Raw genomic sequence first — 111,076 nt, 5'->3', positions numbered from 1 at the left:
GAAAAGCGGATGTTCGATGGTGAAGACGAAGGACGCGCCCGGCGTCAGCGCGGCATGGACCGTACGCACCAGCCGGTCGAAATCCGCGACATAGTGGAAGGCGAGCGACGAATAGGCGAAATCGAAGGCGCCCTGCGGCAGGTCGAGCCGGTCGAGATCGGCGATCTCGTAGCGCACGACCGGCGAGACCGTTTCCGCTCGCGCACGCGCGATCATGTTTTCCGAAAGATCGAGGCCGAGCACGCTTTCCGCCCCCTGCGCCGCCGCATGCCGCGCGAACCAGCCGAATCCGCAGCCGAGATCGACGATGCGACGGCCCTTGAGATCGGGCAGCAGCGCGCGCACCGAGCCCCATTCCGCCGCCCCTGCAAGTCCGTGCACCGAGCGCGGAAGACTGCTGTAGCCTTCGAAAAAGGCGGGCTGGTCGTAGATGTTCTGGGCCATGGCAAAGTCCTTTTCCTGCCGGACATAGCCGTTTTTTTCCCGGCAGGCAAAGCTGCGGCGGGTTGACAGAGCCGGCCTGCGCCTGTCCGGTGGCGGCCGGAAAAAGGGTGCGACGATGACGATACTGGACAGGTTTTCCCAGAAGGGCCGCGTGGCGCTGGTGACGGGTGCCGCCCGTGGCCTCGGCTTCGAGATCGCCAAGGCGCTCGCCGAGGCGGGCGCCCATGTCGTGCTGACCGGCCGCACGGCCGCAACGCTGGAGGCCGCCGTGGCCGCGATCACCGAAGCAGGCGGCAGCGCGTCCGCGAGCGCCTTCGACATCGCCGACCGCGCCGCCCAGCGCGAAACGCTGGCCGCGATCGACCGCGAACATGGCCGGCTCGATGTGCTCGTCAACAATGTCGGCGCCCGCGACCGCCGGCCGCTTTCCGAGATGGATGACGAGGCCATCGACGAGCTGATCCGCACCGATCTTCTTGCCGCCGCCAGCCTCGCCCGAGACGCGGCCGCCCTGATGAAACGCCACTGCCACGGCCGCCTCATCTCCATCACCTCGATCGGCGGCCATGTCGCCATGCAGAACGACGGCATCTACCCGGCCGCAAAACACGGCCTGACCGGCCTGATGCGCAGCATGGCCGTCGAATACGGCCCGCACGGCATCACCAGCAACGCCATCGCGCCCGGCTGGTTCGCCACGGAAACCAACGCCGTGCTCGCCGCCGACGAGGATCTGATGCCCTTCGTGCGCCAGCGCATCCCCGTCCAGCGCTGGGCGCGCGCCGACGAAATCGCCGGCGCCGCCCTGTTCCTCGCCAGCGACGCCGCCTCCTTCGTCAACGGCCATGTGCTGGTGGTGGATGGCGGGATGACGGTCCGGATGTAAAGGCGCCCCTCAGCCAACGCCGGAACAACGGTCTATCAACGCGCGGCGGCGGCCGCCTCCAGTCCGGCAATGTCCAGCTTCACCATCGTCAGCATCGCCTCGGTCACGCGCTTGACCTTCGCCTGGTCCGGGTCGCTCATCAACTCGCCGAGCCGCGCCGGCGCGATCTGCCAGGAGAGGCCCCAGCGATCCTTCAGCCAGCCGCACTGTTCCACCGAACCGCCCTCCCTCAGCGCATCCCAAAGCCGGTCGAGATCGCCCTGCGTCTCGCATTCGACCATGATGGAAAAGCTGTGGTTGAACGGATCGAGCGGGCCGGCCTCGATCGCCATGTAGCGCTGGTCGCCAAGCGTGAAGCTCGCGATCTTGACGCTGCCCGGCGGGCCGCTCGGCGTTTCCGCAAGCAGCGGCGAAACCCAGTGGACCGAAGAGCCCGGGATCAGCGACGTATAGAGGCCGATGGCGGCCTCCATGTCCTTTTCGAACCAGAGATGCTGCGTGACTTTCATCGTGACGTCCTCCTTGGTGAACTACAGCAAGGACGAACGAGCCACGAACGTTCCGACAGGCTTATAAAAAACTAGCCGGCAAATTCCTCGATGACGGCCAGGAAGGCATCGCCGAACCGGTCGCGCTTGGAAACGCCGATGCCGGGAATGTCCAGAAGCTCCTCCCGGTCGCGCGGCCGCTCCTTGGCGAGCGCGATCAGCGTCGTATCCGGGAAGACAACATAGGGCGGCACGTCCAGGTCCTTGGCGATGGCGAGGCGCTCGGCGCGCAGCAGCTCGAAAAGCTCGCGTTCCGAGCCTGCAAGGTTGGAGCGCTCGCGGGCGGCGGGTGAATTGCCGGCCTTACCCTTGCGGCCCGCCTGCGGCCGGTCCTTGCGGAAAAACACCTCCCGCTCGCGGCGGAAGACGGCGCGCGCCTCCTCCTCCAGCTTCAGCGCCCCGAAGGCGGCATGGTCGACGCTGATCAGGCCGGACGCCAGCAACTGCCGGAAGATCGATTGCCAGATGCGCGGCGCGATATCCTTGCCCGCGCCGAAGACCGGCATTTCGGTATGGCCGAAGCGCTCGGTCTTCTCGTTGACCGATCCCATCAGCACGTCGATGACATGCGCCGCGCCAAAACGCTCGCCGGTTCGGTAGACGGCGGCAAGCGCCTTGATGGCGGCCTCGGTGCCGTCCCAGGTCTCGACCGGGTTGCGGCAGGTGTCACAATTGCCGCACTGGCCGGCATGCGATTCTCCGAAATGCGCCAGGATCGCCTTGCGCCGGCAGCCGGACGTCTCGCAGATGGCAAGCAGCGCCATCAGCTTGGCGCGCTCGATGCGTTTGATATCGTCGGCCGCATTGCCCTCGTCGATCATCCTGCGGCGCTGCACGACGTCGGCCATGCCATAGGCCATCCAGGCATCAGAAGGCAGGCCGTCACGCCCGGCGCGCCCGGTCTCCTGGTAATAGGCCTCCACCGAGCCCGGCAGGTCGAGATGGGCGACATAGCGCACATCCGGCTTGTCGATGCCCATGCCGAAGGCGACGGTCGCGACGAGGCAGAGGTTCTCCTCCTTCAGGAAGGCATCCTGGTTGGCATCGCGCACGGCGCGGTCGAAGCCCGCGTGATAGGGCAGCGCGCGAACGCCCTGCGTGTTCAGCCATTCGGCCGTGTCCTCCACCTTGGCGCGCGACAGGCAGTAGACGATGCCACTCTCGCCCTGATGCCGCCCAAGGAAACGCAACAACTGCTGGCGCGCCTGGTCGCGCTCGGCGATCTCGTAGGAAATGTTCGGCCGGTCGAAGCTGGTGGTGAAAACCTCGGCATCCTGCAAGCCGAGCCGCTCGATGATATCGCCGCGGGTGTGCGGATCGGCGGTCGCCGTCAGCGCGATGCGCGGCACGCCGGGATAGCGCTCGCCGAGCATGCCGAGCGTGCGGTATTCCGGCCGGAAATCGTGCCCCCATTGCGAGACGCAATGCGCCTCGTCGATGGCGAAGAGCGCGATCCGGGCATCGGCCACCAGCTCGGCGAACCCCTCCGTGACGATGCGCTCCGGTGTGACGTAGAGCAGGTCGAGCGTGCCCGCACGCATCGAATCGCGCACGGCAAAAAACTCCTCGCGCGTCAGCGAGGAATTGAGCGCCGCCGCGCTGACGCCAAGCTGCTTCAATGCCTCCACCTGGTCGCGCATCAGAGCGATCAGCGGCGAGATGACGATGCCGACACCCTCGCGGCAGAGCGCCGGGATCTGGAAGCACAGCGATTTGCCCGCGCCCGTCGGAAACAGCACGACCGCATCGCCGCCGCCCGCCACATGCTCCACCACCGCCTGCTGCTTGCCGCGGAAGGCGTCGTAGCCGTAGACGCGCTTCAGCACGTCGAGCGGCGCCGACGGCGCGTCGAACAGCGCGGAGAGAGAACGGGACGATTTGGTCTGGGTCATCAATGGCACCTTCCTCCTTTCATTCTGGCCAAGTGCACCACCATGGGCAACCGCCCGACCACCAGCTTTTGCCTTCACACACAATGTTCTTGATTTGTTCCGATTTCAAGGCTAAGTTGCAAATAAATTGAAAGAGGGGAGAAAAACGGTGGGCATCTACGCGACACTTGCCCTGTTGGGCGCCGTCCTCTGCGGATTGTTCCGGCAGGCCGGGCTCGCTCCCATCGGGGTCGCAAGAGCGCCCCTACTTTCCCGCCGGCCCCTTCACCCTGCCGGACAGCACGCCAAAACCCTCGATGATGGCTTCCTGGTTTTCCATGCGCATCGTCTCCATCTGCACCTCCTGGAGGGCGCGCAGGATTTGCGGCACGCGTTCGCCGTCGCCCTCTTCGGTCGAGACCGCGAGTTCGCGCTCCAGCTCGCGGCGCTGCCAGAGCAGCGCGCGGGTGCGCTTGTGCAGCGCGAGCGCCTGGAGAAAACCTTCGCGGGCGTCCTCGGGGGCGGCCTCCGCCGTCGCGGTCCAGAGGCGGGAGTTGCGGACCTGCTGGTCGAGGCCCTTGAGCAGCGCGTCGAAACCGGCGGCCTCCAGTTCCTCGATCAGCCGGTCGCGCGCAAGCCTCGCGCCGACGGAGCCGGCAATGCCGAGCAGCGACGACCACAGCCGCTGCAGGTCGCGATGCTCGTATTCGATGATGGCGATCTCGTCGTAATCGCTGAAGAACAGGCCGGGATGGTTGACGACGGTGAGCGCCAGCACGCTTTCGCGCAAGGGCGGCAGCCCTTCCGCGCCGCGCACCAGCGACGATCGCGCCAGCCGGTCCGATATGCCGGACGAGACCGCATTGCCCTGCGGCGCATTGCGGCCGCCCCGACCCTGCCGATTGCCGGAAAAGTTGCCGCCACCCTGCCGCTGCTGGGCGGGGCGGAAGAAGGCGTTCAGCCGGTCGCGCATATTCTGCTGGTAATGGCGCCGCACGTCCTCGTCGACGATCGCGGCCGTCACCTGGCGCAGGCGCGCTTCAAGTGCGGCGCGGCTTTCCGGCGTGTCGAAGGAGGCACCCTGCACTTCCCGGTTCCAGATCATCTCGGCAAGCGGGCGCGCGGCGGCCATCACCTTGTCGAAGGGCGCGCGGCCCTCGTTGCGCACCAGGTCGTCCGGGTCCTTGCCATCCGGCAGCAGCGCGAAGCGTATGGTGCGCTCCGGCTTGATGAAGGGCAGCGCGAGTTCGGCGGCGCGGTTTGCCGCGCGGATGCCGGCCCCATCGCCGTCGAAGCACAGCACCGGTTCCGGCGTCATCTTCCACAAAAGATCGAGCTGGTTTTCGGTGAGCGCCGTGCCGAGCGGCGCCACGGCGTTCTCGATGCCCGCCTGGTAAAGCGCAATCACGTCCATATAGCCTTCGACGGCGATGATCGTGCCAGCGCCGTCAACCCCTTGAGCGCCTTTTCGCGCGCGCGCGTGGTTGTAGAGCACGCTGCCCTTGTGGAAGAGCTCGGTCTCATTGGAGTTGAGATATTTCGCCTGCGCATCCGGCGACATGGCGCGGCCGCCGAAGGCGATGACCTTTTCGCGCACGGAGAGGATGGGGAACATGATGCGGTCGCGGAACCGGTCGTAAGAAACCGGGCGATCCGGCCCGTGCACGACGAGGCCGCAGGCCTCGATCGATTCCTTCGGCACGCCCTTGCCGGCCAGGAATTCCTTCAGCGCATTGCGGCTTTCCGGCGCGTAGCCGAGGCGGAAGGTCTCGATGGTGCGGCCGGTCAGCCCGCGGTCGCGCAGATAGGCGCGCGCCTTGGCGCCCGCCGGCGTCTGGAGCTGGTCCTCGAAGAAGCGCGCCGCCATCTCCATGACCTCGACGAGGCCGGTGCGCTCCTTTTCCCGCTGCTCGGCCTCGCGGTCCGGCTGGGGCATGGCGACACCCGCCAGGTCTGCGATCTGCTGCACGGCCTCCGGGAAGGAGAGCCCGTCGAGGTCGGTGAGGAAACGAAAGTGATCGCCGGAGACGCCGCAGCCGAAACAATGGTAGCGGCCCTTGCGGTCCTCGCAGTGGAAGCTCGGCGACTTTTCACCATGGAACGGGCAGCAGGCCCAATAGTCGCCGCGCGACACATTGGTCTTGCGGCGGTCCCAGGTCACGCGCTTGCCGATCACGTCGGAAATGGAGACGCGGTCGCGGATCTCGTCTAGGAAGGCGTTGGAAAAGCGCATGGATACCTCGATCAGGCTCCATATAACCATGCGGGGGAGCTATCGCCAGCACTACTCGGCTGCCCACAGCAATTCACAGGCTGCCCGTCAAAAGCCCATGTCCGGCGCGTAGAAACAGCGCGGTGTGTCTTCGGTCGGGTAGAGGCAGAGATGGTATTCGCCATCGGGCGAGTGGCGGGTCGTATCCTGCGGCAGGCGGAAGATATGGGCGCGCGTGGCAAGCCGGTGGTCGCCGGGCGCGAGCGTCACCTGGTAGCCGCCCTTGATGATGCGCACGGTTGTCGCCGGGATCATCTGGCAGTCGCCATTGTGGCTGTTGCCGTTGCAACAGAACTGCTCGTATTGCCAGCCGCTCGCCGCGTCATGCGCAAGGGCGGGGCCGGCAAGGGCGAACATGCCAAGGGGAAAAAGAAAGGTCACGCGCATCGGCTCGGTCTCCGTTAACGAGAACGGCCACCGGGGCGTCTACGCATGAACAAAACCGGCGGCACAGCATGCACTTCGCCGGGGCGGGCCGATGCGCGAACGCATCGTCAGGCTCCTGTTTCGCGGGTTTTTAACTGTGCTTAGCGTTTTTGAGTCCTGTCAAGTGCGCGGGATCGTGCCGCGGCACGAAACGCCCACAAACAAAAAGGGCGGCTGGCGCCGCCCTTCCCTATAGACCCGGTCGTTACCGGATTATTTCAGCAGTTCCTTCACCACGCCGGAGGCCTTGGCGAAGTCCATCTGGCCGGGATAGCGCTCCTTCAGAGCATTCATGCACTTGCCCATGTCGCGCAGGCCATGCGCACCGGTTTCGCTGACCAGCGAGGCACAGAGTTCCTTCATCTTCTCTTCCGGAATCTGCGCCGGCATGAAGCTTTCGATCACGACGATTTCCTGGCGCTCCTGGGCGGCAAGCTCCGGGCGGCCGTTTTCGCCGAAGATCTTGGCGGATTCCTCGCGCTGCTTGATCATCTTGGCGAGGATCTGCATGATCTCGTCGTCGGCGACTGGGCCCTTGCCCACGCCGCGATTGGCGATATCGCGATCCTTGATCGTTGCCTGAATCAACCTGAGCGTCGAAACGCGGCAGGAATCCTTGGCCTTCAGCGCATCCTTCAGCGCATTTGCGAATTGCTCGCGCATCATTTTCTCCATAGGAAGCCGCCCGGCGCCGGATGCGCGAGCGGTCTTCGATAGTGCTTTCTCGTGCATGCTCATAGACCGGCAAAGGGGCCGCGGGCAAACGGATTACATAAGCGATTGAATTTTAACGCTTTATAATTCCACGCAATCCACAGGCGGCGGTTGACCCCGTCATCCGCTTTGTCTATTTTCCGGCACCTGCACGAAATTTGGCAATCAGGGCGAACCAACGCGGGTTTCCGCGCGCCCTTGCCTGCGAGATAAATGGTGCGCGGCCGCCCGGCTTTCAAGCCTCACGCCCGGCACCGGAAACGGGATACTCATGACCTCGACCCCCGCATGGACCACCGACAAGCCGACCGCCCTGCTCGTCCTCGCCGACGGCACGGTGATCGAAGGCAAAGGCATCGGCGCCACCGGCAAGGTGACCGCCGAAGTCTGCTTCAACACGGCGCTGACGGGCTACCAGGAAATTCTGACCGACCCCTCCTATCTCGGCCAGATCGTCACCTTCACCTTCCCGCATATCGGCAATATCGGCGCCAATGACGAGGACATCGAAGACCTGACGCCCGCCGCCCGCCACGGCGCCGTCGGCACAATCTTCAAGGCCGACATCACCGACCCTTCGAGCTACCGCTCTGCAAAACATCTCGACGGCTGGCTGAAGGCGCGCGGCATCATCGGCCTCTCGGGCATCGACACACGCGCGCTGACCGCCTGGATCCGCGAGAACGGCGCGCCGAACGCGGTCATCGCGCATGACCCGAATGGCGTCTTCGACATCGAGACGCTGAAGGCGGAAGCGAAAGCCTGGAGCGGCCTCGTCGGCCTCGACCTCGCCAAGGTCGCCTCTTCCGGCCAGTCCTCGCGCTGGAGCCAGGAGCCCTGGGTCTGGAACGAAGGCTACGCGGACCTCGCGGACGCCGACGTGAAGTACCACATCGTGGCACTCGACTACGGCGTGAAGCGCAACATCCTGCGCCTCTTCGCCGGCCTCGGCTGCAAGGTCACCGTCATGCCGGCCACCTCCACCGCGGACGAAGTGCTGGCGCAGAAGCCGGACGGCATCTTCCTGTCGAACGGCCCGGGTGACCCGGCGGCGACCGGCGAATATGCCGTGCCGGTCATCAGGACGCTGATCGAGACGGGCATCCCGGTCTTCGGCATCTGCCTCGGCCACCAGATGCTGGGCCTTGCCGTCGGCGCCACGACCGAAAAGATGCACCAGGGCCACCACGGCGCGAACCACCCGGTGAAGGACCACACGACCGGCAAGGTCGAGATCGTCTCGATGAACCACGGTTTCGCCGTCGCCTCGGCCTCGCTGCCGGAAGGCGTGGAAGAAACCCATGTCTCGCTGTTCGACGGTTCGAACTGCGGCCTGCACCTCGTCGGCAAGCCGGTCTTCTCCGTGCAGCACCATCCCGAGGCCTCGCCCGGCCCGCAGGACAGCCACTACCTCTTCCGCCGCTTCATCAACCTAGTGCGCGAGAAGAAGGGCAAAGAAGCCATTCCGGAACGCGCATAAGCGTCTGCTTCATGAAAACAAAAGGCCCCGGACGTCGCGTCCGGGGCCTTTTTGATTCAGGCGGGCCTTGCCGCGCCCTGTGTCACCAGGCGATAAAAACGCCAGTTGAGCAGGATGGCGGCGGCGGCAAGGCCGCTGACGAAGCCGAACCAGACGCCGACGCCGCCGAACCCGGCCGGGAAGGCGAAGAACCAGGCGCAGAGGAAGCCGATCGGCCAATAGGAGATCAGCGCCAGGATCATCGGGATGCGCGTGTCCTTCAGCCCGCGCAGCAGGCCGGCGGCAATCGCCTGGAGGCCGTCGACGAGCTGGAAGATGCCGGCGATCACCACGAAGGGACCGGCGATTGCCAGGACGGCGGCCGAATCCTTGCCCGCCGTGTCGAGGAAGATCGAGGCGAGCGTGGTGGGCGCGAGGGCAAAGAGGATGCCGCCGCCAACCGCGATGGCCGCCGCAACGGCCAGCACCGCCCAGGAGGCCCGGACCACGCCGAGGCGATCACCCCGGCCATGCGCCACGCCGACGCGCACCGTGCCGGCCTGCGCCAGGCCGAGCGGGATCATGAAGGCGATCGAGGCGAGCTGGAGCGCGATGCCATGGGCCGCCAGTTCCAGCGTGCCGATATTGCCCATCAGCAGCGACGCGCCGGTGAAGAGCGTCACTTCCGCCAGCATGGTGAAGCCGATCGGCAGGCCGAGCTGCACGACCTCGCGGAAGGCAGGCCAGTCCGGCCGCCAGAAGCGCACGAAGAGCTCGTAGCGGCGCAGTTCCGGCCGAAGCTGGATATAGGCCGTAAGCAGCACGAAGCTCAGCACGTTGACGCCGACGGAAACGATCGCCGCCCCCTCGATGCCGAGTGCGGGAAAGCCGAAATGGCCGAGCACCAGCGCATAGGCGAAGAACGCGTTGACCGACAGGATGACGATCGTGACATAAAGCACGACGCCCGCCCGGCCATGCGCGCTGACGAGGCCGCGCAGCGTCATGAAGAGCAGCGCCGGCGCCATGCCCCATTGCGCGATCTTCAGGTAGCTGCCGGCGAGCGCCGCCACCTCCGGCTTCTGGCCGGCATAGAGCAGGATGCCCTCGACATTGTAGAAGACCGGGATCATCAGCGCCGCATAGATCAGCACCACCCACATGCCCATGCGCACCGAGCGGCGCACGGAGACGGCGTCGCCCCGGCCATAGGCCTGCGCCACCATCGGAATCACGGCATTGGCGAAGCCGGAACCGAGGATGAAGATGGTGAAGAAGAACTGGCTCGCCAGCACGATCGCCGCCAGATGCGCGGCCCCAAGGCGGCCGAGGATGACCACGTCCGTCGTGTGAATGCCGAGCTGGGCGAGCTGCGCGCCGATCAACGGCACGCCGAGGGTGAAGGTCGCCCGGAAATGGGCGCCCCAGCTATTGTCCGCGCGGTGCGTGGCCATGTGCATCATAATTCTCACTTTCGTGAAGCTTCGGATCACAAAGTCCCGCCGCGATCAATCGAGTAGCTGTGATCTTTTCATCAAAAATGCGCTGAATCGGGTTTCTCGCGCAGGTTTTGCGCGAAAATTTCGTCAAAACGTCACGGTTGAAAGCGCTTCAGGGCGATTGCGCGGCCAAAGTCTCGCTTGGCCCCGCATCGGCGCCGCGCAGCTTCACGATGAAAATCACGAGACCGATGAAAAGGATCACCGCCGCCAGCGCATAGGGCGCGCCGGCAAAAACCACCGGCGCGGCCGGCCCCGTGAAGTGGCTGAAGACCTGCGTGAAGATCAGCGGCCCGATGATCGTCGTGATGCTGGAGACGCTGGTGAGCGCACCCTGCAACTCGCCCTGGGCCGATGGCGGCACGCGCACCGATGCGATCGAGCGCAGCGGCGGGTCGGCAAGGCTTTCCAGCGCCGTCAGCGCGATCACCGCATAGACCATCCAGCCCTGCCAGGCCGCGGCATAGCCGGAGAGGCCGAGCGCTGCGAAGGCGAGACCGACGATCGCGGTGCGATATTCGCCGAGCTTAGGCACGACGCGCGGCAGCACGAAAGCCATGACGACCGCCCCGCCGATGCCGAAAACGCCGAGCGACAGCCCGATCTGCCCCTCGCTCCAGCCGTAGCGGAGCGCCGCAACGAAGGGCCAGACGGAGGGGTAGACGGCATGCGCCAGCCAGTAACAGAAGAACACGAGCCCGACCCAGAGCACGCCCGGATATTGCCGCATCTGCAACAGCGCGCCGAGCGGATTGGCGCGGGAGAATTCGAAGCGGCGGCGGTTGGCGGGCTCCAGGCTTTCCGGCAGCAGGACCCAGGCCGCGACGAAATTGAGAAAGGCCAGCGCCGCCGCACCATAAAACGGGATGCGCGGCCCGAATTCGCCGAGCAGGCCGCCGATGACCGGCCCGAGCGCGAAGCCCGTGCCGAAGGCGATGCCCATCAGGCCGAAATTTTTCGCGCGCGTCTCGTCCGTCGAGACGTCGGCGATATAGGCGGCGGCGGTGCCGAAGCTCGCGCCGCTGATGCCGGCCAGAACCCGGCCGATGAAGAGCATCCAGTAGCTGGTGGCGAGCGCGCAGATGAGATTGTCGATGGCGAAGGTGAGGATGCAGGCGAGCAGCACCGGGCGGCGGCCGAAACGATCCGACAGGTTGCCGATGAAGGGCGCGAACAGGAACTGCATGCCGGCATAGACGAGCAGCAGCCAGCCGCCATCGATCGCCGCCTGGCTGATGTCGTCACCGGTCAGTTCGCGCAGATAGGTCGGCAGCACCGGCATGATGATGGCGATGCCGATCACGTCGAGAAACATGATCATGAAGACGAGAAAGAGCCCCCGCCGGGTGGACCTGGCATCGATCATGGTGTCACCTCTGGAATGATCGGCGCCCATCGCGGCGGGCAAAACGTCAGGCGAGGAGTTGTATTTCACTTTTTCCCGCGAAACAATCCGTGAACATCGCAAAATTTTTGATGATGCGGATGTGGCACACTGATGCTTCGCCTCATTCGGGCCAGGGATTGGCCTTCACGAAGTCGACGAAGGCGCGCAGCGGCGCCGGCATCAGGATGCGGCTCGGATAGTAGAGGAAGGGGCCGGAAAAGGTCTGGATCCAGTCCGGCATGACGATCCGGAGCGCGCCGGTGGCAAGCGCCGGCGCGAGGAACTCCTCGAAGGTGCAGACGAGGCCGAGGCCGGCCTCGGCGGCATGCAGTTCCACCTCGTTCGATCCGGAGATAAGGCAGGCGGGCGGCATCAGGGACATCTTCTCCTCGCCGCGCTCGAAGGCCCAGGGCAGCACGCGGCCGCTGGCGAAGCGGTGCAGGATGCAGCGATGCTGCATCAGGTCGCGCGGATGGTCCGGCGCGCCATGCTCGGCGATATAGGACGGTGCGGCGGCGACGACGAAACGCTGCCGGCGCGGGCCGATCGGCACGGCGATCATGTCCTGGTGCAGCGCCTCCTCGTAGCGGATGCCGGCGTCGAAACCTTCCGCGAGCACGTCGACCAAAGCGTCGTTGGAGGCAACCTCAAGCGTGATGCCGGGATAGGCCTGGAGGAAGGGCGTCGCGATCGGCGGCAGCACGAAGCGGGCGACGACGCCCGGCACGTTGAGGCGCAGCCGACCGACCGGGCGGTTGCGCAGGCTGTTGACGCCGTCGATCGCCGCCTCGACTTCGGCAAGCGCCGGCGCCAGCCGCTCCAGCAGGCGCTCGCCAGCATCCGTCAGCGTGACGCTGCGCGTCGTGCGGTTGAACAGGCGCAGGTCGAGCCGCCCTTCCAGCCGCCGCATCGCCTCCGACAGCGCCGAGGCGGAAACGCCGCGGAGCTTTGCGGCCGCGCGAAAACTCTTCACCCGGGCGATCGCCACAAAGGCATCGAGATCGGCAAGGGGGATTTGGCTCATTGTTTGGAAAACCGCACAAGCTGTTCAGGAGAGGACGGATTATCGCACAAAGGCCGAAGCGGTAAAAGGCTCTCGACCGAACGGCAGATCACAGGAGAGACGCCATGAAGACCACCCAACTCGGCAAGACCGGCCCCGTCGTTTCCACCATCGGGCTCGGCTGCATGGGCATGTCCGGCATGTATGGCCCGGCCGACCGGGCCGAAAGCATCGCCACCATCCACGCCGCCCTCGACGCCGGCATCAACCTGCTCGATACCGGCGATTTCTACGGCATGGGCCACAACGAGATGCTGATCGCCGAAGCGCTCAGGGACCGCCGGCGCGAGGACGTGGTGATCAGCGTGAAGTTCGGCGCGCTGCGCGGGCCGGACGGCGCTTGGAGCGGTTACGATTCGCGCCCGGCAGCGATCCGGAACTTCCTCGCCTATTCGCTGCAACGGCTCGGCACCGACCATATCGACATTTACCGCCCCGCCCGCCTCGACCCGGCCGTGCCGATCGAGGAGACCATCGGCGCGCTCACCGACCTCGTGAAGGCGGGCTACATCCGCCATATCGGGCTGTCGGAAGTGGGGTCGGAAACCATCCGGCGCGCCGCCGCCGTTCACCCGATCGCGGATTTGCAGATCGAATATTCGCTGATCTCGCGCGGCATCGAGGAGGATATCCTGCCGACCTGCCGAGCGCTCGGCATCCCGATCACCGCCTATGGCGTGCTGTCGCGCGGCCTGATCAGCGGCCATTGGCAGAAGGGCGCGAGTGCCGGCGGCGATTTCCGCAGCATCAGCCCGCGTTTCCAGGAAGGCAATGTCGAGCAGAACCTCGCCCTCGTCGAGGCGCTGCGCCGCGTCGCCGAGGAAAAGGGCGCAAGCGTCGCCCAGCTCGCCATCGCCTGGGTCGCCGCGAAGGGCGCGGATATCGTTCCCCTGGTCGGCGCCCGCCGCCGCGACCGGCTGGCCGAAGCGCTGGGCGCGCAGGCGGTTTCGCTGAGCGAGGCCGATCTGGCGGCCATCGAAGCCGCCATGCCGAAGGATGCGGCGGCCGGCGAGCGTTACCCCGCCGCGCAGCTCGCCCATATGGACAGCGAAAAGCGCGCTTGATTCCCCTGATGACGGGCCGCACAACACTGCCCGTCGTCAGCGTCCTGTCAGGTTCCTCGTGAGAGAAATGCGCGGATACACACGGATTGTCATGCGCCGGTAACGGTGCGCGCCGAGATGTGTGCCTGCGCATCAGTTCTTGAGGACCGGCAATGTCGACCCGCTCTGCCCCGAGCCATCTTTCCGCCCGACCCACCTTCGCGAGCCTCACGGTCAGCCTTGCCACCGGCCTCTATCTCTTCCTGATCACCAGCCGCGATTTCTGGATGGAGACCTGGGCGCTGCTCGGCGCCCGGCCGGACACGCTGGTGCTGGTGACGGGCGGCTTCTTCTGCCTGTTCATCGCCACCTGCGTCATCTTCTCATGGAAAAACGTGATGAAGCCGCTCTTCATCCTGCTGCTGCTCATCGCCGCGGCCGCCGCCTGGTTCATGGACGATGACGGGGTGTTTCGCGCCGCGGAACAGGGCGAAGGTGCCCCCTTCCAGCCGCTGCGCTTCGCCTTTCACATGCTGGCCTTCGCCGGCATTCCGGCAGCCTTCCTGCTGTGGGTAAAGGTCGTGCACCGGCCGTTCTTCTGGCAGCTGCGCGGCAATCTCGCAATCGCCGTGCCGACGCTCGTCGTGGCGCTGGCGGTCGCGCTCACCCATTCCGGCAAATATGCCTCGATCGTCGAGGAAGACCTGAAGGTCGCCGACGGCGGCAGTGCCGCCGGCGCATCCCTCATCACACATCGCCCTTGAACGTATCGCAGGCATCGACCCGGCCGGTATCGAAGCCGCGCTTGAACCAGCGGCGCCGCTGCTCGGACGTGCCGTGGTTGAAGCTTTCCGGCACGACGTAACCCTGCGTGCGCTTCTGCAGCGTGTCGTCGCCGATCTGGGTTGCGGCGTTCAGCGCCTCCTCCAGGTCGCCGCGCTCCAGAAGACCCTTCTGCTCGGTATACTTGCCCCAGATGCCGGCGTAGCAATCGGCCTGGAGCTCGACGCGGATCGACATCTGGTTGGCCTCGACCTCGCTCATGCGCTGGCGCTGCTGGTTGAAGCGCGGCAGCACGCCGGTGAGGTTCTGCACATGGTGGCCGACCTCGTGCGCGACGACATAGGCCTGCGCGAAATCGCCCGACGCGTCGAACTTGTTGGCGAGTTCGTCGAAGAAGCTCATGTCGAGATAGAGCTTGCGGTCGCCCGGGCAGTAGAACGGGCCGGACGCCGCCGAGGCAAAGCCGCAGGCGGACTGCACTGAGCCGGAGAAGAGCACCATCTTGGGCTCCTCATAACGTTCGCCCGCCGTCTGGAAGATGCCGTTCCAGGTGTCTTCGGTCTCGGCGAGCACCGTTGCCATGAAGGCCTTGCGTTCCTCTTCCTGCGGCGAGGAGCGCTGGCTGGCGCTTTCCGTCTGCTCGAAGCCCGGCACGCTGACCTGCCCGCCGCCCTCGCCCATCACCTGCAACAGGTCGATGCCCATCGCCTTGAAGATGAAGTAGATCACGACGAGGAAGATGATCGTGCCGATGCTCATGCCGCCGCCGGCGCGGCGTCCGCCGCCCATCGGAATACGGAACCCGCCATTGCCGCGGCCGAGCGAAGGGCCGCCTCCGGCCCCGCGCTGGTCCTCGACATTGCTCGACTGACGGCGACCTTTCCATTCCATGGCGCATTTCCCCGAATTGATTGCCGACGAACGCCCACAAAGTGAATTCGTTCCTCAGCACCAGCTTATAGGGCCTGGCGGGCGCCTTGCAAAATGAAAAGCAGCCGTCAGCGCCGCCGGAAAACCGCCGGCAGGCGATCCAGCCAGCCGGCCTCGCGAACGGCCAGTCCGCCCGCCGCGACGAGCAGCACGCTGACGATGGCGGCCGCCAGCCCGCTGGCCAGACCGGAGGCGCCATCGAAGATCATGGCGCCCATCACGCGGTGCGGCGCCAGCGTGAAAAGCCCGGCCACGACGATGCCGCCGAAATACATGCCGGCGACATGCGCACGGTGCGCGCGGATATCGCGGCGGCGCGCAGCGCGGATCGCCGGCACGCTGCCGACGATGACGTAGACGGAGAGCAGATGGATCGGGCTGAAGTCGCCGACCACCTTCAGGTCATGGATGAAGAAGGTCGAAAAACTCGTCGCAACCATCAGCAACAACCAGATTTTTCCAAGGAGACGATGCGCCGGCGTGCCCTTCGGGCGGGCGAGCAGGACGGCGCCGAGGACAGCCGCTGGCAGCACGGTCGCGACATGGAACTGCACGGCGGAAGGGGCGTTGAGAAGCGGCTCGAAGGTCATGGCGGGCTCCGGATGCGGTTGAAATCGCTTCGGTCTTCAGACATTGATCGGATCGCCTCAAACGCTTTGGCCCGAATGGACGGAAAACTTCGTGGAACGCCCCTTCCTGCAATCCGCGCTTCGTGAACTGCAGGTTTTCCTGGGCTCGCCCCGCTTCTGGGCGACCTTCGGCGCCGTCGTTCTGATCTTCTGGGTGACCGGTCCCTACGGCACGTCGCAGCGGCTTGCCGCCGTGCCGCGCCTCGGCTTCTGGCTCGTGCTGCACGCCGTCGCCTGGGGCATTGCGATCGTCACCATCGTCGTCGTCAACACGCTCTTCGCGCACAGGATCGCGAGCCTTTTCGGCCGCATGGCACTCGGCACGCTGATTGCCGGCGTGCCCGTCGGGCTTGCGACGGAAGCGATCAGCCTGCTGACCTTCGGCGGCGAAGTAACTCCTTCCGTCCTCGCCGAAAGCATCGCGACCGGCCTCCTGCTCTCGGCCCTGTTCTGCGGCCTGACCTTCATGACGATGAGCAGCAAGCAGGCGCAGGCGCTGTCTCCTTCGCCCGCCCGGGAGGAGCGCGCCGAGGTCCCGCTGCTGCGCCGGCTGAAGCCGGAAAACCGTGGCGCGATCCTGCATCTCACCGTCGCCGACCACTATACCGAGGTGACGACGAGCCGCGGCCGGGAGCTGATCCTGCTGCGCTTTTCCGATGCGCTGGAAGAGCTCGGCCCAACGCCCGGCCTTTCCGTGCATCGCTCGCATTTCGTCGCCGACGCCCATGTCGAAAAGCTCCTGCGCGGCGATGGCCGGCTTTCGATCCTGCTCAAGGACGGGCGGGAAATACCGGTGAGCCGCAGCCGGGCCGAGGCGGTGCGCGCCCGCTGGGGCCGCGGCTGATAATTTTTCAGGGCCGTGTCGGATCGCCCTTTGGCCGCGCGTCTCTAGATATCAGTGAAGCGATCACGCGAGGAGAAGACCCATGAGAAAGATCAATGTCGGCGCATTCGTCAGCCTCGACGGCGTCATGCAGGCGCCGGGCGGGCCGCTGGAGGACCCGATCGGCGGCTTCAAGTTCGGCGGCTGGGTGGCCCCGCTTTTCGACGAGAAGGGCGGTGCCGCCGTCGGCGAGATGTTTGCAAAACCCTTCGACCTGCTGCTCGGCCGCAAGACCTATGACATTTTTGCCGCCCATTGGCCCTATGTCGAGAAGGACGACCCGATCGGCCCGCTCTTCGACCGCATCAACAAATATGTCGCGACCCGAAACCCGGCCTTCCGGGCCACCTGGCAGAACAGCCACGTTCTTGGCGCAGACGCGATCGCCGCCGTGAAGGCGCTGAAGAGCGAGGACGGACCGGACCTGCTGACGCAGGGCTCGACGGAATTCCTGAAGGCGCTGTTCGAAAACGACCTCGTCGACGAGATCAACGTCTTCACCTTCCCGGTCATCCTGGGCAAGGGCAAGCGGCTGTTCGGCGACACCGCCTTCCCGCGCGCGCTGACGCTCGTCGATTCGCGCAGCAGCGACACCGGCGTCGTCATCAGCAAATATGCCCGCGCCGGCGAGGTCACCACCGGCTCCTTCGAGTTCGACACGCCGACCGATGCCGAACTGGAGCGTCGCCGCAACCTGACTTGACCGCGCCTGCCGTTCCCGCTCCTAATCCTCTCGAGGAAAATGGGAGGACGGCATGAAGGCGGCGCGGCTGGAAGCGATCGGCGGATTTTTCGTGCGCGAGGTGGAAAATCCGGTGCCCGGCCCGGACGACCTGCTCGTGCGCATCGAGGCCGCCGGCATCTGCGGCACGGACCGCCACCTCTTTCACGGCGAATTCCCCTGCAAGCCGCCGGTGACGCTGGGCCACGAATTTTCCGGCATCGTCGAAGCGGTCGGCGATGCCGTGATCCATTTTCGCCCCGGCATGCGCATCACCGGCGATCCCAACATCCATTGCGGCCGTTGTTCGCAATGCCAGCGCGGCCGCGTCAACCTCTGCGAAAACCTGCAGGCGATCGGCATCCACCGCGACGGCGGCTTTGCCGAATACGTTCTGGTGCCGCAAAAGCAGGCCTACGAACTGCCGCTCTCGCTGCCGCCGGAACACGGCGCCTTCTGCGAGCCGCTCGCCTGCTGCCTGCACGGCATCGATATGGCGGGCATAGAGCCCGGCAGTTCCGTCGTGGTGCTCGGCGGCGGGGTGATCGGCATGCTGGTCGTGCAGCTCGCCCGCCTTGCCGGTGCCGCCTCCGTCATCCTCGTCACCCGCCAGGCCGTGCGCCGAACGCTCGCCGAGCAAATCGGCGCGACCGGTTCCTTCGACCCCACCGCCGGCGACGCCATCCAGGGCATCGCCGGAAAGACCGGCCTGCTGCCGGGCGGGGCGGACGTGGTCATCGAATGCGCCGGTGTGGCCGAAACGGTGGAGCAGGCGCCGAGACTTACGCGCAATGGCGGCACGGTGGTCATTCTCGGCGTGATGCCGCAGGGGGAAACCGTGGCGTTCGAGCCCTTCGACCTGCTCTTCCGCGAGGTGAAAATCCTCACCTCCTTCGTCAATCCCTTCACGCACGGCCGCGCCGCCGCCCTCATCGCCGCCGGCACGATCAAGGTCGACCGCCTGGTCTCCCGCCGCATCGGCCTCGATGCGTTACCCGATGCGGTGATCAATCCGCCACGGCCGGGCGAGGTGAAGGTGCTGGTCATGCCGGGACTGGCATAGGACCAATCGACATTCAGTCCAGCCCTTCCTCCGCCACCGCCTGTTCCAGCCAGGCCGCGAAGGCGGACATGGCGGGGCTGACGCTGCGCGATTGCAGGCGGGTCAGCCAGTAGCTGCCAAGCGTCACGCTGGTCTTGAACGGCTGCACCACGGCCCCCGCCCCCAGCAACCGCGAAAACATCAAGGGCGGCGCGAGGCCGACGCCCGCCCCTTGCAGCACCACCTCCATCATGGCGAGCGAGGTATCGAAGACGATGGCATTCTGCGGCGGCGGCGTGCGCGGCAGGCCGGCGGCCTCGAACCAGCGCGTCCATTCATCGCGGCGGTAGGAGCGCAGCAGCGTCATGCCGAGCAGATCGGCGGGCTCCTTCAGGTCGCGCGCCACGGTGGGAATGGCCAGCACCGAGAGCGGGGCATCGAACAGGCGGACCGCATCCGTGCCATGCCAGGCGCCGGCACCGAAGCGGATGGCGAAATCGAGGCCCTCGGCGGCGAGGTCCACGCGGTTGTTGTTGGTGGAAAGCCGCACTTCGACAAAAGGGTGGCGCTCGCGAAAACTCGCCAGCCGCGGCAGCAGCCAGCCGACCGCAAAGGTGCCGACGGCGCCAATCGTCAGGATTTCCCGCACATGCCCGCCGCGAAAGCGTTCCACGACATCCGCCATGCGGTCGAAACTGTCACGCAGCACCGGCAGCAGGCTTTCGCCCTCCGCCGTGATCATCAGCCCGCGCGGCAGGCGCTTGAACAGCACGACGCCGAGTTGGTCCTCCAGGCTCTTCACCTGGTGGCTGACGGCCGCCTGCGTCACGTTCAGCTCGATCGCCGCCCGGGTAAAACTCAGGTGCCGGGCGGAGGCCTCGAAAGCGCGAAACGCGTTCAGCGGCAGATATGGCCGAACCATGGCAATGCCCCAGTTTTCCTCATGGCTGAGACCAGTATTGATCTTTTGCCAGGCCATCAAAGCATTGCTATTCAGAATGCGCAAGCCATTCAAAATTCGAGGAAAACGTGATGGACATCCGTCTTTTCGCGGCCGGCGCCCTGCTGGCTGCGGGCATGAATGTGCCGGCGCAAGCCCGCATTATTTGTACCATCGTTGCCGATGCGGGAAGCGACGAGGTCTTTCTGGAAAAGGGCGACTGCGCGACCCGCGTGACGCCCGCCTCCACCTTCAAGGTGCCGCTCGCGGTGATGGGCTACGATTCGGGCTATCTCGAAGACGCCGAGGAACCGGTGCTGCCCTTCATGAAGGGTTATCCGGACTGGGGCGGCGACGCCTGGCGGCAGCCGACGAGCCCGAAGCGCTGGATGGAATTTTCCGTCGTCTGGTATTCGCAGCGCATCGCCGAATTCCTCGGCTACGAGCAGTTGCGCGACTATGCCGATGCCTTCGGCTACGGCAATGCCGATATGGCGGGCGACCCCGGCAAGGACAACGGCCTGGAACGCGCCTGGATCGCCTCCTCGCTGAAAATCTCGCCGCGCGAACAGGTGGAATTCCTGAAGAAGCTGGTGAACCACGAACTGCCGGTCGCCGCCGACGCGATGGACAGGGCGATGGAGATCGTCGAGCGGCGCGATATCGAGGACGGCTGGGGCGTGCAGGGCAAGACCGGCATGGCCTATTCCCGCAAGGCTGACGGTATGCCGGAATACGGCCGCCCCTATGGCTGGTATGTCGGCTGGGCGCGCCGCGACGAGCGCACCGTCGTCTTCGCCCGGCTGATACAGGACGAGAAAAAGCAGGAGCCGCGCACCAGCCTCAGGGCACGCGACAGCATCCTGAAGGAACTGCCCGGCATTCTCGCGACGGACTGACCCGCGCTCACCGCGACGGGACCATTCCAAGCCCCTTGCGGGCAAGGCCCGAGACGTTGAGGGCGAGCTTGCGGCAGAAGACCGGCGAGGTGCCGAGAAGCCGCAGGGCGATATTGCGCAAGGTCCGGCCGATGCGGCTGCGGACCGTCGCGATCTTCGTCAGGCGGCCTGCCAGTTCCAGCACCTCGGCCGCCGCCGGCCGGCGCTTCTCCTCATAGAGGTCCAGCGTCGCCTCCGGCGCCTTGCCGGTGAGCACATCGGCCAGCAGCCGGCCGAGCACGACGGCATCGACGAGCCCCGTGTTCATGCCCTGCCCGCCGGCCGGGCTATGCACATGCGCGGCATCGCCCATGAGGAAGAACGGGCCGGAGCGGTAGCGCGAGGCGACCCGGTGGTGCACGCGGAACCGCGAGCTCCAGATCACGTCGCGCACGCGGCTGACGCCCTTGCGCAGCCCGCGCGCGTCGAGAACCGCCTGAACCAAGGCCACGTCCGGCGCCTCCGGCGCGTCCACGACGGGGGCCACGATACGGTAACGCCCGCCCGGCAGCGGCGCGACGACGGCCATGCCCTCCGGAGAGAAGAACAGCGACACCTCGTCGCTCAGTGCCCAGTCCATGTGTACGTCGGCGAGCACGAAGGATTCGCTGTAGGTCTCGCCATCGAAGGTGATGCCGGCTGCACTTCGCACCACGCTGTGCATGCCGTCGCCGCCGACGACATAGCGGGCGCGGATGCTCTGCACACCCTCCGGCGTATCGAGGTGGACGACCGCACCCGTCGCGTCCTGCTCGATCGTCGTCGCCGAAGCGCCGCGGTATATCGTGCCGCCCAGGCTCGACAGCCGCTCGGCAAGGATCGCCTCCGTCTCGTCCTGCGGGATCATCAGGATCTGCGCATAACGCGAGGGCAGCATGGAGAAGTCGAGCTCCAGCAGCGCCTTGTCATGCTCGCGCAGCGCAAAGCGCGTAAGCGGCAGGCCGCGCTGCTCCAGCACGTCGGTGACGCCGATATGCTCCAGCACCTCCAGCGTATGGGCATGGATGACGGCCGCCCGCGAGGTGTTCTGGCCGGTGGCGAGCCGGTCGACAATCACATGGGCAACGCCTGCCTGTTGCAGGGTGACGGCCAGCGCAAGGCCGGTCGGCCCTGCCCCGACGATCAGGACATCGGTCTCGTGCGGCAGCATGGTTGCTCTCCAAATATCAACATGCGTTGACTTTTATGCGGGACGCTTGAATTTGTCAACACGCGTTGGCATTTTCTTCGCATGCGTGATTCTCGACCCCAAAAAAGCAAATCGGACCGCACGCGCGAGACCATACTAGAAGCGGCGCGCACCCTCTTTGCCGAAAAAGGCTATGACGGCACGACAGTGCGCGACATTGCCACCGCTGCCAATATCGACCCCGCCATGGTCATCCGCTATTTCGGCGGCAAGGAAACGCTCTTTGCCCGCGCGGCGGATATCGACCTGCGGCTGCCCGATCTCTCCGACCTCCCCGCCCCGTCGATGGGCGAGGCTTTGGTGCGCCATTTCCTCTCCGTCTGGGAAGGCGACGGCGGCGGAAGCGCGCTACCGATCGCGCTGCGCTCCGCCGCCGTCAACGAGCTTGCCGCCGAGCGGCTGCGCGAGATTTTCGCGACACAGGTGGCCCCCGCCATCGCGCGGATCGCAGGGCCGGATACGCCGGCCGTTGCCGGCCTCGTCGCCACGCAGATCCTCGGTCTCGCCTTCACCCGATACGTGCTGAAACTGCCGCCTGTCGTGGCGCTGCCGCGCGAACGCCTCGTGACGGATGTCGGCCGCGCGATCCAGGGCTACATCGACGGCGCACGGCGCTGACTTTTCCTGTCGATTGCTCCATTTTCGGGGTTCCGCTCGCCTCCGCATTTGCCTATAAGCCGCTTCTAGCCTTGACAGACCATTTTTGCGCGCCCGGCCGGTGAACCCATCACCTTGGCCGGATTTTCGCGCACGCGGAAGAACGGATAGAGACATGCCCAAGCGCCAAGATTTGAAATCGATCCTCATCATCGGCGCGGGGCCGATCGTCATCGGCCAGGCCTGCGAATTCGATTATTCCGGCACCCAGGCCTGCAAGGCGCTGAAGGAGGAAGGCTACCGCGTCATCCTCGTCAACTCCAACCCGGCAACGATCATGACCGACCCGGGCCTGGCCGACGCCACCTATGTCGAGCCGATCACGCCGGAAGTCGTCGCCAAGATCATCGCCAAGGAACGCCCGGATGCGCTGCTGCCGACGATGGGCGGCCAGACCGCGCTCAACACCGCGCTCTCGCTGAAGCGCATGGGCGTGCTCGAACGCTACAATGTCGAGATGATCGGCGCCAAGCCCGCCGCCATCGACATGGCCGAAGACCGCGCGCTCTTCCGCGAGGCGATGGCCCGCATCGGCCTCGAAACGCCGAAATCGCTGCTCGCCAACGCCACCGAGATCAAGGACCTCGACCGCAAGGTGCACGAGGCCGAGCGCGCGAAGGTTAAGGCCGAGCTTTCCGGCGATGCGCTGGACAAGGCGCTGGACGAGCTGGAAAACCAGTGGAACCTCGGCGAGACCGACCGCAAGCAGCGCTATATGAGCCACGCCATGGCGATCGGCGCGCAGGCGCTCGACGTGATCGGCCTTCCCGCCATCATCCGCCCGTCCTTCACGCTCGGCGGCACCGGCGGCGGCATCGCCTACAACCGCTCGGAATTCTTCGAGATCGTCAATTCCGGCCTCGACGCCTCCCCAACCACGGAAGTGCTGATCGAGGAATCGGTGCTCGGCTGGAAGGAATACGAGATGGAGGTCGTCCGCGACACGGCGGACAACTGCATCATCATCTGCTCCATCGAGAACATCGACCCGATGGGGGTTCACACGGGCGACTCGATCACCGTCGCGCCTGCCTTGACCCTGACGGACAAGGAATACCAGATCATGCGCAACGCCTCGATCGCGGTGCTGCGCGAGATCGGCGTCGAAACGGGCGGCTCGAACGTGCAGTTCGCCGTTAACCCTGCCAATGGCCGCCTCGTCGTCATCGAGATGAACCCGCGCGTTTCACGCTCCTCCGCACTCGCCTCCAAGGCGACCGGCTTCCCGATCGCCAAGATCGCGGCAAAACTCGCCATCGGCTACACGCTCGACGAGCTGGAAAACGACATCACCGGTGGTGCGACCCCGGCCTCCTTTGAACCGTCGATCGATTACGTGGTGACGAAGATCCCGCGCTTCGCCTTCGAAAAATTCCCCGGCGCCGAGCCGACGCTGACCACCGCGATGAAATCGGTCGGTGAAGTGATGGCCATCGGCCGCACCTTCGCCGAATCCTTGCAGAAGGCGCTGCGCGGCCTCGAAACAGGCCTGACGGGCCTCGACGAGATCGAAATCCCGGGCCTCGGCGACGGCAACGACCGCAACGCCATCCGCGCCGCGATCTCGCGGCCCACGCCCGATCGCCTGCGCATGGTCGCCCAGGCGCTGCGCCTCGGCCTCACCCCCGAAGAGGTGCATGACGGTTCCAAGATCGACCCGTGGTTCATCGAGCAGTTCAAGGCGATCGTCGACATGGAGGCCCGCATCCGCGAGCACGGCCTGCCGGAAGACGCTGAAAACCTGCGCATGCTGAAGGCCATGGGCTTCTCCGACGCGCGCCTCGCAACCCTTTCGGCCAAGCGCCCGAAGGAAGTGGCGGAACTGCGCAACCGCCTCGACGTGCGCCCGGTCTTCAAGCGTATCGATACGTGTGCGGCCGAATTCGCTTCGCCGACCGCCTATATGTACTCGACCTACGAGACGCCGTTTGCGGGTGCTGCACGCTCCGAGGCCGGCATTTCCGATCGCAAGAAGGTCGTCATCCTCGGCGGCGGACCGAACCGCATCGGCCAGGGCATCGAGTTCGATTATTGCTGCTGCCACGCCGCCTTCGCGCTGAAGGATGCCGGCTATGAAGCGATCATGATCAACTGCAACCCGGAAACCGTCTCGACCGACTACGACACCTCCGACCGTCTCTATTTCGAGCCGCTGACGGCCGAAGACGTCATCGAGATCCTGAAGGCCGAGCAGACCAGGGGCGAACTCGTCGGCGTCATCGTGCAGTTCGGCGGCCAGACGCCGCTGAAGCTCGCCGAGGCGCTGGAAAAGAACGGCATCCCGATCCTCGGCACCGCGCCCGACATGATCGACCTGGCCGAAGACCGCGACCGCTTCCAGAAGCTGCTCCAGAAGCTCGACCTCGCCCAGCCGAACAACGGCATTGCCTATTCGGTCGAGCAGTCGCGCCTCGTCGCCGCCGAGATCGGCTTCCCGCTCGTCGTGCGCCCGTCCTACGTACTCGGCGGCCGCGCCATGCAGATCATCCATTCCGAATCGATGCTGCAGACCTACCTGCTCGACACCGTGCCGGAACTGGTGCCAGAAGACATCAAGCAGCGTTACCCGAACGACAAGACCGGTCAGATCAACACGCTGCTCGGCAAGAACCCGCTGCTCTTCGACAGCTACCTGTCGAACGCGGTGGAAGTCGATGTCGACGCGATTTCGGACGGCAAGGACGTCTTCGTCTCCGGCATCATGGAGCATATCGAGGAAGCCGGCATCCATTCGGGCGATAGCGCCTGCTCGCTGCCGGTCCACACGCTCTCCAGCGAGACGGTCGACGAACTGGAACGCCAGACCAAGGCGCTTGCCAAGGCGCTGAATGTCGGCGGCCTGATGAACGTGCAATATGCCATCAAGGACGGCACGATCTACGTGCTGGAAGTCAACCCGCGCGCCTCGCGCACCGTGCCTTTCGTCGCCAAGACCATCGGCGCGCCGATCGCCAAGATCGCCGCCCGCATCATGGCCGGCGAGAGCCTCGACGCCGCGATCGCCGCCTATGGCGAAAAGCCGGACCCGCGCAACCTCAAGCACATCGCCGTCAAGGAAGCCGTGTTCCCCTTCGCCCGCTTCCCGGGCGTCGACACGCTGCTCGGCCCGGAAATGCGCTCGACCGGCGAGGTCATCGGCCTCGACACCGACTTTGCGCTCGCCTTCGCCAAGTCGCAGCTCGGCGCCGGCGTCGACCTGCCGCGCGAAGGAACCGTCTTCGTCTCGGTGCGCGACGAGGACAAGGACCGCGTGCTGCCGGCGATCAACATCCTCACCGGCATCGGCTTCAAGGTGATGGCTACCTCCGGCACCGCCCGCTTCCTCGCCGAAAAGGGCATCGAGGCGGTCAAGATCAACAAGGTGCAGGAAGGCCGCCCGCATATCGAGGACGCCATACGCAACCGCCAGGTCCAGCTGGTCATCAACACGACGGACGGCAACAAGGCGATCTCGGACTCCAAGTCGCTCCGCCGCGCCGCCCTGATGCAGAAGGTGCCCTACTACACCACCATGGCCGGCGCGCTTGCCGCCGCCCAGGCGATCCGGGCGCTGAAGCAAGGCCAGCTCGAAGTAAGGCCGTTGCAGTCGTATTTCTGAGAACGGCGCTTAAAAATGTGTTTGAAGCCGGGCGGTAATATCGCCCGGCTTTTTTATGCAGCCACGAGCGTCTCTCCCAAATGCCGGATCAGCCGCATGTCCTCGACGAACAGCGCGTGCTGGCGCTGGCGTTCGGCTTCGTCCGGCAGACGGAGCAGGTAGGAGGGGTGGATGGTTGGGTATAGGATCATGTCGCCCTGCATGGTGATCGGCTTGCCGCGGACCTGGTTGAGCGGCCTTTGTTCGCCGCTGAGCGCATAAAGCGCGGTGGCGCCGAGAGCCACGATCAGGCGGGGTTTGACGAGTTCGACCTCCTTCGCCAGCCACCAGCGGCAATGGTCGATTTCGCCGCGGTCCGGTTTCTGGTGGATGCGGCGCTTGCCGCGCGGCTCATATTTGAAATGTTTTACCGCATTGGTGAGGTAGAGGGACTGCCGGGGAATGCCGGCCTCCTTCAGCACGGCGTCAAAAACCTTGCCCGCCGGGCCGACGAAGGGGCGGCCGGCGAGGTCTTCCTGGTCGCCCGGCTGCTCGCCAACCATCATCACGCTCGCATCCTGCGGCCCATCGCCGAAAACGGTCTGCGTCGCCGTGCAATGCAGCGGGCAGCGCGTGCAGTGGCGCGCCTCCTCGCGCACCGCCTCGATCGTGCCGGCGCCGGCAGGCACGATCTGCGACAGGGGCTGCGCGGCCTCCTGGAGGCGATAGTGGAAGAGCGGCGGATCGCTCGCGGCGCGCTCGGCCATGGCGCGCACATTCGCCTCGGCATTGGCGATCATCTCGGGGATGAGATCGGCTTCCGGCAGGTTGCGCCAGTATTTCTTCGGCATTTCCGCCTGCATGGCCTTCAGCTTCAGGCGGGCCGGATTGAAGATGCTCGCATAGTAGGTGCGCCAGAGTTCGTCGGTCGGGTCGCCATGGCCAGGATTTTCGCCGGGGCGCGTGTCGAAGATCAGGGTCTCACCATCCCAGCTTGCCGTGCCGTTCGGCGTCGCGATGATCCAGTCCATGTCGGCAAAGCGCCGGCGGAAGAACGGTGCAGTGCGCGCCACGACGAAATGCGACGGCTCGAACCAGGCAAAAAACCGCCGGCGCCCCGCCGTCTCGCCGGCAATCTCCTTGAAGCGCACGAAGGCCGTCATCTTGTGGCTGTCGCGGTGGACGTTCTTGGCGAGAAGCCGCGCCCAGGCGACATCCTTGTCCGCCGTCAACTCCAGCAGGCGACGATCCGATTGCAGGCGCCAGAGCAGCCGGTAGAGCATGTGAAACCGGCCGGGCTCCGTATGGCAGACGACAGCCTCGGCCAGGGGCAGGAAGGCGGGCGGCACAGTGAGCGGCGGGGCGGCGGCGTCCGGCTTCCGCAATTCCGGCGGCGCGACGGCGTCGAAAAGCTCGTCCTCCACCCCGCAAATGCGCCAGTCCGCCTCGCGCGGCGAAATGCCGGCGGCAGCGAGTGCACGGGCGGCGTCGCGCCACTCGGAAAAATCGCCCCGTCCGACAAGAGGGATCGTGTGCATCAGAGCAACGAAAGCTGTTCCGGTTTGCGCGCAAAAAGCGTCTTCAGGTCGGCGCGATCGGCAAGCCGCCGCGGCGTCCAGCCCTCCGCCTCGATGAAGGCGCGCACCTTGCGCAGCGACACGCCGAGCCGCGCCAGATCCTCCAGCCGCAGGCGGCGGAAGCGGCGGCTGGAGAGGATGGCATCCACCGTCTTCGTGCCAAGGCCCGGCACGCGCAACAGCCGCTCGCGCTCCGCCCGGTTGACGTTCATCGGAAAGGCATCGCGGTTGGCAAGCGCCCAGGCGAGCTTGGGGTCCATGTCGAGATCCAGCATGCCGCCGGTTCCGGATGTGATCTCGTCCACGCCGAAGCCATAGAAGCGATAGAGCCAATCGGCCTGGTAGAGCCGGTGCTCGCGCACCAGCGGCGGCTTGATCAGCGGCAGCGCGCGCGAGGCATCGGGAATGGGGCTGAAGGCGGAATAATAGACGCGCTTCAGGCCGTAGCTGCCGTAAAGCCGGGCGCTCGTCTTCAGGATCGTCGCATCATCCGCGCCATCGGCGCCGACGATCATCTGCGTGCTCTGGCCTCCCGGCACGAAGCGCTTGCGGCGCTTGGTCTGGAGGGTGGGGTCGTCCGCCGCCTCGATCTTGCGGCGCAGGTCACCCATGGCGCGGCGAATGCCGTCCGGTCGCTTTTCCGGCGCAAACCGGCCGATGCCGGCATCCGTCGGCAGCTCGATGTTGAGCGACAGGCGATCGGCATAGAGCCCCGCCTCCTCGATCAGCTCCGGTGCGGCGTCGGGAATGGACTTGAGATGAATATAACCGCGAAAGCCGTGCACGGTACGCAGGTCGCGGGCCACCCGCACCATCTCGCCCATCGTATGATCCGGCGAGCGGATGATGCCGGAGGAGAGGAACAGCCCCTCGATATAGTTGCGCCGATAGAATTCCAGCGTCAGCCAGACCACCTCCTCCGGCGTGAAGCGGGCGCGCTCGACATTGCTGGAGGAGCGGTTAATGCAATAGGCGCAATCGAAGATGCAGAAATTGGTGAGCAGGATCTTCAAGAGCGAGATGCAGCGCCCGTCCGGCGCATAGGCATGGCAGATCCCCGCCCCTTCCGTCGAGCCCAACCCGCCGGACGCGACGGAATCGCGCTTGACCGTTCCGCTGGAGGCGCACGAAGCATCGTATTTGGCGGCATCCGACAGAATGGCCAGGCGTTGTTGCAGCGATTTCTTCATATTTGTTCACTATATGTTCTAGAGAGCGCCGTCAATGAAAAAGCGGCTGTCATCGGCGGCTCAATAGCCGCCGATAATGGGAAGGACTTCGCCGGTGATGTAGCTGGAGCATTGCGGCGAGGCGAGGAAGACATAGGCGGGCGCCAACTCCTCCGGCTGAGCGGGACGCCTCATCGGCGTGTCGGCGCCGAATTTGGCGACGTCTTCCGCCTCTTTGTCCGAGGGGTTGAGCGGCGTCCAGACTGGGCCGGGTGCCACCGCATTGACGCGGATGCCGCGCGGCACGAGCTGGCTTGCCAGCGAGCGCGTGAAGGCATGGATGCCGCCCTTGGTCATCGAATAGTCGAGCAGGGCCTTGGAGCCTTCGAGGCCGGTGACGGAGCCGGTGTTGATGATGGCGGAACCGGCCTCCATGTGCGGCACCGCCGCCTGCGCCATGAAGAAATAGCCGTAGAGATTGGTCTTCAGCGTCTCATCGAAATGCTTTTCCGAGAGGTCCAGAATATCCTTGGCGTGGACCTGGAAGGCGGCATTATTGACGAGGACGTCGAGCCGGCCGAGTTCCTTCACCGTGCGCTTGACCGCATTGCGGCAAAAAGCCTTGTCCTTGACGTCGCCGGCGAGTGCGATGCAGCGCCGACCCTCCGCCTCGACGGCGGCGATCGTGTCCTTCGCGTCGCCACCTTCGGCAAGATGGGCGATCGCCACATCCGCACCCTCGCGGGCGAAGAGCACTGCGACTGCCCGGCCGATGCCGGAATCGCCGCCGGTAATCAGCGCCACCTTGCCCTTCAGCTTTTCCGAGCCCTTGTAGAACGGCGCGTCATACATCGGTGCAGGATCGAGCTTGGCCTCGTTGCCGGGCTTCGGCTGGTGCTGCTCGGGAAAGGGCGGCACGGGATAGAGGCGCGCACCGGCCTGCATGGCCTTCGGCGTGTCCTCCCCGGCTTTGCGGTCGGCCGCCGCCACCTCGTCCTGGATGTCACGCTGTTTGGCCGCCGTGCGGGCGGATTGGCTGCGGGTCATGGCGGCCTCCTCAAAGCTCGGTTGGGCGGATATTGTCGACACGTACGGTGCCGGCAACGACTTCACGCGGGCCGTCCAGCGGGTAGGCCGGATCGCTCTCATCGACGACGGTATAGAGTTTCTCGTTGCGGAAGGCGCTGGACGAGGTGGTGGAATTGCCATCCGCCGGCAGCGCGTCGATTTCCAGATAGTCGAGCTCCGCTTCAGCCGCGACCACGCGGGCATCACCCGAGGAGCGGGCACGCACCACCACCTCACCCTGGTTCGGCGCGATGTCCCAGTTGGTGTCCGTGGCCGACGCGATCGGAACGAGGCGGTAGAGCTTCAGCTGCTCCGGATCGGAATAATCGGTGATGCCCGTCTCGGTATCCTGCCGCGGCGCGGTCTCGTCGAAACCGGCGGACCAGTCGCGGGCGGGCGCCTCCATGCCGGGCGGCGTGCGGTGCACCGTGGCATCGTCGCTGCCGGTGATGACGCGCGGCTTGGCGCTCGAAACGCCGTCATTGCTGCGGCCGGCCTGCGAAACCTCGAACTGCGGTACGGCATCGGCATGGATGACCTTTTCGCGGCCGGTCTCCGCCGACACGACGCTTTCGGCACCGGGCACCGTGCGCGGCTCGACGGGCACGACCTGCTCGTGTTTTTCCTGGTAGCCGGTCTCCGCCGCCTCGCGGCGTCCTTCGTCGTGCATGGCCTGGTTGCCCGACACTTCGCCGGCGAGCTGTTTGAAATAACCGGAAATCTTCTGCATCACGCTCATGGTCTGCTCCTCATGTCCGTGTCCGAATTGTCGATCGTCATGCACGCCTCCCGCGATATTCGGCTAACTGGAAGACGCGGCCGATTGTTCCGGGCGCTGTGGGCGGATGCTGTACCTGCGGCGAAAAAACTGGCTTTCGCCCGACGCAATCTGCTATAAGGATCGTTCAAATGCTTTCGACGGTTCCGGGGAATCTTCTCCGGAGACCGTTTTCTTTTGCGTTCATGCGGGCGGGAGCCCGCGCGACGCGGGCTGAAGGACGGGATAAAATGGTTGAAAAAGTACCGATGACTCACGGCGGTTTCGTCAAGCTGCAGGAAGAACTGCGCTGGCGCCAGCAGGAAGAGCGTCCGAGAATCATCGAAGCGATCGCCGAAGCACGCGCCCATGGCGACCTGTCCGAAAACGCCGAATACCACGCTGCCAAGGAAGCCCAGAGCCACAATGAAGGCCGCATCGCCGAGGTCGAGGATTACGTCGCGCGCGCCGAGGTCATCGACCTTTCCAAGATGTCCGGCGCCAAGATCAAGTTCGGCGCCAAGGTGAAGCTCGTCGACGAGGACACCGAGGAAGAGAAAGTCTATCAGATCGTCGGCGACCAGGAAGCCGACGTGAAGCAGGGCCGCATCTCCATCTCCTCGCCGATCGCCCGCGCACTGATCGGCAAGGAAGTCGGCGATTCGATCGAAGTGAACGCACCCGGCGGCGCCAAGGCCTACGAGATCCTCGCCGTCACCTGGGGCTGACCGCGAGCGGCCGTTCGAAGGAGAACCGCCATTCTTTCCGAAGACGACAATAGCCCAGCCGGTGGCGGCAGCACTGCCACCGTGGTCAAGGTCATGGGCCCGATCAACCGGGCGCATGGCATAAGCCCGCTCGCCCGGCAGCTTTCGGCAGGCTTTGCGCAACGCCACGGCGTGACCTTCACCTTCGATCCGGATGCGCGGGACTACGACTGGCTGGCGGTCTACGAGAACATGCCGCCTGCCGGTGGCGAACGCCGCCCGATGCGGGTGGAAAAGCTCGCCTGCGCGCCGCAAAACACCATCCTCTTCACGACGGAACCCTCCGGCATCAAGATCTACAGCCGCGCCTATACGCGGCAGTTCGGCCATGTGGTGACGAGCCAGGAGCCCTTTGCGCTGCGCCATCCCGGCCGGATCTACAGCCAGGCGGGCCTGCGCTGGTTCTACGGCAACGGCAGCCAGCACCTGATGACCGCCGATGAAATTGCCGGGCACTTTCCGGAAAAGACAAAAGTCATCGGCACCGTCTGCTCGACCAAGCGGCAGGGCCACACCCTGCACCGCCTGCGCTACGATTTCACGCAGGCCATCGCCGCCCGCATGCCCGACCTCGACGTTTTCGGCCGCGGCCACCGGCCGGTCGACGACAAGGCGGAATCGATCGATCCCTACAAGTATCACCTGGCGATCGAGAACCACCTCGCCCCGCACCATTTCACCGAAAAGCTCGCCGACCCCTTCCTCGGCCTGTCGCTGCCCTTCTATTTCGGCGCGCCGAACGCCGCCGATTATTTCCCGGCCGAGAGCTTCATCGCCATCGACATCCGCAAGCCGGACGAGGCCTTCGCCATCATGCGCGCGGCAATCGACAACGGCGAACACGAGAAGCGCCTGCCCGCCATCATCGAGGCGCGCCGCCGCGTGCTGGAAGACCACAATATCCTCACGCTGATCGCCAATGTCGTCGCCAAAAACGGCACCGCGGCGCGCGGCAAGGACACGGCGGTGCTGAAGAGCCAGCGCGCCTCCCGCAAGGGTCATCCGCTGCTGACGGCAGGTGATTTTGCCTTCCGCGAGGCGCTTCACCTGAAGAACCGCATCGCCGGCCTGCTGGCGCGATAAGGTCGGCCGCCCGGATTCGGTGGTTGATCGTCCGGGCGTTCGGGTTTAAGCCGCTTGCACCTTCACCCTGGAGAACAGACTTGTCCAAGAAACCGGTGGCTTTGATTACGGGCGTAACGGGTCAGGATGGCGCCTATCTCGCGCAATTGCTGCTCGACAAGGGCTATATCGTGCACGGCATCAAGCGCCGCTCCTCCTCGTTCAATACCGGGCGCATCGAGCACATCTACGAGGATCCGCACGAGCCCGATCCGCAGTTCTTCCTGCATTACGGCGACATGACGGATGCGACGAACCTCGTGCGCATCGTGCAGCAGACGCAGCCCGACGAAATCTACAACCTCGCCGCCCAGAGCCATGTGCAGGTGAGCTTCGAGACGCCGGAATATACCGCCAACGCCGACGCGATCGGGACGCTTCGCATGCTGGAGGCGATCCGCATCCTGGGACTGGAAAAGAAGACGCGCTTCTACCAGGCCTCCACCTCCGAACTCTACGGCAAGGCGCAGGAGGTTCCCCAGAGCGAGACGACGCCGTTCTATCCGCGCTCGCCCTATGCGGCGGCCAAGCTTTACGCCTACTGGATCGTCGTGAACTACCGCGAGGCCTATGGCCTGCACGCCTCGAACGGCATCCTCTTCAACCACGAAAGCCCGCTGCGCGGCGAAACCTTCGTGACGCGAAAGATCACCCGCGCCGTCGCCGCCATCAAGCTCGGCCAGCAGGACCAGCTCTTCCTCGGCAATCTCGACGCCAAGCGCGACTGGGGCCATGCCAAGGAATATGTGCGCGGCATGTGGCTGATGCTGCAACAGCCGCAGGGCGACGACTACGTGCTGGCGACCGGCACCACGACCACCGTGCGCCAGTTCGCCGAATGGTGCTTTGCCGAGGTGGGCATGACCATCCGCTGGGAGGGCCAGGGCGTCGACGAGAAGGGTTTTGACGCCGCGACCGGCAAATGCCTGATCAGCATCGACCCGCGCTATTTCCGCCCGACGGAGGTCGACCTTCTGCTCGGCGACCCGAAAAAGGCCGAGACGGTGCTCGGCTGGCGCCACGAGACGAGCGCGCACGAGCTTGCCCGCGAAATGGTCCGCGAGGACCTGAAGCTCATGCAAAAAGAGTTCTCCGACAAGGGCCGCCTCTGACATGTATGACCTCACGGGAAAACGCGTCTGGGTTGCCGGCCATCGCGGCATGGTCGGCAGCGCCGTCGCCAGGCGGCTGGAAGCGGAGAATTGCGAAATCCTTTTCGCCCAGCGCGACGCGGTCGATCTCGAAGAACGGTCCGATGTCGAGCGCTTCCTCACAGAACACCGGCCGCACGCCGTGGTCATGGCGGCCGCCAAGGTCGGCGGCATCCTTGCCAATGACCGCAACCCGGTGGAATTCCTCCAGCGCAACCTGACGATGGAGCTGAACGTCATCAAATCCGCCCACGAGGCGGGTGTCGAGAAGCTGCTCTTCCTCGGGTCGAGCTGCATCTACCCGAAATTCGCGCCGCAGCCGATCAAGGAAAATGCGCTGCTCACCGGCGACCTTGAGCCGACCAACGAGTGGTACGCGATCGCCAAGATCGCCGGCATCAAGCTGTGCCAGGCCTATATGAAGCAGCACGGCGCCCGCTTCATCTCCGCCATGCCGACGAACCTCTACGGCCCCCACGACAATTTCGACCTCCAGACCAGCCACGTCGTGCCGGCGCTCATCCGCAAGGCGCATGAGGCGAAGCTTGCCGGCCTCGACCATGTGACGATCTGGGGTTCCGGCACGCCGCGCCGCGAATTCCTGTTCAGCGAGGACTGCGCCGATGCGCTCGTCTTCATCCTGAAGAACTATGAGGACTATGAGCACATCAATGTCGGCTCGGGCGAAGACATCCCGATTCTCGACCTGATGAAGCTCATCGCAGAGGTCGTCGGCTTCGAAGGCCGGATCGAGACCGATCCGTCAAAACCGGACGGCACACCGCGCAAGCTGATGTCGAACGAGAAGCTGGGGCGCCTAGGCTGGCGGCCGGCCACGGACCTGCGAGAAGGCATTTCCCGCGCCTATCGGTGGTATCTGGAGAACGTGCGCTGAGCATTTCCAGCCGAAGCGGCATCGCTTTGGCGTCGGACAATGCGGCAAAGCAAAAACCTAGCGCCAGTTCTCGTCGATCCACTTGGTCGGCCGAACGTGTTTGTAGGCCTTCTTCCACCAGGCCTTGACCGGCCATTCGCCGATCACCGCCTCGTCCGGGTCCGGCTTTCCGGTGAAGGCGACGATGCGGGTGGCCGACGGCAGCGGCACGTCCTTGAAGAAGTTCATCGGCCAGCGCGGCAAAAGCGTGTGCTTGAAGCTGACGCACCATTCGGCCGGCCAGTAGGTCATGCCCTCGGCGGCCGCCGAGACGTAGCGCTGCGAGATGATATGCTTGTTGACCTTGGCATCCGGGTCGCGGATGAAATCGTCGAAGATGTGCGTGTTGGTGCCGACGGTCCAGCGATAGACCGAGGTATTGCCGATGCCCTTGCCGAGCTGCGTCCAGTTTTCCGCGATGCAGAAGCGGCCCGGCGCATAGTCGAAGAAGTCATCGAGCGGCCCGGTGATGACCACGTCGAGATCGACGAACAGCACATCCCCTTCGAGATCGGCCAGCGGCGCCTGCCACAGCGAGATCTTGCGCCACGGCTTCCAGGCCACGCGCTCGGGAATGTTGATCGGCGGCAGCGGGAAGACGGCGACGGCCGGGTCGATGCCGCTCGGATCTTCCGTAAAACAAACGAGCCGGGTCGGGCGAACCGTGTTGCGCTTGATCATGGACCACAGGCGGTTGACATAATCCGCCGGATATCGCGTGCCCCATTTCATGCATGCTATCGTCTGCATTCGTCATCGTCTCCTGTCGCGCGCGCCTCCATAGACCATATCGGCCCGCGGTGATAGGAGTTCTGCGAAACATGCCGCCGCCGTCGCGCGCGGGCAGCCCCATCGAGCCCCGACAGCCTATCATCACGATGAACATCCTTATACTGACGCAATGTTTTCCGCCTGACGTCGGCGGGATCGAAAACATGATGGGATCGATGGCGCTCGCGCTTCAGGAAAGCGGGCACGCCGTCACGGTTCTCGCCGATGGCAAAGCGGACGCGGCGGATCCAAAGCGGCCGTTCCGCATCACGCGCTTTTCCGGCTGGAAGCCGCTGCGGCGCTGGCGCAAGGCGCGCGCGGCGGAGAAACTGGTCCGTAACGGCGCCTTCGACCAGATTATCGCCGATACGTGGAAAAGCGTCGAAAACCTCGGCGCTGTCGCGGTGCCGATCACCGTGCTCGCCCACGGCATGGAGTTCCCGGCAACGCCCTCCGCGCGCAAGGCCGAGCGCATCCGCGCGGCCATGGCCAAGGCGGCGGACGTCATCGCCAATTCCTCCTTCACCGCCGGCCTTGCGGCCCCTTACGTGAAGGCCGAGCGCCTGCGCGTCGTCACCCCCACGGTTCCCGCGCAGTCGGACGCCGATCCGGAACGGGTGCGTGCGCTGCGCACCCTCCATGGCGACGGGTTGCAGGTCATGACGCTCTGCCGGCTGGAGCCGCGCAAGGGCGTCGACAAACTGATCGAAGCCGTGGCGAAACTCGGCCCGGCCTATCCCGGCCTGAAACTCCACATCGCCGGTGACGGCGCGGATCGCGCGCGGCTGGAAAGCCTCGCCCGGGAGGCCGGCGCCGCGGATGCCGTGGTCTTCCACGGCCGCGTCTCGGAGGACGATAAGGCCGCCCTTCTCCAACTCGCCGATGCCTTCGCCATGCCCGCCCGCCGCGAGGGCAACTCGGTCGAAGGATTCGGTCTCGTCTATCTCGAAGCCGCCTGGCATGGCGTGCCGAGCCTCGCCGGCCGCGACGGCGGCGCGTCCGACGCCGTGCTCGACGGCGAGACCGGCCTGCTCTGCGACGGCGCCGACGGCGCCTCCGTGACGGCGGCGCTGGACAGGCTGCTCGGCGACCGTGCGCTTCGCGAGCGCCTTGGGGAAAACGCCGCCCGGCACGCCCGCGAACAGACCTGGCAGCGCAAGATCAAGGATTTTGCCGTGCGCGACGGAGAGGCCGCGGCACCGCGCATCATCCAGCTCCTGCCGGCGCTCGGCGATGGCGGGGTGGAGCGCAGCGCGGTGGAAATGGCCGGCCATCTCGGCACCCTCGGCGTAGCGAACTGGATCGCCAGCGCCGGTGGCCCGCTGGTGGCCGCGGCCGAGGCCGCCGGCGCCCGGCATGTGACAATCCCGGTCGGCAAGAAATCGCCCTTCGCCGCCGTGTCGGCCGCCCGCGCCATCGCACGTCTGGTCGATGCGGAAGGCATCGACATCATCCATGCCCGCAGCCGTGTGCCGGCCTGGGTGGGCCTGCTGGCGCGGCGTCTCGCAAAACGGCCGGTGCATTTCGTGACGACCTTTCACGGCGTCTATAGCCACGGCAATGCCCTGAAGCGCTTCTACAACAGCGCCATGTTGCGCGCGCCGCTGGTCATCGCGAATTCGCAGTTCATCCGCCGGCACATCACCGAGGTCTACGGTTTTCCGGAAGCCCGCGTGGTCGTCGCCCCCCGCGGCGTCGAGCCGGCGCTTTTCGACCCCGCAAGCATTTCGGCCGAAACCCGTGCGGCGCTCCGGGCAGAGCTTGGGGCGACGGCGAACGGGCCGCTGGTGGTAATGGTCGGCCGCGTCACGCGGTGGAAGGGCCATGCCGTGCTGCTGGAAGCCGCCGCCCGCCTTGACCGGCCAGACCTGCGCCTCGCCTTCATCGGCGGCGGTTCGGAGGCATTGGTTGCCGAATTGCAGCGCGACAGCGCTCGCCTCGGCCTCGAAGGCCGGCTTCATTTCACCGGCAGCCGGCGCGACGTGCCCGCTATCCTCGCCGCGGCCGACCTCGCCGTCTCCGCCTCGACCGATCCGGAAGCCTTCGGCCGCGCGGCGATCGAGGCCCAGGCGATGGGAACGCCCGTGATCGCCACGAACCACGGCGGCAGCCTCGAAACGGTGCTGCCCGGCGAGACCGGCTGGCTCGTGCCACCCGGCGATGTCGCAGCCCTTACCGCAGCTCTGGAAGACGCTCTTTCCAACCCCGAACGTCTCACCACAATGGGCGAAAACGGCCGGCGACACGTCCTGGCGAATTTCACGACGCAGCAGATGCTGGAAAAGGAGTTTTCCGTCTACGAAAAGCTCCTGACGGGGTCGCGGTCCTGAGATGGCGGAAAGCGGCGCCCCCGTCCTCTGGGTCCTGACGGACGGCAAGGCCGGCGACGAACAGCCGCTGATCGGCCTTGCGGAAGCGTTGGGTGCCGCGCCAATCCTGCGCCGCGTCACGCCGCGCCGCGCCTTCACCTGGCTGATGCCCTGGGGGCCGATCGACCCGAAGCACGCGCCGTCGAAACCGGGCTCGCCGCTCGCGCCACCGTGGCCCGACATCTGCCTCGCCACGGGCCGGCGCGCGGTGCCCTATCTGCGCAAGCTGAAAGCCCTCTCGCCGGCCACCTACTGTGTGCTCTTCAAGGACCCGCGCACCCGCCGCCACGGCGCGGACCTGATGATCGTGCAGCAGCACGACGCACCGCGCGGCGAGGATGTGCTCGTCGTCACCACCGCCCCCAACCGGCTCTCGCCGCAACGGCTGGCAGAGGCCCATGCCGCCTTCGAGGCAGCACTCGCACCCCTGCCCCAACCGCGCATCGCCGTACTCATCGGCGGCAACGGCCGGCATCACCGGTTCACGCAAGGCGATATCGACCGCCTGCTCGGCGGGCTGCGCGCAAAACTCGACGAAGGATGTGGGCTGATGATCACGGCCTCGCGCCGCACACCGCCGGCACTCGTCACGGCCCTTGCCGATCTGGCAACGGCGCCGCATGCCCGCTTCTGGGATGGCACCGGGGAAAACCCGCTGCTCGCCTATCTCGCCTGGGCCGACGAGATCGTCGTTACCGGCGATTCGACCAACATGGTGGGCGAGGCAGCCGCTTTGGGCGTGCCCGTGCAGATCTTCCAGCCCTCCGGGCGGCACGACAAGATAGACCGCTTCATCGCGGCACTTTCGAGGGAAGCCACAATCGGCCGGTTTCCCGAGGCGCCTGCCAGCGGCGGCCATGCGCCGGTGAATTCCACGCCGGAGCTTGCGGAAAAAATCCTGTCGCGTTTTCGGGATTTCAGAGCTCGACCAGCCCGACCTTCTTGACCTGGCGGATGGTCAGCATGGTGCGCACGGTATCGACCTGCGCATTGGCCGTCAGCACCTCGATGACGAAATCCTGGAAGCGGGTGAGGTTTTCGGCAACGCAGTGCAGCAGGAAATCGCTGTCGCCGGAGACCATCCAGGCCTGGCGCACCATCGACCATTCGCCGGTGGCGGCGGCAAAGGCCTTGAGGTTCGCCTCCGACTGGTGCTTCAGCCCGACCATGCAGAAGGCGACGAGATCATAGCCGAGCGACGGCGCGTTCAGGAGCGCCGTATAGCCCTCGATGATGCCTGCCTCCTCCAGCTTTCGCACGCGGCGCAGGCAGGGCGGCGCAGAAATTCCGGCGCGGGCGGCCAGCTCCACATTGGTCATCCGGCCGTCGGCCTGAAGCTCTTTCAGGATACGCATGTCGATAGCGTCGAGTTCGGCACGGAACATGGGACTTTTCGAAACCTTTCAGGATGACGACCGGATGTGACCCGAATCGCCGCATCAGCGCAACATTGTTAGTGCAAGAGGCACAAATATGTCACGCGCCTTCGCTTGTCTGTTGGCAAAGCCGCACGCGCACTTGAAACTCGCGGCACTCCCTTCATAAATGAAGGTCGAACAACGACACGCTGGCCGATGCCTGCGCGCAACCGCGCGGCTTGGCGATTGGGGCAAGAACCCCGAAAGGAACGACCATGTCTGCCCGTCATGTAAAGGTGCTCATCATCGGGTCCGGCCCTGCCGGCTACACCGCCGCCATCTACACCGCCCGCGCCATGCTGGAGCCCGTGCTGATCGCCGGCATGGAACAGGGCGGCCAGTTGATGATCACCACCGACGTGGAAAACTATCCGGGTTATGCCGATCCGGTCCAAGGCCCCTGGATGATGGAGCAGATGCTGAAGCAGGCGCAACATGTCGGCGCCGAGATCGTCAACGACCTCGTCACCAATGTCGACATGAACGTGCGCCCCTTCCGCATCTCCACCGACAGCGGCACCGAATGGACCGCCGACGCGCTGATCATCGCCACCGGCGCCAAGGCGAAGTGGCTCGGCATCGAGACCGAGCACAAGTTCATGGGCTTTGGCGTGTCGGCCTGCGCCACCTGCGACGGCTTCTTCTACCGCAACAAAGACGTCATCGTCGTCGGCGGCGGCAATTCGGCCGTCGAGGAGGCGCTGTACCTTTCGAACCTCGCCAAGACCGTCACCGTGGTTCACCGCCGCGACGGTTTCCGCTCGGAAAAGATCCTTCAGGAGCGCCTGTTCGCCAAGGAGAACGTCAAGATCGTTTGGGACCATGAGGTCGTCGAATATCTCGGCGCCGATCCGAAGCCCCCGATGCCGGCCTCCGTCAACGGCGTGAAGCTGCGCAACGTGAAGACCGGCGAGACGCGCGACGTCGCCATCGACGGCGTCTTCGTGGCGATCGGGCACGCGCCTGCGGTCGAACTGTTCAAGGGCAAGCTGCGCCAGAAGCCGAACGGCTATCTGTGGACGGCGGCCGATTCCACGGCGACGGACGTGCCGGGCGTTTTTGCCGCAGGCGACGTCACCGACGACATCTATCGCCAGGCGGTCACGGCCGCCGGCATGGGCTGCATGGCGGCTCTGGAAACCGAAAAATACCTTGCAGGTCATATGCCTGTCGCAATTGCGGCCGAGTAGAAGCCGCCAACTAAGGGAGGCGGATACGATCCGACCTCCCACGTGGGAACAGTTGAATCAGCGACCAGGCGGGAAACCTATGGTTCCCCGCCATAAAGACATATGGGGGATAGAATGCCGCTGGATTGGGACAAGCTGCGGATTTTTCATGCCGCGGCCGAGGCCGGCTCGTTCACGCATGCGGCAGACAAGCTGCACCTCTCGCAATCGGCCATCAGCCGCCAGGTGAGTGCGCTGGAGCAGGATGTCGGCATCAAGCTCTTCCACCGCCATGCCCGCGGCCTGATCCTCACCGAGCAGGGCGAAATCCTCTATCGCACCGCCCACGACGTGCTGATGAAGCTCGAAAGCGTGCGCGTGCAGCTCACCGAAAACACCGAGAAGCCGAGCGGCAAGCTGCGCATCACCACCACGGTCGGCCTCGGCCAGGGCTGGCTGACGGACAAGGTGCAGGAATTCCTCGCGCTCTACCCGGACATGCAGGTTCAGCTCATCCTCGACAACGAGGAGCTGGACGTGAACATGCGCCACGCCGACTGCGCCATTCGGCTCCGCGAGCCCCAGCAGTCGGACCTCATCCAGCGCAAGCTCTTCACCGTGCACATGCACGTCTATGCCGCGCCCTCCTATATCAACCGCTACGGCGAGCCGCAGTCGATCGACGATCTCGACAACCACAAGATCATCACCTTCGGCGAGCCGGCGCCGAACTACCTGCTCGACGTCAACTGGCTGGAGATCGCGGGCCGCGATTCGGACAATCCCCGCCCCTCCATCCTGCAAATCAACAGCCAGACCTCGATCAAGCGCGCTTGCCTGCTCGGCATCGGCGTCGCGATGCTGCCGGACTATATTGTCGGGCGCGATCCCGGCCTCCTGCAGTTGCCGGTGAGCGCCGACATCCCGTCCTTCGATACCTATTTCTGCTATCCGAGCGAGATGAAGAACTCCGCGAAACTCAAGGTTTTCAGGGATTTCATCGTCGCCAAGGCACGCAACTGGAACTTCTAAAAAGGGTGATCGGCAAGGCCTGCGCCCAATGCATGGCTGGCATGCACATTAAATGATTGATGTATGCCCAAAAAACCACCATATCGCACCCAGCTGATGCACTTTGGTGGCTTTTTCCTCCCAGTGCCACCGCAGCAGCTGTTCCCCTCTGGAGGTTTTATTACCTTCAAAACTATAAAGGGCCCAAGTTCATCTTGCGGCCCTCTTTTTTTGCCTTTCATTAACCAAGGCAAAATTTTCAACATTGTTAGAAAACTTGGCACGTCCTTCTCTTGAAGAAGCGGCTCCCCTTCTCCATATTTATGACAGCCAACGCACTTGCGGTCTTTCTCCTCCCAGTGCCGCGCGTTGGCTGTTCCCCTCTGGAGGTTATAAACCTTCACAACTGTAGGGCCCAGGCTTCGCTTGTGGCCCTCTTTTTTTGCCGATTTTTTTGGCCCGTTTTTTTGAGGTGGCCCCCTTGTATCGGCAAGCGGCGAACACAATATCGGGAACATCCGATATAATCATCGACAGATCACGATAGAGATGACCACGCCCGACACCGACGAAATCGAAATCCTGAAGGCGCTTGCCCATCCCAAGCGGCTGGAGATCCTTGCCTGGCTGAAGGAGCCGGGCGAGCATTTCGCCGGGCAGGAGCATCCCCTGGACTTCGGCGTCTGCGCCGGCCAGATCGAAAAGCGCTGCGACCTCTCGCAGTCCACGGTTTCAGCCCATCTTGCCACCCTGCAGCGCGCCGGTCTCGTCACCACGCGCAAGGTCGGCCAGTGGGTGTTCTTCAAACGCGACGACGAAAAGATCGCGGCCTTTCTCCACCACATCAACCGCGCACTCTGAGCGCTTCCCAAGCCAGAATAGGACCCTTCATGACCTCGCTCTTCGACCCCCTCAAGATCGGTGATATCCAGCTCGCCAACCGCATCGTCATGGCGCCGCTGACGCGCAACCGCTCGCCGGGCGCCGTGCCGAACACGCTGAACGCCGCCTATTACGAGCAGCGCGCCACCGCCGGCCTGCTGATCACCGAAGCGACCGCCATCACCCACCAGGGCCAGGGCTATGCCGACGTGCCGGGCCTCTACAAGCCGGAAGCGCTCGAAGGCTGGAAGCAGGTGACCGACGCCGTGCACAAGGCAGGCGGCAAGATCGTCGTGCAGATGTGGCATGTCGGCCGTATCTCGCATGACACGCTCCAGCCGAACGGCGGCAAGCCGGTCGCCCCGTCGGCGATCCGCGCCAAGTCGAAGACCTACCTCATCAACGAGGACGGCACCGGCACCTTCGCCGAAACCTCCGAGCCGCGTGCCCTTGAGCTTAACGAGCTTCCGGGCATCATCGAGGATTACCGCCGCGCCGCCCGCGCCGCGATCGATGCCGGCTTCGACGGCGTCGAGATCCATGCCGCCAACGGCTACCTCATCGACCAGTTCCTGCGCTCCGGCAGCAACCAGCGCACCGACGAATATGGCGGCTCGATCGAAAACCGCGCCCGCCTGCTCTTCCAGGTCGTCGATGCGATCACCGCGGAAATCGGCGCTGGCCGCACAGCCATCCGCATCTCGCCGGTAACGCCCGCCAACGATTCCTCCGATCCGAACCCGCAGCCGCTCTTCACCTATGTCGTTGAAGGCCTCGCCAAGTACGGCCTCGCCTATATCCACGTCATCGAAGGCGCCACGGGCGGCCCGCGCGATCACCAGCAGGGCGACACGCCGTTCGACTATGCGGCACTGCGCGCAGCCTACAAGGCTGCCGGCGGCAAGGCGGCCTGGATGGTCAACAACGGCTACAACCGCGAACTCGCGATCGACGCCATCGAAGAAAACAAGGCCGACCTCGTCGCCTTCGGCAAACTCTTCATCGCCAATCCCGATCTCGTGGACCGCCTGAAGAACGACACCGTGCTGAACGCCCCGGACCAGGGCACCTTCTACGGCGGCGGCGCCAAGGGCTACACGGATTACCCGATCCTCGAAAACGTCGCCTGACATCCCGTGCGGGCACGTCGCCGCAATCCGGCGCGCCCGCACCCGCCTCCCCCGTGGAGGTAAAACGCCCGCGGTTTCCTCCACCGCGGGCGTTTCCTTTTGGCGCGGCTCGGCTACATCTATGGCAAGCGCATCTGCCGAGGAGCCCGCCCGCCCATGCTCTCCAGCCTCATCAAGGAACGTGTCCTGTTCGTCGGCCTTGCGGCCGCAATCCTCGCCTATGCGACGGAACACAGCCTCCTGGAGATGGGGCGCCTGCCGCTGCTCGTCGCGGCCTTCGCGCTGGTCGTCGCGATCATCCTCGTCTCGACCCGTATCGCGCACCACGCGGAAATCCTCGCCTCGAAGGTCGGCGATCCCTATGGCACGATGATCCTGACGCTCGCGGCGGTGCTGGTGGAGGTCGTCGTGCTGGCGATCATGATGCAGGGCGAAACCTCGCCGACGCTGGTGCGTGACACGATCTATGCCGCGGTGATGCTCGACATCAACGGCATCCTCGGGCTCGCCGCCCTGCTCGGCGGCATCCGCCACGGCGAGCAGCCCTACAATGACGATTCGGGAAAGACCTATGGCGTGATGATCCTGACGGCCATGGGCATTTCCATGGTCGTGCCGGAATTCGTGCCGCGCGAAAGCTGGCACCTCTATTCCGCCTTCACCATCGGCGCGATGATCGCGCTCTACGGCGTCTTCCTGCGCATGCAGGTCGGCCCGCACAGCTATTTCTTCAGTTACGCCTATCCGCGCGCCGAGCGAAAGGAAGGCCTGCCGAGCAAGGCACCGGACGAAAACGAGCCGGCGACCTTCTCGATTATCGTCATCGTTCTCGGCGTGGTGCTGATCGGCGCGCTTGCGGAAGTGATGTCCGTGTTGCTCGGCGTGGGCCTCAAGGGCTCCGGCGCACCGCCGGCGCTGATGGCGGTGGTCGTGGCGGCGATCTCGGCGGCACCCGAAATTCTGACGGCGTTGCGCGCAGCGCTTGCCAACCGCATGCAGTCGGTCGTCAACATCGCCATGGGCGCCTCGCTCTCCACCGTCATCCTGACGGTGCCGGTGATGGAGGCGATCGCGCTCTATACCGGCCAGCCCTTCGTCATGGCGATGACGCCCGTTCAGACGGTCATGGTGATGATCACGCTGATCGCCGCCGCCATCAACCTCAATGACGGCGAGACGAACGCCATCGAGGGCATGACGCACTTCATCCTCTTCGCCACCTTCATCATGCTGACGATGATCGGCTTATAGAGGGAGGATCGGCCTTTAGCGGTCGTACTCGCGGGTCAGGCCCTTGTAATATTCGCCCGGATCGAAGCGCACGGTGCGGGACTTGCCCGGATTGTTCAGGAAATAATCATAGATCGACATCGCCTCAGCGCGGTCGTTGACCACGATCCTGCCATGCGGCGCTGCATCGCCCCGCTCGGCATTGCCATAGCCGTCCGCGGCAGGCGCGGATGTGGCGGCGAGAAGGGTCACCAGGCCGGCGATGGGGAGTGACTTGGCTTTCATGGTCCTGCTCCGATGTTCGTCTTTTCCCTATATCGGAAGCGAAAGCGGAAATGTCACGGCCCGAAAACAAAAAACCCGCCGTCTCCGGCGGGTTTCGATTGTGGTGGCAAAGGCCGTGTTACTTGCAGGCCGCGCAGAAGCGCTGGATGCGCTTGCAGGCCTCTTCGAGTTGCTCTTCCGAGGTGGCGTAGGAAATGCGGAAGTTCGGGCCGAGGCCGAAGGCCGAGCCGTGCACGACGGCCACGCCTTCCGATTCCAGCAGTTCCGACACGAAATCCTCATCCGTCTCGATGACCTTGCCCGACGGCGCGGTCTTGCCGATCAGCCCCTTGCAGGACGGATAGACGTAGAAGGCACCTTCCGGCGACGGGCACTCGATGCCCTTGGCCTGGTTCAGCATGGAGACGACGAGGTCGCGGCGGCCTTCAAAGATCTTCTTGTTTTCCGGAATGAAGGCCTGCGTGCCATTCAGTGCCTCGACGGCCGCCCACTGGGCAATCGAGCACGCGCCGGAGGTCTGCTGGCCCTGGATCATGTCCATCGCCTTGATGAGCGAGAGCGGGCCGGCCGCATAGCCGATACGCCAGCCGGTCATCGCATAGGCCTTCGAGACGCCGTTCATCGTCAGCGTGCGGTCGTAGAGACCGGGCTCGACCTCGACCGGGGTCGCGAACTTGAAGTCGCCATAGGTCAGGTGCTCGTACATGTCGTCGGTCAGCACCCAGACCTGCGGGTGGCGCATCAAGACGTCCGTCAGCGCCTTCAGCTCGTCATGGCTGTAGGCAGCGCCCGACGGGTTGGAGGGCGAGTTGAAGATGAACCACTTGGTCTTCGGCGTGATCGCCTTTTCCAGGTCTTCGGCCTTCAGCTTGAAATTGTTTTCCTGCGTCGTCGCGACGAAGACCGGCGTGCCGCCGCACAGCGACACCATTTCCGGGTAGGACACCCAGTAAGGTGTCGGGATAACGACTTCATCGCCCGCGTTCATCGTGGCCATGAAGGCGTTGAAAAGAATCTGCTTTCCGCCGGTGCCGACGATCGTCTGCGCCGCGGTGTAGTCGAGGTTGTTTTCGCGCTTGAACTTCTTGGCGATCGCCTCGCGCAGCTCCGGAATGCCGGAGACCGGCGTGTACTTCGTCTCGCCGCGGTTGATCGCGTCGATGGCCGCCTGCTTGATATTGTCCGGCGTGTCGAAGTCGGGTTCACCTGCACCAAGCCCGATGACGTCACGGCCTTTGGCTTTCAGCTCGCGCGCTTTCTGGGAAACGGCGATGGTGGCGGAAGGCTTCACACGGGAAAGGGCGTCGGCAAGAAAGGCCATGATGGAGATGTCCTCATCGGGTTCAAAGACGGCTTGACGCCATGGACCCGGAGCGCCGGGCTCCATAGCGGTTAGGTCTATGTCGAATGTGCGCCGGTCTTGCAAGCGCGAAGGGCGAAAAAAGCGGAAAAGCCGGGCGTGCACGCAAAATTTCATGAACGCCATCAACGACGCGAATGAATTGGGGCGACGTCGTGAAATCATCACACTAATTGGTTGAAACGACTTTTAACAATAGAGATTTTTACGCGAAAGATTAAGGTGCCGTTAAGGGGTGCCGCCTATGCTGGCCCCGTCGTGATCGTTCCGGCGGATGGTGCGCTGCATGAGCGAAAGAAGCATATTTTCCAATCTCGTCCGTCAACCGGACGGCGCCCTCAGCGCGCTCTATGGCCCCTATCTGCTGCAATCAGCCCTCCAGCCGATCTTTTCGGAACGGGCGGACGGCCGGTTGCAGATCTCGGCGTTCAAGGGCCTGATCCGCGCCAGCATGGGCGACATGCCCTGCTCGCCGGCCGATTTCTTCCAGCGCGTGCCGCCGGAGGAGCGCGCCGCGGTGGACGGCCTTTGCCGCAGCCTGCATATCCTGAATGCCGGGGCGCTCGGCCGCCGAGACGCGGCGCTCATCATCAATTTCCAGGCAGGCCTCTACCTGACGCAGCCGGCGATCCGCCAGGAGGTGGAGTGGCTGCGGCTTGCCGCCCACGAGGCTGGCCTGCCGCCGGCGCGCATCGCCTGCGAGATTCGCGAACATCCCTATGACGACCCGGACGTGCTGTCGCGTTTCGCCATGCGCCTGCACGAAAGCGGCTTCGCCATCGCCATCGACGACTATACAGGCGAAGACCGCGACCTCGAACGCCTGCAACGGTTGCAGCCGCAATTCGTGACCTTCGACACGGCCTGGCTCGGCAGCTTCGCCGAAAACTCCGCCGGCCTTGCGCTGCTGCGCGTCGTTATCGGCCAGTTCGCCCAGAAGGGCATCACCGCCATCGTCGCCGGCATCGAGGAGCCGGAGATGATCGAGATGTGCCGCGAGATGGGCGGGCCGCTGATGCAGGGCTACCTGCTCGCCCGTCCGGAACTGGCGCCGACGAGCTTCAACCTCACCTACCCCGAGCTTGAGGACGAGCCCGTGCAGGCGCTGGCCGAACTCACCGCGGCAGCAAGCGCCGCACCCGCCGAAACGCGCGTCGTCCGCCCCCTCCGCCAGTTCGGCCGAAGAGGCATCTAGAACGGCGGAACCGGGCGGTCTATTCGACCGAACACACTGAAAATCCGGCTTTTTTACCCTGCCATCTTTTCGCCACAATAAATGCCGTGCCTTGCCGCAATTCGGTCCTTCAAGCGCCGACTTCGGCGGGCTTTTTCGATGTCACGGCAAAGCGAAAAAGACGAAGGGGAAAACGATGTTTCTGGACGAGGACAAGGTCGGCAACAAGCCGAAGGTGCGCGAAGCCCGCGCCATGTTCCTGATCGCCATGACGGCGCTTGCCGCCTGCGTCGCGATGGTCATCAGCCTGATGTCGCCGCCGGCCGTGGCACTCGACACGATCAAGACGTCCGGCATCGAGAAGACCGCCACCGACCTTCAGCCCACGCAAAAGTGACGCCACCGCGCCGACTGCGCTCTTGAAAGCCGCCCCGCTCTGGGCCAGTTAACGGCGAAGGACGGGAGACGGTGATGCGACAGGACATTCGGCGCGTGCAGGCCATTGTAAAGAGCGCGACCGCGGCATTCCTCCTCGCCGCCATGCTCGCCACCTCCCCCGCCGCCGCAGAAACCCGCGAATTCCCCAGCAAGAAGGCCCCACTCGTCGTCGAGACGCTGGCGACCGGCCTGAAACAGCCCTGGTCCGTCGAAGTCCTGCCGGATGGCGGCTATCTCGTCTCGGAAAAGCAGGGCACGCTTCGCCTCGTGAAGAACGGCCGGATTTCCGCCCCGATCAGCGGCGTGCCCGCCGTCGCCACGAACGGCCAGGGCGGGCTGCTCGATATCGCGCTGGCCCCCGATTTCGCGACGAGCCGCACGCTCTACCTGACCTATAGCGCCAGGGGCGATGGCGGCGCGGGCACGGCGGTCGCGAAGGCAAAACTCTCAGCCGACGACACCGCGCTAGAAGACACGACACACATCTTCCTGATGAGCCGGCTTACGCCGCGCGGCCAGCATTTCGGCTCGCGCATCGCGGTTGCCAAGGACGGCAGCCTGTTCTTCGGCATCGGCGACCGTGGCGAGGACGAACGCGCGCAGGACCCGCGCGACCATGCCGGCGCCATCCTGCACATCAATCCGGATGGCAGCCCGCATGCCGACAACCCCTTCCTCGGCACCTCCGACGGGCTTGCCGAGATCTGGTCGAAGGGCCACCGCAACCCGCAAGGCCTAGCGATCGACCCGAAGGATGGCACGCTGCTGTCGGCCGAGCATGGCGCGCGCGGCGGCGACGAGATCAACAACCCGCAGCCCGGCCGCAACTACGGCTGGCCGCTCGTTTCCTATGGCCGGCACTACTCGGGCGCCGAATTCGACCTCGGCTCATCGGCCAAGGGTTTCGAGGACCCGCTTTATTATTGGGACCCGTCCATTGCGCCGGGTGCGATTGCCGTCTACCGCGGCGCGATGTTCCCGGAATGGGACGGCAACCTGCTCGTCGCGGCGCTCAAATACCAACTCCTCGCCCGCCTGGAGCGTGACGAGAGCGGGGCGATCGTCTCGGAAGAGCGGCTGTTCGACGGCGAATTCGGCCGCATCCGCGATGTGGTCGTGGCCCCCGACGGAGCCCTGCTTCTCCTGACCGACGATGCCAGCGGCACACTACTGCGCGTGTCCCGCGCGAGCGCGACGGAGTGACGGCGGCGCCCGCCGCGCACGTTGCTTTGAGCCTCACAATATAAGTCATACCAGACGGTGCGACGCGCCTGTAACCTGCGGCATTTTTCGGCAATCGCCCGGAATTTGACCAAAGTGAGGCACATCAAACACACCCCAAAACTTTTGCTTGCCAATTTCACACAAACGCATCACTCTTGCGCCGTTCGGGCAATTTGCGAACACGGGAAGACCTTGAATAAAAGCGCGCCGGAGACGCGAAATAATTCCGGGCAGCCAAGATCCGCACAGTCCATAAGATTGTCTGGGGATGGCTGGCTGCGGTGAAAACAGGACCCTTTCCTCAACCTCGAGAACTGCCTGCCTAACGCCCCTTGGGGCAAAACTATATGCTGCCCGCCGCCAAATATACGGGCAGAGAGAAAAGGACCTGACGCATGGCCGAGACTGGCACCGTAAAATTCTTCAACACCGAGAAGGGCTTTGGCTTCATAAAGCCCGACAACGGTGGTGCGGATATCTTCGTACACATTTCCGCTGTGCAGGCTTCCGGCCTGAACGGCCTTTCCGAGAACCAGAAGGTAAGCTTCGACACGGAACCTGATCGTCGCGGCAAGGGGCCGAAGGCGGTCAACCTGCAGATCGCCGGCTGAACCGGCTTTCACTCAGGATTTTCAAGTTGGAGCCCGGCAGAGATGCCGGGTTTTTTCGTTCAGCCACCGTTCAGCCGTACTCTTTTAGTTTGTTCCCGTCATCACCGGCAAAGGCCGGCGTCCAAAGGAACGGCACTATGAACAAATTCATCAAGACACTCGTGTTGTCCGCTGCCGTCGCCGCGACGACGCTCACCGCAACCGCGGGCGTCGTTGAAGCACGCGACCGCAATCGTGACGGCTACTGGCGCGAAGGCGACCCCTACGAATATCGCAAGCCGCGCCGCCATAACCGCGACCGCGACTATGGCCGCAATCACGGTCGCAACCATGGCCGCGATGCCGTCATCGGTGGCGCCCTGGGCCTGGCCACGGGTGTCATCATCGGCAACGCGATCGCCAACCAGCCGCGTTATGAAGAACGCCGCGTCTATGTGGAGCCGGATTATTACCCGGAGCCCGAGCCGCGCGTGATCTACCGCCAGCCGGTCGTCGTGCCGACCTATGAGCCCTGGACCCAGTCCTGGTATAACTACTGCTCGCAGCGCTACCAGTCGTTCAACCCGAACACCGGCACCTTCGTCGGCTATGACGGCCTGGAGCACTTCTGCACCGCCGGCTGAGGCGAGCGGTCCGACATCAAAAGGCGGGCGCCATGGGCGCCCGCCTTTTTCGTTTCTAGAGGCCCCGCAGGAACGGGTTTGTGCGGCGCTCCTCGCCGATCTTGCCGCCCGGGCCGTGGCCGCAGAGGAAACCGACCTCGTCGCCGAGCGGGAACACCTTGTCGCGGATCGAGTCCAGCAGTTGCTGGTGGTTGCCGCCCGGCAGGCCGGTGCGGCCGATCGAGCCCTGGAACAGCACGTCGCCGAGATGGGCGAAACCCTGGCCGCGGTTGAAGTAGATGACGTGGCCCGGCGCGTGGCCCGGCGTGTGATAGACCTCGAACTCATGGTCGCCGAAGGAGACCTTATCGCCATCTTCGAGCCAGCGGTCCGGCACGACATTGCTGACCTTCATCGGCACGCCGAACATCGAGGCCTGCGCCTCCAGCCGCTGCAACAGGGAGAGATCGTCCTTGTGCGGGCCGACGATGTCGATGCCGAGTGCTTCCTTCAGTTCCTTGGCGCCGCCGGCATGGTCGATATGGCCGTGGGTCAGCCAGATTTCCTTCACCGTGATGCCGTTGTCCTTCACCGTCTGCAGGATCACCTCGACGTCGCCGCCGGGGTCGACGACCACGCCTTCCTTCGTCTCGTTGTCGAAGAGAATGGTGCAGTTCTGCTGGAAGGGGGTGACGGGAATGATGCCCGCCTGAAGCATGCCCATGGGGTCCTCGCTCGGTTGCCGCTTTGCGCCTGATATAGCCGCAAGGCAGAGCGAAGACCAAGCGCCAACTCAGCGCAGGCTTGCCAGCTCCTGCGCGGGGCCGGTCGCAAGCGTCGGCGAGACGGTGGAAAAGAGCAACGCGACGACGGCGATATTGACCGCGGCATAGAGATAGACGACGGGACGCAGGCGCGTCGCGACCGGGTTGTGCTGGCTGGTGGAGTTCGACTGCATTGTCCTGTTCCCTGACATCTTGTCCGTGTGTGTCTGGTTTCTACAACGGCACCGGACTCCAACGTGTTCCGCCGGGAACAGGGCAATGCGGACGGCTGTTGCCGAAGGGCAACAATTCTCAGAGCGGCAAGGCGGTCGTTTCCTTCAATGTATCGAGCACGATCGCCGTCTTCACATGCGAGACGGATTCGTGCGGCAGCAGCACGTCGTTGACGAAGGCGGAGAGCGCTTTCAGGTTCGGCACCACCACCTTGATGATGTAGTCCATCTCCCCCGTCAGCGAAAACGCCTCCAGCACTTCCGGCAGGTTGGAAATCAACCGCGCGAAGCGCACCGCATTGTCGCGGTTGTGCGTGGAGAGCGTCACCGTGACGACGATGACGATGCCGAGGCCGAGCTTTTCCCGGTCGAGCTCCGCGCGGTAGGCGCGGATGACGCCCTCCTCCTCCAGCCGGATGCGCCGGCGCGAACATTGCGAGGGCGACAGGTTGATGCGCTCCGACAGCTCGTTGTTCGTCAGGCGCGCATCCTGCTGCAAATGCAGCAGCAGCTTTCGGTCGAAGTCGTCGAGCTGCATGAATTTCCCCCCTTTTTCGCTATTCATGCAAGAACATCGCATCGATTTGCCAAAAGGCAAGCACTATGCACGCACATTGCATGGAAGACGCGCCATACTCCTCCCAGATCCAATCGAGGAGGACGAACCATGGGACCTTTCCCGCATGACGCACCGCCGGCCGTGATCACCGCCGACAACCCGGCCGGCACCGACGGGTTCGAGTTCGTCGAGTTCGCCCATCCCGAGCCGGAAAAGCTGGAAGAGCTTTTTGCCCGCATGGGCTACAGCAAGGTCGCCACCCACCGCGAGAAGGCGATCTCCGTCTGGCGCCAGGGCGACATCAACTATGTCATCAATGCCGAGCCCGGCTCGCATGCCATGAAGTTCGCCGACGTGCACGGCCCCTGCGCCGCCTCGATGGCCTGGCGCGTGGTCGACGCGAAACATGCCTTCGAGCATGCCGTTTCCAAGGGTGCCACGCCCTATGACGGCGACGACAAGGCGCTCGATGTGCCTGCCATCGTCGGCATCGGCGGCTCCCTGCTCTACTTCATCGAGAAATACGGCGCCAAGGGTTCCGCCTATGACGCGGAATTCGACTGGACGGGCGCGCGCGACCCCAAGCCGGAAGGCGTCGGCTTCTACTTCCTCGATCACCTGACCCACAATGTCTATCGCGGCAACATGGACAAGTGGTGGGATTTCTACCGCGAACTGTTCAACTTCAAGCAGATCCACTTCTTCGACATTGACGGCCGCATCACCGGCCTCGTCTCGCGCGCCATCACGTCCGCCTGCGGCAAGATCCGCATTCCGCTGAACGAATCGAAGGACGAGACGAGCCAGATCGTCGAATACCTGAAGAAGTACAAGGGCGAAGGCATCCAGCACATCGCCGTCGGCACGGACGGGATCTACGACGCCACCGACAAGCTCGCGGCAAACGGCGTGAAATTCATGCCCGGCCCGCCGGAGACCTATTACGACCGCTCCTATGTGCGCGTCGTCGGCCATGAAGAGCCGGTGGAACGCATGAAGAAACACGGCATCCTGATCGACGGCGAAGGCGTCGTCGACGGTGGCATGACGAAGATCCTCCTCCAGATCTTCTCGAAAACCGTGATCGGCCCGATCTTCTTCGAGTTCATCCAGCGCAAGGGCGACGAAGGTTTCGGTGAAGGCAACTTCCGCGCCCTCTTCGAATCGATCGAGGAAGACCAGATCCGCCGCGGCGTCATCGCGGCAGCAGAATAACGACCGCGGCACCAAGCCATGCGGGGAAGGAGGAGGCGGTCGCGCAAGCGGCCGCCTCTTTTCATGGCCAGATCTGCGGGGCAAATCTCCGGTGCAGGACGCACACGGGTAAATTGACTTATCCCAAAATTGTTCGCACGTTGCAGCTGCCGAATTTTTCGGCAACGGCGCGCGGGCTCCAGACCGCGCCCGGCAGCGAGGCAAGCGTCCGGCTCGGGCACTCTCATTCCGGGCGGACCTTTCGGAGGGGAAGTCATGGAAGCATTGGTACCCATCATCACGCAGCTCATCGCCGGCGCCATCGGCGGCAATGTGGCCGGTGCCGCGTTGAAACAGGCAGCCGTGAGCGCGATCGTGCGCACCGTGGTCGGCGCCATCGGCGGGGTCGGGGGCGGCCTTCTCTTGCAGATGCTGGGCGGTGAAGCCGGCCTCAGCGGCCTGGTCGCCGACGGCATAGGCGGCCTCGTCGGCGGCGGTGTGCTGACCGCAATCGTCGGCGCCGTGCTCGGCAAGCGGTAAGCTGCGGGCCTATTTGAAAAAGAGAAGGCGGCCCTTGCGGCCGCCTTTGTTTTGGTGGGGTTTACCCCCCTCTGCCCTGCCGGGCATCTCCCCCTCAAGGGGGGAGATCGGCAAGACGAGAGACCACAGCTTCAGATGCAACGTCTATGATGGGCGAAACATTGCCCCATCCGATCTCCCCCCTTGAGGGGGAGATGGCCGGCAGGCCAGAGGGGGGTGTTTCCACACCCGCAGCTGCTTATTCCGCAGCGGCCGCGACCGGGTAGACTTCCTTCATATAGTCGTTCATCAGCGTTTCCGAGATCGTGCCGGGCGTGAAGCGGTAGGGACCGATTTCCGAGACCGGCGTCACTTCGGCGGCCGAACCGGTCAGGAAGCATTCGGAGAAGTCCGAAAGCTCTTCCGGCATGATCACCCGCTCGACGACTTCATAGCCGCGGCGCTTGGCGAGACCGATGACCGTGCGGCGCGTAATACCGTCGAGAAAGCAGTCCGGCACCGGCGTGTGGATGACGCCGTCCTTGACGAAGAAGACGTTGGCGCCGGTCGCTTCGGCCACCTGGCCGCGATAATCGAGCATCAGCGCATCCGCATAGCCCTTGGCTTCGGCGGCGTGCTTGGAGATCGTGCAGATCATGTAGAGGCCGGCAGCCTTCGACTTCGACGGCGCGGTCTTCGGGTCCGGGCGGCGGTACTCGGCGATGTCGAGGCGGATGCCCTTCAGCTTTTCGGCCGGGTTGAAGTAGCTGCCCCACTGCCAGATGGCGATCGCCACGTTGATGCGGTTGTTCTGCGCCGAAACGCCCATCATCTCCGAACCGCGCCAGGCGATCGGCCGCGCATAGGCTTCCGAAAAGCCCTGGCGCTTAAGGAGTTCGGTGGTGGCCGCATCCAGCTCTTCCACGGAGTAGGGAATCTTGAAGCCGAGGATTTCGGCCGAGGCATGCAGGCGCTGGTTATGCTCGGTGAGCTTGAAGATGCGTCCGCCATAGGCGCGCTCGCCTTCGAACACCGCGCTTGCATAATGCAGGCCGTGCGTCAGGACGTGAATCTTCGCGTCCTTCCAGTCGACGAATTCGCCGTTGAACCAGATTTGTCCGTCCAGTTGGTCAAAGGGAACTGCCATCGTGTCATCCTCCGGCGCTGCCGCGCCATTCTTTCAAGTTGATTGTTTCGCCCGTTACGGTCTAACCAGAAACGGGCAGGATTACCTGATTGAGAGCGTAATCCGGATTGGGGATCGGCAAAACACCGGAATTCTTCGGCGCCCGGGGACCGCAATGCGCGCGGACCCTATCAAGGGCGGAAAAATATGTCAATAAAACTGACGTATTTTGCTATAAATTATGCGGGGACGGCAAGGCATGAAAGGAAATGACAACGTGGCCCGGCAGGTGGCGGACAAGAGCGGCGAAGACGAGCTGCACGAGGATGCCATGACAGGCGGCGGACGCATCGATTTCGAGATCATCGAGGGCTTCTTCTTCGCCTATCGCGACTTCATTTCCGATCCCGACGCGATCCTGGAAAAGAGCGGCTTTGGCCGCGCCCACCACCGCGTCGTGCACTTCGTCAACCGCGAGCCCGGCATGACAGTCGCCGACCTGCTCGACACGCTGAAGATCACCAAGCAGAGCCTGGCGCGCGTCTTGAAGCAGCTGATCGATTCCGGCTATATCCAGCAGGTGGCCGGCCCTGAGGATCGCCGCCAGCGAAAACTCTACCCGACACGGGCTGGACGGGACCTGGCGCTGGCGCTTGCCGAGCCGCAATCCCGCCGCATCGCCCGTGCATTTGAGGCGATGAACGCGGACGACCGCCGGGTGGTGATCCAGTTCCTCACCGGCATGCAGAACGCCAAGACCGAATGAAAGACTGAAAAGGAGGAAGACGATGACCGCTGCCGGCGCACCCTCCGACGACGCATCCCATCTTCTCGTCGTCGACGACGACACCCGCATCCGCGAACTGCTCAACCGCTACCTGATGGAGCAGGGTTTTCGCGTGACCGTTGCGGGCGATGCCGACGAGGCACGGCGCAAGCTCCGCGGCCTCGACTTCGACCTCATCATCATGGACGTGATGATGCCCGGCGAAAGCGGCCTGTCGCTGACCAAGAGCCTGCGCGACATCCGCCCCGTGCCGATCCTGATGCTGACGGCGCTTGCCGAATCCAAGGCCCGCATCGAAGGCCTGGAGGCCGGCGCGGACGACTACCTCTCCAAACCCTTCGAGCCGCGTGAACTGGTGCTGCGCATCAACAACATCCTGAAGCGCAACGCCCCGCCGACGACGCCGAAGATCGAGCAGGTCATGTTCGGCCCCTACACCTTCTCCATCGTGCGCAAAGAGCTGAAGCGCGGCAGCGACGCCATCCGGCTGACCGACCGCGAGCAGGAGATCATGCTGCTCTTCTCGCTGCGCGCCGGCGAAACCATTCCGCGCCACGAGCTGATCGGCGAAGAAACAGAAGTGGGAGAACGCACAATCGACGTGCAGATCAATCGCTTGAGGCGTAAGATCGAGGACGATCCGTCCAACCCGGTGTGGCTGCAAACCGTGCGCGGCATCGGCTATCGATTGAGCGTGGAGCAAGGCTGACCGTGCGCTGCCGAGGTCACTTCAACAAAAGCTTTAACGCGGTTTTCCGTGCGCCTCTGCATGAAAACCCGAAGGCAAGCTCTTGGCGCGACTCGGAGAAACGCCGCCGCGCCCATAGGGAAATACTGGTCCGATGACCACGTTCGAGACCTTCAAGCGGGATATCGAGCGCGCGCCGGCCGCCGGCTGGAAGCGTCTCGGCCGCTGGCTGCGCCGCCAGTTGCCGACGGGTCTCTATGCGCGCTCGCTGCTCATCATCATCATCCCGATGGTGCTGCTGCAATCGGTCGTCGCCTTCGTCTTCATGGAGCGCCACTGGCAGCTCGTGACGCAGCGCCTGTCGACCGCCGTCACCCGCGACATCGCCGCCATCATCGATCTCATCGACACCTATCCGCAGGATGCCAACTATACCGAGATCATCCGCATCGCGCGCGAGCGGCTGGAGCTGAACGTCGCGATTGAGCCCGGCACCGAGCTGCCGGCGCCGCGCACCAAGCCGTTCTTCAACATCCTGGATGAAATCCTGAGCGAAGAGATCGTGCGCCAGATCCGCCGCCCGTTCTGGATCGACACCGTCGGCGAAAGCAATCTCGTCGAGATCCGCATCCTGCTCGACAACAAGATCCTGCGCGTCTACGCCCGGCGCAACCAGGCCTATGCCTCCAATACCCATATCTTCCTGCTCTGGATGGTCGGCACCTCGCTGGTGCTGATCACCATCTCGATCCTCTTCCTGCGCGGCCAGATCCGGCCGATCCTGGCGCTGGCGCAGGCCGCGGAAAGCTTTGGCAAGGGCCAGAAAATGCCGGAGGATTTCGCGCCGCGCGGCGCCGACGAGGTACGCCGCGCCGGCCTCGCCTTCATCCTCATGCGCGAGCGCATCGAGCGGCAGATGGAACAGCGCACCGCCATGCTGACCGGCGTCAGCCACGACCTGCGCACCATCCTCACCCGCTTCAAGCTGCAGCTGGCGCTCGCCGGCGACAATCCGGACCTGCAGGGCCTGCACAAGGATGTCGCCGACATGCAGACCATGCTCGAAGGTTACCTCTCCTTCGCGCGCGGCGATGTCGAGGAGGACGTCGGCCAGTTGCGGCTCTCCGACCTCTTCGACAAGTTCGCCATGGAAGCCGAGCTGCACGAACGCGCCTTCTCCAGCGAGATCGACGGCGAGGAGGACGTCATGGTGCGCCCGAACGCCTTCAGCCGGCTCGTCGGCAACCTCGTCTCGAATTCGATGCGCTACGCCAAGACCGTGCATGTCGAGGCCCGCCACCGCGCCAAATGGCTGACGATCACCGTCGATGACGATGGCCCGGGGATTCCGGAACGCTCGCGCGACGACGTCTTCAAGCCGTTCTTCCGCCTCGACGAGGCGCGCAATCTCGATGCATCCGGGACCGGCCTCGGCCTGGCCATCGCCCGCGACATCGCGCGCAGCCACGGCGGCAATGTCACGCTGTCGGACAGCCCGATGGGCGGCCTGCGCGCGACGATCCGCATTCCTGCATGATCGACAGGAGGAACCGATGAGCGATTTTCCCTTCGACGGCATGGCCTGGTTCAATCCACCGCCGGCAGGTGCCGTCCGCGACAGTCACCTCCACATCAAAACCGGCCTCAAGACCGATTTTTGGCAGCGCACCTATTACGGCTTCCAGCCCGACAGCGGTCATTTCCTGCACCGATCGTGGACCGGTGACTTCACGCTGGAGACGACGTTTCGCGGGCATTACGAAACGCTCTACGACCAGGCCGGCCTGATGATCCGCCACGACGAAACCCTGTGGGTGAAATGCGGCATCGAATTCACCGACGGCGCAAAACATTTCAGCGTGGTGGTGACGCGCGGCCATTCAGACTGGTCCGCCTTCCGCATCGATCACGACTTCGACCTGATCTCGGTGCGGGTGACACGCAACGGCGACGCGCTTTTCATCCAGTACCGCACGGATGCCCTGACGGAATGGCGGGTGGCCCGCCTCGCCTATTTCCCGCCGGAGGTTCCGGACCTCTCGGTCGGCGTCACGGCCTGCTCGCCGCAGCGCGAAGGCTTTGAAGCCGAGTTCACCGACTTCCGGCTAGGACCGCCGGTGTCGCGGGATATCCACTAATCAGCACATCTTCTTGCCGTTGGGCACCGGCTGGCCGACGCCGGCGAGAACGATCGCGCCGGTCTCGTCCTCGAAGCCGAGCGTCAGCACCTCCGAACGCACCGGACCGATCTGGCGCGGCGGGAAATTGACGACGGCCAGCACCTGGCGGCCGACGAGTTCTTCCAGCGTGTAGTGCACGGTGATCTGCGCCGAGGATTTCTTCGTGCCGATCTCGGGGCCGAAATCGATCGTCAGCTTGTAGGCCGGCTTGCGCGCTTCCGGAAAGGGCAGCGCCTCGATGATGGTGCCGACGCGAATGTCGACGCGCTCGAAATCGGCATAGGTGATGGTGTCGCTCATGGGAAATCCTTGGAAGCAATTCCGGGAAAGGTGCGAAGCGGTTTTCCGTCAGGAATTGCGTAAAAACAACGAGCTCAGCCCGCCAGTTCCTCGGCGCGCGTGCGGGCGGCGGCGATGGCCTTGTCGAAGAGCGGCTGCATGCCGTCCTCAGCCATCAGGACCGAGAGGGCCGCGGCCGTGGTGCCGCCGGGCGAGGTGACGTTCTGGCGCAGGCGTCCGGCGTCGTCGGGGGACTGGTGAAGCAATTCACCAGCCCCCGCGACGGTTTCCCGTGCGAGCCGCATGGCGAGGTCCGCCGGCAGGCCCAATTTGCGCCCTGCCTCCGCCATGCACTCGACGAGATAGAAAACATAAGCCGGGCCGCTGCCCGAGACTGCCGTGACGGCGTCGATATCGCCTTCGGTCGCGACCCATTCGACGGGACCGCTGACTTTCAGAAGCGAATGCACGAAATCGCGCTGCGTTTGGGAAACCAGGGCATTGGCAAAGGCGCCGGTGACGCCGCGGCCGATCATCGCCGGCGTGTTCGGCATGGCGCGCACGGTGGCGGCCTCGCCGAGATGACCTTCGAGATTGGCGATCGTCTTGCCGGCGGCAACCGACACCACGACGGTCTCCGGTCCGACCAGCCCCTTCAGGCCCGGCAGGACCTGATCGATAAGCTGCGGCTTGAGCGCGACAAAGAGGATGCCGGCCTTCACGCCCTCGGGGGCTGCCGTTTCATGGCGCGCACCGTTGTCGGCGATCAGCTTGGCCATGGCCGGCTGCGGGCCGGGATCGATCACGATCACCGAGGAGCCGGCAATGCCGCTCTTCAACCAGCCGGCCAGCATCGCGCCGCCCATATTGCCGGCGCCGATGAGAACGATAGGCCCTGAACCTGCAACTGCCATTTTCACGCTTCTCCGACGGTCTCGAAGAGCACTGCATCGACGGCGGCCTCGGCCGCCATGCCGGACCAGACGACGAACTGGAAGGCCTGGAAATAGGCTTCGCAGGCTTCAAGCGCGCTGGAGAGCAGCACTTCGACCTGCTTGTTGGTGGGCTCGGCGCCGCCGGCAAGCAGCAGCGACTGGCGGAAGATCACCACGTCCTCGCGGCGCCACAGGTCGAAATGGCCCATCAGCACCTGGCCGTTCACATGCGAAAGCAGGCAGTGCACCTCGGCGACGCGGCTTTCGGGAACCTTGATGTCGAAGGCGCAAGCCAAGTGCAGCGCCTCGAACTCTTCCATCCACGAGAAGGAGACGTGGTAGTCCGTCCACTTGCCCTCGACGGTCATCGCGATCTCGTCTTCGCCGGAGCGTTCGAAGGTCCAATCATTGTTGGCCGCGACGAACTCGATCATGTCGACCGGGTTGGACTGACGCCCGATATCCAATTCCATAAGGCTCATGCATCACCTTCTCGACCGGCAGGCGTGCAAAATCGCGCTCACACCGCGACGCTGCAAACCATACTCGGAGATACAACACTGAATGATTGCTCGGCACTAAACGCAATCTGGACGACTTACCCTGTCCGAACCTTGCGCTGCCCGTCTCGAATCATCATTTAAAATCAGTGTATAACGGCGGAGTCACGACGCCAGCCCCCGCCCCGCCATTTTCTCCGCCCGGTTGTGGACAGAGGTTGTGAAAAAGATTCAGGTCGGACGCTTAAGAGACTCTGCGAAAAGGGCTTTTCGGATGTGTCCACAGGGGTAAAAATTTTATTAAAAAAAACGGTTGGCGCGATGTGAATCACGCCAACCGGCTCTCGTCTAGCAAAACCTGTCCTGAAACGGCTCAGTTGCCCGTGTTGAGGCGGGCTTCGAGGGCCTCGATACGCTTCAGCAGCGCGTCGTTTTCGTCCCGCGCCTTGATCGCCATTTCGCGCACCGCCTCGAACTCCTCGCGCTTGACGAGGTCCATGCCGTTGATGAAGCGCTCGGCCTGCGCGCGGAACACCGTCTCGGCCTCCTTGCGCACGCCCTGGGCGGCGCCGGCGGCATCGGTCATCAGCTTGGCGAAGTCGTCGAGAATGCGGTTGGCACCGGTGGTCATGGTCTGCCCTCCTCGGGTGTCGATGGTGGTCCTGCGGGCAATCCTCGCCCGCACCTTGGCACTGAGGTAGGGTCTGGAACCGTTCCTTGCAAGCGGATTCCGGTGGATCGCCGGCCGTTCGAGCCACTCGGCGGCGCCCTATCACGATTTATCGCCTTGACCCTGCCGTAAGGCGCCTCCATCTTCCGCGCGAAAACCGGAAGACATTAGCCTTGACGAACATAGCCCAACTCTTCGCCATCATGCCCTACCCGGAGATCGATCCGATCGCCTTCTCCATCGGCCCGGTGGCCGTGCACTGGTACGGCATCGCCTATGTCGTGGGCATCCTGCTCGGCTGGCTCTATGCGCGCCGGCTGATCGAAACGCCGCGGCTGTGGGCGGCCGACGCGCCGATGAGCCGCACCCAGCTCGACGACTTCCTCGTCTGGGCCGCCGTCGGCATCATTCTGGGTGGCCGCATCGGCTATATCCTGTTCTACGATTTCCCCAATGTCGCGGCCGACCCGCTGCGCGCCCTCCAGGTCTGGAACGGCGGCATGTCCTTCCACGGCGGGCTTGCCGGCACGACGCTCGCCATGATCCTCTTCGCACGCCGCAACGGCATCGCGATGTGGAGCCTGTTCGACATCGTCGCCGCCGTCGTGCCGATCGGCCTGTTCTTCGGCCGCATCGCCAATTTCGTCAACGGCGAGCTCTGGGGCCGCCTGTCGGACGCGCCCTGGGCCGTCATCTTCCCGGAAGCCGGCCCCTTCGCCCGCCATCCGAGCCAGCTCTACGAGGCGGGCCTGGAAGGCATCGTACTGCTCGCCGTGCTCGCCGTCGCCATTTACCGGTTCGGCGCGCTCAAGCGCCCCGGCATCGTTACCGGCATCTTCGTCGCCGGCTATGCGCTGTCGCGCATCACGGTGGAATTCTTCCGCGAGCCGGACCCGCAGCTCGGCTACCTCGTCGGCGGCTGGCTCACCATGGGCATGCTGCTCTCGCTGCCCATGCTCGCCCTCGGCCTGTGGGCGATCGTTCGTGCCCGCGCGGCCCGGCCGGCAAGCGCCTGAGCACGCCCATGCCGACACCCCTCGCCCGCAAGATCAAGGCGCTGATCCGCACCAACGGCCCGATCAGCGTCACCGACTATTTCGCGCTCTGCCTCGCCGATCCCGAACACGGCTATTACCGCACTCGCGATCCCTTCGGCCGCGCCGGCGATTTCGTCACGGCACCGGAGGTGAGCCAGCTGTTCGGCGAGATGCTCGGCATCTTCCTCGTCCATGCCTGGCAGAAACACGGCGGGCCTTCCGATGTGCGCATCGCCGAAATCGGCCCCGGCCGCGGCACGATGATGGCCGACATGCTGCGCGTCATCGCCAAGCTCGCGCCGCAGCTCTATGACAGCGCGACGATCCACCTGATCGAGACGAGCCCGAAGCTGCGCACCATCCAGCACGAGACGCTCGGCACGCACGCCTCCCGCGTCACCTGGCACGACAGCTTCGAGGAATTGCCGGACGGTTTCGTGCTGCTCGCCGCCAACGAGCTGTTCGACGCGATCCCGATCCGCCAATTCATCAAGACCACGGCCGGTTTTCGCGAGCGCCTGGTCGGCCTCGATGCCGAGGACGAACTGACCTTTGCCGCCGGTGTCGCCAGCCTCGACCCGGCGCTGATGCCGGAACACCACAAGTCCGTGCCGAACGGCACGATCTTCGAGATCGCACCGGCCCGTGAAGCCGTGATGGCGACGATCGGCGAGCGCATCGCCCGCTTCGGCGGCACGGCGCTGGTGATCGACTACGGCCATTTCGTCACCGGCTTCGGCGATACGCTGCAGGCGGTGCTGAAACACGACTTCGACCCGCCGCTCGCCCATCCCGGCGAGGCGGACCTGACGAGCCATGTCGACTTCGAACGCCTGGCGGGTGCCGCGCTTAGTGCGGGCCTGCATGTGCACGGCATGCTGCATCAGGGTGATTTCCTCGTCGGCTTGGGCATCGGCGAACGCGCCTCCGCGCTCGGCCGCCACCGCGACGAGGCGACGCAGCAGTCTATTCTTGCCGATGTCGACCGGCTGGCAGGCTCAGGTGCGGGTAAAATGGGCGATCTTTTCAAGGTGTTAGCCGTCGGCAGCACGCAGCTTGCGCTGTCTCCCTTCCGCCAGCCGGATTGACACCGGGTCTCGGGCCGGACAACATCCGGCCCGATTTGCACCCCGAATGCCCCGGCGGAATCCTTGCCCGGCAGCCCGTCCCCAAGCCCAGCCGAGAGACCATGCAGGACCAAGCGCTTCCCTCCCCGATCGAAAGCCCGCTGCTGGCGAAAGGCGCCGGCGACGTCGCGCGCCACGGCTTCTTCACGCGGGCCGGCGGCGTATCGGACGGCATCTATCGCGGCCTCAATGTCGGCCTCGGCTCGAAAGACGAGCGCGGCAATGTCGAGGAGAATCGCGCCCGCGTCGCGCGCTGGTTCGCAGCCACGCCGGCGCGGCTTGCCACCGTGCACCAGGTTCATTCGCCTGACGTTATCGTGGTCGACGACAGCTATGACGGTGCGCGCCCGCAGGCCGACGCGCTGGTCAGCGCCACGCCCGGCATCGTGCTCGGCGTGCTGGCGGCCGATTGCGGCCCGATCCTGTTCTGCGACCCGCAGGCGCGCGTCGTCGGCGCGGCGCACGCCGGCTGGAAGGGCGCGCTCTATGGCGTGCTGGAAAACACCATCGCCGCGATGGAAGCGCTCGGCGCGAAACGCGAAAACATCCTTGCCAGCCTCGGCCCTTCAATCGGGCGCGAAAACTACGAGGTCGGCCCGGAATTCGTCGAACGCTTCCTCGCCGTCGATAAAGCCTACGAGCGCTATTTCACGCGCTCGCAAAAGGCCGGACATTCCATGTTCGACCTGCCGGGACTGACCACGCAACGGCTGAACGATGCCGGGGTGACGGCAGAAAACCTCGATATCTGCACCTATCCCGACGAGGATCGCTTCTACTCATACCGGCGCACGACGCACCGGCAGGAACCCGATTACGGACGCCAGATTTCGGCGATCATGATAAGGGCGTAAGCCCACAGATTAGATGAGGACGGGGGAGAACACCGCCATGGCCCTTCACTTCGACACCGAGGAATACGCCAACCGGCTCCAGCGCCTGACGTCGCGCATGCGCGAGGAGAAGATCGAGGCCATGCTGCTGTTTTCGCAGGAGAGCATGTATTGGCTGACCGGCTACGACACGTTCGGCTACTGCTTCTTCCAGACGCTTATCGTCAAGGCGAACGGCCAGATGGTGCTGCTGACGCGCTCGGCGGACCTGCGCCAGGCTCGCCACACCTCCAACATCGAGAAGATCGAAATCTGGGTCGACCGCGTCAATGCGGACCCGACGATGGACCTGAAGAACCTACTCTCCGACCTCGACCTTCTCGGCTGCCGCATCGGCATCGAATATGACACGCACGGCCTCACCGGCCGCAATGCGCGCCTGCTCGACAACCAGCTCCAGAGCTTTGGCCAGATCGTCGACGCCTCGGCGATCGTCAGCCGCCTGCGCCTCATCAAGAGCCCGGCCGAGATCGCCTATGTCGAGCGTGCCGCCGCCCTGTCCGACGACGCGCTGGCGGCCGCCCTGCCGCTGATCGTTCCCGGCGGCGACGAGGCGACGATACTGGCCGCGCTTCAGGGCGCGGTGCTGGCCGGCGGCGGCGATTATCCCGCCAACGAATTCGTCATCGGCTCGGGCGCCGATGCCCTGCTCTGCCGTTCCAAGTCCGGACGGCGCAAGCTCGATGCCGAGGACCAGCTGACCCTCGAATGGGCCGGCGTCAGCGCCCGCTACCATGCACCGATGATGCGCACCGCCCTCATCGGCACGCCGTCCAACCGCCACCGCGAGCTCTACAGCGCCTGCCGCGAGGCGATCCAGGCCATGGAAATGGTGCTGCGCCCCGGCAATACCTTCGGCACCGTCTTCGAGACCTTCGCCCGCCTCATCGACGAGCGCGGCCTTGCCCGCCACCGGCTGAACACCTGCGGCTATTCCGTCGGCGCGCGCTTTGCGCCCTCCTGGATGGACCAGCAGATGTTCCTGCTCGGCAATCCGCAGGAGATCGAGCCGAACATGTCGCTCTTCGTGCACACCATCATTCTGGACTCCGACACCGGCACCGCGATGACGCTCGGCCAGACCTATCTGACGACGACGGACACGCCGAAACCGCTGTCCCGCTACGGCTTGGATTTCATCGAGGTCTGACGGGCCGGCGACGGCCCACAAGATCCCGCAATTGACAGGCCATCGGGCGCCACCCATAAATCGTTGCGGGGACGGAGGAGGCAAAAAGGCCTCCCACAGGACACGGACGAAAACGATGCAGGAGCTGATGAAGCGGCTGGCACTGATCGGCCTCATTGCCACCCTTGCCGGCTGCAACAGCACGGATGCGCTGACGCCGCAGGTCGATGTCGGCGGCGGCAGCTTCAACTCGCCGCCCGTCACCCAGAACGACCTCGACCAGATGAGCGCGCAGTCGACGCCGGTCACCACGACCACGCAGGAAACCGCCTTCACGCCCTCGAATGGCAACGGCACCTCGACCGGCGCGGACACCGCCGGCACGCTCGAAGCCCAGGCCGATGCGCTCGCCCGCAACAGCGGCACGCGGCGCGACACGACGCAATCCGACGCCGCCCTCGCCCGCACCACCGCGCAGCGCTCACTTGCGGCGGAAACCTCGGTCGGCGCCGAAGAGATCGCGGCCGTCCCGACCGCTGCCGAGGCCGGCGAGACGATCCGCTTCCTGCCGATCATCGGCGCTCCGGTCGAGGCGGTCACGCCACTCTCCAAGCGGCTGGGCGCGGAAGCGCGCACCAACGGCCTGACGATCCGCAGCGCCTCCGACAATTCCAGCAAATACATCCTGAAGGGCTATTTTTCCGCGATGAACGACAACGGCAAGACGACCGTCGTCTATGTCTGGGACGTGCTCGACGGCAGCGGCGCGCGGCTTCACCGCATTCAGGGACAGGAAAGCGTGGCGGGCACGGCATCCGATCCGTGGGCGGCCGTGCCGGCGCGCACGATGGAGGGCATCGCCCAGAAGACGATCCGCGAGTATCTCGACTGGCGCGGCGCCACGCGCGGTTAAGCACGTCCGGGGTTTAATCACAGGCAAATGCGAAGAAACGCTTTTCCCATACGGCAAAGCCCTTGCATTCGCAGGCATTGCCGGTAAAAGGCCCCCCATCAGCATAAGCACAGGCGGACCATAGATGAAGGTTTTCGCGGGCAATTCGAACCGGCTTCTGGCCGAAGCGATCTGCAATTATCTGAATGTCCCGCTCGGCCGTGCCACGGTCAGACGCTTCGCAGACCAGGAGATCTTCGTCGAAATCCAGGAAAACGTGCGCGGCGAAGACGTGTTCGTCGTGCAGTCGACCTCGTTCCCGACCAACGATCACCTGATGGAACTGCTGATCATGATCGATGCCATGCGCCGCTCCTCGGCGCGCCGCATCACCGCCGTAATCCCCTATTTCGGTTACGCCCGCCAGGACCGCAAACCCGGCCCGCGCACGCCGATCTCGGCAAAGCTCGTCGCCAACCTCATCACCGAGGCCGGTGCCGACCGCGTGCTGACGCTCGACCTGCATGCCGGCCAGATCCAAGGCTTCTTCGACATCCCGACCGACAACCTCTACGCCGTGCCGATCCTGGCGCGGGACGTGAAGGAAAACTACAATCTCGAAAACGTCATGGTCGTCTCGCCGGACGTCGGCGGCGTTGTGCGCGCCCGTGCGCTCGCCAAGCGCCTCGATTGCCAGCTGGCGATCGTCGACAAGCGCCGCGAACGCGCAGGCGAATCCGAAGTGATGAACGTCATCGGCGATGTCACCGGCAAGGACTGTCTGCTGATCGACGACATCGTCGATTCGGGCGGCACGCTCTGCAATGCGGCGGAAGCGCTCCTGAAGAACGGCGCGACCAGCGTCACCGCCTATATCACGCATGGCGTGCTCTCCGGTGGTGCCGTGGCCCGCGTCACCTCCTCCAAGCTCAAGGAGCTTGTGATCACCGACTCGATCCAGCCGACCACCTCCGTCCAGTCCGCGCACAACATCCGCGTCATCTCGACGGCCAACCTGCTCGGCGAGGCGATCAACCGCACCAGCGCGGAAGAGTCGGTATCGAGCCTCTTCGACTGATTTTCCGCGTTTCGATTTTTGCTAGCGGCCGATACCGGCTCCTCGCTTTATGCGCTAAGTTCCCCCCTAGATTCGTTAGGGGAAATCCATGATTTCGATGTCGCCATTCTTCCGCCGGCTGGCGGGCCGCCTCGCTATCCTTCTTGCCGCCGGCACGCTTGCCGCCTGCTCGGTCGAGGTCGACCAGGGCGGCAGCGGCTACAATCCACGTCCGCCGCAAATGTGCACGCGCGAATATGCGCCGGTCTGCGGCGAGCGCGGCCGCGACCGCCAGACCTTCGCCAATGCCTGCGAAGCCCGCGCCAGCGGCTACGGCATCGTCGGCCGCGGCGAATGCCAGTTCCGTCGTCCGGATCGCGACAATGTCGGCTGGCAGGACCAGGATCAGGATCGCGACGGCTGGAGCCGTCCCGACCGCGACAGGGACCAGAACCGCGACCGCGATCGCAACGACAGGGATCGCCGGGAGCGCGAGCGTGAACGCGACAATCGGGGCGACCGCGAGCGGCCGCGCGACCAGCGCGCCTGCACGATGGACTTCAACCCGGTCTGCGGACGCCGCGGCGACGACCTGAAGGAATTCGGCAATGCCTGCTCGGCCGAAGCCGCCGGCTTCCGCGTCTTCAAGCCTGGGCAATGCCCGGTGCGCTGAGAACGTCATTATATGAAACGACGAGCCCGCCGTTACCGCGGGTCAGACTGCTGACACAGTCCGCCAAACCTCTCCTCCGTCATGGTCGGCCTTGACCCGACCATCCACCCTCCGAGCGTGCAGATGGATCCTCGGCTCAAGGCCGAGGATGACGTCGGGGATGGAGCGAGGGGTTTTCTTCAATTTCAACGCCCCGGCAGCGGGCAGGCCTCGCCACCGCCGAACAGGCGCGAGCGGGTGAGGAACCGTTTCTCGCGGCCGTTATCGAGCGAGAACATGCCGCCACGGCCGGGCACGACGTCGATGATCAGCTGCGTGTGCTGCCACACGCCGAACTGGCTCTCGCTGATATAGACCGGCACCCCGCCGATCTCGCCAAGCTTCACGTCGCGGTCGCCCACAATGTAATCGTCCGTCGGGTAACACATCGGCGAGGACCCGTCGCAGCACCCGCCGGACTGGTGGAACAGGATTTTCGGATAATCCGCCTGGATCTCCCGGATCAGCGCAAGCGCTGCATCGGTCGCCACCACGCGCGGCTCGCCAGTTGTCTCGGTCATGCGGCTCTCCTCCAAAAGCGTACCCTCTCCCCGCTGGGGGAGAGGGTCGGGCGGTTGGGCAAGGTGGGGGTCACGCCCCGGTCCGCCCGTCTGTTGCCTTCGCCCCGCAGGCGGGGAGAAGGAAGGCGGTCGCTCAGAAGAAGCCGAGCGCCTTGGGAGAGTAGCTGACCAGCATGTTCTTGGTCTGCTGGTAGTGGTCCAGCATCATCTTGTGCGTTTCGCGGCCGATGCCCGACTGCTTGTAACCGCCGAAGGCGGCGTGGGCCGGATAGGCATGGTAGCAATTGGTCCAGACACGGCCGGCCTGGATGTCGCGGCCGAAATGGTAGCACCGGTTGGCATCGCGGCTCCACACGCCGGCACCGAGGCCGTAGAGCGTGTCGTTGGCGATTTCGAGCGCTTCCGCATCGTCCTTGAAGGTCGTGACCGAGACGACCGGGCCGAAGATTTCCTCCTGGAAGACGCGCATCTTGTTGTGACCGCGGAAGATGGTCGGCTTGACGTAGTAGCCGCCGGCAAGGTCGCCTTCAAGTTCGTTGCGCCCGCCGCCGGTCAGCACTTCCGCACCTTCCTGCCGGCCGATATCCATGTAGGACAGGATTTTTTCGAGCTGTTCGGAGGATGCCTGCGCACCGATCATCGTCGCCATGTCGAGCGGGTTGCCCTGCACGATCTTCTCGACGCGCTTGACGGCCTTTTCCATGAAACGATCATAGATCTTCTCATGCACCAGCGCGCGGCTCGGGCATGTGCAGACCTCGCCCTGGTTCAGCGCGAACATCGCAAAACCTTCGAGCGCCTTGTCGAGATAATCGTCGTCCTCGTTCATCACGTCGGCGAAGAAGATGTTCGGCGACTTGCCGCCGAGTTCCAGCGTGACGGGAATGAGGTTCTGGCTGGCATATTGCATGATCAGGCGGCCGGTCGTCGTCTCGCCGGTGAACGCGATCTTGGCGATGCGCGGGTTGGAAGCGAGCGGCTTGCCGGCTTCCAGGCCAAAGCCGTTGACGATGTTGAGCACGCCGGCCGGCAGCAGGTCGCCGACGAGTTCGGCCCAGAGCAGGATGGAGGACGGCGTCTGTTCGGCGGGCTTCAGCACGACGCAATTGCCGGCGGCGAGCGCCGGAGCGAGCTTCCAGGTCGCCATCAGGATCGGGAAGTTCCAGGGGATGATCTGGCCGACGACGCCGAGCGGCTCGTGGAAGTGGTATGCGATGGTCTCATGGTCGACCTCGCCGATCGAACCTTCCTGCGCGCGAACGCACGAGGCGAAGTAGCGGAAATGGTCGATGGCGAGCGGAATGTCGGCCGCCATGGTTTCGCGCAGCGGCTTGCCGTTGTCCCAGGTTTCCGCGCGGGCGAGAAGGTCGAGATTGTCCTCCATGCGCTGGGCGATCTTCATGAGGATGTTGGAGCGCTCGGTGGCGGAGGTGCGGCCCCACTTGTCCTTGGCGGCGTGTGCAGCGTCGAGCGCGAGCTCGATGTCGGCGGCGTCGGAGCGCGCGATCTCGCACAGCTTGCCGCCGGTGATCGGCGTGATGTTGTCGAAGTAGCGGCCGGCAACCGGCTCCTTCCACTCGCCACCGATGAAGTTGCCGTACTTCGTCTTGTACGGGTTTTCGACGATCTTCTGATGCAGCATGGTCTTTCCTCCCACGAAAAGGCCCCGGATGGGCCGTCGGAGAGGATGGTGCTGCGCTTCGCGCGTTCATGATAGGGGCGTGCCGGCGATGGCGGCGGGGACTGTTTCAGAATTGAGACAGAGCGATGCGACAGGCTGTGCTGCGGCGCAGCATCAGTTGATCGAGAGCTTCTTCATCTTGCGGTAGAGCGTCGCGCGGCTGATGCCGAGCTGGTCGGCCGCCTGACTGACATTCCCGCCGGCGCGCGAAAGCACGCGGCGAAGCGCTGCGCGCTCGGCATCGTCGAGGTCGCCGCCCTCTTCCGCCCGGTTCTCATGCAGGAGATCGGACGCGGGAACACCGGCGGCGATGCGCCGGTCGTCGAGACCCAGGAACTGGCGTGCCGCGCGGGTGGCGCCGAGCACGAGGTCGTCGCGGTCGACGGCAAGAAGCGCCGGCGCCGCGCGGCCATCCACGGGCACGAGCAGGATGCGGGCGGCGGCGAAGGCGCGGCGGAACAGCCCCGCCTCGATGCGCGCGGCCGCGTCGCGCACGGCCTGCGAGAGGATCGACATGGTCATCTCGTTGGCATCGTCGCGGCAGGTGGAAATGTCGATCGCGGCGGCGATGCGACCGGTATGGTCGCGGATCGGCGCCGTCGTGCAGGAAAGCCCGGTGTTCTGCGAGAGGAAATGCTGGTCGCGGAGGATCAGCACCGGCCGCTCGTCGGCAAGCGCGGTGCCGATGCCGTTGGTACCGACGCTCGCCTCGCTCCAAACCGTGCCGGACCAGAGCCCGACCCCGCGGAAATCGCGATCGTCGCCGGCCGCACCCCGGCGCTCCAGCGCGATACCGTTCTCGTCCGTCAGGAGCAGGCAGCAGCCCGCCTTGCCGACCGTGGCAAACAGCCTGTCGATCTCGCCGGATGCTTCCTCGATGAGGGCGCTGGAGCGGGCGCGGGCCTGGCGGAATTCCGATTCGGTGAGCCGCCAGGGCACACGCGCCTCTTCCGGCGAAAGGCCGTGCAGGGTAAGGCAGCGCCGCCAGGAGGCGGCAACGGGCGAACTCGCGGCAGCCGAGGCATGGGCCGCAACGGTCTGAACATGATCCGCGTGATCGAAACGCGCAGGCATCCGCTCTCCTCCCCGAAAGCTTCCGACCGATCGTCGCATTAGAATACAACGCTCAAGGACTATAGCCACGTTTCTGCCGGCTGGTCCAGCAGCACCAAGGTCGAAGCCTCCATGTGGTAACGGCGCCCTGCCCCGACAAGGCTGTTTCCAAGCCCGACGCCGCCTGTTACGACTGCGCCTCCCTTTCCATGACCGATTTCATCATGCTTCGTGATTTTTCCGCCCAGGCCCTTTTCATGGGCATCCTCACCGCCTTCGTCGGCTTTGCCAGCTCCTTCGCGGTCGTGCTGCACGGCCTCACCGGCGTCGGCGCCACGGAGGCGCAGGCCACGTCCGGCCTTATGGCCGTCTGCGTGGCGCTTGGCGTCAGCATGATCCTGCTCAGCGCCGTGACGAGGCTCCCGATCGCCATCGCCTGGTCGACGCCGGGCGCGGCCTTGCTCGCTAATTCCGGCCCCATCGAGGACGGTTTCCAGACGGCGGTCGGCGGGTTTCTCGTCTGCGGCGTGCTGATCGTCATTGCCGGCCTCTGGAAGCCGCTCGGGCGCATGGTCGCCGCCATTCCCACGTCGCTTGCCAACGCCATGCTTGCCGGCGTGTTGATCGGGCTTTGTTTCGCCCCGGCCAAGGCGATCGCGTTCAATCCCTTGCTCGGCCTGCCGATCGTGCTCGCCTGGGCAATCGTCGGCGCCTTCAACCGGCTCTATGCGGTGCCGGCCGCCCTTGCCGCCTTCATCGCCGTGCTCGCCTTCGGCGTCGAGGTGCCACCGGAGGCGCTGGCCGGCCTCGCCGATTCGCTGGCGCCGAACCCGGAATTCGTGACGCCGATCTTCACCGTGGCGGGCTTCGTCGGCATCGCCTTGCCGCTGTTCATCGTCACCATGGCCTCGCAGAACATTCCGGGCATCGCCGTGCTGAAGGTCAACGGCTACGAACCCGCCCCCGCTCCCCTCTTCGCCACGACCGGCGTCTTTTCCCTGCTGTCGGCCCCCTTCGGCAGCCACGCGGTCAACCTCGCGGCCATCACCGCCGCCATGTGCGCTGGCAGCGATGCCCATCCGGACCCGAAGCGTCGCTATTGGGCGCCGATCGTCGCGGGTGTCTGCTATGTGGTCTTCGGACCCTTCGTCGGCGCGGTCACGGCCTTCGTCGCCCTCGCCCCGCCGATCCTCATCCAGGCGGTCGCCGGCCTTGCGCTGATCAGCGCCTTCGCCAATTCCGCGCTCAATGCCTTCAAGGAAATCGAGGGACGCGAAGCGGCGGCGGTGACCTTCCTCGTCACCGCCTCGGGCGTCTCGTTCGCCGGTATTTCCGGCGCCTTCTGGGGACTGGTCGCCGGCGGCCTGATGCTGGCGCTCGCCCGGCTCACCGCCAGGCGCCGCGGCTGAAACCTTACTGCTGGAACGGCAACGGCTGGCCGTTGATCAGGACCTTGCCGTCCTCGCCGACCTTGAGGTCCCAGACCTGCGCGCCGCCGCCGGCGTCACGCGCAAGGCCCTTCATCATCAGGAGCCCGAAGGCCGCCTGGCCGAACTCCGGCACGGTCGCGGCATTCTTCTGGAGATAGGCGACCGTCTTGTCGAACTCGCGCATGGTGATCTTCACATCGGCGCTGTGGCGATCCTTCTGCTCGGGATAGACGAGCATCGTGCCGGACAGGTGCACGTCATAGATCGGCGAGACCGCCGAAACGTCCTCGAACTGCACCGTCATAGAGCCGTCGGGCAGGATGATGCGGCCGATCTCCTTGTTCTGCGCTTCGGTCAGCGGTTCCGTCTTGGTGAAATCCGCATTGTCGAGCAGGTAGGTGACGGCGCCGGCAAGGTCGAGATTGGTGACGGCCGCCTTGAAGGTCGCCCGCTCCGGCAACGCCCCCTCGAAGGCGACGGGCAGAATACCGGCCGGCGGCTTCGGCCCCTCGACGTCGAAGCCGAAACCGAAGCGCGTCGAATGCGCGATGCCGTTCATGTCGAGATTGTAGCTGACGGCCGCCGCCCCGAACGTGCCCTTGTCGGTTCCGACCGTGACGTTCGAAGCCTTGATCGTCTCCGTCAGGTTGTCGAAGATCGGCATAGAGGCGCGCAGCAGCTCCTTCAGCCGCGCCGCATCCGGCGCTTCGAGCTTGTCCTTGTGCATGTTGTCGAGCACGAAGAAGACGAGCTCCTGCATCACCTTGTAGCGCGCGCCATCCAGGCTGACATCGATATCGACCGTGTCTGCCCCGATATCGACGCGGCCGCTCGGGCCTCCGGTGATCGTCTCGGCAAAGGCCTTCATGACGCCGGTGCTGGTGATGTCGAGCGTGCCGGCATCCTTCTTCTCGGCCGCGACGCGCATCGCCGTCTCGCCGACGCTGGCCGTCACGCTCTCCTGCGAGGAGGTGCTGGTGAAGGCGAGCCGCTTCGCCGTCCAGTCGGCGGAGGTGAAGTAGAGGATTTCCGGATCGTAGACGCCGTCGAGCTTCATCGACTCGACGAGATAGGTGAAGGAGTTCTTGCCGGGTGCGGCGTCGATCGTGCCCTTGATGTCGAGACTGTCGTTCGCCTCGATGCGATAGGTGCCCTCCGGCATCGGCCGCAGATAGGCCGTCAGCGGCTTCAGGCCCTCGACCTGCACCGCACCGGTCTTCGCCTTGTCGACGAGCACCGTCGGGTTGAAGCGCAGTTCGTAGAAGGAGCTTGCGGCCTTCACCGTCACGAGGCCGGCGTCGATCATATCCTGCGGCAGGTAGCGCGTCAGCTTCTGCTGCATGCTCTCGGCCCCGGATGCCGAGACCTCCTGTGCCAGAGCAGGGCTTGCGCAGACGAGCGCAAGGGCGGCCGAGGCCATCAGGATCTGTCGTCGCATCGTGGTCTCCTTCGCCGATCTGGTCTATACCCAACATCCAATCGTGACCGCACCATGTCAATGCGGGGGGCAATCGGGGCGCGGGCCTTGCATTTCCGGGCATTCTCGTTTATCGAGCCCCCGTCCGCGTAGACACCCTTGGAGGCAATGCGGATGAGGCTTTCAAAAAATCCTCAAGTTTTACGCAGCCGCGGTTCACTCCGCCTGCGCAAAGCTCTCCAGTAACACACGAAAGGTTAAGCCATGAGCCACGACACTTACGAGCTCAAGGCCGAAACGCGCGAACGGGTTGGTAAGGGGTCCTCCCGTGAACTTCGCCGCAACGGTCTTATTCCTGCAGTTATCTATGGCGACAAGCAGTCCCCGCTTTCGATCGCCATCTCGACGAAGGACGTCACCCAGCGTATCCACGCCGGCGGCTTCAAGACGACGGTCGCCACGATCGACGTCAACGGCGAGAAGATCAAGGTGCTCCCGAAGGACTACCAGCTTGATCCGGTCCGCGACTTCACCATGCATGTCGACTTCCTCCGCGTTTCGGGCGACACCCATGTCGTCGTCGAAGTGCCGGTTCACTTCGTCAACGAAGAGAAGTCCCCGGGCATCAAGGCCGGCGGCGTTCTGAACATCGTACGCCACGCTGTCGAGCTGCATGCTTCGGCCGGCGACATTCCGGAATTCCTGACGGCCGACCTCGCTGGCCTCAAGGTCGGCGACGGCATCCACATTTCCAACATCAAGCTGCCCAAGGGCACGAGCCCGGTCATCACCGACCGCGACTTCACGATCGCCACGATTGCCGTTCCGGCTGCTGGCGTGAAGGAAGAAGAAGAAGTGGCTGCTACGGAAGAATAATCCCTCCCAACGGGATCCTTCTCGAAAACCCCGCATCCGCCCGGATGCGGGGTTTTTCTTTGTCAAAATGCCAGCGCTACCGTTGCGGGAAGTCTGAATTATCAGCACTTTTCCGGATCGGCATTTCAGCAACATTTAAGACTTTGGTGAAAGGCTAAGCCCCGGAAGAACGACGAAAGCCTAAGAGGGGCACTATGGGCTGGCTTCGCATCATGGCAGGGGGGCAACCGGCATGAAAATGCATTCGGTGGAGAGCCGCTTCATTGCCATCGTCATCGGCGCCCTGCTCGTCTTCGTGGCACCGCTCTTCGTGCTCTTCCTCATCCTGTCGTCCGACCGCGTGGCGCGCGAGCGCCTGGAAAACACCGAAGTGCTGCTGAAGGCCAATGTCCAGGCACTCGGAAAACCGCTGTGGGATTTCGACAAGGACAGCATCGACCAGATCGTCGGCGCACTCCAGGCGGATGCCGATATCAGCTTCGTGCGCGTGCGCGACACCTCGGATGTGATCGATATCCGCAAGCCGGAACTCAGCCCCGATCCGAACGACGCGCGCTCCATCGTCAAGACCGATATCCTCTACCGCGCCAGCGACGGCATCAAGAAGGTCGGCTCGGCGGAGATCTGGATCCGCAAGGAGGGCCTGTTCTCGCGCTTCACGAAGGACGAGATGGGCATCTTCGCCATCTTCTTCTTCGCCGTGGCAACGCTCTTCACCGCCGCCATCATCGGCAACCGCATCACCATCATCCGCCCGCTGATGCGCCTGACGGCGGCGATCGAGGCGACACGGCGGCTCGGCTCGCGCCACCACGTCGACTGGACCTCGAACGACGAGATGGGCGCACTCGCCCATAATTTCAACGAGATGCAGAGCAAGCTGGAGCGCGAGGAAAACGAGCTGAAGCTGGCGCATACCCGCGCCACCGACATCTACAACCTCACCCCCGCCATGCTCTTCTCCATCGATGCGGCGAACCGCATCACCGCCGTCAGCGACTACTGGCTGACCGCGACCGGCTACCGCCGCGAGCATGTGATCGGCCAGGAATTCACAGATTTCGTCGCCGAGGAATGCCGCGAAACCTACCGCAAGCGCCACGCGACCAACAAATCGGAGGCCGGCATCTGCGAGGTGACGGTGCGCTTCCGCTGCGCCGATGGCAGCGTGATCGACGTGCTGATCCTCGAAACCGGCGCGGAGGCGAGCAGCGGCCGCCAGGCGCTGTCGCTCTCGGTCATGACCGATGTCACCGACCTCAAGGAGGCGGAAAACCGCAACCACCGCCAGGCGATCACCGACCACCTGACCGGCCTGCTCAACCGCCAGGGCTTCGAGGGCGTGCTCGACGAGCTGATCGGCGAGGTCGACACGCTCGGCCACCAGCTCGCCTGCCTTTTCGTCGACCTCGACCGCTTCAAGTGGATCAACGACAATCTCGGCCATGCCGCCGGCGACGACGTGCTTTGCCAGGTCGCGATGCGCCTGCGCCGGCAGTTGCGCGCCAACGACCGGATCGCGCGGCTCGGCGGCGACGAATTCGCCATCCTGCTTTCCGCGCCCAACGCCCGCCAGCTCGCCCTGGATGTCAGCGAACGCCTGGTTTCAAGCCTGCGTGCGCCGCTCGTCGTCAACGGCGCCGAGCTCAATGTCAGCGCCAGCATCGGCGTCGCGATCTATCCCGACCACGCCGCCACCGCCGCCTGCCTGCTGCAGAAGTCGGACATGGCCATGTATGCCCGCAAGCGCGACGGCAAGAATGGCGTGCAGCTCTTCGACAACAACATGGTCGACATCGCCCGCAAGCGGCTGGAAACCGAGCAGTTCATCGACCAGGGCCTGCGCGACGACTGGTTTACCGCCTATCTCCAGCCGATCGTCTGCCTGTCCGACGGGCGCGTCGCCGGCTTCGAGGCGCTGATGCGCCTCAACCACCCCGAGCGCGGCCTGCTGCCGCCGGCCGAAATCATCGGCATTGCCGAGGAGAATGGCTCGATCGGCCGCATCGGCGATTGCATCCTGTCGAAATCCATCGCCAGCCTTGCCGTCATCTCCAAGCTCGACGGGCTGTCCGACACCTATCTCGCGGTCAATTTCTCGCCCTTGCAGTTCGAACCGGTCCTGCCGAACCGCCTTGCCGCGCTGCTGCTCGAAAACGGCATTACGCCCTCGCGCATCGTCGTGGAAATCACCGAGGCCGTGCTGATGCTCGACAATCCGGTGGTGCGCGACGTGCTCGACGCACTCTCCGAGCTCGGCTGCCGCATCGCGCTCGACGATTTCGGCACCGGCTATTCGTCGCTCTCCTACCTCAACCGCTTCCCCGTCGATATCGTCAAGGTCGACCAGTCCTTCACCCGCTCGCTGTCCTCCGACCAGCCGGACGTGCGCCGCAAGAGCCGCATGCTGGTCGAGGGCATCCGCACCATCTCGCACCAGATGGGCTGCGCGGTCGTCGCCGAGGGCATCGAGACGGAGGAGCAATGGGACATCCTGCAGGCGATGAACATCGAGTTCGGCCAAGGCTACCTGCTGAGCCGGCCCCTGCCGCTTGACGCGCTGCTTCAAAAGCTGGACGAATTCACGATGCCGGCCAGGCCGCCCGAGCGCCTGGCCGCCGCCTCCTGACGAGGAACGAGGACGAGACGATGAAGACGCTGTTTTTGACGCTCAGCCTGTCGCTCGCCCCCCTCTCCGCGCCGCTTGCCGAAACGCTGCATTTCGTCACCGAGGAATACGCCCCGTTCAACTACACGAAGGACGGCAAGATCACCGGCATCGCGGTCGACCAGGTCGAGGCGATCGCCAAGGCGGCCGGCATCGACTACAAGCTTGAAATCATGCCCTGGGCGCGCGCCTTCGCCATGGCCGAAAACCAGCCGATGCATTGCGTCTTCACCACGGGCTACAACCGGGAGCGTGCGGAACGCTTCGTCTGGGTCAATCCGCTCCTCAAGGACCAGATGGTTCTCCTGAAGCGCAAGGGTGAAAAATACGATGGGCTGACGATCGTCAAGGCGCGCGAACTGAGGGTCGGCTCGCAGCGCGGCGACTTCGCCGTCGAGGCGCTGGAACTGATCGGCTTCAAGGACATCGATCTCGCAAGCGATATCGACATCACCGTGCGCAAACTCCTGAGCGGCCGCATCGACCTGATGCCCACCTCCATCAAGACCTACGAGAAAATGGTGAAGGACGGCCAGCCGGTCGAAAAGGCGATGATGTTGGCCGGCCAGGTCTACGGCATCGCCTGCCACAAGGACACGCCGCCAGACCTTATCAAAAGCCTCCAGGCCGAACTCGACAAGCTGATCATGAGTGGCGAGCAGGACCGCATCTTCACCGCCTACGGCCTGCCGCCGAGCACGCGCACCGCGGAGAACGGCGCGAAGAAATAATCTTCAACGGTTGACTTTGGGCCGCTTTCGCGGTGGTGAAAGCGGCAACAGATCGTTTTGACGGATCCTTCCATGCTGATCATCGCCGGGCTCGGCAATCCGGGCGCAAAATATGCGGGCAACCGCCACAATATCGGTTTCATGGCGGTGGACGCGATCCATCGCAAGAACCCGTTCTCGCCCTGGTCGAAGAAGTTCAAGGCGGAAATCTCCGAAGGCGAGATTGCCGGGGAGAAGGTGCTGCTCGTCAAGCCGCAGACCTTCATGAACCTGTCGGGCGAATCCGTCGGCGAAGCGATGCGTTTCTACAAGCTCGAACCCAAGGACATCGTCGCGATCTATGACGAGCTGGACCTCACACCCGGCAAGGCACGCATCAAGACCGGCGGCGGCCATGGCGGACACAACGGCATCAAGTCGATCGACGCCCATTGCGGCCGGGAATACCGGCGCCTGCGCCTCGGCATCGGCCATCCGGGTGTGAAGGAACTCGTCACCAACCATGTGCTCGGCGATTTCGCGAAAGTCGACCACGTCTGGCTCGACCCGCTGCTCGACGAATTGGCCCTCAATGCCGAGATGCTGGTGCGCGGCGAGGATTCGCAGCTGATGAACAAGCTGGCGCTCGCCACCGGCAGCAAGCCGGACGGCGAAAAAGCACCCGCACAGAAACCCGCCGCCCAATCCCACATCCGCGCGGCCCGCAACCACGCCCAGCCCAAAATCCTCCCGACCACGGGACCGATGGCGGAGATGTTGAAGAAGCTGCTGGGCAACAAGGGCGAGTGATCGCTACAGCCAGCGCAGCGTCTGGAGACGGTAGAGGAACAGGTCCCACAGCCAGGCAAAGCCGGTCTCGATGCCGTGCGCGATGACGCCGGATGCCCCTTCGGAGCACAGCATCACGGCGATGCCGGCAAAGCCGCAGCCGAGGGTGGAATTTCGGAAATTCCGCCAGGAATCGAGCCGGTAATAGCCGGCATCGTCATATTCTGTGCCGAGGATATGGTCGTCCATATTGTAACCGTCGCTGATCATGAGATCGAGCATCGGCTTGTCCGACAGCCGGTCGGGCAGGACGTTGAAGACCGCGCGGCAGACATGCCCGACCGCCCCCAGAATGAGGAAGAGCACGAAGGCAACGGCATAATGCCAGGTGGAGGCTTCTTCGAACATGGCTTCATGTTAGACAGAAACCGCTAATATCGGGTGAAACTACTCTTCCGGCTCCGTCTGGAACATCAGCGGGAAGCCCGCCTCCTTGGCGAGGTCGGTCGCCTCTTTCGCCTTGGTCTCGGCGATGTCGCGGGCGCAGACGACGACCACGCAGGTGCCGAGCTTGTGCGCGGTGATCATCACGCGCTGGCTCGCATCCGCGTTCATGCGGAACACGGCCTTCAGCACCAGCACGACGAATTCGCGCGGCGTATAATCGTCGTTGACGAGGATGACCTTGTAGAGCTTCGGCCGTTCGAGCTTGGGCTTCGTGTCGATCTTCGGGGTGAGGGTAACATCACCATTGCTCATCGAAAGTCTCCTCGCGATTTGCCTTCGAGCGGTGTCAGAAACCTATTGTGCACCGCACGAAGCGCGACTTCAAGGCCTTGCGTGCCGCAAACACTTGACCCTGCCCCGTCCTTCGCCCATAGCGATGGCAACGAATTTCGAGACGAATGGACCACCTCAATGGGTTTCAAATGCGGTATCGTCGGACTGCCGAATGTCGGCAAGTCGACCCTCTTCAACGCGCTGACCAAGACGGCGGCGGCGCAGGCGGCAAACTATCCCTTCTGCACCATCGAGCCGAACACCGGCGAAGTGGCGGTGCCGGACCCGCGCATGAAGGCGCTCGCGTCCATCGCCGGCTCCAAGGAGATCATCCCGACGCGCATCTCCTTCGTCGACATTGCCGGCCTCGTGCGCGGCGCGTCGAAGGGTGAAGGCCTCGGCAACAAATTCCTCGCCAACATCCGCGAAGTCGATGCCGTGGTGCATGTGCTGCGCTGCTTCGAGGACGACGACATTACCCATGTCGAAGGCCGCATCAATCCGGTCGGCGACGCCGATACGATCGAGACCGAGCTGATGCTCGCCGACCTCGAAAGCCTGGAGCGTCGTGTCGAGCAGACCCGCAAGCGCGCCGCCAGCAAGGACAAGGATTCGCTCGCGCAACTGCCGATCATGGAAGCCGTGGTCAAGCTGTTGAACGAGGGCAAGCCGGCCCGCCTGCTGCTGAAGACGCTGGCGCCGGAAGAGATCGAGGTCTTGAAGGGCCTGAACCTGCTGACCTCGCATCCCGTCCTCTACGTCTGCAACGTTTCGGAAGCCGACGCCTCGACCGGCAATGCGCATACCGAAGCCGTCGCCGCCATGGCGAAGGAACAGGGTGCCGAATGCGTCATCATCTCGGCCGCGATCGAATCCGAGGTCGCCCAGCTTCCGGAAGAGGAATCGGTCGAATTCCTCTCGGCGCTCGGCCTTGAGGAAGCAGGCCTCGACCGGCTCATCCGCGCCGGTTACCACCTGCTCGACCTGATCACCTATTTCACCGTCGGCCCCAAGGAAACCCGCGCCTGGACCATCGTGCGCGGCACGAAGGCCCCGCAGGCGGCCGGCGTCATCCACACGGATTTCGAACGCGGCTTCATCCGCGCCTTCACCATCGCCTATGACGACTACATCGCCTACAAGGGCGAAGTGGGCGCCAAGGAAGCCGGCAAGGGCCGCGACGAAGGCAAGGAATACGTGGTTCAGGACGGCGACGTCATCCACTTCCGCTTCAACACCTGAAGCAACAGCCCGACATTTTCGACCCCGTTCAAGCTGTCGCCCTTCACCGAAGGGGCGGCAGTTTTTCTTTGAGCGTCGCGGGCAGCGGCGTCATCGTCCAGCGCCGGAAATGCGGCCAGCCGATGCCGATGGTCAGCACCACCAGCCCGACGATCAGCAGCGTCAGGAAGACATAGCTTTCGGGCGCCGCCTCGACGCCCTGGAGCAGGCTCGCGACCGCCAAGCCGAGCGACACCAGCCCGGAGGTGACGAAGGCCCGCCGGTCGAGGACCAGTCCGATTGCCATGAGCACCACGACGACGCCGACGATGATAAGCGCGTCCGGCAGGCCCTTGCTGCCGCTGAACAGCCGCTCATTGGCAAAATCGCCGAGGAAGACGAAGGCCAGCGTCGAATAGAGCAGCGCCGGCGCCGTGATCAGGTGCAGCCAGAAGGCGACGTCGGAGCGGCGCGTGACGCGGAACCGGTCCGACAGGTCATAGACCATCGCCACGGCAAACAGCACGAGTGCCGCCGCCAAGAAGATGGCCGACGCGACGATGGGATGATCGGCGATCACCTCCGCACTTCCGGTGAGGCGCGAAAGCCCGAGGAAAATCAAGGCGAGAACGAAAGCGGCGACCCACAGGAAGCACAGGCTGAGCGACAGCGGAATGCGGTAGCGCCAGTAGAAGGGCGGCAGCAGGACGGCAAATGGCACGATAACGAGCAGGAAATGCAGCACCGGTTCCGGCTCCGGCTGCCCCATGAAACTGTCCAGCGCGATGATCGTCGTGACGAAGACCCAGTGCACATAGAGCAGCGTCAGCAGCACGGCCGGCAAAGCCAGCCGCTGCCGCCTCACCAGGATTTCCGCCAGAATGATGATGGCCGGCAGTGCGGCGAAGAAGGCGCCCACGCCCCACACACCCGCCATGACGATGGCGACGCCGATGGTGATCAGCACGTCATGGAAACCGCGCACGAAACGCGGCGCCTCGGTATCCTCGATCGGCGCAATGGCGCGATCCTCCGCCGCGCCGGCAATATCCAGTGCCGCCGTGCGCGGCGGCTGCAAAAGCACGCCGCGCGCCTCCATATAGGGCAGCAGGCTGCCGGCCTGATCGGCGGAGATGATGCCCTCGCCGGCTGCGCCCTCCAGCACGGATTTCAAGGTCTGCATGGATCGTCGTCTCCTCGTGTCCGCAACCGGCGCCACCTTACGCACGGGGGACCTGCTGGCAAGCGATCGGCCCGTCAGGACCTTGCAAAACCCTGCCGCGCTCGCCATTGTTCGCCCGCAACAAGACGGATCTGGATGTGACGAGTTACACTTTTGAAGATTTTACGCCGGGCCGACGCTTCGACTTTGCCGAGCGGACCCTGACGGCAGACGAGATCATCGCGTTCGCGAAGGAATTCGATCCGCAGCCGATGCATCTCGACGAGGAGGCCGGCCGCGCCAGCATTCTCGGCGGGCTCGCCGCCTCCGGCTGGCACACCAGCGCGGTGATGATGCGCATGCTCTACGAGGCCTATATCGATGGCTCGACCTCGGAGGGCTCGCCCGGCGTGGACCTGATGGAATGGAAGCGGCCGGTGCTGGCCGGCGATACGCTCGGCGGCCATTGCGTGGTGCTCGACGCCCGCGCCTCGCGCTCGCGCCCGGAGATCGGCATCGTGCGCTTTCGCGCCGAGGTGACGAACCAGCGCGGCGAGATCGTCGCCGTCAGCGAATATATCAACATGATGCGCCTGGCGCCGAGCGAAGGAGCCGCCCATGCGAATGGTTGAACTCTATGCCCTCGGCCAGACGGTCGAGATCGGCAGCCTCACCTTCACCGCGCAAGACATCATCCGCTTCGCGAAGAACTTCGACCCGCAGCCCTTCCACCTCGATGAGGAGTTGGCGAAACAGGCGCTGTTCGGCGGCCTCTGCGCCTCCGGCTGGCATTCGAGCGCCGGCTGGATGAAATGTTTCGTGCCGTTCTGGCTCGGCGAGTGCAAGCGGCTTGCCCGCGAAGGCATCACGCCCCCGAACCTCGGCCCCTCCCCGGGCTTCACGAAACTGAGCTGGCTGAAGCCGGTCTTCGCCGGCGACACGATCACCTATTCGGTGACCCTGCTGGCGTCCCGCGAACTCACCTCGCGCGCCGGCCGCCTGGTCAACACGATTCTTTGCGCAGGCAAGAACCAGCACGGCGAGCCGGTCATCCGGTTCGAAAGCACGGTGCTCGAATTCGTCTGAGTGTCGAGGGGTTTAGTGCCCCTCGAACGCCACCAGGGTGCGCACTTCCACGTTCAGCGCTTCGAGCTTCTTGCGCCCGCCGAGATCCGGCAGGTCGATGACGAAGCAGGCGGCGACGATGTCGGCGCCGATCTGGCGCAGGAGCTTCACCGCGGCCTCGGCCGTGCCACCGGTGGCGATGAGGTCGTCGACGAGGATCACCTTCTCGCCCGGCTTGATGGCGTCCTTGTGCATTTCCATCTCGTCCACGCCGTATTCCAGGCTGTAGGCGATGCGCACGGTTTCGTGCGGCAGCTTGCCCTTCTTGCGGATCGGCACGAAGCCGGTCGAGAGCTGGTGCGCCATGGCCCCGCCGAGAATGAAGCCGCGCGCCTCGATACCCGCCACCTTGGCGATGCCGATGCCCGCATAGGGATGCACCAGCTCGTCCACCGCGCGGCGGAAAGCCCGCGGGTTGCCGAGCAGCGTGGTAATATCGCGGAACATGATGCCGGGCTTGGGATAATCCGGAATGTTGCGGATCGCGGCGACGAGTTCGTTTTCGAGCGTGGACATGGGGATTCCCGACTGCGGAGGGCTTTCCTCCGGTTATTGCAGGTGAGGCGCTGGCCCTCAACAAAAAAGGCGGCCCGGAGGCCGCCTTTGCTGCCGAGCGGTGAGACCGCTCAGTGTTCCTTGTTCGCGTAGACCGACTTCTTCGTCAGGTAGATCAGGCCGGTGAAGATCACCAGGAAGACCATGACCATGAAGCCGGTGCGCTTGCGCTCTTCGAGATGCGGCTCTGCGGCCCACATCAGGAAGGCGGCAACATCGTGCGCGTACTGGTCGACCGTCTGCGGCGAACCATCGTCATAGGTGACCTGGTCGTCGGAGAGCGGCTTGGCCATGGCGAGAGCCGCGGCATTGGCGAAGTACGGGTTGAAGTGCGTGCCTTCGGCGACTTCGAGATGCGCCGGCTTCTCTTCGTCGTAGCCGGTGAGCAGCGAGTAGATGTAGTCCGGTCCGCCGGACTGGTACTGCGTGAAGATGTCGAAGACGAACTGCGGGAAGCCGCGGGTGATGCCGCGCGCCTTGGCGATCAGCGAGAAGTCCGGCGGCGCCGCACCATTGTTCGAAGCGGCTGCCGCCTCGTGGTTGGCATAGGGCGACGGGAAATAGTCGGACGGAACGGCCTTGCGGGTGAACATCTCACCGTCGCTGTTCGGGCCGTCCTGCACTTCGTAGTTCGCCGCGAATGCCTTGACCTGCGCCTCCGAGTAGCCAAGGCCTTCCAGTGTGCGGAAGGAGACGAGGCTCATCGAATGGCAGGCCGAACAGACTTCGGTGTAGACCTTCAGGCCGCGCTGGAGCTGGCCCTTGTCATATTTGCCGAACGGGCCGGCAAAGGACCATTCCTGTTCCTTCGGCTTATGCATCGGATAGTGCGGCGTGGCGTGTTCCGCCTCCGCACCGGCGGCGGGCGCTGCCTCTTCCGCCGTGGCGAAGGAGACGCCGAGACCGGCGACGAGTGCGAGCGACAGAAGGCCTGCAACAAGCTTTTTCATTGACATGGTTCCTAGTCCTCGCTCTCAGGCCTTGGCCAGCTTGGCGTTCTTCTTTTCCAGAACCGCTTCCGTAATCGAATTCGGAATGCGCTTCGGGGTCTCGATCAGGCCGAGGATCGGCATGATGACGAGGAAGAAGCCGAAGTAGTAGAGCGTGCCGAGCTGCGAGAGGATGACGTAGATGCCTTCTGCCGGCATGGCGCCGAGCCAGCCGAGCAGGATGGCGTTGGCCACGAAGATCCAGAAGAACAGCTTGTACCACGGGCGGTAGACGGCGGAGCGAACCTTGGACGTATCGAGCCAGGGCAGGAAGAACAGCACGATGATCGCGCCGAACATCACGAGGACGCCGCCGAGCTTCGAGTCGATCGGGCCGACGTTGAAGGTGATGGCGCGCAGCATCGCGTAGAACGGCAGGTAGTACCATTCCGGAACGATGTGGGCGGGGGTCTTCAGCGGGTCAGCCGGGATGTAGTTGTCCGGGTGGCCGAGATAGTTCGGCATGTAGAAGACGAACCAGGCGAAGATGATCAGGAAGACCGAGACGCCGAGAGCATCCTTCAGCGTCGCATAAGGCGTGAAGGCGACCGTGTCGGTCTTGGACTTCACCTCGACGCCGGTCGGGTTGGTCTGGCCGGTGACGTGCAGCGCCCAGACGTGCAGGACGACGACGCCGGCGATCATGAAGGGCAGCAGGTAGTGCAGCGCGAAGAAGCGGTTCAGCGTCGGATTGTCGACCGCGAAGCCGCCGAGCAGGAACTGCTGGATCCACTCGCCGACCCACGGGAAGGCCGAGAAGAAGCCGGTGATAACGGTCGCACCCCAGAAGGACATCTGACCCCAGGGCAGAACGTAGCCCATGAAGCCCGTCGCCATCATCAAGAGGTAGATGACCACGCCGAGGATCCAGAGGATTTCGCGCGGCGCCTTGTAGGAGCCGTAGTAGAGGCCGCGGGCAATGTGCAGGTAGACCGCGATGAAGAAGAACGACGCGCCGTTGGCGTGCATGTAGCGCAGCAGCCAGCCGTGGTTCACGTCGCGCATGATCTTCTCGACCGAGTTGAACGCGACGGTGGTTTCGGCCGCATAGTGCATGGCCAGAACGATACCGGTCAGGATCTGCACGATCAGCATCACCGACAGCATGGCGCCGAAGGTGTAGGCATAGTTCAGGTTGCGCGGAACCGGGTAGGAGACGAAGCTGTCATGGATCATGCGCGGCAGAGGCAGGCGCGAGTCGACCCATTTTTCGATGCCAGTCGTCGGCTGGTAGGTGGAATGATCAGCACTCATTATCAGGTGTCCCCTCAACCGATCTTGATAACTGTGTCGGTAACGAACGCGAAGGTCGGCACGGCGAGGTTCTCGGGGGCCGGACCCTTACGAATACGACCAGCGGTATCGTAGTGAGAACCATGACAGGGACAGAACCACCCGCCGAAATCGCCGGCCTGGCCGAGCGGAATACAGCCGAGATGGGTACAGACACCGACCATGATGATCCAGTTTTCCTTGCCCGCGCCCGCCGAACGATCGAGGTCCGTCGCCTGGGCGTCGGTCGCGATATTGGCATTGCGTGCGACCGGGTCCTTGAGGTCGCCAAGCTCGACGGCCTTGGCTTCCGCAACTTCCTGGTCCGTCCGGTTACGGATGAACACCGGCTTGCCGCGCCACTTGACGGTCAGGGACATGCCGGGCGTCAGGCTGGAGACGTCGACATCGATGGCGCCGAGCGCCAGCGTCGACGCATCCGGACGCATCTGGTCGATGAACGGCCAGGCAACTGCCACGCCGCCCACGACGCCAGCCATCCCGGTGGTCAGGTAAAGGAAATCGCGGCGAGTGGGCTCGCCCAGGGATTCGCTTGATGTCTCGTGTTCGCTCACGGCTAAACCATCCTCTCACGCAAAGTCTGCGGAAACCCGCCACGCCCCTTGGAAACCGGTCAGATCCGGACACAATACGGCCATAGATTCCCCGTCAATCCGGCGCGTTCTATGCTTGATCGCAAATTATGTCCAGCCTTGGCAAGGGGAGGTGGGCACATTGTCGCGGGAAAAACGGGGCATCTTGACAAGCCACCCCCATCACCTTGAACATCCAGCGCTTCCCGTCTGAAAAAGCAGTCGCGAAACGACGCTTTGCGGCCCTATTGCGCCGCTTCCTCGTGTCCGAGGAACCCGCCGGACTGGCGCGACCAGAGATCCGCATAGAGCCCGCCGCGCGAGACGAGCTCGGCATGCGTGCCCTCCTCCACGATGGAACCGCGGTCCATGACGATCAGGCGATCGAGGGCGGCGATGGTGGAGAGCCGATGGGCGATGGCAAGCACGGTCTTGCCGCGCATCAGGCGTTCGAGATTGGACTGGATCGCCGCTTCGACCTCGCTATCGAGCGCCGAGGTCGCCTCGTCGAGCACGAGGATCGGCGCGTCCTTCAGCATGACGCGGGCGATCGCGATACGCTGGCGCTGGCCGCCGGAGAGTTTCACCCCGCGCTCGCCGACATGGGCGTCATAGCCGGTGCGGCCGCGCTGGTCTTCGAGCGACAGGATGAAATCGTGCGCCTCGGCCTTCTTCGCCGCCTCGATCACCTCGGCCTCGGTGGCATCCGGATTGCCGAACAGGATATTGTCGCGGATCGAGCGGTGCAAAAGCGCGGTATCCTGGCTGACCATGCCGATATTGGCGCGCAGGCTCTCCTGCGTCACGCGCGCAATGTTCTCGCCGCCGACGAGGATGCGGCCGCCTTCCAGATCGTAGAAGCGCAACAGCAGGTTGACCAGCGTCGACTTGCCGGCGCCCGACCGGCCGACAATGCCCACCTTCTCGCCCGGCCGGATCGACAGCGTCAGGTCGTCGATGACGCCGGACTGGCGGCCGTAATGGAAGCGGACGTTCTCGAAGCGGATTTCCGGCCGCGTGACCTTCATCTCCGTCGCATCCGGCACATCGACGAGGCCGATCGGCTGTGAGATGAGGTCGGCGGAATTCTGGATCGTGCCGATATTGCGCATGATGCTGTTCAACTGCGTCATCAGCCGGTTGAGCAAAAAGTTCAGCCGCAGCACCAGCGCCATGGTGAAGGCGACAGCGCCGGAACTGGCGATGCCGCCGAGCCAGAGATGGATGGACAGCACCGCCATGGCGACGATCATCAGGCCGGAAACGAGCGCCATCGAGGCCCGCACGCCGGTGAGGAACCGCGTGAAATTCAACGTGGTCGTCTGGAAGATGTCGAAGCCGTTGCGCATGTAGCGGTCGTTCGCGTCGTCGCGCCCGAACAGTTTCAGCGTCTGGATGTTGGAATAGGCATCGACCATGCGGCCGCTGAGCATGGACGCGGCTTCGGCGGTCTGGCGCGAATGTTCGCGGATGCGCGGCACGAAATAGCGCGCGAGCACCGAGAAGACCAGGAGCCACACGGCCAGCACGGCGGCCAGCCGCCAGTCCAGCCCGCCGAGCAGCACCAGCGTCGAGGCCGTGTAGATCGTCACGAACCAGATGCTTTCCATGAACGACGTGATGACGTCGCCGGTCGCCTGCCCCGCCGACCAGACCTTCGTGACGATTCGGCCGGAGAAATCGTTCTGGAAGAAGGAGAGCGACTGGCGCGCGACATGCACATAGGACTGCCAGCGCACCAGATTGTAGAAGCCCGGCGTGATCACCTGCTGGTCGACCAGCGCCGTCAGGAAGGTGACGACGAATCGCACGAGGCCGATGAGACCGAGCATCAGGAGCAGTTCCGGCCCATGCGCCGCAATCAGCCCGCTCCACCCGTCCCCCGGCTTGACCGTCGCCAGGATGTCTACCAGCCGCCCGACGAACCAGAAGGTCGCCGCCTCGATACCCGCCGTAATGCCGCCCAGCACCAGCATCGCCGCAAACGGCGCCTTGGCCTGGCTCACATAGAACCAGATGAAGGCGAGCAGGCCCTGCGGCGGACGAAGATCGTCCCGCCGCGCAAAGGGCTGAATCCAGTTCTCGAACCAGGAGAAGAGCGTGCGGAAGATCATGCCTCCGATATAGGCGGTTTTGGGCGGGGGACAAATTAAAGATTGGAAAGGTGGGGACGATCTTGAGCCGACCGCTCCGGAGACGTTCGGGATACTCCGCGCCGTGAGTTTTTTGGCCGAGAATAGGCAATAGATCTTCAGATCGATGAAACCAGCAAGCTGCCGATTTTTCCATATGCGCGACGCCGGGGGAACTCAACCTCGGAGAACGCTTATTCAAGAAAATTCATAATCTTCATAAAACGCCACTATTCCAATTTTGCTGTCTTCGGTCGTGTTTTCGCTCCTCAAAAATAAAATAACGGGTTGATTGCCTTTCTTGTTTGACAACACTTGCACGCGGATCATTCTCCACCCAGACGGATCTGGGAGTGCATTTATCTCAAGAGTCCAATTGTAGTTCATGTCGACAACAATTTTTGAGGTCGTAATGAACTGAGAGCGCATATTTTCCATATTGGAAAATTCTTCTTCGGACAGGGACTTGAACAAATCCCATGATCCTGTCTGAGCAGCCGTGAGGATTTTGGCGACCCTCTCCGACTCGGTATCTGTCAGGGCGATGGTTTTCAACGGTCACTATCCTTGCGCGGACCCGCGGCATGGAGATAGGCGGCTTCCGTTTTCAGTTCCCCCCAGAAGGCGGCGTCGGCAACGTCACCCTTGCCGGAGGCGAGGCCCTCGAGCAAAAACGCTTCGAGCTGGGCTTCGTTCTCCTTTTCCTGCTCGTCGCGCAGCAGGTTGCTAAAATATTCGCTAGCATTCATCGGAAGCTCCTTACGCACCGTCGCATAGCGCGTGGAAAAATCCCAATAGATAAGAACTATTATGAAGACACCCCTTCTGCTGGAAAGGGGTGTCTTCTGTCCGGTTACTCCGCCGCCACTTCCGCTTCGGCGTCGTCGGCGATGAAGCCGCCGGACTGGCGGGCCCAGAGGTCGGCGTAGATGCCGCCCCTGGCGACGAGCTCGGCATGGGTGCCGGTCTCGTGCAGATGGCCCTTTTCGAGCACGACGACACGGTCCATCTCCGTCAGCGTCGAGAGGCGGTGGGCAATCGCGATCACCGTCTTGCCCTGCATGAGGGCGAAGAGGTTTTCCTGGATCGCGGCCTCGACTTCCGAATCGAGCGCCGAGGTTGCCTCGTCCAGCACGAGGATCGGCGCGTCCTTCAGGAAGACGCGGGCGATCGCGATGCGCTGGCGCTGGCCGCCGGAGAGTTTGACGCCGCGCTCGCCAACCTGGGCATCGAGGCCGGCACGGCCCTGCTGGTCGACGAGGCTTTCGATGAACTCCCAGGCATTCGCGCGCTTGGCCGCCTCGATGATCTCCGCATCCGTCGCTTCCGGCTTGCCGTAGGCGATGTTGTCGCGGATCGAGCGGTGCAGCAGCGAGGTATCCTGCGTCACCACGCCGATCTGCGAGCGCAGGCTGTCCTGCGTGACCGTCGCGATGTCCTTGCCGTCGATCGTGATCTTGCCGGATTCGAGATCGTAGAACCGCAAGAGCACGTTCATCAGCGTCGTCTTGCCGGCGCCGGAGCGGCCGACGAGGCCGACCTTTTCGCCCGCACCGATCGACAGCGACAGGTCCTCGATCACGCCCTTGTTCTTGCCGTAGTGGAAGCGGACGTGGTCGAAGCTGATCGCACACTTGGAAACCGGCAGTGGCGGCGCTTCGGGACCATCCTTGATGTCGTGCGGCTTGGTCATCATGCCCATGCCGTCATAGACCGTGCCGATATTCTCGAACAGCGCGGTCACTTCCCACATCACCCACTGCGACATGCCGTTGATGCGCATGGCAAGGCCCACGGCCACCGCCACGGCACCGACCGAAACGTCGCCGTTCATCCAGAAGTAGATGCCGACCGCCGCGGTGAAGAACATCGTCACGACATTGTTGATGTCGATCGTGATGTTGAACAGCGTGATGAGTCGCATCTGCTTGTGTACGGTCTGCAGGAAGCCATCCATGCCTTCGCGGGCATAGGTTTCCTCCCGGCCGGCATGCGAGAACAGCTTGACCGTCGCGATATTGGTGTAGCTGTCGACGATCCGGCCCGTCATCATCGAGCGCGCATCCGCCTGCTCGCGCGAGATCACCATGAGCTTCGGCACGAAATAGCGCAGGATGCAGACATAGACGACGAACCACACGAGCAGCGGCACGACGAGACGCAGGTCCGCCGACGCGATGATCGCGATCATCGAGATGAAATAGCTGACGACATAGATGAAGACGTCGATGATCTTCATCACCGTTTCGCGCACGGCAAGCGCCGTCTGCATCACCTTCGTCGAGACGCGTCCGGCGAACTCGTTGGAGAAGAAGGTCATGCTCTGGCGGATCAGGTAGCGGTGCATCTGCCAGCGGGCGATCATCGGGAAATTGCCCGCGAGCGCCTGGTGCATGGTCATGGTGTGCAGCGCGCCCACGCCCGGAATGACGATGAGCAGCAGCGCCGCCATCCAGATCAGCGTGCCGCCTTCACGCGACAGGAACGTGTTCGGATCGCTGTTCGACAGCCAGTCGATGATGTTGCCGAGGAACTGGAACAGCAGCACTTCCGCGATGCCGAGCACCATGGAGCAGAAGCCGAGCACGAAGAGCCACAGGCCTGCGGGCCTGGTATAGTGCCACAGGAAGGCGAAAAGGCCCTTCGGCGGCAGCGAGGGCGCCTCGGAAGGATAGGGATTCAAACGTCTTTCGAACCAGCCGAACATGGCTTTCTCCGTAATACATAAAGACGGAACCGAGACGGACGACGCAAAACGGCGCGGTCAGGAACGGAGTTCCGGCAGGACTGCCGCGCGGCGATGAAAAACGTCACACAGCGAATTGAATAAGGTATGCGATGGGATTTTGTGCGGCGAGGCGCCTAAGCGAGAAGAGGCGTGATTCCAGCCGGGAGGCGCAATCGATGCGTGGTATCCATCATGATCCTCCCTCTTCTCGCGTTGTAGATGCGCCTTGGTTAGCCTGAAACGACGCAATTTGCCAGTGACTTTGTCGCAATTTCATCGCTCCGGCCAATTCTGTTGCCTTGTCGCCACATCTGGAATAGGCGACAGCCCATGTCCGCGCTCCACATCGCCCTCTACCAGCCCGATATTGCCGGCAATACCGGCACGATCCTGCGTTTCGCCGCCTGCCTCGGCCTGTCCGTCGACATCATCGAGCCGGCCGGCTTCGACATCTCCGACCGCAGCCTGAAACGCGCCGGCATGGACTACCTCGCCGCCGTGACGCTGACGCGACATGTGAGCTGGGAGCATTTCGAGGCGTGGCGGGCGGCAAGCGGCCGCCGCCTCGTGCTCGCCTCCACCAAGGCGGCGGAGCGCTACACGGATTTCACCTACCGGCCGGACGACATCCTGCTCTTCGGCCGCGAAAGTGCGGGCGTGCCGGACCGCGTGCACGACACGGCGGATGGCCGGGTGCTCATTCCGATGGTCGAGGGACAGCGATCCATCAATGTCGCGCTCTCCGCCGCGATGATCTGCGGCGAGGCGCTGCGCCAGACCGGCTTCGCCTGACCTAACCATGGCCCGGCCGCGCCAGCCGCACGGCCGCGGCCGCGATGCCGAAGACCAGCACCACCGAGCCGACGATCATGTAAGCGCCGTCGTAACCCGTGGCGGTGATCAGCGGCTGCGAGACGATCGGCGACAGGAACTGGCCGGCAAAGATGCTCGACACCAAGAGGCCCGAGATGCGGCCGCGCAGTGCCGGCGGTGCCAGCAGCATGGCGGCGGCGGCGAAATTCGGCATGATCGTGCCCATGCAGATGCCCGATACCGCCATGGCGGCCAGCACGCTGCCATAGCTTTCCGCGCCGGAAAGCAGCAGGAACGACAGCCCGGCCGAGATGAAGCCGAGGCCGAAGACGCCCATGATGCCGAGCAGGCGGCGGAACGGCGCGAAGGCGAGCGCGCTCACCACCCCGACGAGCTGGCCGGCGCCGATCGCCGTGCCGGCAAGGCTGGGTGCGGCGAAGCCAAGCGATTCGAGATAGAAGGGAAGCTGCGTAGGGATCATGTAGAAGGCGATCATGTTGACGGCCGCGGCAAGAAACAGCAGGGCAAGCAGCGCCGTCGTGCGCCCGTCGAGCCTGCCCTCCCCCGTGGCGGGACCGGCCGGGCGAACCCGGCGCGGCTCCGGCAGGAAGGCGAGTGCTGCCGGCACCAGCAGGATCGCCACCGTGTAGATGAAGAACGGCCCGCGCCAGTGCACTTCCGCAAGGAACCCGCCACCCGTCAGGAAGATCGTCCCGCCGATGCCGACGAAGGCCTGTTGCAGGCCCATGTAGCGATCGCGCGCCGGCCCCTGGAAAAAATCGCCGACCAGCGCCGTCGTCGCCGTCATGATGCCGCCGACGGCAAGACCCAGCACGGCGCGCCCGATGAGCAGGCCGGGCAGCGTATCGAGGACGAGGCCGGAGGCGCCCGCGACGGCGAACAGCCCGAGCGAGGCAAGCAGCAGCGGCTTGCGCCCGAAACGGTCGACGAGAAAACCCGCCGCCGGGGAAAACAGCGCGATGAACATGGCCGGCAGCGTCAGCACCAGCCGGCTCAGCAGCGCGACATTCTCCACATCGGCAAACCGCGCGGCGATGCCCGGCAGCGAGGCGGAGATCGTCGCACCCGACATGATGGTGAGCGTGCTGATGAAGAGCAGCGTCGCATTGCGCCGGCGTTCGTCGCGGGAGCGGGCGACTTCCGCCGTCGCATAAAAGTCCGGCCTCATGCCGCCACCTCGTCATAGCGCGTCGCGATGCGCGCCGTCTTCAACGCATGCGCCCACCAGGAAAGCCGCTTCATCAGCACGGCAAGCTGGCCGTTGAGCTGGCCGGGGCGGAAGGGATTGCCGACCGGGTCGAACTGCGTCCAGGCGTGCGCCAGGCTCACCGTCTCGCGGATCGCCACCGCATGCAGCTCGGCAAAGACCAGCCGCAGCTGCTCCACGGCGCGCAGGCCGCCGGAAACGCCGCCATAGGAGACGAAGGCGATGGGCTTGGCATGCCAGGGCCGGAAGCAGCAATCGATGATCGCCTTCAGCGCCGCCGGATAGGCGTGGTTGTATTCCGGCGTGACGATGAGGAAGGCATCCGCCTGCGAGATCCGGCTTTCGACGAGCTGTGCCGAGGCCTCGTCAAGGCCGCCGGGCGTGAAGGTCAGCTCCACCGGATCGATGCGGATGATGGTGTATTGCCCGAAGCCGGCCAGCGCCGGTTCCAGCCATCCCGCGATCGTATCGGCGAAACGCCCTTCGCGGCCGCTGCCATAGATGAGGGCGATGGTCAGTCTGTCTGTCATGCGGTTCAGCTCCATGTTGGAAAAGCAGGGAGCCGCTGGTATAAAACCTCAAGCAAAGTTGAGGTCAACAGCCATGACTAAAAAAAGCGCGCGCGACGCCATCCCCCGGGAACTCAGCGTCGGCGAGGTCGCCGAACGCAGCGGGGTGGCGGTATCCACGTTGCATTTCTACGAGACGAAAGGGCTGATCCGCAGCCAGCGCAACCGCGGCAACCAGCGGCGCTATCCGCGCAGCATCCTGCGCCGTGTCGCGGTCATCAAAGTGGCGCAGCGCACCGGCATTCCCCTGTCGGAAATCGCGGACGCGCTGTCCGTGCTGCCGCACGATCGGCCGCTGACGGCGCAGGACTGGCGCAAGCTCTCTGAGACCTGGCGCGGCCTGCTCGACGAGCGCATCGCGCGCCTCACCAAGCTGCGCAACCAGCTCGACGGCTGCATCGGCTGCGGGTGCCTGTCCATGCAGGAATGTCCGCTGCGCAACCCATGGGACACGCTTGCCGCGGAAGGGCCGGGCCCGAGATTGCTCGAACCCGATCCGGCTTAATCGAGGCGGGTGGCGAGCAGCTTGTCGACGCGGCGGCCGTCCATGTCGACGACCTCGAAGCGCCAGCCCTGGGTTTCCGTGACCTCGCCGGTCTTCGGCAGCTTCTGCAGCGATTCGATGACCATGCCGGCCGCCGTCTGGTAGCTGCGGCGGGCCGGCAGCAGCAGGCCGAGGCGATCGGCCATCTCGTCGATCGGCATGGAACCGGCGATGAGCCAGGAGCCGTCCTCGCGCTGCACGGCATGTTCGTCGTCGCCTTCCTCGATATCGGCGCGGAAAACGCCGGCGATCGCCTCCAGCACGTCGGCGGGCGTGATGACGCCTTCGAAGTGGCCGTATTCGTCATGCACGAGCATCATCGGCACTTCGGAATTGCGCAGCTTTTCAAGCACGCGCATCGCATCCATCGTATCCGGCACGATCGGCGCGGGGCGGATGAAGGTGCGGATGTCGAGCGGCTGGCCGGTGAGGAGCGCCGAGAGCAGCTCGCGCTTCTGCACGATGCCGACGATGGTCTCCGGCCCGCCATCGGCGACCGGCAGGCGGCCATGCTGGCTGTCGACGAGCTGCTGGTGGATTTCCTCCACCGTATCGCCGAGGTCGATCCAGTCGACATCGTTGCGCGGCGTCATGAGGCCGCGTGCCTCGCGGTCGGAAAAGCGCATGACGCCGGCGATCATCAGCTTCTCGCCGCCCTCGATGACGCCGGCGGCCTCGGCTTCGGCGACAATCGTCTTGATCTCCTCGTCCGTGACGATGCTTTCGGCAACCTGGTGCTGGCCGAGCAGGCGGAAGATCAGCCGCGTCGAGGCATCGAGGATCCAGACGGCCGGCGCGCCGACCTTGGAGAGCAGCGACATGGCGGGCGCCACAAGCGTTGCGAAACGCTCCGGGTTCTTCAGCGCGATCTGCTTGGGCACCAGTTCGCCGACGACGACCGAGAGATAGGTGATGAGGAAGATGACGATACCGTAGCCGAGCGGATCGGCCAGCCAGTCCGGCACGCCCTCGGCAAACAGGATGTCGCGCAGGCGGCTACCGAGCGCCGCACCGGAAAAGGCACCCGCGAGAACGCCGATCAGCGTGATGCCGATCTGGACGGTGGAGAGGAATTTTCCGGGGTTTTCGGCCAGCCGCAGCGCAGCCGCGGCACCGCGCGAGCCCTGCGCGGCCATGGTCTTCAGGCGCGGTTTGCGCGCGGAAACGATGGAAAGTTCGGAAAGGGCAAAGACCCCGTTGAGGAGGATGAGGAAGACGGCAATCGCGAGTTCGAACAAGGACTGTGAGCCGTGCTTTAGAACCGCAACGGCGCCTTTCTGTTGATGATGATGGCGGCAAGATAGGGGTGCGGCGGTCCGGCGTCAATCGAACTTCCCGCGGTTGGTGCCATCAGGACGGGACAACAAGCATTTCGAGCAGGATATCCCGCAGCCGCGACACCGGTGCGGCGGGCACGGCCTCGGCCGTGTGCAGCATCAGGTCGACGCTGCCGAGCGCCGGCAAGCCGGCCCGTTCGGGATCGAGCACGCGCAGATGCATCGGCATGCCGGTCGTGGTGCGGATGGTCACGCCGAGCCCCGCCGTCACCGCCGCCCAGAGCCCGGCAAGGCCGGGGCTGGCAAAGACCTGCCGCCAGTCGCGCCCCGTGGCGGAAAGCGCATCGACCGCGGCGGCGCGGAAGGAACAGGGCGGATCGAAGGCGATGAGCGGCACCGGCTCGCCGGGCGGCAGGTCATAATCCGCAGCCGCGATCCAGACGATCGGATGCGTTGCGATATGCCGGCAATGGGCGCTGCGCTGCCCGCCCCAGGTGACCGCCATGTCGAGATCGCCACGCTCGACGGCCGCCACCAGCTTGGCGCCGCGATCGACCCGCGCCTCCACCCGAAGCTTCGGATGCGCCCGCGAAAACCGGCCGAGCACCGGCGGCAGCGAGGTTTCGGCAAAATCCTGCGGGATGCCGATGCGCAGCCAGCCATCGAGCGAGCGGCTGGAGCCGAGCATCATCATCGCCTCGTCGTTCAGTTCCAGAATGCGCACCGCATAATCATAGAGCGCCTCGCCGGCATCGGTGAGCGCCAACCCCCTGCCCTGTTTGGTGAACAGCGTCTGCCCGCTCAGATCCGAGAGCTTTTTCAGCTGCAGGCTGACGGCCGGCGGCGTGCGTCCCAGCGCCTCCGCGGCCTTGGCGAAACTGCCGAAGCGCACGCCCGTAACGAAGGTGCGCAGCACGTCCATGTCGAAATTGCGCGACGAGACCATTCAGTTTTCCAAAACTATTGTGGCAACACTTCTCAATTTTAAAAACGATAGTCGCGCAATAGGCTCATCCCGTCAACAGCGACAGGAGACGACCATGCCCTTCCTTCATATCCGCATCGCCGGCCGCAGCCTCACGGATGCCGAGCGCCTGCATCTCCAGGACGAGGCCACCCGCCTTGCCGTCACCCTGCTCAACAAGCGCGCCGAGGCAACCGCCGTCTTCATCGAAGAGACGAACGCCGAGGCCTGGACCGTCGGCGTGCGCCGGCAGCCGTCCGCGGGCTATCTCGAAGTGACCGTCAGCGAGGGCACCAACACGGCCGAGGAAAAGGAGCGCTTCATTGCCGCCGCCTATGCGCTGCTGGAAGAAGCCGTAGGCGCGCCGCTCCACCCGGTCACCTACGTCATCGTGCGCGAAGTCCCGATGGAAAGCTGGGGTTATGGCGGACGCACGCAGGAAAGCCGGCGCATTGCGATGGCGGCGTAGGACCGATCGATTCAGCTCAGGCCGTGACGAAAATGGCGGTTTTGCGTGACCCGGAGCGCAGCGTACTCAATGTACGTGAGCACCGGAAGCACGCAAAAGCGCCATTTGCAGACCGGCATGGGCTGAATGCCGATCGGTCCCAGGCGTCAGTCGGCGCTGGGCAGGCGGCGCATGGTGAATTCGATGCGGTCGCCTTCCATGGCGCGCCAGCTCTCGACCTCCGTCCAGTAGGCGGCTTTCGGCCATTGATCGAACCATTCGCGCGCCTTTTCCCGCGCCGCCTGCCGCTCGAGGCAGAAGGTCTCGCGCACGAAATGGCCGTCGCCCGCGGGGTTTTCGCGACGGCGGCGCTCGATCTGGCGCCGGAGCCCCTGCATCGGGGGCGGACCGGGAACACGCGCCATGCAGATTTCCTCCGGCAGCACATTCAATGAAAGGAAGATAAGCCGCCATGGCACGTTTTGCGAGTCCCGCGCCCCGGCCGATCGCGCTGCGCGGTTGCCAAATGGCGCAAAGTTGGGAACTGTGGCGAAAATGCGATTCGGCGGCGCTCCGCCGGCAGCGGGAAGCACCATGGAACGACCAGACCTGCCGAAAGGCCTGCCAGAGGATATCGAAGAAAAGAAGGCCGACGCCCGCGCCTGGTTCGAACATCTTCGCGACGCGATCTGCGCCAGCTTCGAGGCGCTGGAGGACGAGCTGGAAGGCCCGCTGTCCGACCTGCCGCCCGGCCGCTTCGTCGGCAAGGATTGGCAGCGCGACAATGGCGAAGGCGGCGGCGGCCGCATGTCGATGATGGACGGCCGCGTCTTCGAGAAGGTCGGCGTGCACACCTCCACGGTCCACGGCGAGTTCTCGCCGGAATTCCGCGGCCAGATCCCCGGCGCCGACGAGGACCCGCGCTTCTGGGCCTCCGGCATCTCGCTGATCGCCCATCCGGTGAACCCCAACGTGCCGGCCGTGCACATGAACACCCGCATGGTCGTCACCACCAGCCGCTGGTTCGGCGGCGGCGCGGACCTGACGCCGGTGCTCGACCGCCGCCGCGTGATGGACGATCCCGATACCCAGCTCTTCCACAAGGCGATGGAGATCACCTGCAACCGCCATCCGGTCGCAGACCACGCAAAGTTCAAGGACTGGTGCGACGACTACTTCTTCCTGAAGCACCGAAACGAACCGCGCGGCACCGGCGGCATCTTCTACGACTGGCTGCATTCGTCGGAAGAGCTTGGCGGCTGGGAGGCGGATTTCGCTTTCACCCAGGATGTCGGCCGCGCCTTCGCGATGGTCTATCCGCGCATCGTGCGCTCGAACTTCAACAAGGGCTGGACGGAAGAGGACCGCGACGAACAGCTCGTGCGCCGCGGCCGCTACGTCGAGTTTAACCTGCTCTATGACCGCGGCACGATCTTCGGCCTGAAGACCGGCGGCAATGTCGATTCCATCCTCTCGTCACTGCCCCCGGTGGTGCGCTGGCCGTGAAATAACGGTGGGCAATACGGCCTTGTGATTACCGGCCCTACCCCTTTCGTGGTATCATGCCCGGGCATGATCTCATGGAGGAGGTTATCATGACAGTCGCGACACAGCATGCGGCAACGTCGGGCATCGACCCGCAATCCGCCGATTTTCTCGATCGTTTTGCAGAAACCATGCGCGTCGAAAGCGGCATGGACCTTCCACATTCCTATTTCGTCGAAGAAGCTCGGCGGCGCATTGCCGGTGGCACCGTCCACCACCTCGCCGACCACCATACGCGGCCGGAACAGTTGCAGTCGTCCGCCTGCTTCGACGCCTGGGCAAAGGACGAAGACGCCGCCTGACGGCGTTCCGGGCGAGCCTCGAATATTCCTCAGCCGGAGCGGAACTCCGGGCGGGTTTTGCCGTTTCTGACGACGGCTTTTCAGCCGCGGGTCCGGTCCCGGTTTGGCCGATCGGGCCTCATCTGCTACACTGATCCCGTTGAAACGACAGGAGATAGGTCATGAGACTTTTTGAATGCGGTTCACTCGTCCCCGGATGCGACTGGCATACGCGGGCCAATGACGACGCCGAAGTCGTGCGCCGCGCCGTCGAGCACATGCGCACCGCGCATGACGAGACGATGATCCGGGAAAGCACCGTCGATCACATCAAGGAACGCATCGTCGACGAAAAAGCCGCCGACGCCGCGTGACATTTCTCAGCCTTCCCTGACGAGGGCTTCCAGCCGGGCAAGCAACTTTGCCCGGCCCTCATGGAAATTGCCCGCCACCCATTCCTCTTCGATCGCCCACAGCAGCGTGCCGACCTTTGGTCCCGCGGCGAGCCCGGCTGCCAGCACATCCGCGCCGTTCAGCGGGAAGGATGGTTTCTGCCATTTCTGCACCCGCGCCAGCAGCCGCTGGCACAGGCCGGCGAAAGCCAGCGCGTCTGCATCGCCGAGGCCGCGTGCCCGGGCGCCAGCGAGCGCCAGTTTCAGCCGCATCGTCAGCCCCTGCGGGCCGTTGCGATAGAGCAGCCGGTCGAAGGCCGTTTCCGCCAGTTTTGGCGCGATCTCCGGCGCAGAAGCCCAGTAATCGAGCGTCGCCGCCTCCGCCTTGGACAGGCGCAGACGCTCGGCAAGCGCCTTCAGCCGCTCGCGGTCCGCCGGCACCATGGCGGCCAGCCGCAGCAGCGCATCCGGCGTCCAGCCGAAGGCCTTTTCGGCGTCGATCAGGCCGGGAATGGCATCGATGCCCCATTTTTCCGTCTCGGGCAGGATTTCGGTGAGCACGCCGGCCTGACGCATCCAGAGTAGCGCGCGGCCGGGATCAGGTGCCGCCAGCAGCTTCTTCGTCTCCGACCAAACCCGTTCGGCCGACAATTTTCCGAGCTTGTCCTTCGCCCGCGCGCAGGCCTTCAGGCCCTCGGCATCCGGCCGCCCGCTGCCATAGAGCGCGAAAAAGCGGAAGAAGCGCAGGATGCGCAGGTGATCCTCCGCGATGCGCGTCGCGGCATCGCCGATGAACCGCACCGTGCGGCTCTCGATATCGGCCAAGCCGTTCACGAGATCGACGACGGTGCCCTCCGCAGTGGCGTAGAGCGCGTTGATGGTGAGGTCGCGCCGCTCGGCATCCATCTGCCAATCCGCGCCGAAGGCGACCTCGGCGTGCCGCCCGTCGGTCGCGACGTCGCGGCGCAGCGTCGTCACCTCGAAGGGTTTCCCGTCGATCACCAGCGTCACCGTGCCATGCTCGATGCCGGTCGGCACCGCCTTGATGCCGGCGACATTCGCCCGCTCGACCACCACCTCCGGCTTCAGCGTCGTGGCGATATCGACGTCGGCGACCGGTAGGCCCATCAGGCTGTTGCGCACGGCACCGCCCGCCACGCGTCCCTCGCCGCCGTCGCTGTTGAGCAGCGCCAGCACGCGCACGAGCGCCGGATCGGTAAACCACGCCTCGCCCGAAACAGAGGTCATGCATAAAGCCTTTCATAGATCATCCGCACGATGCCGGCGGTGATGCCCCAGATGTTCCGCCCCTCATAGGGCAGGCGATAATAGTGCCGCTCGGCGCCGAGCCAGACGCCGCTGCCGCGTTCGTGGTTGCGCGGGTCCATCAGGAAGGAGAGCGGCACGTCGAAAACCGCCTCCACCTCGTCCGGGTTGGCGATGAGCTCGAAACCCGGCTGCACCACCGCCAGCACCGGCGTGATGGAAAAGCCGGACAGCGCCTTGTACTGCGGCAGGCGGCCGACGGGCTCGACGAAACGGCGGTCGAGGCTGATCTCCTCCTCCGCCTCGCGCATCGCCGCCGCCTCCACGTCCGCATCCTCGTCATCGACCGCCCCGCCCGGAAAGGCGACCTGGCCGGAATGTTTGCGCATGGTGGTGGTGCGCTGCGTGAAGATGACACGCGCCTCCTCGCCGTCGTCCACGACGGGGATCAGCACGGCGGCATCGCGCAGGTGCATGCCTTCGAGATGGGGAATGACCGAGGGGTTGAGCAGGCTGTCGCCGTGGTCGCGCCAGCTCTCGTCGCGAAGCGTCAAGGTCTGTTGCATGGCCCGGCGGCGGAATTCCGCGGCACTGTAGGGTGGAAAACTCATCGGGAAAGCTGATCCAGCTCGGCCGCCAGCATGACCGGGAAGACCACGCCGCCGGAGCGCAGCGCAAACATCTCGACACCGTCGATCTCGATGGTTTCGCCGAGCTCCACCAGCTCGTACATTACCGCCCGCGAGACCAGCGCCTCCAGCCGGCCGCGAATGAGAAGATACGGCTTCAACTCATTGTTTTCACCGGCAATCACAAAACGCAGCGGATGCTCCACTCCAGCTTCTACGACATCGCCGACATTGGTGCGGAAGGTCAGCGTCCGCGCCTCCCCCTCGCCCGCCGCATTCATCTCGACCGCCAGGAACGGTGCATCGACAACGCGGATGCCGACCCGCTCGACCGGCGTCACAAGATAGGTGTTGCCATCCTCGTCCTTGCGCAGCACCGTCGAGAACAGCCGCACCAGCGGCGCGCGGCCGATCGGCGTGCCCATGTAGAACCAGGTACCGTCGGCGCGGATCTCCATGTCGATATCGCCGCAGAACGGCGGGTTCCAGCGCTCGACCGGCGGCAGGCCGCGCCCGCCGGTTTCCGCGGCTGCCCGCGAGATCAAGGCGGCCAGTCCCGCCGCGTCGCTGCTTTCGCGAATTTCGCCCGTTGCCATTGTTCCGTCCCGGTTGAACCCTATCTCCGCGAGAGGGTCCTCTTGATTGAGGCCCTCTTGATCGAGGAAAGGGTGGATACACCTCTTTCTCACGAGATAGTCATTTCGTGGCCGCTTGTCAGCCACGGGTGAGCTAATAAGCTCTCGATGAAGCATGCGAACATGGCAAAGCCACGATTCGTGTTACGTTGGAACCGACACTGGAGACGACCATGGGCGTTCAGAATTCCCCCGAGGCAGGCCTGGACGAAAAAGCGGTCATCGCCGCCGCCGAGCGCGCGCTCTCCGATATTGCCATCATCCGCCAGGAAGTGGGCAAGGTGATCTTCGGCCAGGAAAGCGTGGTCGAGCAGACCATGCTCGCCGTGCTCTCCGGGGGCCATGCGCTTCTGGTGGGCGTGCCGGGTCTTGCCAAGACCAAGCTGGTCGCCACGCTCGGCACCGTGCTCGGCCTTGCCTCCAGCCGCATCCAGTTCACGCCCGACCTGATGCCCTCCGATATCCTCGGCTCCGAAGTGATGGACCAGGACGAGAACGGCAAGCGCTCCTTCCGCTTCGTGCCCGGCCCGATCTTCACACAGCTCCTGATGGCCGACGAGATCAACCGCGCCTCGCCGCGCACCCAGTCCGCCCTGCTCCAGGCCATGCAGGAATATCACGTCACGGTCGCCGGCCAGACCAACGACCTGCCGAAACCCTTCCATGTGCTCGCGACGCAGAACCCGCTGGAGCAGGAAGGCACCTATCCGCTGCCGGAAGCCCAGCTCGACCGCTTCCTGCTGCAGGTCGACGTCGATTATCCGGAACTTGCCGCCGAGCGGCAGATCCTGCTGGAAACCACCGGCGTGCACGAGGCGCATGCCAGTGCGGCGATCTCCGCCGAACGGCTCATCGAGATCCAGACCCTCATCCGCCAGATGCCGGTCAGCGAAAAGGTGCTCGACGCGATCCTCTCGCTGGTGCGCTCCGCCCGCCCCGGCAATGGCGTCGCCGGCACCGACAAGCACGTCGCCTGGGGTCCAGGCCCCCGCGCCGGCCAGGCGCTGATGCTCTGTGCCCGTGCCCGCGCACTCTACGAAGGCCGCCTCGCGCCCTCCGTTGACGACGTGCTGGCGCTGGCCGAACCCGTCCTGCAGCACCGCATGGCGCTGACCTTCGGCGCACGCGCCGAGGGCATGTCTGTGCGTGACGTCATTGCAAGCCTTGTCCGGCAGGCGGGCGGCTGAGCGGAGCAAAGAGCATGGCGTCCGTCGGCCAGATCGTCCAACCGACCCCGAACCGCGAGGTGCTCTCGCGGGCACAGGCCCGGGCTGCCCTCATTCCCGATTGCATGGTCGAGGCGCAGCGCCTCGCCAACACCGTCATCGCCGGCTGGCACGGCCGCCGCAAGCGCGGCATTGGCGAGAATTTCTGGCAGTTCCGCCCCTATGTCGACGGCGAAAGCCTGTCGCGCATCGACTGGCGCCGCTCGGCGCGCGACGACCATACCTATGTGCGCGACCGCGAATGGGAGGCTGCCCACACCGTCTGGATCTGGGCCGATCTCTCGCCATCGATGATGTATAAATCCACCTTCGGCAGTGTCTCGAAGGAGAGCCGCGCGCTCGTCCTACTGCTGGCGCTCGCCGAAATCCTCGCCCGCTCCGGCGAGCGCATCGGCTGCCCCGGCATCATGGAGCCGATCGCCGCGCGCAACGCCGCCGAACGCCTCGCCACCGCCCTCATGCACAACGCCGCGACCGGCGGCTTGCCGGATACCAGTATGATCCGCGGCAGCAGCGACATCGTGCTGATCGGCGATTTTCTCGATCCCGTCGAGGATGTGATGGACCGGCTCGGGCCGCTCGCCCGCCGCGGCCTGCGCGGCCATGTCGTCGAGATCGCCGATCCGGCGGAAGAAGTGTTCCCCTATGTCGGCCGCACCGAATTCACCGATCCGGAATCCGGCCAGAAGCTCACCGCAGGCCGTGCGGAAACGCTGAAGGACGAGTATGCCCGCGCCTATGTCGCGCGCCGCGAGGCGCTGGCCGACAATCTGCGCCATCTCGGCTGGAGTTTCGTGCCGCACCGCACCGACCGGCTCGCCTCCGAGGCGCTGGTCGCCGTGCACATGTATCTCTCCGGCATGCCGGCGATGAAGACGGAGGGCCGCGGCCGATGAGCGCTTTCGCCTTCGCCTTTCCCGCCGTGCTGACGACGCTGGTGCTGCTGCCCGTCATCTGGTGGCTGCTGCGCCTGACGCCGCCAAAACCCCTCGTCGAGGTCTTCCCGCCCTTCGCCATCCTCGCTTCCATCATGAAGCGCGAGGAAACGCCGGCGCAGAGCCCCTGGTGGCTGACGCTGCTGCGCATGCTGATGGCCGCCGCCATCATCTTCGCCATCGCCGACCCGGTCTTCAACCCGCGCACCAACACGCTGGCGAGCAGCGGCCCGCTGGTGCTCGTGGTCGACAATAGCTGGGCCTCCGCCACCGACTGGCAGCGCCGCGTCGATACCGCATCGACGCTGATCGACGATGCGGAAAGCCGCGACGTGCCGATCTCGCTGGTGCTGACCGCCGACCGCCAGCACGACGCCGTGCCGGTCGATGCCGCGACCGCCCGCAACCGCCTCGCCGCCGCCGAACCCCGCCCGCTGCCCTCCGACCGCGCCACCGCCGTCGCATCGCTCAGCACCGCGCTCGATGGCACCGCACCGGGCACCATCGCCTTCATCAGCGACGGCATGGCCACCGGCGAGACCGACGAGACGGTCGCCGCCCTGCAAGCGCTTTCCCCCGCTGAGTTTCGCGTGATCCAGGGCGACGGCGCCTCCGCCGTCGCCATCACCGCCGCCACGAACGGCGCGGACGCACTCTCCCTGACACTCACCCGGCTTGAGGGCGGCGCGGCGCAGAGCCTGTCGCTGACCGCGCATGATTCGCGCGGCCGGCCGATTGCGACAGGCACGGCCGATTTCGCAGCCGGCAGCACGACCACCACGGGCACGATCACCGCGCCCTTCGAACTGCGCAACGATTTCGCCCGCGTGACGATCGACGGGCTCGCCAATGCCGGCGGCACCTACCTGCTCGACGATGGTTTCCGCCGCCGCCGCGTCGCCTTCCTCTCCGGCGAGGTGGTGGATGCAAGCCAGCCGCTGCTCTCGCCGCTGCACTATATCAACCGCGCGCTCGCCCCCTATGCCGACCTGCTGGAGCCGAGCGTCGCCGACCTTTCGGTGGCCATCCCCGAACTGCTCGAACAGAACCCGTCCGTGCTGATCATGGCCGATATCGGCCGCTTGCCGGAGGATGCGCAGGGCGAGGTTCGCCGCTGGATCGAGGCGGGCGGCATGCTGATCCGCTTTGCCGGCCCGCGCCTCGCCGCCGCCCCGGCCGACGATCCGCTGGTGCCGGTGCTGCTGCGCAAGGGCGAACGCGCGCTCGGCGGCGCGCTGTCCTGGTCGGAGCCGCAGCCGCTTTCCGCCTATCCGCAAAACAGCCCGTTCTTCGGCATGCGCGCGCCCGACAACATTCTCATCAAGCGTCAGGTGCTCGCCGAACCGACGCCGGACCTTGCCGAGCGCACCTGGGCAAGCCTCGCCGACGGCACGCCGCTGGTGACGACCGGCCCGCTCGGTTCCGGCCGCCTCGTGCTGTTCCACATCAGCGCCGAAACCGGCTGGTCCAACCTGCCGCTCTCCGGCGATTTCGTCGAAATGCTCCGCCGCACCGTGCAGCTTTCGCGCGGCGGCGGCGTCTCGACAAGCGATGGCGAACAAAGCCCCGGCCTGCCGCCCTACCGCCTGATGACCGCGAACGGCACGCTCGCCGCCGCCACCGGCGAGGCCAAACCACTCGCCACCGGCGACGGAACGCGCCGGATCGCAAGCTTCGACAACCCGCCCGGCCTCTATGGCACGGAGGACGGTTATGTCGCGCACAACCTCTTCCCGCCGGGCCACGAAATCCGCCCGCTCATGGTCGCCGAGGGCACGTCGGTCCTGCGCGAGCCGCTGGCCGGCAGGGAGACTTGGTCGCTGAAACCGCATCTCTTCACGCTCGCAGCCCTGCTGCTCCTGGCCGACTGCGCCATCGTGCTCTTCATCGGCGGCGCCTTCGCGGCCGCCGTCCGCCGCCGGCCGACGCGCGGCGTCACCGCCGCCCTGCTGCTGGCGCTCTTTGCCACCGCCCTCCTGGCGCTTCCCTCGGAAAGCCGGGCGGACGATGCCAAGCCCGGCGACGAGGCGATCCTGTCGCGGCTCGACACGACGCATCTCGCCTATGTCGTCACCGGCGAGGGCGAGGTGGACCGGATTTCCGAGCGCGGCCTTGCCGGCCTCACGGAATTCCTCACCTACCGCACGACGCTGGAGCCCGGCCAGCCGGTCGGCGTCGATATTTCCAAGGACGAGCTCTCGCTCTACCCGATCATCTACTGGCCGGTGAGCGCCACGGCCGCGATGCCGTCGAGCGCAGCGATCAGCCGCATCGACGCCTATATGCGCAATGGCGGAACGGTGCTGTTCGATACCCGCGACCAGTTCGTCTCGCTCAACGACACGGCGACGAGCCCGAACACCGAGCGCCTCCAGGCGATCCTCGCCAATCTCGACATTCCGCCGCTGGAGCCGGTGCCGGCCGATCACGTCCTGACCAAAGCCTTTTATCTGCTTGCGAATTTCCCGGGCCGTTATGCCGGAAGCCCGCTGTGGATCGAGGCGGAGCTCGACCGCGCCGAAGACCCGACCCGCCCGGCACGCGCCGGCGACGGCGTCTCGCCGATCATGATCACCGGCAACGACTTTGCCGGCGCCTGGGCGATCGACGCCAATGGCATGGCGCTCCTGCCGACGGTGCCGCCGGACGAGGTGCAGCGCGACCACGCCTTCCGCTCCGGCGTCAACATCATGATGTACATGCTCACCGGCAACTACAAGGCGGACCAGGTGCACGTGCCCGCCCTCCTCGAACGGCTGGGACAATGACATGACCATCCAGTTCTCCCCCTTCCTGCCCTGGATCGCCATCGCCTTGATCGCGCTGGCCGGCGTGGCGCTGGCCGCACTCGGCTTCTGGCGGGGCCTGCGCGGTTCCTTCGTGCGCGCGGTCGCGCTGGCGCTGCTGGTGCTGGCCCTCGCCAACCCGGTCTTCCTGCAGGAGGACCGCGAGGCGCTGTCGACCGTCGTGCCCGTCATCGTCGACCGCAGCCAGAGCCAGGACAGCGAGGTGCGCACCGCCGCGACCAATGCCGCGCTGGAAGGGCTCAAGGAGCGCTTTGCGCGCTATCCCCGCATCGAGCCGCGCATCGTGGAGGCGGGAGACGACGGCACGTCCGACACGCCCTCGACGCGCCTGTTCGACGCCCTCAACGCGGCCATCGCCGACGTGCCGCGCTCGCGCGTCGGCGGCGCGATCCTGATCACCGACGGCCAGGTGCACGACATTCCGGAGGCCTCCGCCTTTTCCGGCTTCGACGCACCGATCCATGGGCTGATCACCGGCCGGCCGGATGAATTCGACCGCCGCATCGAGGTGGTCAGCGCCCCGCGCTTCGGCATCGTCGGCGAGCCGCAGGAACTGAAATTCCGCGTGGTGGACGACGGCGCCGGCACGGATGCGGCCGCCCGCGTAACCGTGCGCCTCAACGGCAACGAGATCGCCTCTGAGATCGCCGAGCCGGGCACCGAGCAGCCGCTCGGCTTCACCGTGCCGCGCGGCGGCAACAACATTCTGGAATTCGAGGTCGCGCCCGTCGAGGGCGAGATCACCACGGCAAACAACCGCGCGGTCCATGTCATCGAGGGCATCCGCGAGAACCTGCGCGTGCTGCTGGTCTCCGGCGAGCCGCATGCCGGCGAGCGCGCCTGGCGCAACCTGCTGAAGTCCGACACCGCCATCGACCTCGTGCACTTCACGATTTTGCGGCCGCCGGAAAAGCAGGACGGCACGCCGATCAACGAACTGTCGCTGATCGCCTTCCCGACACGCGAACTCTTCGTCGACAAGATCAACGAGTTCGACCTGATCATCTTCGACCGCTACCAGCACCGCGGCGTGCTGCCGATCCTCTACTACGACAACATCGCGCAATATGTCGAAAACGGCGGCGCGCTGCTGATCGCGGCGGGGCCGGAACATGCGGGCAATGATTCGATCGCCAGCACGCCGCTGTCCGTCGTGCTGCCGGCCAACCCGACCGGCTCGATGAACGAGGCGGCCTTCTATCCGCGCCTGTCCGAACAGGGCCGCAAGCATCCCGTCACCCGCGGCCTCGAAGGGGCCGGCGAAGAGCCGCCGCGCTGGGGCCGCTGGTTCCGCACCGTCGACGTGCAGCGCCCCGAGGGCAACGTCGTGATGGAGGCGAACGAGGGCAAGCCGCTGCTCGTTCTGAACCGCGCCGGCAAGGGCCGCGTCGCCATGCTGCTCTCCGACCAGGGCTGGCTCTGGGCGCGCGGCTTCGAAGGTGGCGGACCGCATGTCTCGCTCTATCGCCGCACCGCCCACTGGCTGATGCAGGAGCCGGCGCTGGAAGAAGAAGCGCTGACAGCGCGGACTTTCGGCCGCACCTTGCAGATCAACCGCCAGACGATCGGCGATGCGCCCGGTGAGGCGACGCTGAAGCTGCCCTCCGGCGCCACACAACAGGTGGCGCTGACCGAAGCCGAGCCCGGCCTCTACCGCGCCGAAGTGCCGACCACCGAGACGGGCCTCTACGAGATCACCAATGACGACCTGAGCGCACTCGTGCATGTCGGCGCGGTGGATGCGCCCGAGTTCAAGGCGACGATCTCGACGACGGAGACGCTGAAGCCGCTCGCCGACGCCACCAAGGGCACCGTGCGCCGCCTCGTCGACGAGAATGGCGACGCCATCTCGCTGCCGCCGCTCTTGCCGGTCACCGGCCAGGTGCGCACAGCGGATGCAAACCGCCTATCGCTGCGCATGACGGACGAAACGGTGCTGAAGGGCATCAACTCGCTGCCGCTCTTTGCCGGTTTTGCCGGCGTCGGCCTGCTGCTGCTCGCCTTCTCCGCCACCTGGTATCGCGAAGGGCGCTAGCTGCCTTTTCCATCTGGCGTCGCATCACCCATTCGGCTAGTCTGGCCGCACGGCCGGAGGCGGCCGGCAGACCCGCGCCTTTCCAAGGCATGGCGAACGCCTCCCCAGAAAACCTTTCTCCACCGTTCATCGCTGGGCGAAGGCGTCGGCAATGCGGGCACTGACGAAGACTTCGCCGGAGATGAGGAACGGATATGCGCGACTATCGCGATGCCAAGACCATGGCAAAAACCCTGCGGGAGACGCTCGCCGCCCGCACGATCGAGATCACCCACAGCGAAGCGTTGGAAATCGTCGCCCGCCAGTTCGGCGTCGAGACCTGGAACATCCTGTCCGCGAAGATCGAGGCCAAACCGGCGGTCGGCGGCCCGCAATTCGAGCAGGCCGTGCCGATCGTGCGCATCTTCGACGTGGCGAAGGCGCATGAATTCTACCTTGGCTTCCTCGGTTTTTCCGTCGACTGGGAGCACCGCTACGGCGACAATTTCCCGCTCTACACGCAGGTTTCGCGCGCCGGCCTGCGGCTGCACCTTTCCGAACATGCGGGCGACGCCACGCCGGGCGGCAACATGGTCGTCTACATGAAGGGCATCCGCGGCTTCCAGAAGGAGCTGATCGGCAAGGACTACCGCTACATGAAACCGGGGCTGGAGGACGAAGGCTCGCGGTGGGAGGTAACGGTGACCGACCCCTTCCAGAACCGCATCCGCTTCATGGAATTGAAGGACTGATCAATCCCGACGAGGGGCTTGCCCCTCGTCGCACCGCCAGGCGATGACGCCCTTCAGCCGTTCATGCGTATCCGCCGCAAACGGCATGACCAGCACCCGCGCCGGATCGACCGGCCCCGGAAATGTCAGCGCGTTCCACGCGACCTTCTCGAAGCCGAGCGGGCCGTAATAGGGCGGATCGCCGACGAGGACGACCGCTTCCGAGCCCTTGCGCTTGGCGGCGGCGCAGGCGATGCGCAGCAGTTCGCGGCCGATGCCCTGGTTCTTGTGGGAGGGGCGCACGGCGAGCGGGCCGAGCAGGTGGCCCTTCACGCCGCCGGCCATAACCGGCGTCATGCGCACGGAGGCGATCGTCTCGCCGTCATCGGTGCAGATGAAGGAGAGCGAGAGGTCGTGCGGGCCCTGCTCGCGGATGCGGGCAGCGGCGCGCACATGCCGGCCGGGGCCGAAGGCTTCTTCGTTGATGTGTTCGATGGCCGCGTCGTGGGACGCATCTTCCGTCAGGTAGACGAGATCGTGCTTGAGCATGTTCATGGGAAGCGAGAAACCGTATGCGAAGCTGTGGATGCGGGTGATCGCGCACCGTCGAGGGGTGCGTGCGGGGGCATCAGCGTCGTCGTGGGCTTCCCGGGTAGAACATTCGCTCAACTTCCTCGCCGGCCAATCGCGCCGGTCCTGACCAGCGCGGATAGCAGAAAATCGCCGCTTGTCAAAGAGCAAAACGCACTGTTCATCAAAATGCGCCTATCCACGCCCCGCCCGTGCGCTATCTAAAAGCGAGTGACAAAGCGGAAGGAACGATCATGGGCATGCTGGTGGACGGCGTCTGGCACGACGTCTGGTACGATACAAAGGCGACGAAGGGCCGTTTCGAGCGCGCCGCCTCGCAGTTCCGCAACTGGATCACGCCGGATGGCGCGCCCGGCCCGTCTGGCGAAGGCGGTTTTGCGGCGGAGGCCGGCCGCTACCACCTCTACGTCTCCTATGCCTGCCCCTGGGCGCACCGCACGCTGATCTTCCGCAAGCTGAAAAAGCTGGAGGACCTGATCACCGTCTCCGTCGTCGATCCGCTGATGTTGGCCAAGGGCTGGGAGTTCAAGGGCGAGAACGGTGGCACGCTCGATCCGCTGTTCGGCGCGTCCGCCCTCTACGAGGTCTACCAGAAGGCCGATCCGCATTATTCCGGCCGCGTCACCGTGCCCGTCCTGTGGGACAAGAAGCAGAACCGCATGGTCTCGAACGAATCGGCCGAGATCATCCGCATGTTCAACACCGCCTTCGATGGTATTACCGGTTCGCGCGACGACTTTTATCCGCAAGACCTGCGCGCGGAGATCGATGCGCTGAACGACACGATCTACGACAGCGTCAACAACGGCGTCTACAAGGCCGGCTTTGCGACGACGCAGGCCGCCTATGACGACGCTGTCGTAAAGATCTTCGAGACGCTGGATGGGCTGGAAACGCGGCTTTCCAAAAACCGCTACCTCACCGGAGATTGCATCACCGAGGCCGACTGGCGGCTCTTCACCACGCTGGTGCGCTTCGATCCGGTCTATGTCGGCCACTTCAAGTGCAACATCCGCCGCATCGCCGATTATCCGAACCTTTCAGGCTATTTGCGCGAGCTTTACCAGGTGCCCGGTAT

112 protein-coding genes (2 of these 112 only partly in view) are annotated in these 111,076 nt (G+C 64.7%); 59 read left to right on the top strand and 53 right to left on the bottom strand.

Translation table 11 applies throughout. The features are described from left to right. On the bottom strand, positions 1-444 hold the 5' portion of the coding sequence (locus tag AC1RWL_RS27210; protein WP_493096395.1) for a class I SAM-dependent methyltransferase. It extends 285 nt beyond the left edge of the window; only the first 444 of its 729 coding nucleotides appear in the window; its start codon is at positions 442-444; the stop codon falls past the left edge of the window. Between the two features lie 115 nt (positions 445-559). Between AC1RWL_RS27210 and AC1RWL_RS27205 the strand changes: the two genes are divergently transcribed. After that, a complete protein-coding gene (locus tag AC1RWL_RS27205; protein WP_493096396.1) occupies positions 560-1,330 on the top strand; it encodes an SDR family oxidoreductase in 771 nt (256 codons plus the stop codon). A 35-nt stretch (positions 1,331-1,365) separates the two neighbouring features. Here AC1RWL_RS27205 and AC1RWL_RS27200 read toward each other — a convergent pair whose 3' ends face one another. From AC1RWL_RS27200 to AC1RWL_RS27180, 5 genes are all read right to left on the bottom strand, one after another. Continuing rightward, complete coding sequence (locus AC1RWL_RS27200) at positions 1,366-1,839, bottom strand: VOC family protein (protein ID WP_256117423.1); 474 nt, start codon at positions 1,837-1,839, stop codon at positions 1,366-1,368. A gap of 71 nt (positions 1,840-1,910) precedes the next feature. Then, a complete protein-coding gene (gene recQ / locus AC1RWL_RS27195) occupies positions 1,911-3,770 on the bottom strand; it encodes a DNA helicase RecQ (protein WP_493096397.1) in 1,860 nt (619 codons plus the stop codon). A gap of 244 nt (positions 3,771-4,014) precedes the next feature. Then, a complete protein-coding gene (dnaG, locus tag AC1RWL_RS27190) occupies positions 4,015-5,982 on the bottom strand; it encodes a DNA primase (protein ID WP_493096398.1) in 1,968 nt (655 codons plus the stop codon). Between the two features lie 87 nt (positions 5,983-6,069). Continuing rightward, complete coding sequence (locus tag AC1RWL_RS27185) at positions 6,070-6,408, bottom strand: hypothetical protein (protein ID WP_493096399.1); 339 nt, start codon at positions 6,406-6,408, stop codon at positions 6,070-6,072. Between the two features lie 252 nt (positions 6,409-6,660). After that, positions 6,661-7,110, bottom strand: a complete 450-nt coding sequence (locus AC1RWL_RS27180; RefSeq protein WP_256117427.1) for a GatB/YqeY domain-containing protein — start codon at positions 7,108-7,110, stop codon at positions 6,661-6,663. A 322-nt stretch (positions 7,111-7,432) separates the two neighbouring features. On the opposite strand from AC1RWL_RS27180, the gene carA reads away from it, so the two are divergent. Continuing rightward, entirely contained in the window at positions 7,433-8,641 is a 1,209-nt protein-coding gene (gene carA, locus AC1RWL_RS27175) for a glutamine-hydrolyzing carbamoyl-phosphate synthase small subunit (RefSeq protein ID WP_493096400.1), read from the top strand. 56 nt (positions 8,642-8,697) lie between these two features. Here carA and AC1RWL_RS27170 read toward each other — a convergent pair whose 3' ends face one another. The 3 genes from AC1RWL_RS27170 to AC1RWL_RS27160 form a co-directional block, all read right to left on the bottom strand. Next, on the bottom strand, positions 8,698-10,083 hold the full coding sequence (locus tag AC1RWL_RS27170; protein WP_493096401.1) for an MATE family efflux transporter: 1,386 nt from the start codon (positions 10,081-10,083) through the stop codon (positions 8,698-8,700). Positions 10,084-10,231: 148 nt separating this feature from the next. After that, positions 10,232-11,485 carry a TCR/Tet family MFS transporter gene (locus AC1RWL_RS27165; RefSeq protein WP_493096402.1) on the bottom strand — a complete coding sequence of 418 codons (1,254 nt, stop codon included), beginning with the start codon at positions 11,483-11,485 and terminating at the stop codon, positions 10,232-10,234. 142 nt (positions 11,486-11,627) lie between these two features. Beyond that, on the bottom strand, positions 11,628-12,530 hold the full coding sequence (locus AC1RWL_RS27160) for a LysR family transcriptional regulator (protein WP_493096403.1): 903 nt from the start codon (positions 12,528-12,530) through the stop codon (positions 11,628-11,630). Between the two features lie 104 nt (positions 12,531-12,634). Between AC1RWL_RS27160 and AC1RWL_RS27155 the strand changes: the two genes are divergently transcribed. Both AC1RWL_RS27155 and AC1RWL_RS27150 read left to right on the top strand, forming a co-directional pair. Beyond that, the gene (locus tag AC1RWL_RS27155) at positions 12,635-13,633 is read left to right on the top strand and encodes an aldo/keto reductase (protein ID WP_493096404.1); all 999 of its coding nucleotides are present in this window, start codon (positions 12,635-12,637) and stop codon (positions 13,631-13,633) included. Between the two features lie 152 nt (positions 13,634-13,785). Continuing rightward, the gene (locus tag AC1RWL_RS27150) at positions 13,786-14,376 is read left to right on the top strand and encodes a phosphoethanolamine transferase domain-containing protein (protein ID WP_493096405.1); all 591 of its coding nucleotides are present in this window, start codon (positions 13,786-13,788) and stop codon (positions 14,374-14,376) included. Here the strand turns inward: AC1RWL_RS27150 and ypfJ are convergent. Both ypfJ and AC1RWL_RS27140 read right to left on the bottom strand, forming a co-directional pair. Further along, on the bottom strand, positions 14,360-15,286 hold the full coding sequence (ypfJ, locus tag AC1RWL_RS27145; RefSeq protein WP_256117435.1) for a KPN_02809 family neutral zinc metallopeptidase: 927 nt from the start codon (positions 15,284-15,286) through the stop codon (positions 14,360-14,362). The genes AC1RWL_RS27150 and ypfJ overlap by 17 nt on opposite strands. A gap of 107 nt (positions 15,287-15,393) precedes the next feature. Beyond that, complete coding sequence (locus tag AC1RWL_RS27140; RefSeq protein WP_493096406.1) at positions 15,394-15,915, bottom strand: DUF2306 domain-containing protein; 522 nt, start codon at positions 15,913-15,915, stop codon at positions 15,394-15,396. A gap of 91 nt (positions 15,916-16,006) precedes the next feature. Between AC1RWL_RS27140 and AC1RWL_RS27135 the strand changes: the two genes are divergently transcribed. From AC1RWL_RS27135 to AC1RWL_RS27125, 3 genes are all read left to right on the top strand, one after another. Further along, positions 16,007-16,798 carry a LytTR family DNA-binding domain-containing protein gene (locus AC1RWL_RS27135; protein WP_493096407.1) on the top strand — a complete coding sequence of 264 codons (792 nt, stop codon included), beginning with the start codon at positions 16,007-16,009 and terminating at the stop codon, positions 16,796-16,798. A gap of 82 nt (positions 16,799-16,880) precedes the next feature. Further along, positions 16,881-17,540 (top strand): dihydrofolate reductase family protein, encoded by a 660-nt coding sequence (locus tag AC1RWL_RS27130; RefSeq protein WP_493096408.1) that lies wholly within the window; start codon positions 16,881-16,883, stop codon positions 17,538-17,540. Positions 17,541-17,592: 52 nt separating this feature from the next. Next, entirely contained in the window at positions 17,593-18,621 is a 1,029-nt protein-coding gene (locus AC1RWL_RS27125) for a zinc-dependent alcohol dehydrogenase family protein (RefSeq protein ID WP_493096409.1), read from the top strand. Between the two features lie 13 nt (positions 18,622-18,634). On the opposite strand, the gene AC1RWL_RS27120 is transcribed toward AC1RWL_RS27125, so the two are convergent. Next, entirely contained in the window at positions 18,635-19,522 is an 888-nt protein-coding gene (locus tag AC1RWL_RS27120; protein ID WP_492647242.1) for a LysR family transcriptional regulator, read from the bottom strand. Positions 19,523-19,632: 110 nt separating this feature from the next. On the opposite strand from AC1RWL_RS27120, the gene blaOXA reads away from it, so the two are divergent. Continuing rightward, the gene (gene blaOXA, locus AC1RWL_RS27115) at positions 19,633-20,439 is read left to right on the top strand and encodes a class D beta-lactamase (RefSeq protein WP_493096410.1); all 807 of its coding nucleotides are present in this window, start codon (positions 19,633-19,635) and stop codon (positions 20,437-20,439) included. A gap of 7 nt (positions 20,440-20,446) precedes the next feature. On the opposite strand, the gene AC1RWL_RS27110 is transcribed toward blaOXA, so the two are convergent. Next, entirely contained in the window at positions 20,447-21,628 is a 1,182-nt protein-coding gene (locus tag AC1RWL_RS27110) for an FAD-dependent monooxygenase (protein WP_493096411.1), read from the bottom strand. Between the two features lie 81 nt (positions 21,629-21,709). On the opposite strand from AC1RWL_RS27110, the gene AC1RWL_RS27105 reads away from it, so the two are divergent. After that, positions 21,710-22,285, top strand: a complete 576-nt coding sequence (locus AC1RWL_RS27105; RefSeq protein WP_493096412.1) for a TetR/AcrR family transcriptional regulator — start codon at positions 21,710-21,712, stop codon at positions 22,283-22,285. A 154-nt stretch (positions 22,286-22,439) separates the two neighbouring features. Then, entirely contained in the window at positions 22,440-25,922 is a 3,483-nt protein-coding gene (gene carB, locus AC1RWL_RS27100) for a carbamoyl-phosphate synthase large subunit (protein WP_439616168.1), read from the top strand. Between the two features lie 53 nt (positions 25,923-25,975). On the opposite strand, the gene AC1RWL_RS27095 is transcribed toward carB, so the two are convergent. From AC1RWL_RS27095 to AC1RWL_RS27080, 4 genes are read right to left on the bottom strand one after another with little or no spacing between them, the layout of a single operon-like run. Next, positions 25,976-27,439, bottom strand: coding sequence for a UdgX family uracil-DNA binding protein (locus tag AC1RWL_RS27095; RefSeq protein WP_493096413.1), 1,464 nt, complete (start codon positions 27,437-27,439; stop codon positions 25,976-25,978). Next, positions 27,439-28,668: a putative DNA modification/repair radical SAM protein gene (locus tag AC1RWL_RS27090; RefSeq protein ID WP_493096414.1), complete on the bottom strand. Its 1,230-nt coding sequence runs from the start codon at positions 28,666-28,668 to the stop codon at positions 27,439-27,441. The genes AC1RWL_RS27095 and AC1RWL_RS27090 overlap by 1 nt, the downstream gene beginning before the upstream one ends. 60 nt (positions 28,669-28,728) lie before the next feature. Further along, complete coding sequence (locus AC1RWL_RS27085; protein WP_493096415.1) at positions 28,729-29,694, bottom strand: SDR family oxidoreductase; 966 nt, start codon at positions 29,692-29,694, stop codon at positions 28,729-28,731. Positions 29,695-29,704: 10 nt separating this feature from the next. Further along, positions 29,705-30,049, bottom strand: coding sequence for a hypothetical protein (locus tag AC1RWL_RS27080; RefSeq protein WP_493096630.1), 345 nt, complete (start codon positions 30,047-30,049; stop codon positions 29,705-29,707). Positions 30,050-30,723: 674 nt separating this feature from the next. On the opposite strand from AC1RWL_RS27080, the gene greA reads away from it, so the two are divergent. The 4 genes from greA to fcl all read left to right on the top strand — a co-directional run bounded on the left by greA (position 30,724) and on the right by fcl (position 34,407). Continuing rightward, positions 30,724-31,200: a transcription elongation factor GreA gene (gene greA / locus AC1RWL_RS27075; RefSeq protein WP_256117457.1), complete on the top strand. Its 477-nt coding sequence runs from the start codon at positions 30,724-30,726 to the stop codon at positions 31,198-31,200. Positions 31,201-31,281: 81 nt separating this feature from the next. Further along, the gene (locus AC1RWL_RS27070) at positions 31,282-32,322 is read left to right on the top strand and encodes a glycosyltransferase family 10 domain-containing protein (RefSeq protein ID WP_493158533.1); all 1,041 of its coding nucleotides are present in this window, start codon (positions 31,282-31,284) and stop codon (positions 32,320-32,322) included. An 80-nt stretch (positions 32,323-32,402) separates the two neighbouring features. Further along, complete coding sequence (gene gmd, locus AC1RWL_RS27065) at positions 32,403-33,473, top strand: GDP-mannose 4,6-dehydratase (RefSeq protein WP_439616163.1); 1,071 nt, start codon at positions 32,403-32,405, stop codon at positions 33,471-33,473. 1 nt (position 33,474) lies between these two features. Then, positions 33,475-34,407: a GDP-L-fucose synthase gene (fcl, locus tag AC1RWL_RS27060; protein WP_493096417.1), complete on the top strand. Its 933-nt coding sequence runs from the start codon at positions 33,475-33,477 to the stop codon at positions 34,405-34,407. A gap of 57 nt (positions 34,408-34,464) precedes the next feature. On the opposite strand, the gene AC1RWL_RS27055 is transcribed toward fcl, so the two are convergent. After that, a complete protein-coding gene (locus AC1RWL_RS27055; protein WP_493096418.1) occupies positions 34,465-35,196 on the bottom strand; it encodes a hypothetical protein in 732 nt (243 codons plus the stop codon). 128 nt (positions 35,197-35,324) lie between these two features. Between AC1RWL_RS27055 and AC1RWL_RS27050 the strand changes: the two genes are divergently transcribed. Together AC1RWL_RS27050 and AC1RWL_RS27045 are read left to right on the top strand one after the other, a co-directional pair. Next, the gene (locus AC1RWL_RS27050) at positions 35,325-37,547 is read left to right on the top strand and encodes a glycosyltransferase (protein WP_493096419.1); all 2,223 of its coding nucleotides are present in this window, start codon (positions 35,325-35,327) and stop codon (positions 37,545-37,547) included. Position 37,548: 1 nt separating this feature from the next. After that, positions 37,549-38,532, top strand: coding sequence for a mitochondrial fission ELM1 family protein (locus AC1RWL_RS27045; RefSeq protein WP_493096420.1), 984 nt, complete (start codon positions 37,549-37,551; stop codon positions 38,530-38,532). Here AC1RWL_RS27045 and AC1RWL_RS27040 read toward each other — a convergent pair. Then, on the bottom strand, positions 38,504-38,971 hold the full coding sequence (locus tag AC1RWL_RS27040; RefSeq protein WP_256117464.1) for an Lrp/AsnC family transcriptional regulator: 468 nt from the start codon (positions 38,969-38,971) through the stop codon (positions 38,504-38,506). The genes AC1RWL_RS27045 and AC1RWL_RS27040 overlap by 29 nt on opposite strands. Positions 38,972-39,219: 248 nt before the next feature. On the opposite strand from AC1RWL_RS27040, the gene trxB reads away from it, so the two are divergent. The 5 genes from trxB to AC1RWL_RS27015 all read left to right on the top strand — a co-directional run bounded on the left by trxB (position 39,220) and on the right by AC1RWL_RS27015 (position 44,447). Next, positions 39,220-40,194 carry a thioredoxin-disulfide reductase gene (gene trxB / locus AC1RWL_RS27035; protein WP_493096421.1) on the top strand — a complete coding sequence of 325 codons (975 nt, stop codon included), beginning with the start codon at positions 39,220-39,222 and terminating at the stop codon, positions 40,192-40,194. A gap of 114 nt (positions 40,195-40,308) precedes the next feature. After that, entirely contained in the window at positions 40,309-41,205 is an 897-nt protein-coding gene (locus tag AC1RWL_RS27030; RefSeq protein WP_256117466.1) for a LysR family transcriptional regulator VtlR, read from the top strand. 528 nt (positions 41,206-41,733) lie between these two features. Then, entirely contained in the window at positions 41,734-42,045 is a 312-nt protein-coding gene (locus tag AC1RWL_RS27025) for an ArsR/SmtB family transcription factor (RefSeq protein WP_493096422.1), read from the top strand. A 29-nt stretch (positions 42,046-42,074) separates the two neighbouring features. Then, positions 42,075-43,196, top strand: coding sequence for an alkene reductase (locus tag AC1RWL_RS27020; protein WP_493096423.1), 1,122 nt, complete (start codon positions 42,075-42,077; stop codon positions 43,194-43,196). 156 nt (positions 43,197-43,352) lie between these two features. Further along, complete coding sequence (locus AC1RWL_RS27015) at positions 43,353-44,447, top strand: calcium:cation antiporter (protein ID WP_493096424.1); 1,095 nt, start codon at positions 43,353-43,355, stop codon at positions 44,445-44,447. 15 nt (positions 44,448-44,462) lie between these two features. On the opposite strand, the gene AC1RWL_RS27010 is transcribed toward AC1RWL_RS27015, so the two are convergent. Together AC1RWL_RS27010 and AC1RWL_RS27005 are read right to left on the bottom strand one after the other, a co-directional pair. Next, positions 44,463-44,711 (bottom strand): hypothetical protein, encoded by a 249-nt coding sequence (locus AC1RWL_RS27010; RefSeq protein WP_493096425.1) that lies wholly within the window; start codon positions 44,709-44,711, stop codon positions 44,463-44,465. Between the two features lie 118 nt (positions 44,712-44,829). Then, positions 44,830-46,032 (bottom strand): pyridoxal phosphate-dependent aminotransferase, encoded by a 1,203-nt coding sequence (locus tag AC1RWL_RS27005; protein ID WP_256117472.1) that lies wholly within the window; start codon positions 46,030-46,032, stop codon positions 44,830-44,832. A gap of 325 nt (positions 46,033-46,357) precedes the next feature. On the opposite strand from AC1RWL_RS27005, the gene AC1RWL_RS27000 reads away from it, so the two are divergent. From AC1RWL_RS27000 to AC1RWL_RS26980, 5 genes are all read left to right on the top strand, one after another. After that, complete coding sequence (locus tag AC1RWL_RS27000; RefSeq protein WP_493096426.1) at positions 46,358-47,266, top strand: EAL domain-containing protein; 909 nt, start codon at positions 46,358-46,360, stop codon at positions 47,264-47,266. A 175-nt stretch (positions 47,267-47,441) separates the two neighbouring features. Further along, positions 47,442-47,642, top strand: coding sequence for a hypothetical protein (locus AC1RWL_RS26995; protein WP_256117474.1), 201 nt, complete (start codon positions 47,442-47,444; stop codon positions 47,640-47,642). A 74-nt stretch (positions 47,643-47,716) separates the two neighbouring features. Continuing rightward, positions 47,717-48,886: a PQQ-dependent sugar dehydrogenase gene (locus AC1RWL_RS26990; RefSeq protein ID WP_493096427.1), complete on the top strand. Its 1,170-nt coding sequence runs from the start codon at positions 47,717-47,719 to the stop codon at positions 48,884-48,886. 416 nt (positions 48,887-49,302) lie between these two features. Continuing rightward, positions 49,303-49,518 carry a cold-shock protein gene (locus tag AC1RWL_RS26985; RefSeq protein WP_064330734.1) on the top strand — a complete coding sequence of 72 codons (216 nt, stop codon included), beginning with the start codon at positions 49,303-49,305 and terminating at the stop codon, positions 49,516-49,518. 137 nt (positions 49,519-49,655) lie between these two features. Next, positions 49,656-50,141 carry a BA14K family protein gene (locus AC1RWL_RS26980; RefSeq protein ID WP_493096428.1) on the top strand — a complete coding sequence of 162 codons (486 nt, stop codon included), beginning with the start codon at positions 49,656-49,658 and terminating at the stop codon, positions 50,139-50,141. Between the two features lie 55 nt (positions 50,142-50,196). On the opposite strand, the gene AC1RWL_RS26975 is transcribed toward AC1RWL_RS26980, so the two are convergent. The 3 genes from AC1RWL_RS26975 to AC1RWL_RS26965 all read right to left on the bottom strand — a co-directional run bounded on the left by AC1RWL_RS26975 (position 50,197) and on the right by AC1RWL_RS26965 (position 51,655). Beyond that, positions 50,197-50,838 (bottom strand): MBL fold metallo-hydrolase, encoded by a 642-nt coding sequence (locus AC1RWL_RS26975; protein ID WP_493096631.1) that lies wholly within the window; start codon positions 50,836-50,838, stop codon positions 50,197-50,199. A 75-nt stretch (positions 50,839-50,913) separates the two neighbouring features. After that, the gene (locus AC1RWL_RS26970) at positions 50,914-51,078 is read right to left on the bottom strand and encodes a hypothetical protein (protein WP_439624510.1); all 165 of its coding nucleotides are present in this window, start codon (positions 51,076-51,078) and stop codon (positions 50,914-50,916) included. Positions 51,079-51,196: 118 nt separating this feature from the next. Next, positions 51,197-51,655 carry an Lrp/AsnC family transcriptional regulator gene (locus AC1RWL_RS26965; protein WP_493096429.1) on the bottom strand — a complete coding sequence of 153 codons (459 nt, stop codon included), beginning with the start codon at positions 51,653-51,655 and terminating at the stop codon, positions 51,197-51,199. A gap of 129 nt (positions 51,656-51,784) precedes the next feature. Here AC1RWL_RS26965 and hppD point away from each other — a divergent pair, with 129 nt between their 5' ends. Together hppD and AC1RWL_RS26955 are read left to right on the top strand one after the other, a co-directional pair. Next, entirely contained in the window at positions 51,785-52,891 is a 1,107-nt protein-coding gene (gene hppD / locus AC1RWL_RS26960) for a 4-hydroxyphenylpyruvate dioxygenase (protein WP_256117481.1), read from the top strand. Between the two features lie 255 nt (positions 52,892-53,146). Continuing rightward, positions 53,147-53,410 (top strand): hypothetical protein, encoded by a 264-nt coding sequence (locus AC1RWL_RS26955; protein WP_256117482.1) that lies wholly within the window; start codon positions 53,147-53,149, stop codon positions 53,408-53,410. Between the two features lie 238 nt (positions 53,411-53,648). On the opposite strand, the gene AC1RWL_RS26950 is transcribed toward AC1RWL_RS26955, so the two are convergent. Then, the gene (locus tag AC1RWL_RS26950; protein ID WP_435267732.1) at positions 53,649-54,536 is read right to left on the bottom strand and encodes a branched-chain amino acid aminotransferase; all 888 of its coding nucleotides are present in this window, start codon (positions 54,534-54,536) and stop codon (positions 53,649-53,651) included. 310 nt (positions 54,537-54,846) lie between these two features. Between AC1RWL_RS26950 and AC1RWL_RS26945 the strand changes: the two genes are divergently transcribed. From AC1RWL_RS26945 to AC1RWL_RS26930, 4 genes are all read left to right on the top strand, one after another. Continuing rightward, on the top strand, positions 54,847-55,281 hold the full coding sequence (locus tag AC1RWL_RS26945; RefSeq protein ID WP_256117783.1) for a MarR family winged helix-turn-helix transcriptional regulator: 435 nt from the start codon (positions 54,847-54,849) through the stop codon (positions 55,279-55,281). Between the two features lie 22 nt (positions 55,282-55,303). Beyond that, positions 55,304-56,011, top strand: a complete 708-nt coding sequence (locus tag AC1RWL_RS26940; protein WP_256117484.1) for a response regulator — start codon at positions 55,304-55,306, stop codon at positions 56,009-56,011. A gap of 133 nt (positions 56,012-56,144) precedes the next feature. Then, positions 56,145-57,527: an ATP-binding protein gene (locus tag AC1RWL_RS26935; RefSeq protein WP_435267733.1), complete on the top strand. Its 1,383-nt coding sequence runs from the start codon at positions 56,145-56,147 to the stop codon at positions 57,525-57,527. A gap of 16 nt (positions 57,528-57,543) precedes the next feature. Then, positions 57,544-58,128: a DUF1349 domain-containing protein gene (locus AC1RWL_RS26930; RefSeq protein WP_493096430.1), complete on the top strand. Its 585-nt coding sequence runs from the start codon at positions 57,544-57,546 to the stop codon at positions 58,126-58,128. Here the strand turns inward: AC1RWL_RS26930 and AC1RWL_RS26925 are convergent, their stop codons facing one another. The 4 genes from AC1RWL_RS26925 to AC1RWL_RS26910 all read right to left on the bottom strand — a co-directional run bounded on the left by AC1RWL_RS26925 (position 58,129) and on the right by AC1RWL_RS26910 (position 60,515). After that, complete coding sequence (locus AC1RWL_RS26925) at positions 58,129-58,470, bottom strand: tRNA-binding protein (protein WP_256117488.1); 342 nt, start codon at positions 58,468-58,470, stop codon at positions 58,129-58,131. 74 nt (positions 58,471-58,544) lie between these two features. After that, a complete protein-coding gene (proC, locus tag AC1RWL_RS26920; RefSeq protein ID WP_493096431.1) occupies positions 58,545-59,363 on the bottom strand; it encodes a pyrroline-5-carboxylate reductase in 819 nt (272 codons plus the stop codon). Between the two features lie 2 nt (positions 59,364-59,365). Continuing rightward, positions 59,366-59,866: a type III secretion system chaperone family protein gene (locus AC1RWL_RS26915; RefSeq protein WP_256117491.1), complete on the bottom strand. Its 501-nt coding sequence runs from the start codon at positions 59,864-59,866 to the stop codon at positions 59,366-59,368. A 391-nt stretch (positions 59,867-60,257) separates the two neighbouring features. Beyond that, positions 60,258-60,515 carry an accessory factor UbiK family protein gene (locus AC1RWL_RS26910; protein WP_117366739.1) on the bottom strand — a complete coding sequence of 86 codons (258 nt, stop codon included), beginning with the start codon at positions 60,513-60,515 and terminating at the stop codon, positions 60,258-60,260. Between the two features lie 242 nt (positions 60,516-60,757). On the opposite strand from AC1RWL_RS26910, the gene lgt reads away from it, so the two are divergent. From lgt to AC1RWL_RS26875, 7 genes are all read left to right on the top strand, one after another. Then, positions 60,758-61,570 carry a prolipoprotein diacylglyceryl transferase gene (lgt, locus tag AC1RWL_RS26905; RefSeq protein ID WP_493096632.1) on the top strand — a complete coding sequence of 271 codons (813 nt, stop codon included), beginning with the start codon at positions 60,758-60,760 and terminating at the stop codon, positions 61,568-61,570. An 8-nt stretch (positions 61,571-61,578) separates the two neighbouring features. After that, complete coding sequence (locus AC1RWL_RS26900) at positions 61,579-62,679, top strand: class I SAM-dependent methyltransferase (protein WP_493096432.1); 1,101 nt, start codon at positions 61,579-61,581, stop codon at positions 62,677-62,679. 101 nt (positions 62,680-62,780) lie between these two features. Next, complete coding sequence (pgeF, locus tag AC1RWL_RS26895) at positions 62,781-63,572, top strand: peptidoglycan editing factor PgeF (protein ID WP_493096433.1); 792 nt, start codon at positions 62,781-62,783, stop codon at positions 63,570-63,572. Between the two features lie 37 nt (positions 63,573-63,609). Further along, positions 63,610-64,761, top strand: coding sequence for a M24 family metallopeptidase (locus AC1RWL_RS26890; RefSeq protein ID WP_256117497.1), 1,152 nt, complete (start codon positions 63,610-63,612; stop codon positions 64,759-64,761). Between the two features lie 115 nt (positions 64,762-64,876). Next, a complete protein-coding gene (locus AC1RWL_RS26885; RefSeq protein WP_493096434.1) occupies positions 64,877-65,653 on the top strand; it encodes a hypothetical protein in 777 nt (258 codons plus the stop codon). 124 nt (positions 65,654-65,777) lie between these two features. Next, positions 65,778-66,710: a ribose-phosphate pyrophosphokinase gene (locus tag AC1RWL_RS26880; protein WP_256117499.1), complete on the top strand. Its 933-nt coding sequence runs from the start codon at positions 65,778-65,780 to the stop codon at positions 66,708-66,710. An 88-nt stretch (positions 66,711-66,798) separates the two neighbouring features. Next, positions 66,799-67,362 carry a Kazal-type serine protease inhibitor family protein gene (locus tag AC1RWL_RS26875; protein WP_493096435.1) on the top strand — a complete coding sequence of 188 codons (564 nt, stop codon included), beginning with the start codon at positions 66,799-66,801 and terminating at the stop codon, positions 67,360-67,362. 185 nt (positions 67,363-67,547) lie between these two features. On the opposite strand, the gene AC1RWL_RS26870 is transcribed toward AC1RWL_RS26875, so the two are convergent. The 3 genes from AC1RWL_RS26870 to AC1RWL_RS26860 all read right to left on the bottom strand — a co-directional run bounded on the left by AC1RWL_RS26870 (position 67,548) and on the right by AC1RWL_RS26860 (position 70,677). Beyond that, positions 67,548-67,922 carry a DUF779 domain-containing protein gene (locus AC1RWL_RS26870; protein ID WP_256117501.1) on the bottom strand — a complete coding sequence of 125 codons (375 nt, stop codon included), beginning with the start codon at positions 67,920-67,922 and terminating at the stop codon, positions 67,548-67,550. Positions 67,923-68,055: 133 nt separating this feature from the next. Next, positions 68,056-69,564 carry an aldehyde dehydrogenase gene (gene adh, locus AC1RWL_RS26865; protein WP_435267741.1) on the bottom strand — a complete coding sequence of 503 codons (1,509 nt, stop codon included), beginning with the start codon at positions 69,562-69,564 and terminating at the stop codon, positions 68,056-68,058. A gap of 153 nt (positions 69,565-69,717) precedes the next feature. Next, complete coding sequence (locus AC1RWL_RS26860; protein ID WP_256117504.1) at positions 69,718-70,677, bottom strand: helix-turn-helix domain-containing protein; 960 nt, start codon at positions 70,675-70,677, stop codon at positions 69,718-69,720. A 203-nt stretch (positions 70,678-70,880) separates the two neighbouring features. Here AC1RWL_RS26860 and AC1RWL_RS26855 point away from each other — a divergent pair, with 203 nt between their 5' ends. Then, complete coding sequence (locus AC1RWL_RS26855; RefSeq protein ID WP_493096633.1) at positions 70,881-72,065, top strand: benzoate/H(+) symporter BenE family transporter; 1,185 nt, start codon at positions 70,881-70,883, stop codon at positions 72,063-72,065. 4 nt (positions 72,066-72,069) lie between these two features. Here the strand turns inward: AC1RWL_RS26855 and AC1RWL_RS26850 are convergent, their stop codons facing one another. Beyond that, positions 72,070-73,524, bottom strand: a complete 1,455-nt coding sequence (locus AC1RWL_RS26850) for a hypothetical protein (RefSeq protein ID WP_493096436.1) — start codon at positions 73,522-73,524, stop codon at positions 72,070-72,072. A gap of 243 nt (positions 73,525-73,767) precedes the next feature. Here AC1RWL_RS26850 and AC1RWL_RS26845 point away from each other — a divergent pair, with 243 nt between their 5' ends. The 4 genes from AC1RWL_RS26845 to pth all read left to right on the top strand — a co-directional run bounded on the left by AC1RWL_RS26845 (position 73,768) and on the right by pth (position 78,567). After that, positions 73,768-74,379, top strand: a complete 612-nt coding sequence (locus AC1RWL_RS26845) for a 50S ribosomal protein L25/general stress protein Ctc (protein WP_256117508.1) — start codon at positions 73,768-73,770, stop codon at positions 74,377-74,379. A 238-nt stretch (positions 74,380-74,617) separates the two neighbouring features. Continuing rightward, positions 74,618-77,008 (top strand): putative bifunctional diguanylate cyclase/phosphodiesterase, encoded by a 2,391-nt coding sequence (locus AC1RWL_RS26840; RefSeq protein ID WP_493096634.1) that lies wholly within the window; start codon positions 74,618-74,620, stop codon positions 77,006-77,008. 20 nt (positions 77,009-77,028) lie between these two features. Continuing rightward, entirely contained in the window at positions 77,029-77,778 is a 750-nt protein-coding gene (locus AC1RWL_RS26835) for a substrate-binding periplasmic protein (RefSeq protein ID WP_435267746.1), read from the top strand. Between the two features lie 72 nt (positions 77,779-77,850). After that, complete coding sequence (pth, locus tag AC1RWL_RS26830) at positions 77,851-78,567, top strand: aminoacyl-tRNA hydrolase (RefSeq protein ID WP_493096437.1); 717 nt, start codon at positions 77,851-77,853, stop codon at positions 78,565-78,567. A 3-nt stretch (positions 78,568-78,570) separates the two neighbouring features. Here the strand turns inward: pth and AC1RWL_RS26825 are convergent, their stop codons facing one another. Continuing rightward, on the bottom strand, positions 78,571-78,954 hold the full coding sequence (locus AC1RWL_RS26825) for a hypothetical protein (protein ID WP_256117512.1): 384 nt from the start codon (positions 78,952-78,954) through the stop codon (positions 78,571-78,573). A 39-nt stretch (positions 78,955-78,993) separates the two neighbouring features. Then, on the bottom strand, positions 78,994-79,305 hold the full coding sequence (gene clpS / locus AC1RWL_RS26820; protein ID WP_256117514.1) for an ATP-dependent Clp protease adapter ClpS: 312 nt from the start codon (positions 79,303-79,305) through the stop codon (positions 78,994-78,996). A gap of 159 nt (positions 79,306-79,464) precedes the next feature. Here clpS and ychF point away from each other — a divergent pair, with 159 nt between their 5' ends. After that, on the top strand, positions 79,465-80,568 hold the full coding sequence (ychF, locus tag AC1RWL_RS26815; RefSeq protein WP_435267749.1) for a redox-regulated ATPase YchF: 1,104 nt from the start codon (positions 79,465-79,467) through the stop codon (positions 80,566-80,568). A gap of 43 nt (positions 80,569-80,611) precedes the next feature. Here ychF and AC1RWL_RS26810 read toward each other — a convergent pair whose 3' ends face one another. Next, entirely contained in the window at positions 80,612-81,730 is a 1,119-nt protein-coding gene (locus AC1RWL_RS26810; RefSeq protein ID WP_493096438.1) for a hypothetical protein, read from the bottom strand. 131 nt (positions 81,731-81,861) lie between these two features. Between AC1RWL_RS26810 and AC1RWL_RS26805 the strand changes: the two genes are divergently transcribed. Together AC1RWL_RS26805 and AC1RWL_RS26800 are read left to right on the top strand one after the other, a co-directional pair. Beyond that, entirely contained in the window at positions 81,862-82,341 is a 480-nt protein-coding gene (locus tag AC1RWL_RS26805) for a MaoC family dehydratase (protein ID WP_493096635.1), read from the top strand. Further along, the gene (locus tag AC1RWL_RS26800; RefSeq protein WP_493096439.1) at positions 82,328-82,795 is read left to right on the top strand and encodes a MaoC family dehydratase; all 468 of its coding nucleotides are present in this window, start codon (positions 82,328-82,330) and stop codon (positions 82,793-82,795) included. Before AC1RWL_RS26805 ends, AC1RWL_RS26800 begins: the two co-directional genes overlap by 14 nt. Before the next feature lie 12 nt (positions 82,796-82,807). On the opposite strand, the gene AC1RWL_RS26795 is transcribed toward AC1RWL_RS26800, so the two are convergent. From AC1RWL_RS26795 to AC1RWL_RS26760, 8 genes are all read right to left on the bottom strand, one after another. Then, positions 82,808-83,350 (bottom strand): adenine phosphoribosyltransferase, encoded by a 543-nt coding sequence (locus AC1RWL_RS26795; protein WP_256117518.1) that lies wholly within the window; start codon positions 83,348-83,350, stop codon positions 82,808-82,810. 110 nt (positions 83,351-83,460) lie between these two features. Then, positions 83,461-84,339: a cytochrome c1 gene (locus AC1RWL_RS26790; RefSeq protein WP_256117519.1), complete on the bottom strand. Its 879-nt coding sequence runs from the start codon at positions 84,337-84,339 to the stop codon at positions 83,461-83,463. Positions 84,340-84,363: 24 nt separating this feature from the next. Then, a complete protein-coding gene (locus AC1RWL_RS26785) occupies positions 84,364-85,632 on the bottom strand; it encodes a cytochrome b (protein ID WP_256117521.1) in 1,269 nt (422 codons plus the stop codon). A 14-nt stretch (positions 85,633-85,646) separates the two neighbouring features. After that, positions 85,647-86,225: a ubiquinol-cytochrome c reductase iron-sulfur subunit gene (gene petA / locus AC1RWL_RS26780; protein WP_256117523.1), complete on the bottom strand. Its 579-nt coding sequence runs from the start codon at positions 86,223-86,225 to the stop codon at positions 85,647-85,649. Between the two features lie 263 nt (positions 86,226-86,488). Further along, on the bottom strand, positions 86,489-88,357 hold the full coding sequence (locus AC1RWL_RS26775) for an ABC transporter ATP-binding protein (protein WP_256117524.1): 1,869 nt from the start codon (positions 88,355-88,357) through the stop codon (positions 86,489-86,491). Between the two features lie 216 nt (positions 88,358-88,573). Beyond that, positions 88,574-88,930 (bottom strand): hypothetical protein, encoded by a 357-nt coding sequence (locus AC1RWL_RS26770; RefSeq protein WP_493096440.1) that lies wholly within the window; start codon positions 88,928-88,930, stop codon positions 88,574-88,576. After that, the gene (locus tag AC1RWL_RS26765) at positions 88,927-89,124 is read right to left on the bottom strand and encodes a ribbon-helix-helix domain-containing protein (RefSeq protein ID WP_492646815.1); all 198 of its coding nucleotides are present in this window, start codon (positions 89,122-89,124) and stop codon (positions 88,927-88,929) included. The genes AC1RWL_RS26770 and AC1RWL_RS26765 overlap by 4 nt, the downstream gene beginning before the upstream one ends. Positions 89,125-89,228: 104 nt before the next feature. Next, positions 89,229-91,082 (bottom strand): ABC transporter ATP-binding protein, encoded by a 1,854-nt coding sequence (locus tag AC1RWL_RS26760; protein WP_493096441.1) that lies wholly within the window; start codon positions 91,080-91,082, stop codon positions 89,229-89,231. Between the two features lie 351 nt (positions 91,083-91,433). On the opposite strand from AC1RWL_RS26760, the gene AC1RWL_RS26755 reads away from it, so the two are divergent. After that, positions 91,434-91,895: a tRNA (cytidine(34)-2'-O)-methyltransferase gene (locus AC1RWL_RS26755; RefSeq protein WP_493096442.1), complete on the top strand. Its 462-nt coding sequence runs from the start codon at positions 91,434-91,436 to the stop codon at positions 91,893-91,895. A 1-nt stretch (position 91,896) separates the two neighbouring features. On the opposite strand, the gene AC1RWL_RS26750 is transcribed toward AC1RWL_RS26755, so the two are convergent. Then, positions 91,897-93,105, bottom strand: coding sequence for an MFS transporter (locus AC1RWL_RS26750; RefSeq protein WP_493096443.1), 1,209 nt, complete (start codon positions 93,103-93,105; stop codon positions 91,897-91,899). After that, positions 93,102-93,674, bottom strand: a complete 573-nt coding sequence (locus AC1RWL_RS26745; RefSeq protein ID WP_492646811.1) for an NADPH-dependent FMN reductase — start codon at positions 93,672-93,674, stop codon at positions 93,102-93,104. The genes AC1RWL_RS26750 and AC1RWL_RS26745 overlap by 4 nt, the downstream gene beginning before the upstream one ends. 73 nt (positions 93,675-93,747) lie before the next feature. Between AC1RWL_RS26745 and soxR the strand changes: the two genes are divergently transcribed. Further along, a complete protein-coding gene (soxR, locus tag AC1RWL_RS26740) occupies positions 93,748-94,218 on the top strand; it encodes a redox-sensitive transcriptional activator SoxR (RefSeq protein WP_493096444.1) in 471 nt (156 codons plus the stop codon). On the opposite strand, the gene AC1RWL_RS26735 is transcribed toward soxR, so the two are convergent. Together AC1RWL_RS26735 and AC1RWL_RS26730 are read right to left on the bottom strand one after the other, a co-directional pair. After that, positions 94,215-95,495, bottom strand: a complete 1,281-nt coding sequence (locus AC1RWL_RS26735) for a hemolysin family protein (protein WP_435267760.1) — start codon at positions 95,493-95,495, stop codon at positions 94,215-94,217. The genes soxR and AC1RWL_RS26735 overlap by 4 nt on opposite strands. 112 nt (positions 95,496-95,607) lie before the next feature. Then, positions 95,608-96,480, bottom strand: a complete 873-nt coding sequence (locus AC1RWL_RS26730) for a LysR substrate-binding domain-containing protein (RefSeq protein ID WP_493096445.1) — start codon at positions 96,478-96,480, stop codon at positions 95,608-95,610. A gap of 94 nt (positions 96,481-96,574) precedes the next feature. Between AC1RWL_RS26730 and AC1RWL_RS26725 the strand changes: the two genes are divergently transcribed. Then, a complete protein-coding gene (locus AC1RWL_RS26725) occupies positions 96,575-96,967 on the top strand; it encodes a tautomerase family protein (RefSeq protein ID WP_493096446.1) in 393 nt (130 codons plus the stop codon). Positions 96,968-97,113: 146 nt separating this feature from the next. On the opposite strand, the gene AC1RWL_RS26720 is transcribed toward AC1RWL_RS26725, so the two are convergent. Next, positions 97,114-97,371, bottom strand: a complete 258-nt coding sequence (locus AC1RWL_RS26720) for a hypothetical protein (protein ID WP_256117534.1) — start codon at positions 97,369-97,371, stop codon at positions 97,114-97,116. Positions 97,372-97,540: 169 nt separating this feature from the next. Here AC1RWL_RS26720 and hemF point away from each other — a divergent pair, with 169 nt between their 5' ends. From hemF to AC1RWL_RS26705, 3 genes are all read left to right on the top strand, one after another. Then, positions 97,541-98,452, top strand: a complete 912-nt coding sequence (gene hemF / locus AC1RWL_RS26715) for an oxygen-dependent coproporphyrinogen oxidase (RefSeq protein ID WP_493096447.1) — start codon at positions 97,541-97,543, stop codon at positions 98,450-98,452. Positions 98,453-98,541: 89 nt separating this feature from the next. Further along, on the top strand, positions 98,542-98,793 hold the full coding sequence (locus AC1RWL_RS26710; RefSeq protein WP_256117536.1) for a hypothetical protein: 252 nt from the start codon (positions 98,542-98,544) through the stop codon (positions 98,791-98,793). 161 nt (positions 98,794-98,954) lie between these two features. After that, positions 98,955-99,146: a DUF1059 domain-containing protein gene (locus tag AC1RWL_RS26705; RefSeq protein ID WP_493096448.1), complete on the top strand. Its 192-nt coding sequence runs from the start codon at positions 98,955-98,957 to the stop codon at positions 99,144-99,146. A gap of 6 nt (positions 99,147-99,152) precedes the next feature. Here AC1RWL_RS26705 and AC1RWL_RS26700 read toward each other — a convergent pair whose 3' ends face one another. From AC1RWL_RS26700 to AC1RWL_RS26690, 3 genes are read right to left on the bottom strand one after another with little or no spacing between them, the layout of a single operon-like run. After that, positions 99,153-100,412: a CCA tRNA nucleotidyltransferase gene (locus AC1RWL_RS26700; protein ID WP_493096449.1), complete on the bottom strand. Its 1,260-nt coding sequence runs from the start codon at positions 100,410-100,412 to the stop codon at positions 99,153-99,155. Then, positions 100,409-101,041, bottom strand: a complete 633-nt coding sequence (locus AC1RWL_RS26695; protein ID WP_493096450.1) for a CoA pyrophosphatase — start codon at positions 101,039-101,041, stop codon at positions 100,409-100,411. The genes AC1RWL_RS26700 and AC1RWL_RS26695 overlap by 4 nt, the downstream gene beginning before the upstream one ends. Further along, positions 101,038-101,655, bottom strand: a complete 618-nt coding sequence (locus tag AC1RWL_RS26690) for a DUF1285 domain-containing protein (protein WP_493096451.1) — start codon at positions 101,653-101,655, stop codon at positions 101,038-101,040. Before AC1RWL_RS26690 ends, AC1RWL_RS26695 begins: the two co-directional genes overlap by 4 nt. A gap of 212 nt (positions 101,656-101,867) precedes the next feature. Here AC1RWL_RS26690 and AC1RWL_RS26685 point away from each other — a divergent pair, with 212 nt between their 5' ends. From AC1RWL_RS26685 to AC1RWL_RS26665, 5 genes are all read left to right on the top strand, one after another. Then, positions 101,868-102,881, top strand: coding sequence for an AAA family ATPase (locus AC1RWL_RS26685; protein ID WP_493096452.1), 1,014 nt, complete (start codon positions 101,868-101,870; stop codon positions 102,879-102,881). A 14-nt stretch (positions 102,882-102,895) separates the two neighbouring features. Beyond that, a complete protein-coding gene (locus AC1RWL_RS26680; protein ID WP_493096453.1) occupies positions 102,896-103,816 on the top strand; it encodes a DUF58 domain-containing protein in 921 nt (306 codons plus the stop codon). After that, a complete protein-coding gene (locus AC1RWL_RS26675) occupies positions 103,813-106,623 on the top strand; it encodes a DUF4159 domain-containing protein (RefSeq protein WP_493096454.1) in 2,811 nt (936 codons plus the stop codon). The genes AC1RWL_RS26680 and AC1RWL_RS26675 overlap by 4 nt, the downstream gene beginning before the upstream one ends. A 1-nt stretch (position 106,624) precedes the next feature. Beyond that, positions 106,625-108,697: a hypothetical protein gene (locus tag AC1RWL_RS26670; protein WP_493096455.1), complete on the top strand. Its 2,073-nt coding sequence runs from the start codon at positions 106,625-106,627 to the stop codon at positions 108,695-108,697. A 194-nt stretch (positions 108,698-108,891) separates the two neighbouring features. Beyond that, entirely contained in the window at positions 108,892-109,428 is a 537-nt protein-coding gene (locus AC1RWL_RS26665) for a glyoxalase superfamily protein (protein WP_493096456.1), read from the top strand. Here the strand turns inward: AC1RWL_RS26665 and AC1RWL_RS26660 are convergent, their stop codons facing one another. After that, positions 109,429-109,956: a GNAT family N-acetyltransferase gene (locus AC1RWL_RS26660; RefSeq protein WP_493096636.1), complete on the bottom strand. Its 528-nt coding sequence runs from the start codon at positions 109,954-109,956 to the stop codon at positions 109,429-109,431. It lies immediately after the preceding gene. 275 nt (positions 109,957-110,231) lie between these two features. On the opposite strand from AC1RWL_RS26660, the gene AC1RWL_RS26655 reads away from it, so the two are divergent. After that, positions 110,232-111,076 carry the 5' portion of a glutathione S-transferase family protein gene (locus AC1RWL_RS26655; RefSeq protein ID WP_493096457.1) on the top strand. The gene runs 142 nt beyond the window's last position, so only the first 845 of its 987 coding nucleotides appear in the window; the start codon lies at positions 110,232-110,234; its stop codon lies beyond the right edge, outside the window.

Source organism: Shinella sp. GW821-FHT10F02, from assembly GCF_058809275.1.
Note: the sequence above shows the minus strand (reverse complement) of the source record. Positions and strands in the feature narration are given on the sequence as shown.

Bases quoted from the DNA above. Each gene is read 5' to 3' on its own strand.
- AC1RWL_RS27170 (WP_493096401.1), bottom strand. From the start codon at position 10,083: ATGATGCACATGGCCACGCACCGCGCGGACAATAGCTGGGGCGCCCAT.
- soxR (WP_493096444.1), top strand. From the start codon at position 93,748: ATGACTAAAAAAAGCGCGCGCGACGCCATCCCCCGGGAACTCAGCGTC.
- carA (WP_493096400.1), top strand. From the start codon at position 7,433: ATGACCTCGACCCCCGCATGGACCACCGACAAGCCGACCGCCCTGCTC.
- AC1RWL_RS26750 (WP_493096443.1), bottom strand. From the start codon at position 93,105: ATGAGGCCGGACTTTTATGCGACGGCGGAAGTCGCCCGCTCCCGCGAC.
- AC1RWL_RS27200 (WP_256117423.1), bottom strand. From the start codon at position 1,839: ATGAAAGTCACGCAGCATCTCTGGTTCGAAAAGGACATGGAGGCCGCC.
- AC1RWL_RS26695 (WP_493096450.1), bottom strand. From the start codon at position 101,041: ATGAGTTTTCCACCCTACAGTGCCGCGGAATTCCGCCGCCGGGCCATG.
- AC1RWL_RS26760 (WP_493096441.1), bottom strand. From the start codon at position 91,082: ATGTTCGGCTGGTTCGAAAGACGTTTGAATCCCTATCCTTCCGAGGCG.
- hemF (WP_493096447.1), top strand. From the start codon at position 97,541: ATGGAACGACCAGACCTGCCGAAAGGCCTGCCAGAGGATATCGAAGAA.
- AC1RWL_RS27055 (WP_493096418.1), bottom strand. From the start codon at position 35,196: ATGCAGACGATAGCATGCATGAAATGGGGCACGCGATATCCGGCGGAT.
- AC1RWL_RS27015 (WP_493096424.1), top strand. From the start codon at position 43,353: ATGCTCTCCAGCCTCATCAAGGAACGTGTCCTGTTCGTCGGCCTTGCG.
- pth (WP_493096437.1), top strand. From the start codon at position 77,851: ATGCTGATCATCGCCGGGCTCGGCAATCCGGGCGCAAAATATGCGGGC.
- dnaG (WP_493096398.1), bottom strand. From the start codon at position 5,982: ATGCGCTTTTCCAACGCCTTCCTAGACGAGATCCGCGACCGCGTCTCC.
- AC1RWL_RS26665 (WP_493096456.1), top strand. From the start codon at position 108,892: ATGCGCGACTATCGCGATGCCAAGACCATGGCAAAAACCCTGCGGGAG.
- AC1RWL_RS26915 (WP_256117491.1), bottom strand. From the start codon at position 59,866: ATGAGCCTTATGGAATTGGATATCGGGCGTCAGTCCAACCCGGTCGAC.
- AC1RWL_RS26720 (WP_256117534.1), bottom strand. From the start codon at position 97,371: ATGGCGCGTGTTCCCGGTCCGCCCCCGATGCAGGGGCTCCGGCGCCAG.
- AC1RWL_RS26995 (WP_256117474.1), top strand. From the start codon at position 47,442: ATGTTTCTGGACGAGGACAAGGTCGGCAACAAGCCGAAGGTGCGCGAA.
- AC1RWL_RS27095 (WP_493096413.1), bottom strand. From the start codon at position 27,439: ATGCACACGATCCCTCTTGTCGGACGGGGCGATTTTTCCGAGTGGCGC.
- carB (WP_439616168.1), top strand. From the start codon at position 22,440: ATGCCCAAGCGCCAAGATTTGAAATCGATCCTCATCATCGGCGCGGGG.
- AC1RWL_RS27165 (WP_493096402.1), bottom strand. From the start codon at position 11,485: ATGATCGATGCCAGGTCCACCCGGCGGGGGCTCTTTCTCGTCTTCATG.
- AC1RWL_RS27045 (WP_493096420.1), top strand. From the start codon at position 37,549: ATGGCGGAAAGCGGCGCCCCCGTCCTCTGGGTCCTGACGGACGGCAAG.
- AC1RWL_RS26730 (WP_493096445.1), bottom strand. From the start codon at position 96,480: ATGGTCTCGTCGCGCAATTTCGACATGGACGTGCTGCGCACCTTCGTT.
- AC1RWL_RS27155 (WP_493096404.1), top strand. From the start codon at position 12,635: ATGAAGACCACCCAACTCGGCAAGACCGGCCCCGTCGTTTCCACCATC.
- AC1RWL_RS27105 (WP_493096412.1), top strand. From the start codon at position 21,710: ATGCGTGATTCTCGACCCCAAAAAAGCAAATCGGACCGCACGCGCGAG.
- AC1RWL_RS26710 (WP_256117536.1), top strand. From the start codon at position 98,542: ATGACAGTCGCGACACAGCATGCGGCAACGTCGGGCATCGACCCGCAA.
- AC1RWL_RS26945 (WP_256117783.1), top strand. From the start codon at position 54,847: ATGACAGGCGGCGGACGCATCGATTTCGAGATCATCGAGGGCTTCTTC.
- AC1RWL_RS26955 (WP_256117482.1), top strand. From the start codon at position 53,147: ATGGAAGCATTGGTACCCATCATCACGCAGCTCATCGCCGGCGCCATC.
- AC1RWL_RS26690 (WP_493096451.1), bottom strand. From the start codon at position 101,655: ATGGCAACGGGCGAAATTCGCGAAAGCAGCGACGCGGCGGGACTGGCC.
- AC1RWL_RS27130 (WP_493096408.1), top strand. From the start codon at position 16,881: ATGAGAAAGATCAATGTCGGCGCATTCGTCAGCCTCGACGGCGTCATG.
- AC1RWL_RS26965 (WP_493096429.1), bottom strand. From the start codon at position 51,655: ATGCAGCTCGACGACTTCGACCGAAAGCTGCTGCTGCATTTGCAGCAG.
- AC1RWL_RS26675 (WP_493096454.1), top strand. From the start codon at position 103,813: ATGAGCGCTTTCGCCTTCGCCTTTCCCGCCGTGCTGACGACGCTGGTG.
- AC1RWL_RS26885 (WP_493096434.1), top strand. From the start codon at position 64,877: ATGCAGGAGCTGATGAAGCGGCTGGCACTGATCGGCCTCATTGCCACC.
- proC (WP_493096431.1), bottom strand. From the start codon at position 59,363: ATGGCAGTTGCAGGTTCAGGGCCTATCGTTCTCATCGGCGCCGGCAAT.
- AC1RWL_RS26685 (WP_493096452.1), top strand. From the start codon at position 101,868: ATGGGCGTTCAGAATTCCCCCGAGGCAGGCCTGGACGAAAAAGCGGTC.
- blaOXA (WP_493096410.1), top strand. From the start codon at position 19,633: ATGGACATCCGTCTTTTCGCGGCCGGCGCCCTGCTGGCTGCGGGCATG.
- greA (WP_256117457.1), top strand. From the start codon at position 30,724: ATGGTTGAAAAAGTACCGATGACTCACGGCGGTTTCGTCAAGCTGCAG.
- AC1RWL_RS26900 (WP_493096432.1), top strand. From the start codon at position 61,579: ATGCCGACACCCCTCGCCCGCAAGATCAAGGCGCTGATCCGCACCAAC.
- AC1RWL_RS26870 (WP_256117501.1), bottom strand. From the start codon at position 67,922: ATGACCGAGACAACTGGCGAGCCGCGCGTGGTGGCGACCGATGCAGCG.
- AC1RWL_RS27030 (WP_256117466.1), top strand. From the start codon at position 40,309: ATGCCGCTGGATTGGGACAAGCTGCGGATTTTTCATGCCGCGGCCGAG.
- AC1RWL_RS26875 (WP_493096435.1), top strand. From the start codon at position 66,799: ATGATTTCGATGTCGCCATTCTTCCGCCGGCTGGCGGGCCGCCTCGCT.
- AC1RWL_RS26670 (WP_493096455.1), top strand. From the start codon at position 106,625: ATGACCATCCAGTTCTCCCCCTTCCTGCCCTGGATCGCCATCGCCTTG.
- AC1RWL_RS27025 (WP_493096422.1), top strand. From the start codon at position 41,734: ATGACCACGCCCGACACCGACGAAATCGAAATCCTGAAGGCGCTTGCC.
- AC1RWL_RS26835 (WP_435267746.1), top strand. From the start codon at position 77,029: ATGAAGACGCTGTTTTTGACGCTCAGCCTGTCGCTCGCCCCCCTCTCC.
- AC1RWL_RS26990 (WP_493096427.1), top strand. From the start codon at position 47,717: ATGCGACAGGACATTCGGCGCGTGCAGGCCATTGTAAAGAGCGCGACC.
- AC1RWL_RS26970 (WP_439624510.1), bottom strand. From the start codon at position 51,078: ATGCAGTCGAACTCCACCAGCCAGCACAACCCGGTCGCGACGCGCCTG.
- AC1RWL_RS26810 (WP_493096438.1), bottom strand. From the start codon at position 81,730: ATGCAGACCTTGAAATCCGTGCTGGAGGGCGCAGCCGGCGAGGGCATC.
- AC1RWL_RS26785 (WP_256117521.1), bottom strand. From the start codon at position 85,632: ATGAGTGCTGATCATTCCACCTACCAGCCGACGACTGGCATCGAAAAA.
- AC1RWL_RS27020 (WP_493096423.1), top strand. From the start codon at position 42,075: ATGACCTCGCTCTTCGACCCCCTCAAGATCGGTGATATCCAGCTCGCC.
- AC1RWL_RS26860 (WP_256117504.1), bottom strand. From the start codon at position 70,677: ATGCCTGCGCGTTTCGATCACGCGGATCATGTTCAGACCGTTGCGGCC.
- AC1RWL_RS26795 (WP_256117518.1), bottom strand. From the start codon at position 83,350: ATGTCCACGCTCGAAAACGAACTCGTCGCCGCGATCCGCAACATTCCG.
- AC1RWL_RS27085 (WP_493096415.1), bottom strand. From the start codon at position 29,694: ATGACCCGCAGCCAATCCGCCCGCACGGCGGCCAAACAGCGTGACATC.
- trxB (WP_493096421.1), top strand. From the start codon at position 39,220: ATGTCTGCCCGTCATGTAAAGGTGCTCATCATCGGGTCCGGCCCTGCC.
- AC1RWL_RS27110 (WP_493096411.1), bottom strand. From the start codon at position 21,628: ATGCTGCCGCACGAGACCGATGTCCTGATCGTCGGGGCAGGGCCGACC.
- AC1RWL_RS26930 (WP_493096430.1), top strand. From the start codon at position 57,544: ATGAGCGATTTTCCCTTCGACGGCATGGCCTGGTTCAATCCACCGCCG.
- AC1RWL_RS26985 (WP_064330734.1), top strand. From the start codon at position 49,303: ATGGCCGAGACTGGCACCGTAAAATTCTTCAACACCGAGAAGGGCTTT.
- recQ (WP_493096397.1), bottom strand. From the start codon at position 3,770: ATGACCCAGACCAAATCGTCCCGTTCTCTCTCCGCGCTGTTCGACGCG.
- AC1RWL_RS27205 (WP_493096396.1), top strand. From the start codon at position 560: ATGACGATACTGGACAGGTTTTCCCAGAAGGGCCGCGTGGCGCTGGTG.
- AC1RWL_RS26680 (WP_493096453.1), top strand. From the start codon at position 102,896: ATGGCGTCCGTCGGCCAGATCGTCCAACCGACCCCGAACCGCGAGGTG.
- AC1RWL_RS26755 (WP_493096442.1), top strand. From the start codon at position 91,434: ATGTCCGCGCTCCACATCGCCCTCTACCAGCCCGATATTGCCGGCAAT.
- AC1RWL_RS26725 (WP_493096446.1), top strand. From the start codon at position 96,575: ATGCCCTTCCTTCATATCCGCATCGCCGGCCGCAGCCTCACGGATGCC.
- AC1RWL_RS27005 (WP_256117472.1), bottom strand. From the start codon at position 46,032: ATGGCCTTTCTTGCCGACGCCCTTTCCCGTGTGAAGCCTTCCGCCACC.
- AC1RWL_RS26850 (WP_493096436.1), bottom strand. From the start codon at position 73,524: ATGCGACGACAGATCCTGATGGCCTCGGCCGCCCTTGCGCTCGTCTGC.
- AC1RWL_RS27120 (WP_492647242.1), bottom strand. From the start codon at position 19,522: ATGGTTCGGCCATATCTGCCGCTGAACGCGTTTCGCGCTTTCGAGGCC.
- AC1RWL_RS27140 (WP_493096406.1), bottom strand. From the start codon at position 15,915: ATGACCTTCGAGCCGCTTCTCAACGCCCCTTCCGCCGTGCAGTTCCAT.
- AC1RWL_RS27010 (WP_493096425.1), bottom strand. From the start codon at position 44,711: ATGAAAGCCAAGTCACTCCCCATCGCCGGCCTGGTGACCCTTCTCGCC.
- clpS (WP_256117514.1), bottom strand. From the start codon at position 79,305: ATGAGCAATGGTGATGTTACCCTCACCCCGAAGATCGACACGAAGCCC.
- AC1RWL_RS26845 (WP_256117508.1), top strand. From the start codon at position 73,768: ATGAGCCACGACACTTACGAGCTCAAGGCCGAAACGCGCGAACGGGTT.
- AC1RWL_RS27125 (WP_493096409.1), top strand. From the start codon at position 17,593: ATGAAGGCGGCGCGGCTGGAAGCGATCGGCGGATTTTTCGTGCGCGAG.
- AC1RWL_RS26855 (WP_493096633.1), top strand. From the start codon at position 70,881: ATGCTTCGTGATTTTTCCGCCCAGGCCCTTTTCATGGGCATCCTCACC.
- AC1RWL_RS26925 (WP_256117488.1), bottom strand. From the start codon at position 58,470: ATGAGCGACACCATCACCTATGCCGATTTCGAGCGCGTCGACATTCGC.
- AC1RWL_RS26745 (WP_492646811.1), bottom strand. From the start codon at position 93,674: ATGACAGACAGACTGACCATCGCCCTCATCTATGGCAGCGGCCGCGAA.
- AC1RWL_RS26940 (WP_256117484.1), top strand. From the start codon at position 55,304: ATGACCGCTGCCGGCGCACCCTCCGACGACGCATCCCATCTTCTCGTC.
- AC1RWL_RS26660 (WP_493096636.1), bottom strand. From the start codon at position 109,956: ATGCTCAAGCACGATCTCGTCTACCTGACGGAAGATGCGTCCCACGAC.
- AC1RWL_RS26765 (WP_492646815.1), bottom strand. From the start codon at position 89,124: ATGAATGCTAGCGAATATTTTAGCAACCTGCTGCGCGACGAGCAGGAA.
- lgt (WP_493096632.1), top strand. From the start codon at position 60,758: ATGCCCTACCCGGAGATCGATCCGATCGCCTTCTCCATCGGCCCGGTG.
- ychF (WP_435267749.1), top strand. From the start codon at position 79,465: ATGGGTTTCAAATGCGGTATCGTCGGACTGCCGAATGTCGGCAAGTCG.
- AC1RWL_RS26910 (WP_117366739.1), bottom strand. From the start codon at position 60,515: ATGACCACCGGTGCCAACCGCATTCTCGACGACTTCGCCAAGCTGATG.
- AC1RWL_RS26840 (WP_493096634.1), top strand. From the start codon at position 74,618: ATGCATTCGGTGGAGAGCCGCTTCATTGCCATCGTCATCGGCGCCCTG.
- fcl (WP_493096417.1), top strand. From the start codon at position 33,475: ATGTATGACCTCACGGGAAAACGCGTCTGGGTTGCCGGCCATCGCGGC.
- AC1RWL_RS27185 (WP_493096399.1), bottom strand. From the start codon at position 6,408: ATGCGCGTGACCTTTCTTTTTCCCCTTGGCATGTTCGCCCTTGCCGGC.
- AC1RWL_RS27160 (WP_493096403.1), bottom strand. From the start codon at position 12,530: ATGAGCCAAATCCCCCTTGCCGATCTCGATGCCTTTGTGGCGATCGCC.
- AC1RWL_RS27180 (WP_256117427.1), bottom strand. From the start codon at position 7,110: ATGCGCGAGCAATTCGCAAATGCGCTGAAGGATGCGCTGAAGGCCAAG.
- AC1RWL_RS26800 (WP_493096439.1), top strand. From the start codon at position 82,328: ATGCGAATGGTTGAACTCTATGCCCTCGGCCAGACGGTCGAGATCGGC.
- AC1RWL_RS26775 (WP_256117524.1), bottom strand. From the start codon at position 88,357: ATGATCTTCCGCACGCTCTTCTCCTGGTTCGAGAACTGGATTCAGCCC.
- AC1RWL_RS26880 (WP_256117499.1), top strand. From the start codon at position 65,778: ATGAAGGTTTTCGCGGGCAATTCGAACCGGCTTCTGGCCGAAGCGATC.
- AC1RWL_RS27050 (WP_493096419.1), top strand. From the start codon at position 35,325: ATGAACATCCTTATACTGACGCAATGTTTTCCGCCTGACGTCGGCGGG.
- ypfJ (WP_256117435.1), bottom strand. From the start codon at position 15,286: ATGGAATGGAAAGGTCGCCGTCAGTCGAGCAATGTCGAGGACCAGCGC.
- AC1RWL_RS26825 (WP_256117512.1), bottom strand. From the start codon at position 78,954: ATGTTCGAAGAAGCCTCCACCTGGCATTATGCCGTTGCCTTCGTGCTC.
- adh (WP_435267741.1), bottom strand. From the start codon at position 69,564: ATGCTGCATCAGAAGATCGTCGAAAACCCGTACAAGACGAAGTACGGC.
- AC1RWL_RS27040 (WP_256117464.1), bottom strand. From the start codon at position 38,971: ATGTTCCGTGCCGAACTCGACGCTATCGACATGCGTATCCTGAAAGAG.
- AC1RWL_RS26950 (WP_435267732.1), bottom strand. From the start codon at position 54,536: ATGGCAGTTCCCTTTGACCAACTGGACGGACAAATCTGGTTCAACGGC.
- AC1RWL_RS26705 (WP_493096448.1), top strand. From the start codon at position 98,955: ATGAGACTTTTTGAATGCGGTTCACTCGTCCCCGGATGCGACTGGCAT.
- AC1RWL_RS26980 (WP_493096428.1), top strand. From the start codon at position 49,656: ATGAACAAATTCATCAAGACACTCGTGTTGTCCGCTGCCGTCGCCGCG.
- hppD (WP_256117481.1), top strand. From the start codon at position 51,785: ATGGGACCTTTCCCGCATGACGCACCGCCGGCCGTGATCACCGCCGAC.
- AC1RWL_RS27150 (WP_493096405.1), top strand. From the start codon at position 13,786: ATGTCGACCCGCTCTGCCCCGAGCCATCTTTCCGCCCGACCCACCTTC.
- AC1RWL_RS26935 (WP_435267733.1), top strand. From the start codon at position 56,145: ATGACCACGTTCGAGACCTTCAAGCGGGATATCGAGCGCGCGCCGGCC.
- AC1RWL_RS26700 (WP_493096449.1), bottom strand. From the start codon at position 100,412: ATGACCTCTGTTTCGGGCGAGGCGTGGTTTACCGATCCGGCGCTCGTG.
- AC1RWL_RS27000 (WP_493096426.1), top strand. From the start codon at position 46,358: ATGAGCGAAAGAAGCATATTTTCCAATCTCGTCCGTCAACCGGACGGC.
- AC1RWL_RS27090 (WP_493096414.1), bottom strand. From the start codon at position 28,668: ATGAAGAAATCGCTGCAACAACGCCTGGCCATTCTGTCGGATGCCGCC.
- pgeF (WP_493096433.1), top strand. From the start codon at position 62,781: ATGCAGGACCAAGCGCTTCCCTCCCCGATCGAAAGCCCGCTGCTGGCG.
- AC1RWL_RS26975 (WP_493096631.1), bottom strand. From the start codon at position 50,838: ATGCTTCAGGCGGGCATCATTCCCGTCACCCCCTTCCAGCAGAACTGC.
- AC1RWL_RS26890 (WP_256117497.1), top strand. From the start codon at position 63,610: ATGGCCCTTCACTTCGACACCGAGGAATACGCCAACCGGCTCCAGCGC.
- AC1RWL_RS26790 (WP_256117519.1), bottom strand. From the start codon at position 84,339: ATGAAAAAGCTTGTTGCAGGCCTTCTGTCGCTCGCACTCGTCGCCGGT.